Below are 111457 nucleotides of genomic sequence, written 5' to 3'. Positions count from 1 at the left end.
GCCTCGGCAGCGCGCTGATGAGCGCGGTGCTCGACCGCTGCGACCAGGAGGGCCTGCCCGCCTATCTGGAGGCGAGCAACGACCGCAGCCGCGTCCTGTACGAGCGGCTGGGCTTCTCCTTCACCGGACTCCCGCTGCGGCTGCCCGACGGCCCCACGATGTGGCCGATGTGGCGCGAGCCCCGACAGCTCTGACCTGCACCTTCTCCGATACGGCGGCATGCGTTCCGCATGCCGCCGCTTTAATCCCTTGCAACCACTACGTCTGGAGTACTACAACTGTAGTTGTCATCGGACGTCAGCCGGTGAGGCCAGCCAGTGGGACCAGTCAGTGGGACCAGCCAGTGAAAAGAGACCGGTTTGCGCAAGCTCACGTACTACATCGCCTGTTCCATCGACGGCTTCATCGGTGATCCGGACGGCGACGCCACCTCGATGTACCGGTTCGTCGACGAGGAGTTCTCGGCGTTCATCCACGAGGAGTACCCGGAGACCCTCCCGACCCACGTCCGGGAGGCCCTGGGCATCGACCACCTGGAGAACCGGAGGTTCGACACGATCATCCAGGGGCGCGGCAGCTACGACCTCGCGCTCAAGGAGCGCGTCACCAGCCCCTACGCCCATCTGCGGCAGTACGTCGCCTCCACCACGCTCGACGAGTCCCCGGACCCGGCGGTCGAGATCGTCTCCGGCGACCTTGTGGCCAAGATCCGCGAACTGAAGGCGGAGGACCGCGAACTGGGCATCTACCTGTGCGGCGGCGCCCAGCTCGCCGGCCAGTTGCTCGGTGAGGTCGACGAACTCGTCATCAAGACCTACCCGCTCGTCTACGGCGCCGGTATGCCGATGTTCGGCTCCGGCTTCGACGCCACGGAGTTCACCCTGGGCTCGGTGCGCACCTTCCGCAACGGCGCGCTGATGCGGACGTACACCAGGAAGCGCTGAACCGTCTCCGGCGGGGCGCGCGCGGCGGCCCGCCGTCCTACGCTGAGGGCATGGACAGCGAAGCGCACGCCTGTCCCGTCTGCGGACAGTCAGTCGAAACGGTCGTCCGGCGCCACAAGACGCTGGGCGCATGGGTACCGAGGTGGGTTCCGGGCCCGTGCCGGAACTCCGGTTGCGACTCCTACGTCGACGAAGCCGCCGAAGGCGGTGAGGAGCGACCCGACAGGGCTCCGGCCACCGGTGTTCCCGCCACTCCCGGGGCCCCGGAAAACTCGTAGAAAAAAAATCCCCAGCCCGTGTCGAGAATCCCGGACCGGCTCCGACGTCCCGTGTGAGAGTCGCCCGCAGGGGGCGGCCGAGTCGAAGGAGCGGAACGATGAAGTATCTGGTCATGGTGCAGGGCGCGCAGGTCGACTACGAGGCCATGAAGGGCAAGGCCTCCGCCGCGTCCCCGGCGTGGACCGAGCAGGACCTCCAGGCCATGTACGCCTTTATGGGCGGCCTCAACAACGACCTCGCCGAGAGCGGCGAACTGGTCGACGGCCAGGGCCTCGCCGAGCCCCGGCAGATCCGGCACGTCTCCGTGGGCGAGGACGGCAAGCCCGTCATCACCGACGGCCCGTACGGCGAGACCAAGGAGATGCTGGCCGGTTACTGGGTGCTGGACTGCGCCAGCCTGGAGCGGGTCACCGAGATCGCCGCGCGCATCGCGGCCGGTCCCCAGCCCGCGGGTGCGCCCGTCTACCCGGTGGAGATCCGGCCCATCCTGGACGGCGCCGGAGACATCTGAGCCGAACAGCCGAACAGCCGAACAGCCGAACAGCCGACCAGCCGAACAGCCGACAAGGGCGACCGACCGTGAGGCACCGACCGTGAGGCACCGACCCCACAGTCGACGAGCTGATGCGCGGGCAGCCGCCCGCGCATCGCCCGACCCCCGCCTCCCAGCGCGCCGTACGCGACCTGATCCCGTCGGTCCTCGGCGCGCTGGTGCGGCGGTACGGGCACTTCGACGCCGCCGAGGACGCCGTGCAGGAGGCGCTCATCGCGGCGTCCGAACAGTGGCCCGAGCGGGGCGTCCCGGACAATCCGCGGGGCTGGCTGATCAAGGTGGCCTCGCGGCGGCTGACCGACGCCCTGCGCAGCGAGGAGGCGCGACGGCTGCGCGAGGAGCGGGCCGCCGCGCTCGCACCGCGCGACACGTTCACGGCCCCGCCGCCGGGCGCGGACCGTGCCCCGCGCGAGGACGACACCCTCACGCTGCTGTTCCTGTGCTGCCACGCCGAGCTGAGCCAGAGCGCACAGATCGCGCTCACGCTGCGCGCGGTCGGCGGTCTGACCACCGCCGAGGTGGCCCGCGCCTGCCTCGTCCCCGAGGCGACCATGGCCCAGCGGATCAGCCGGGCCAAGCGCAAGGTCCGCGACGTCGGCTTCCGCCGCCCCGACCACTGGGCCGACCGGCTCGCCCCGGTGCTCCAGATCCTCTACCTGATCTTCAACGAGGGCTATACGGCGACCTCGGGCCCCCAGCTCCAGCGCCGCGAGCTGGCCGGCGAGGCCATCCGCCTCGCCCGCAAGGTGCACCAAGTGCTCCCCGACGACACCGAGGTCGCCGGCCTGCTGGCCCTGATGCTGCTCACCGACGCCCGCCGCGACGCCCGCACCGGGCCGGGCGGCGAGCTGGTGCCGCTCGACGAACAGGACCGCGACCGCTGGGACAAGGCGGCGATCGAGGAGGGCGTCGCCCTGGTCACGGGGGCGCTGTCCCGCGGCAGGCCGGGCCCATACCAGCTGCGCGCGGCGATCGCCGCCCTGCACGACGAGGCCCCGTCCGCCGACGCCACCGACTGGCCGCAGATCCTCGGCCTCTACGACGTCCTCGTCCGGTACGTCCCCGGACCCGTCGAACGCCTCAACCGCGCGGTCGCCGTCGCCATGGTCCACGGCCCCCGCGCCGGCCTCGCCGAACTCGACACCCTGGACCCGGAACCGGGCCACCGCGTCGACGCCGTCCGCGCCCATCTGCTGGAACGCGCGGGCGCCCTCGCCGAGGCCCGCACCGCCTACGAGTCCGCCGCGACCCGCACCCTGAGCCTGCCGGAACAGCACTACCTGCGAACCAGGGCGGCCCGACTGGGAGCCGGATAGGCTCCAACTCACCTGTGTGGAGGGAGGGTTGGGCATGCGGCAGCGGGGAAGGTGGCGGCCCGTCCTGATCGCCTGGACAACCACCGTACTGATCGCGAGCGGCCTCACCCTCTGGCTCCAGGACTCGGTGGAGCAGCCGGACCCGCCGGATCCCCACGTCCGGGAAGAGTCGAGCCCCACACCGACCGGCTACCCTCCGTGCGCACCTCCGACGCCGGAGGAGAACACCGCCTACGCCTGCCTCTTCAGGTCCGACTAGGCAGCCCGCCCGTCTCCGGGTCCCGGCCTGTCAGGCAGTAGGTGCCGCCGGCCGGGTCGCGCATCACGGTCCAGTGGGTGGCCTCGGCGACGAGGGTCGCGCCCAGCAGCTCGTGCGCAGTGCGGGCCGCCGCGAGGTCGGCGCAGGCGAGGTCGAGATGGGCGGACGCGGGCCGCTCGGTGCCCAGCCGCTGGAGCAGGATCCGTACGGGCAGCCCCGGCGGCGGCTTGACCACGTGGAACTCGGGCAGACTGCCCGGCACCGACTCCCAGTCGTCGAGCAGCTCCGACCAGAAGGCGACCTCGGCGTCGAACGCGGACGGCGGGACGTCCAGGCACACCTGGTCCAGGCGGCTGCCGTCCACCACCGGCGGCCGCAGGGACTCCCCGTGCCAGGGCACGGCACAGAACGGCAGCCCGGCCGGCGAGCGCAGCACGGTCCAGCCGCCGTGCGCGGCGGCGACCGTGGCCCCGAGCCGCAGCGCGCGGCCGGTCAGCCGCGGCACGTCGTCCACGACGAGGTCCAGATGCGCGCCGCCCTCGCCGGACGTCACGCCCTGCGCCTTCACACAGGGGTCGGCGCCGCCGCCCGGCAGCAGCGTGGTGAACTCGCCCTTCTCGCCGCGGAGTCCGGACAGGCGCGTGTCGGTGACCGCCGTCCAGAAGGCGCAGGCGCGGTCGAGTGCGCCGGCGGGCCGGTCGACGAAGGCGTAGGTCCAGCGAAGGGTCATGACAGCGAGCGTAGGCGCAGCCCGTGCTCGAATTTGCGTACCGGAGGGAAGAGCCGAACGGACCCTTTGCGTCCAGTTCGCCGGGCATTGGTGCCTGCTTGCTTCCATCGACGGATGGACCACATCACGTTCCTCGTGGCGGTCGTCATCGTCACGGCGCTGGCCTTCGACTTCACCAACGGCTTCCACGACACGGCGAACGCGATGGCCACCTCCATCGCCACCGGCGCCCTCTCCCCGAGGGTGGCGGTCCTGATCAGCGGCGTACTGAACATCGTGGGCGCCTTTCTGTCGACCGAGGTGGCGAAGACCATCTCGGGCGGCATCGTGGACGACAGCCTGGTCACCCCGGGGATGGTCTTCGCGGGACTGATCGGCGCGATCCTGTGGAACCTGCTGACCTGGCTGGTCGGGCTGCCGTCGAGCTCCTCGCACGCCCTGTTCGGCGGACTGATCGGCGCGGTGTGGGTGGGCGCGGGCGAGCACGGGGTGCGCTTCGACGCGGTGGTCGAGAAGATCCTCGTACCGGCGCTGGCGTCCCCCCTGGTCGCCGGGGTCGCGGCCCTGGTGGCGACGTACTTCGCCTACCGGCTCACCGCCCGCGCCCGCGCGGACTCGGTGACCCGGGGCTTCCGGATCGGGCAGATCGCGTCGGCGTCCCTCGTCTCGCTCGCGCACGGCACCAACGACGCGCAGAAGACCATGGGCGTGATCACCCTGACCCTGATCTCGGCGGGCGCGCTCGGCCACGACGCCGGTCCGCCGCTGTGGGTCATCGCTTCGGCGGGTATCGCCATCGGCCTCGGCACCTACCTCGGCGGGTGGCGGATCATCCGGACGATGGGCAAGGGCCTGACCGAGATCGAGTCGCCGCAGGGCTTCGCCGCCGAGACCGCGTCCACGGCCGTGATCCTGACCTCCGCCCACCTCGGTTTCGCCCTGTCCACCACGCAGGTGGCGTCGGGCAGCATCCTCGGCGCGGGGCTCGGCCGGCGGCTCGCGGAGGTGCGCTGGGGTGTCGCGGGCCGGATGGTCCTGGCCTGGCTGGTCACGCTGCCCGCGGCGGCGCTGGTCGGCGGTCTCGCGGCGAGTGCGGTCACCCACGGCGGGACCGTCGGCACGGTGGTCGTCGCCCTGGTCGGTGCCGCGGTCGCCAGCGGCATCGTGCTGGTCGCGCGCCGCAACCCGGTGCACGCGGACAACGTCAACGACGCCCACGAGGTCAGTGTCCGCACCGCCCCGCCGGCCAGGGTCTCCACGGCCGCCTGAGAGGGAGAGAGCTTCGATGCAACTGGACTGGAGCGCACTCGGCGAGGTCGCCGCGGTGAGCCTCGGCGTCACCGTGGCCGTCGTGGTGGTCTTCGCCCTCGGCGTACTCGGCCTCGCACGGGTCGAGGGCGCGAGGGAGACTGACGGCGGTACCCAGGTGCTCGGCCTCGCGCAGGCCGGGCTGTGCTTCGTCGCCTGCGCGGCGGTCGTCGCGTACGGGATCCATCTGATCGTGCCGCAGTTCCACTGAGTCACCGAGTCGGGGAGGGCGACGGATGACACCACTGCTGTCAGGGCTGACGGTCGACTACAGCGACCACGACGAACCCGTACTGATCAAACCGGACGGGAACCCGGTCGAGACCTGGAGGGAGAACTACCCGTACGCCGAGCGGATGGAGCGCAAGGAGTACGAGTGGCACAAGCGGCTCCAGCAGATCGAGCTGCTGAAGCTCCAGAGCTGGATCAAGGAGAGCGGGCGCCGGCTCGTCATCGTCTTCGAGGGACGGGACGCGGCCGGCAAGGGCGGCACGATCAAACGTTTCACCGAGCACCTCAACCCGCGCGGCGCCCGGGTCGTGGCCCTGGAGAAGCCCACCGAGCGCGAGCGCGGGCAGTGGTACTTCCAGCGGTACGTCGAACACCTGCCGACCGCCGGGGAGATAGTCCTGTTCGACCGCTCCTGGTACAACCGGGCCGGTGTGGAGCGCGTGATGGGCTTCTGCTCCGACGACGAGTACCGGCGCTTCATGCGCCAGGCGCCGCTGTTCGAGCGGATGCTGGTCGACGACGGCGTCGACCTCGTCAAGTTCTGGTTCTCGGTCTCCCGGAGCGAGCAGATCACCCGCTTCACCATCCGCCAGGTCGACCCCGTACGGCAGTGGAAGCTCAGCCCCATGGACCTGGCGTCCCTGGACCGCTGGGACGACTACACGGCCGCGAAGGTCGCCATGTTCCGTGAGACCGACACCGAGCAGTCCCCGTGGACGGTGGTCAAGTCCAACGACAAGAAGCGCGCCCGCGTCGAGGCCATGCGCAGCGTCCTGGCCCGGTTCGACTACTCCGACAAGGACGACGAGGTCGTCGGCACCCCGGACCCGCGTGTGGTGGGCGCGGCGGCCACCCTCCTGGAGGCGGGCGAGGACGACACGGTCATCACCCCCGCGACCTGACACCCGTACACGACGCGACAGCACGCGCGCACGACGCGACAGCACGCGCGAGGGCCCGACCGGGCGGTGATCCGGTCGGGCCCTCGCACACACTGGATAAAAAACCGCGGGGATCCGGTGAGGAGCCGCGGGCAGGCCGGATTCAGGCCTTCTTGGTCTCCCAGAAGATCTTGTCGATCTGGGCGATGTAGTCCAGCGCCTTCTGGCCGGTCGCCGGGTCGGTGGAGGCCTTGGCGGCGGACAGCGCCTTCAGGGCGTCGTTCACGAGCTGGTGCAGCTCGGGGTACTTCTCGAAGTGCGGCGGCTTGAAGTAGTCGCTCCAGAGCACGGAGACGTGGTGCTTGGCCAGCTCCGCGCGCTGCTCCTTGATGACGGTGGCACGCGCCTGGAAGTGCGGGTCGTCGTTGCCGGCCATCTTTTCCTGGACGGCCTTCACCGACTCCGCCTCGATGCGGGCCTGGGCAGGGTCATAAACACCGCAGGGAAGGTCGCAGTGTGCGCTGACCTTGACGTTGGGGGCAAACAGGCGGGAAAGCATGGAGCATTCCTTCCTCGTGATCGTCTTCTCAGGTGGGACATTACTCCCTGAGGGACGGGTTTTCGCGGGTGCCCCCATGGGCTTAGGACAAAAGTCCGGGGTGAGACTGAGACTGGTGGAGGATCGGACCGGGGAGGTGCCGGGGATGCCGGAACTGTCGCACGAGACCGAGCGCGGAGGGGCGGTGCTGCCGTTCGGGCCGGCCGAGGTGACCGGGCCCTCCATGGTGCCCACGTTGCGTCACGGGGACCGGCTCCTGGTGCACTACGGGGCGCGGATCAGGCCGGGGGACGTGGTGGTCCTGCGCCATCCGTTCCAGCAGGACCTGCTGGTCGTCAAACGGGCCGTGGAGCGCCGCGAGGGCGGCTGGTGGGTGCGCGGGGACAACGCGTTCGCGGGCGGCGACAGCACGGACTACGGGACCGTGCCCGAGGAACTGGTGCTCGGCCGGGTGCGGTTCCGCTACCGGCCGCCCGGACAGGGTCAGCGCACGCCGTTCGCGGTGCTGCGCTGGGCGCTGTCGGCCGCGCGGCCGGTCTTGTCGGACCGGTCGGCCTCCAGGCGTTTGCGGGCGCGGTAGGCGGCCACGTTGGCCCGGGTGGCGCAGCGGTCGGAGCAGTAGCGGCGGGAGCGGTTCGTGGAGGTGTCCAGGTAGGCGTTGCGGCACGGGGCGGCCTCGCACAGACCGAGCCGGTCCACGCCGTACTCGGTGAGGTGGAAGGCCAGGCCCATCGCCGCGATGGCCGCGTAGCCCGCGGTCACGTTCGACGGGTGGTCCGCGAGGTGCATGTGCCACAGCGGGCGCCCGTCGTCGTCCCGGAAGTCGTGGCCGGAGATCTGCGGGCTGACCGGGAACTCCAGGAGCAGTGAGTTCAGCAGGTCCACGGCGAGTGTCTCGTCGCCGGTGTCGGCCGCCTCGAAGACCGCGCGCAGCCGGGCCCGGACCGCGCGGAACCGGGTCACGTCCGCGTCGGTGGCGCGGCGCCCCGCGGACTGGTTGGCCCCGAAGAGGTCGCGGACGGCCTCGACCGAGGTCAGCGACTCCTTGCCCCGGTCCGGTTCCTCGCTGTTGACGAGCCGGACCGCGTAATCCGAGTAATAGGCCAGTTCCACTTGTAGTCCTTACGAGGGGGCTTTATGGTCGTGATGCGGTCGGGGTAACAGCCGGTCGTGCATCCAGGGTATTACGTGCGGTACGGAGGGCACCCATGACGGAGACGGACGCCACGACGGCGGGCACCGACTGGCAGGCGTGGCAGCACAGCTGGGACCGGCAGCAGGAGTGGTACATGCCGGACCGCGAGCAACGGTTCACGATCATGCTCGACATGGTCGAGGCCCTGGCCGGCGACGCACCGCGCGTACTCGACCTCGCCTGCGGCACCGGCACCATCACGGCCCGGCTGCTCGACCGCCTCCCGGGCGCCACCAGCACCGGCGTCGACCTCGACCCGGCGCTGCTCGCCATCGCCGAAGGCACCTTCGCCGGCGACGACCGGGTCACCTTCGTCACCGCCGACCTCAAGGACCCCGACTGGCCGGCGAAACTGCCGTACGACTCCTACGACGCCGTCCTCACCGCCACGGCCCTGCACTGGTTCCACAGCGACCCCCTCGCGGCTCTCTACGGTCGGATCGCGGGCCTCGTCCGCGACGGCGGTGTCTTTATGAACGCGGACCACATGATCGACGACACGACCCCCCGGATCAACGCGGCCGAGCGGGCGCTGCGCCACCTCCGTATGGATCAGGCCAAGAGCGACGGCGCCGTCGACTGGGCCGAGTGGTGGCAGCTCGCCGCGCAGGACCCGGTCCTCGCCGAACCCACCGCCCGCCGCTTCGAGATCTACGGCGAGCACGCCGACGGCGACATGCCCGCGCCCGCCTGGCACGCCCGCGCCCTGCTCGACGCGGGGTTCACCGAGGCCCGCCCGGTGTGGTGCTCCCCGTCGGACACCCTGCTCCTGGCCCTCAAGTAGGCCCGGCAGAACGGAAGAAGGGGCGGTACGGGAAATCCGTACCGCCCCTTCCGCGTCCTGCCGGGCCGCCCACCGCACTGGTAAGGGTGAGACGGTCCGCGACACCCGGTGGGCCGGGGAGGGGGAGGAATGACGCGGAGCGAGTACGAAGCCGCTCTGCACGACTTCGTCGAGGCCAGACGCGGGGCCCTGTTCCGCAGCGCCTACCTGCTGTGCGGCAACCGCGACGAGGCGGAGGACCTCGTGCAGACCACGCTGGTGAAGGTCGTCCTAGGTGCGCGCCGGCACGGAGGGCTGGACAACCTGCACGCCTACGCGCGCCGGACGCTGGTCAACACGTTCATCGCGGGCCGCCGCCGGTTCTGGCGGCGCGAACAGGCGTACGGCGAGGTGCCGGACGTGGCGGGACAGACGGTGGACAGCGATACCGGGCTGATGGTCCGGGCCGCGCTCGCCGCGCTCCCGCCCAAGCAGCGGGCCGTCCTGGTGCTGCGCTACTGGGAGGACCTCGGTGTCGGCGACACCGCCGAACTGCTCGGCATGCGGGAGAGCACGGTGAAGAGCCACACGGCGAGGGGACTCGCGGCCCTGCGGGCCGTGGTGCGGGAGGTACACACATGAGAGACGACCAGGACGTGCGGGACCTGCTGGGCAGGGCCGTCGCACACGTACCGCTGCCGCGCGGCGAGGGCGACACGGTGTTCGCGCGGGTCGCGCAGGTGCGGTGGCGGCGCCGGGTGGCGGCGACCGGCGTCACGGCCGCCGTGGTCGCGTTCGGAGTCGCCTTCGGCACGGTCGGGCTGCCCGCCGCCTCCGAGACCGGCGTGGCCACACCGACGGCCCAGCCGTCCCTGTCCTCCGTGAAGGCGGCCGGGTTCGCGAAACTGCTGCCGCATGACGTCGGGAAGGTCGCCGAACTGCTGGCGTCCCCGTTGCAGATCGCCCTGCCGCGCCTCCCGGAGGAGGCCACCGACGGACCGTACGACGGCAACTACGTGATCCGGCGCGGCGGGGCCGTGGGATACGTCGTGGTGACGGCGGAGCGGTCGGGCGCCTGGCCCGAGGGGAACTTCGGGGCCGAATGCAAGCTGGAGGAGACGGTCCACGACTGCAAGTTCGAAAGGCTGCCGGACGGTGCCGAGCTGGCCGTGTGGCAGACGGCCGCCACATCCGATCGCCTCACTCACCGGGGCGCCGAGATGGACGCACGGCTGCGCACCCGGGACGGCACCGTCCTGCACATCACCCAGTCGACGGGCTACGCCGACACGAGGGTGCCGGGCCCGCTGCTCGACTCCTACCCGCTGACCCGCCCGCAACTGCGCGAGCTGGTGCAGCGGCCGGAGCTGCTGCCCTAGCCGAACGGCACAGGGGCGGTACGGGAATCCCGTACCGCCCCTTGTACGCGTGCCCTCAGGTGGCCCGGGTGCTCAGAGGACCTTGGAGAGGAATGCCTTGGTGCGTTCGTGCTGGGGGTCGGTCAGGACGTCGCGTGGGTTGCCGGACTCGACGACCACACCGCCGTCCATGAAGACCAGGCTGTCGCCGACCTCGCGGGCGAAGCCCATCTCGTGGGTGACGACGATCATCGTCATGCCGGACTCGGCGAGGTCGCGCATGACGTCGAGGACGTCACCGACCAGCTCAGGGTCCAGGGCGGAGGTCGGCTCGTCGAACAGCATCAGCTTCGGGTCCATCGCCAGCGCGCGGGCGATGGCGACCCGCTGCTGCTGGCCGCCGGAGAGCTGCGAGGGATAGCTCCGCGCCTTGTCGGCGAGGCCGACCCGCTCCAACAGCTGGCCCGCGCGCTCCCGCGCCTGGGCCTTGCTGACGCCCTTGACCTGCACCGGCGCCTCGATGACGTTCTCCAGCGCGGTCATGTGCGGGAACAGGTTGAACCGCTGGAACACCATGCCGATGTCCCGGCGCTTCAGGGCGACCTCGCTGTCCTTGAGCTCGTACAGCTTGTCGCCCTTCTGGCGGTAGCCGACCAGCTCGCCGTCGACGTACAGCCGCCCGGCGTTGATCTTCTCCAGGTGGTTGATGCACCGCAGGAACGTCGACTTGCCGGAGCCGGAGGGGCCGATGAGGCAGAACACCTCGCCGGACTCCACCTCCAGGTCGATGCCCTTGAGCACCTCGACCAGACCGAACGACTTGTGGACGCCCTCGGCCTTCACCATGGCGGTCATGCGGTGCCTCCCGCCGACTTGGAACGGTTCGACAGGGACAGCACGTTCGCCCTGATCTTCTGGAACGGGGTGGCCGGCAGGCTGCGGCTGGAGCCGCGCGCGTAATAGCGCTCCAGGTAGTACTGGCCGACGCTGAAGACCGAGGTCAGCAGCAGGTACCAGGCCGCGGCCAGGAAGAGCATCTCGGCGGGGGCGCCGGACGTCTGGCCGATGTCCTGGGCGACCCGGAACAACTCGGAGTACTGGACGACCGAGACCAGCGAGGTCGTCTTCAGCATGTTGATGACCTCGTTGCCCGTCGGCGGCACGATCACGCGCATCGCCTGCGGGATCACGATCCGGCGCAGCGTCTTGGCGTGGCTCATGCCCAGCGCGTGGCTCGCCTCGGTCTGGCCCTCGTCGACCGAGAGCAGACCGGCACGGCAGATCTCCGCCATGTACGCGGCCTCGTTGAGCCCGAGCCCGAGCAGCGCCGTCAGGAACGGGGTCATGAAGTCCGACCACTCGTCCTTGTAGAACGGGCCGAGGTTGATGTACTCGAAGACCAGGCCCAGGTTGAACCAGACCACGAGCTGCACCAGCACCGGGGTGCCGCGGAAGAACCAGATGTAGAACCACGAGATCGACGAGGTCACCGGGTTGCGCGACAGCCGTCCGACGGCGAGCAGCACACCGCCGATGATGCCGATCGCCATGGCCAGCACGGTGATCAGCAGGGTCTTGCCGACACCGCTGAGGATCCGGTCGTCGAAGAAGTAGTCCGGGATCGCGCCCCAGTTGATCTTGCCCTGGGAGAACGCGTAGACGATCCCGCCGAGGACGGCGAGAGCGAGGACGGCCGAGACGTACCGCCCGTAGTGCCGGACCGGGATGGCCTTGATGGCCTCGGGACCGGCCGGCGGGGTGTCCGCCGGTCCGTCCGTCTTGTCGATGTCAACAGTCACGCGTGTTGCCTTTCAGTGCCCGCCGTCGCCGCGGTCACTTGCCGCCGTTGACGGTGGCCTCGGTGACCGCGCCCTCGGTGACGCCCCACTTCTCCAGGATCTTGCCGTACTCACCGTTGGCGATCACGGCATCCAGCGCGGCCTTGAGCGCGTCGCGCAGCTCCGTGCTGCTCTTGGCCACCGCGATACCGTACGGCGCCGCCTCGACCTGCTCGCCGACCAGCTCGAAGTCCTTGCCGCCGCCGGAGGTCTTCACGGCGTACGCCGCGACCGGGAAGTCGGACGAGCCGGCGTCCGCGCCGCCCGCGCGCAGCCGGGTCTGGGCCTGCTGGTCGTTGTCGAAGGCCTCGATGGTCAGCTTCTGGCCACCGGGACACTTCTCCGCCTCGGCCTTGGCGAGGTCCTCGGAGACCGTGCCGCGCTGCACGACGATCGTCTTGCCGCACAGGTCCGACCAAGTGGCGATGCCCTGGTCGTCGCCCTTCTTGGTGTAGATCGAGACACCGGCCGTGAAGTAGTCGACGAAGTCGACGCCCTCGCCGACCTTCTTGCCGGTGTCGGAGTCGACACCGTCCTGGCGGTCCTTGGTGTCGGTCATCGCGGACATCGCGATGTCGTACCGCTTGGAGCGCAGACCGGTGATCAGGGTGTCGAACGTGCCGTTCTCGAACTCGAACGTCACGCCGAGCTGCTTGCCCATCGCCGCGGCGAGGTCCGGGTCGATACCGACGGTCTTGCCGGCGTCGTCCTTGAACTCGACGGGCGCGTACGCGATGTCCGAGCCGACCTTGATGACGCCCTTGTCGCGGATCTCCTTCGGCAGCTGATCGGCCAGCGGGGCCGCCACCGCGGAGCCGGTGTCCTCGCTCTCGGACCCGCTGCTCTCCGTCTGGTCACCACAGCCGGTGAGAATCAGGGCGCCTGCGACCGCGATCGAGGCGACCGATGCCAGCCGGGTGCGCGTGGCGGTCGTACGACGTGTGGTGCTTGCGGTCATGGTGGGTTCCTCCGGCGGATGGGTGGAGTTGCCGATGTGGTCGACGAGAGCACACGTCTTCGAGTGTCGCGACCCCGTGTGATTAGGGCATCTTGCCATTCGGACTGAGGCATTCAGGGGGCCAGTCATGTCAAAATCGGATAACGGGACCACCCCGAATCGCATCAGTCCGGTACATCGGGACCGGACCTTCTACTGGAACGCCCCCTTCCAGCAGGAAGATCTTCGGCGTCGGGATGTGAGCTTCGCGGTATGGACTCGTCCTCGGTGAGGGTCGTCCGGTAAGAAGGTTCTTTACACCCCTCATCCGGGGCTCAGGGCGCGTGTGCGGCGCGCCCGTCGTGTACGCCCGTCCGCAATCTCTGGGCCGTACGCGGTGCCCGCCCGCCTCTCACCAGGGGCGGCCACCCTCAAACCAAGAACACCTAAGGGGTCACACAAAGTGGCAGCGGAGATCGTCAATCCTCGCAGCGACGGCAGTACGGAACGGGAGGCCGGGGAGCCCCTCGACTCCTTCGATCCGGCGTTCGCCCTGCACCGGGGCGGCAAGATGGCCGTGCAGGCCACCGTGCCGGTCCGGGACAAGGACGACCTGTCCCTCGCATACACACCCGGCGTCGCGAAAGTGTGCACCGCGATCGCCGAGCAGCCCGAGCTCGTCCACGACTACACCTGGAAGTCCTCCGTCGTCGCCGTCGTGACCGACGGTACGGCCGTCCTCGGACTCGGGGACATCGGACCCGAGGCCTCCCTCCCGGTCATGGAGGGCAAGGCGATCCTGTTCAAGCAGTTCGGCGGCGTGGACGCGGTCCCGCTCGCGCTGGCCTGCACGGACGTCGACGAGATCATCGAGACCGTGGTGCGCCTCGCGCCCTCCTTCGGCGGCGTGAACCTGGAGGACATCTCGGCGCCGCGGTGCTTCGAGATCGAGCGCCGGCTCCAGGAGCGGCTGGACATCCCGGTCTTCCACGACGACCAGCACGGCACGGCGGTCGTGACGCTGGCCGCCCTGCGCAACGCGGCGCGGCTCAGCGGCAGGTCCCTTGCCGAGCTGCGGGCCGTGATCTCCGGCGCCGGTGCCGCGGGTGTGGCCATCGCCAAGATGCTGATCGAGGCCGGGATCGGGGACGTCGCCGTCACCGACCGCAAGGGCGTGGTCTCGGCCGGCCGGGACGACCTCACCCCGGTCAAGCGCGAGCTGGCCGGCTACACCAACAAGGCCGGGCTCACGGGCACGCTCGAAGCGGCGCTGGAAGGCGCGGACGTCTTCATCGGCGTCTCCGGCGGTACGGTCCCGGAGGCGGCGGTCGCCTCCATGGCCAAGGGCGCGTTCGTGTTCGCCATGGCCAACCCGGACCCCGAGGTGCACCCGGACGTCGCCCACAAGTACGCGGCGGTCGTCGCCACCGGGCGGTCCGACTTCCCGAACCAGATCAACAACGTGCTGGCGTTCCCGGGCATCTTCGCGGGCGCGCTCCAGGTGCGGGCCTCCCGGATCACCGAGGGCATGAAGCTCGCGGCGGCGGAAGCGCTGGCCGGGGTCGTCGGTGAGGACCTCGCGGCGGACTACGTGATTCCGTCACCGTTCGACGAGCGCGTCGCCCCCGCGGTGACCGCGGCTGTTGCTGCCGCCGCCCGTGCGGAGGGCGTTGCCCGCCGGTAGGCGGGCGCCCGGAAGACCCCGCCCTCCGGGCGGGGTCTTCCCCCTTTTCGGCTTGGCAAGTGGGCATGTGTCACAGAGCGCCGCCGTTCCCCCGCGCCCCGCGGGAACCTATCGTCGGCCCCATGTTCGCTGTCTACGCCGCCCGAATCGACCGTGACCAGCCGCTCGCCGGACTCGAGCTGGGGGAGCGCCCCGCCCCCGAGGCCCGTCCCGACTGGACCGTCGTCGACGTCAGGGCCGCCTCCCTCAACCATCACGACCTGTGGTCCCTGCGCGGCGTCGGACTGCCGGAGGACCGGCTGCCGATGATCCTCGGCTGCGACGCCGCCGGCGTCGACCAGGACGGCAACGAGGTCGTCCTGCACTCCGTCATCGGCCAGTCCGGACACGGCGTCGGTCCCGGGGAACAGCGCTCGATCCTCACCGAGCGCTACCAGGGCACCTTCGCCGAACAGGTCGCCGTCCCCGCCTGGAACGTCCTGCCCAAGCCCAGGGAGCTCTCCTTCGAGGAGGCCGCCTGTCTGCCCACCGCCTGGCTGACCGCCTACCGCATGCTCTTCACCAACGCCGGTGTACGGCCCGGTGACTCGGTGCTGGTGCAGGGCGCCGGCGGCGGGGTCGCCACGGCCGCGATCGTGCTCGGCAAGGCGGCCGGGCTGCGGGTCTTCGCGACCAGCCGGGACGAGGCCAAGCGCAGGCGGGCCCTGGAACTCGGTGCCGTCGAGGCGGTGGAGCCGGGTGCGCGGCTGCCCCAGCGGGTGGACGCCGTGATCGAGACCGTGGGCGCGGCCACCTGGTCGCACTCGGTGAAGTCGCTGCGGCCCGGCGGCACGCTTGTCATCTCCGGTGCCACCAGCGGCGACCGGCCGTCGCACGCCGAGCTGACCCGCGTCTTCTTCCTGGAGCTGCGGATCGTCGGCTCCACGATGGGTACCAAGGACGAGCTGGAGGACCTGCTCTCCTTCTGTGCCACCACCGGGGTGCGGCCCGTCATCGACGAGGTGCTGCCCATGGACCGGGCCCGTGAGGGGTTCGAACGGATGGAGTCGGGCGGGCAGTTCGGAAAGATCGTGCTCAGTAGCCAGTAGCCAGTAGCCAGTAGCCAGTAGCCAGTAGTCCGGCGGCGACCGCGACAGCAGACCGCGACAGCACCGGCATGTCAACTACGGTTGACGCGCCGGTGCTGTCAACGTACGTTGACAGCATGACCGAAGCAACGGATCTCGCCCAGAGCGCCGGCGACCGCGATCCACGGGTCGGACTGCGGGCCGTCGCCGCGCTGCGCAGGCTGCTGGAGCAGTTGGAAGCCGTACAGGTGCGCAGTGCGCGCAATCAGGGCTGGTCGTGGCAGGAGATCGCCGCGGAACTCGGAGTGACCAGGCAGGCCGTGCACAAGAAGTACGGGAGGCGATGATGTTCGAACGGTTCACGAAGGACGCCCGCGAAGTCGTCACGGGCGCGGTTGACCAGTGCGAGCGGGCCGGCGCCCACACCGTCGAGGCCGAACACCTGCTGCTGGCGCTACTGGACCGCCCCGGCGGCAAGGGCTCTTTCGCGCTGGCCGCCCTCGGCCTCACCGAGCGCGCGGAAGCGGTCCGGGAGTCGCTGGGCGCGGCGCGGCGCCGGGCCGGGCTGTCCCAGTCGGAGGCCGATGCCCTCGCCGGGCTCGGCATCGACGTCACCGAGATCGTCTCCCGGGTCGAGGAGGCGCACGGCGTCGGCGCGATGTCCGGTGACCAGAAGGACCGGGGCCGGTGGAGCGGGCGCCGGTCCTTCGGCCGCGGTGCCAAGGACGTACTGGAGGGGTCCCTGCGGATCGCGATCGCCCGCCGGGACCGCCGGATCGGCGACGAGCACCTTCTGCTCGCGCTGACCTCCCGCCCCGGTGTCCCCGCCGAGGTGCTCGCCGACCACGGAGTGACCTACGAGTCGGTGACCCGCGTCCTGGGCGGCGGGGGAGAGGCGAAGGCGGGCTGAGCCACCGGCACGGGCGCCGAAGCCGGCACCGGAACCGGAATCGGCGCCGGCCTCACCTTCCGCCGGGCGGGCCGCCACCGCGCAGCCGCCCCGGTACATCCACCACAGCAGGCCCCACCCCGGCACGTCCCACTCCCTACGCCCTGGGTGCCCGCAGCAGGGCTCCGATGTGGGCCGCCGCCGTCGACAGCCGGCGGCGGGCGTCACGGAGCTGGTCGGGGGTGACCCCGTGGTCCCGGGCGGCGTCGCGGATGTCGTCGCGGAAGCGGTCGAGGAGCCGGTCGAGATCACGGGCGGGGTCGCCGGTGGCGTCCTCGTGGGCCCACGCCGGTTCGTACCCGGCGGGGAAGTCCTGCGGAGTCTCCTCGTACTCCGGGCCGCGCTCGGCGCCACGCTCCGTGCCGTGCTCCGGGCGCGGGTCCGACTTGGCGGCTCCGCCGCGGCCGAAGCCGAAGTCCCGGCCCAGGTCCTTGCCGAACTCCGTGCCGAAGCCCTTCCCGAACTCGCCGAACTCCTTCGCCAGTTCGGACAGTCCCTCGCGCACCCCCGTCTGCCAGTCGCCGCGGGTGAAGTGGTCCTGCACCTGCTCCTGGACCCGCTGGGCGATGCGCTGGACCTCCTCCTGAGCCTGGGCCCGCGCCCGCTCCTGCGCCTCCTTGGCCTGGCGCCTGGCCCGCTGGGCCTCCTCGCGGGCCCGGCGGCTCTCGTCCTTGGCGCGCCGCGCCTGCTCCTTCCACTCCTGCTTCACGCGGCGCATCTCCTCCTTCGCCGCGCGCCAGGACTCCCCGTCGGAGAAGTCGCCCGGGTCACCGGAGCCCCCGGGGCCGCCCCGCCCGCCCGGACCCTGCCGGGCCTCGCTCGCCGCCGCCTGCATCTCGCGCCGCAGATCGCCCGCCGCGCCCCGGACGTCGGCCCGGATCTCGGCGGCCAGCTCCGCCACGGACTCGCGGATCTCCAGCTCCAGATCGGCCAGTTCCCCACTGCGGTCGGCCAGTTCGGCGCGGCCGGCATCCGTGATGGCGTACACCTTGCGGCCGCCCTCGGTGGTGTGGGTGACCAGGCCCTCGGTCTCCAGCTTGGCCAGACGCGGGTAGACCGTGCCCGCCGACGGTGCGTAGAGCCCCTGGAACCGCTCCTCAAGGAGACGGATGACCTCGTAGCCGTGGCGCGGGGCCTCGTCGAGCAGCTTCAGCAGATAGAGCCGGAGCCGGCCGTGTGCGAAGACGGGGGGCATCTCAGAGCACCTTCTTGTCGGTTGTGCCTTCGGCCGGGCCGGCGGGGTCGCCGGTGTCCGGACCGGAAGCGGAACTGTCCCCCGATGTGTCCTCCTGCTCCACGTCCCACGGCTCCTCCTCGGTGGCGGGGCGGCGCAGCAGGGCGATGGAGCCGGAGACCGTGGTGGCCTTCAGCCTGCCGTTGCCCGCGCCGAGCCGGCCGGTGATCCGCTTGGCGCCCCACTGGCCGCTGACCCTCAGGTCCTCGAAGGCGTTGGAGACATGGCCGCTCGCCGTGTTGGCCTCCACCTCGGCGTCCGCCGGGTGCGGCAGCCGGATGGCGATCTCGCCGGAGACGCTGGTGAGGCTGATGTCGGTGGCGCGGCCCGCCGGGTCCAGATCGACGATCATCGAGCCGCTCACCGAGTCGGCCTTCACCGACGAGCCGGCCTCGACGACGGTGAGGTCGCCGGAGACCGAGTTGAACCGCAGATCGCCGTTGAGCGCCTGGGCGTCGACGCTGCCCGAGACCGTGTCCGCGCGGACCGGGCCCGTGAGCCCGACGAGTGTGGTGTCCCCGCTGACGCCCTTCACCGCGGCGCGGCCCTCGGTCCCGGACACCACGGCGGTGGCGCCGACCACACCGACCTCGACCCGGGTGCGCGCGGGCACGGCCAGGGAGACGACGGCGCTGCGGCGCCAGCCCTTGCGGTCGAGCCACTTGAGGAATCCCTTCCAGGGCAGGTCCTCGTAGGCCACGGTGAGGGTGCCGTCCTCGTGGGTCACGATCAGGGGCGGCCCGTCGACCTCGGAGACCTCCAGACGGGCGGAACTCTCGTCGGTGCCCACCACGTTCACCGTTCCGTTGACGATGCGTACGTGGAGTTCGCTGACGGGCTCGTCGAAGGTGAGCTTCCTCGGCTCCGCGACGGACCACTCGGACATGGTGCAGACCTCCTCGACCGGGCCGGACCGCGCACGCGACCGGACGGAGACTCCCCGACACAGCACACGCCATATCGCGACTTCCGCTTCTCACGATATATCGCGGAAACGGAAAGTCAAGACTGTCGCGGATGTCCGGTCACACACGACAGGGGCGGCGCCCGCAAGGACACCGCCCCTGAACCGAGCTCGTCCGCGTCCTACTCGTCCTCGTCCTCGTCGTCGTCCAGCCGGGCCAGCCAGGTGGCGAGGCGCTCGACCGGCACCTCGAAGTCCGGGTTCAGGTCGACGAACGTCCGCAGCTGCTCCGCGAGCCACTCGAACGTGATCTCCTGCTCGCCACGCCGCTTCTCCAGCTCTTCGATGCCTCGGTCGGTGAAGTACATGCCGTCCAGAATAAATGGGCGAAAGAGGCCGGGCCGCACCCTCCGGAAGAGGGTGCGGCCCGGCCGCGTGGCGACTGCTTCGCGGGTTACGCCTCGAACACCTCGTTCACCAGCTGCTCCTGCTCAGCCTGGTGGCGCTTCGCGGAGCCGACCGCCGGGGACGAGCCGTGCGGACGCGAGATGCGGCGCAGACGCTCGTCGTGCGGGACGTCGGCGCCGACCGCCAGGTCCAGGTGGTCGATCAGGTTGAGCGCGATGAAGGGCCACGCGCCCTGGTTCGCCGGCTCCTCCTGGGCCCACAGGTACTTCTCGGCGTTCGGGTACTTGCGGATCTCCGCCTGGAGCTCGGCACCCGGCAGCGGGTACAGGCGCTCGATACGGATGATCGCCGTGTCCGTGATGCCGCGCTTCTTCCGCTCCGCGTCCAGGTCGTAGTAGACCTTGCCGGCGCAGAAGACGACCTTCTTCACCGCGGCCGCGTCGACGGAGTCGTCGCCGATGACCGGGCGGAAGTTGCCGGTGGTGAACTCGTCCGCCTTCGACGCCGCCGCCTTCAGACGCAGCATCGACTTCGGGGTGAAGACGACCAGCGGCTTGTGGTGCGGGTTGTGCGACTGCCACCGCAGCAGGTGGAAGTAGTTCGACGGCAGGGTCGGCATCGCGACCGTCATGTTGTTCTGCGCGCACAGCTGGAGGAACCGCTCGGGCCGGGCCGAGGAGTGGTCCGGGCCCTGGCCCTCGTAGCCGTGCGGCAGGAGCAGTACAACGCCGCTGGTCTGCGCCCACTTCTGCTCGGCCGACGAGATGAACTCGTCCACGACCGTCTGCGCGCCGTTGACGAAGTCGCCGAACTGCGCCTCCCACATCACGAGCGCGTCCGGGCGGGCCAGCGAGTAGCCGTACTCGAAGCCCATGGCCGCGTACTCGGAGAGCAGGGAGTTGTAGACGTTGAGCCGGGCCTGGTCCTCGGAGAGGTACTGGAGCGGTGTGTGCTCGGCGCCCGTCTCACGGTCGATGATGACCGCGTGCCGCTGGCCGAACGTGCCGCGCTGCGAGTCCTGGCCCGCGAGGCGGACCGGGACACCCTCCAGGAGCAGGGAGCCGATCGCGAGCGTCTCGCCCATGCCCCAGTCGATCGTGCCGTCCTCGACCATCGCCGCCCGGCGCTGCAACTGCGGCAGCAGACGCGGGTGGACGGTGATGTGGTCGGGGATGTTGACCTGGGACTCGGCGATCCGCTTGACGACCTCGGCGGTGACGGCCGTGGACACCTGGACCGGGAACTCGGCCTGGGTGTCCGGGATCTCGACGGCGGCCGGCTGCGAGGTGGCCTCGCGGACCTCCGTGAAGACCTTCTCCAGCTGCCCCTGGTAGTCCTGGAGCGCCTGCTCGGCCTCCTCCAGGGTGATGTCGCCGCGACCGATGAGGGACTCGGTGTAGAGCTTGCGCACCGAGCGCTTCTTGTCGATCAGGTCGTACATCAGCGGCTGGGTGAAGGCCGGGTTGTCCGACTCGTTGTGACCGCGGCGGCGGTAGCAGATGAGGTCGATCACCACGTCCTTGTTGAACGCCTGCCGGAACTCGAAGGCCAGGCGCGCGACGCGGACGACGGCCTCGGGGTCGTCGCCGTTCACGTGGAAGATCGGGGCCTCGATCATGCGGGCCACGTCCGTGGCGTACATCGAGGAGCGCGACGACTCGGGAGCCGCCGTGAAGCCGACCTGGTTGTTGATGACGATGTGGACCGTGCCGCCGGTGCGGTAGCCGCGCAGCTGCGACATGTTGAGGGTCTCGGCCACCACGCCCTGGCCCGCGAAGGCCGCGTCGCCGTGGATCGCCACCGGCAGGACCGTGAAGTCCGTGCCGCCCTTGTTGATGATGTCCTGCTTGGCGCGGCTGACGCCCTCCAGGATCGGGTCGACCGCCTCCAGGTGCGAGGGGTTGGCGGTGAGCGAGACCTTGATCTGCTCGCCGTCCAGACCGGTGAAGGTGCCCTCGGCGCCCAGGTGGTACTTCACGTCGCCGGAGCCGTGCATCGACTTCGGGTCGAGGTTGCCCTCGAACTCGCGGAAGATCTGCGCGTACGACTTGCCGACGATGTTCGCCAGCACGTTCAGCCGGCCGCGGTGGGCCATACCGACGACGACCTCGTCGAGCCGCGACTCGGCGGCCGAGTCGAGGACCGCGTCGAGCAGCGGGATGACGGACTCGCCGCCCTCCAGCGAGAAGCGCTTCTGGCCGACGTACTTGGTCTGGAGGAACGTCTCGAACGCCTCAGCGGCGTTCAGCCGGCGCAGGATGCGCAGCTGCTCCTCGCGCTCCGGCTTGGTGTGGCCGCGCTCGACCCGGTCCTGGATCCACTTGCGCTGCTTGGGGTCCTGGATGTGCATGAACTCGATGCCGGTGGTGCGGCAGTACGAGTCGCGCAGCACACCGAGGATGTCGCGCAGCTTCATCAGGGACTTGCCGGAGAAGCCGCCGACGGCGAACTCGCGCTCCAGGTCCCACAGGGTCAGCCCGTGCTCGGTGATGTCGAGGTCGGGGTGCTTGCGCTGGCGGTACTCCAGCGGGTCGGTGTCGGCCATGACGTGGCCGCGGACCCGGTAGGAGTGGATCAGCTCGAAGACGCGGGCGGCCTTCGTGACGTCGTCGTCGTGGCTGGCGTCGATGTCCTTGAGCCAGCGGACCGGCTCGTAGGGGATGCGCAGGGCCTCGAAGATGGCGTCGTAGAACTCGTTGTCACCGAGGAGCAGGTTGGCGACCTGGCGGAGGAACTCGCCGGACGCGGCGCCCTGGACGACCCGGTGGTCGTAGGTCGACGTGAGCGTCATGACCTTGGAGATGCCGAGCTTGTTCAGGGTGTCCTGCGAGGTGCCCTGGAACTCCGCCGGGTAGTCCATGGAGCCGACGCCCATGATGACCGACTGGTTGGGCATCAGACGCGGCACCGAGTGGACGGTGCCGAGGCCGCCGGGGTTGGTCAGCGAGACCGTGACGCCGGTGAAGTCGGCCATCGTCAGCTTGCCGTCGCGGGCGCGCCGGACGATGTCCTCGTAGGCCTGCCAGAACTCGAAGAAGTTGAGCGTCTCGGCCTTCTTGATGGCCGCGACGACGAGCTGGCGGTCGCCGTTCGGCTTGACCAGGTCGATGGCGAGGCCGAGGTTCACGTGGTCGGGCTTGACCAGCGTCGGCTTGCCGTCCTTGACCTGGTACGACCAGTTCATGGCGGGCATCGCCTTGATGGCCTGCACCATCGCGTACCCGATGATGTGCGTGAAGGAGATCTTCCCGCCGCGGGCGCGCTTGAGGTGGTTGTTGATGACGATGCGGTTGTCGAACAGCAGCTTCACCGGGACGGCGCGCACGGACGTGGCCGTCGGCACCTCCAGCGAGGCGTCCATGTTCTTGACCACGGCGGCGGCGGGGCCGCGCAGCGTCACCAGCTCCGGGCCCTCGGGGGCCTGGGCGGCCGGCTCGGCCTTGGCCACGGGCTTCGCGGCCGGTGCGGCCTGCTTCGCCGGGGCGAGAGCCGGGGCCGCGGCCGGCGCGGACGCCTGGGCCGGTGCCTTGGCCGCGGCGGGCGCGGCTGCGGGCGTCGGGGCGGCGGCCGGAGCCGGGGCCGCCGGAGCGGCCTGTGGTGCCGGCGCCTGGGCCGCCGGGGCGGCGGGCGCGGCCGGAGCCGTGCTGGTGGTGGTCTCCGCGGCCCCCGCGGCCGCGGTACCCGCCGATGCGGCCGGGGCTGCGGGAGCCCCCGGCTTGTAGTCGGCGAAGAAGTCCCACCAGGCTCGGTCTACCGAATTCGGGTCCTGGAGGTACTGCTGATAGATCTCGTCGACGAGCCACTCGTTCGGACCGAACGCGGCCGCGGGGTTCTTGCCCGCTTGGTCGGCGTCGGTCGAGATGCTCGAGTTACTGGGGGACTGTGGCGACACGGCGGCAACCGCCCTCTTCCGCTTCACAAGGTGATGGACAGCGGGAATTAAGGCTACGCCTTGCTGACCGGGAAGGTCAGGTCGGGCCGGTTCATCGTCGCGTAAGTCACATCTGACGGGGTGTTTCGGGGGTGGAAATGGCGGGAAACAAACGCAGTTCCGCTTCTGCGGGATCGCGTCGACGCAGGTCCGGCGCGTGCCACGCGCCGTCCTTCGCCTGATCACACCCTGATCACACGTGTCCGTCTGCTGCGGACCCAGCTGGATCTTCAGGCTCCGCTTCGAACTTTACGTCAACTTGGGACGATCGAGTCTCCCGGAAGGGTGACAAGAATCCGACAACCCCGCTCGGATTCGGCCACTCCGATCCGGCCGCCGTGCAGATCGACCGCCCAGCGCGCGATCGCAAGCCCCAGTCCCGTACCGCCGTCGCTGCCCGGACCGTGCGGCCGGTTCACCGCACCCCGGTTGAAGCGCTCGAAGACCCGGTGCCACTCCGAACGCGGAATGCCGGGCCCCTCGTCGAGGACCTCCAGCTCCAGCGACTCCGGACGGCCGCCGCGCCGCGCCTTCACCGTCACCCGGCCGTGCGGCGGGCTGTGCTTGACCGCGTTGTCGATCAGATTGGCCACGACCTGGTGGATCCGCTCCGGGTCGGCGTGCGCGGTCAGCTCCGGCGGCGAGACGTCCAGATGCAGATGGACGTCGGTACGGGTGTGGCCGCCGGAGCCGGACGCGAGGTCCGCCCGCGCGGAGGCGACCATGTTGGCCTCCTTCAGCACCCCCGACAGATACGGCCACACCTCGAACCGCCGCTGCTTCAGCGGTACGACGCCGTTGTCCAGCCGCGACAGGTCGAGCAGTGTCTCCACCAGCCGGCCGAGCCGCTCGGTCTGCTTCAGGGACGTACGCATCGTCTCCTGGTCGGCCTGCGTGACACCGTCCACGATGTTCTCCAGGACGGCCCGCAGACCCGCGATCGGCGTGCGCAGCTCGTGCGAGACGTTGGCGACCAGCTCCTTGCGCTGGCGGTCCTGCGCCTCCAGCTCGTCCGCCATGCGGTTGATCGTGACGGCCAGGTCGCCCAGCTCGTCGCGGCGGCTCTCGCGCACCCGGCGGGTGTAGTCGCCGTGCGAGATCGACCGGGCCACCGCGTTCATGTCGTCCAGCGGCGCGGTCAGCGAGTGCGCCACGAACTGCGTGATCAGCAGCGTGGCGATCATCGAGAAGACCGTGATGAAACGGATCTCCGTCTGGGTGCGCGCCGCGATCATCGAAAGACCGGTCGTGATCAGCACCGACGTCACGACGAGCGCGCCCAGCTTGGTCTTGATGGAGAACGGGCGTACGCCGCCCCAGGGCTCCCCGGGGCTGCTTCTCGCGGCCGGCCGCCCCTCGCTCATGGCGTCGGTGTCTCCAGCGCGTAGCCCACACCGTGCACCGTACGGATCCGCTCCGCGCCGATCTTCCGGCGCAGCGCCTTGATGTGGCTGTCGACCGTCCGGGTGCCGGAGGCGTCCGCCCAGTCCCACACCTCCGCCAGCAGCTGCTCGCGCGAGAGCACCGCCCGCGGGGTGTTCGCCAGACAGACCAGCAGGTCGAACTCGGTGGGCGTGAGATGCACGTCCTCCGAGCGCACCCGCACCCGGCGCTGCGCGTGGTCGATCTCCAGCTCGCCGAGGCGCAGGATGCCGCTGCGCGGCGTCGAGGCCGCGATGGCGGCCCGCTCCACCCGGCGCAGCAGGACGTGCACACGCGCCGCCAGCTCCCGCATCGAGAACGGCTTGGTCATGTAGTCGTCGGCGCCCACGCCGAGCCCGACCAGCATGTCGGTCTCGTCGTCGCGGGCCGTGAGCATCAGCACCGGCACCGGCCGCTGGGCCTGCACACGACGGCAGACCTCCAGACCGTCGAAACCGGGCAGCATGATGTCGAGGATCAGCAGATCGGGCTGCCAGGCCTCGGCCGTGTCAACGGCCGCCGGGCCGTCCATTGCCGTTTGCACCAGAAATCCCTCGGCGCGCAGACGGGCCGCGATGGCGTCGACGATCGTCGGGTCGTCCTCGACCACCAGGACCCGCCGCTGCGCACCGGGCGTGGCCGTCGCCGCGCCGTTCTGGGAGGTGTGTGTCTGCTCCATCGCCCGCCCCTGAAGTGTGCTTTCCGGAATCAGTGGGGTGATTCCTTGACTGCGTCCGACGCTTGAGTGATCCGCGTCAGGTAGGCAGCGTACGGGCAGTCGCCGCGCCTTTGCTATCCAGGTCGTACGGCGAGATGCACGACGTCCGGAACGCCCCGGGCAACCTCGACCTCTTCGGTACGCACACGTTGGAAACCGGCATTCCGCAAGGTTCCTTCAAATTCCGGGGAGGGTTGCGCGGACCACACGGCCAGTACGCCGCCGGGGGTCAACGCCCGTGCGCAGCGTGCGATTCCGGCCTCGGAGTACAGTCCCGCGTTGCCCTCCGTGACAGTCCAGCCGGGCCCGTTGTCGATGTCCAGGCACAGCGCGTCGTACGTGGCGCACGTCTCATCGACGTGGGCGATCAGATCGTCCTCGACGATCTCGGTCCGGGGGTCGTCGAGCGCCGCGCGGGAGAACGCGCCGAGCGGTCCGTGCCGGTGCCAGTCGACGACGGCCGGTTCGCGCTCCACGACCGTGATCCGGCCCCAGCGCGGGTCGGCGGCGGCGTGTGCGAGCGAGAAGCCGACGCCCAGGCCGCCGATCAGCACCTTCGGCGCGGGCCTGGCGTCCAGTGCGGCCAGTGCGGCGTCGACCAGCAGCCGCTCCGAGCGGCCGTCGGAGGTGTCCATCAGGAAACAGCCGTTGGCGATGATCTGGAGCAGATCGCCGTGCCGGCGCAGCACGACCTCGCCGTGGGGACCCTCTCGCCGGTCGAGAACTTCCGGGACGTCGTCGCTGACGGGGCTGGTGGGCATCCGCCCATCCTGGCATTTTCCCGACGCCCGCCCGACGGAATTACGGACCGCGCCTGGCGGTGCGTCAGGCGGTGGCGGACAGCTGCGACAGCAGCTCGGTGACGATCTCCTCGGGTTTCTGGTGGTACAGGGCCCGGTACTGGGTGCTCTTCAGGAACTCGGGGAGCTCCATCCGCTCCAGGCACACGGGGACGAGCTTCACCTGGCCCTCTACCGCGCGCCGGTACAGCTCGCGGGCCTCGAGCATGCAGTACTCGCTGTCCAGATACGCCGGGGAGAGCAGCAGCACGCCGATCGCGGACCGGGCCAGATTGCCGATCAGCCGGTCCAGCCAGTCCTCGCCGACCCCGATGGCGCCGTGCTCGCGGAAGTTGAACACGTTCTGGAACCGGTCGCCCAGGAGCTGGGAGAACTCGGCGGCCCGGTCGCCGTTGGCGGTGGCGTAGCTGAGGAAGACCCGTTCGTTGCGCTTGGCGGCGGAGCGGAAGTACGCGACGGCCTGGTCGGCGCTGCCGATGTAGAGGGACTGCTCGTCGACGACCCACAGGTGCGGTTCGACGGCCGGGACGAGGTCGGCGGGGTCGCTCCACTTCACGATCGCGTTGCGGTGGCCGGTGCGGGAGGCGCCGTAGAGCGTCTCCTCGTCCGCGGCGGGGATGCCGGAGCGCACGATCGGCAGGTGCGGCACGAACTGTCCGTGCGCGAAGGCGGCGACGAGCCGGCCGGGCACATGGTCGAGGTCGATCACCGTCCAGTCGCACGCGCGCAGCCAGGAGATCAGATCGGCGTCGAGCCTGGGCGGCCACGGCAGGACGACGGGCTCCCAGGCGAGATCGTGCAGCAGCTCCGTCAGCGCCGGTACGGCGACCGCGTTCTGCGGGGACACCACGAGACCGACCCGGCGGGGCTGGTACGACCGCCGCCGGGGCGCCGACGCCACCGCGTGGGCCTCGGCGAGGAAACCCCGGTAGGCCGACCCGACCCTGGTCGGCAGCGAGGAGTGCTGGGCGGCGTCGATCTCCTGGGCGTCGTACGGCAGGAGCCGGACGCTCTGCGGGGCCCGCAGGGCGGGGAGCAGCCGCTGGTCGTGGAAGACCACGGCCGGTTTGCGGGCCCGCACGGCCATGCCGAGTTCGAGCCGGAAGTACCGTGCGGTGTCGCGCAGTTGGGACAGCGCGTGTACGCGGCGGGGCCCGCCAGGCAGCGGATGGATGCCGACGAACCCGTCCGCGTCCCGGATCAGCCGCTCCAGCCGTACCGGGCTGGTGAAGGACAGTGCCTCGTCGACCCGGAACGAGACACCCTCGGCGGCGCTGAGCAGCTCCCAGAAGTACTGGTTCTCCGCCGGTGAGTGGTAGCGGTGGCTCAGGAACACGTTCAGCCGGGACGAGGTGTCCATCACGGGTTCCCCGGCCCCTGCGCCGCGCTCGTACCGCCCGGCACGGCCGCACCGCCCGGCACACCGGTCGGCAGCCCCGAAAGGGGCGGGGGCGCCGGCGGTTCCGCCTGCTTGAGCCGGTTGTAGAGGGCGTCGAAGGTGAACCCGGAGACATAGCCGACGGCGAGCACGAAGAAGAGCAGGCGCCGCACACCGTCCCCGGCCAGGATGTCGGGGGAGGCCGCGAGCTGGGCCGAGACGAAGAGCAGGAAGGCGATGCCGCCCGCCGACATGCCGAGGACGGCGGTGCGCGCCCAGCGTGTCTCGTGGTCGAAGACGGTCCGGGTGATCGCCCCCGACGTGCCGGTGGCGAGGGCTCCCACCACGAGCGCGCTCAGGTTGACGGCGATGCTGGAGTCGACGGCGTACGTCAGCGGGATGGTGGCGAAGCCGAGCAGGAGCAGCAGCATTCCGGTGACCGCGCCGAGCCCGGCCCGCAGGGTCGCCCCGCGCCGCGCCCTGGCCTCCTCGCGCTGCTTCTCCGCACGCCGCTCCTGCTGCGCGGCCAGCCCCCGCACCAGCCGCTGCGCGCTGCCCGGGGCCCACGGCGCGCCCATGGTGTTCACGGCGTCCGGGGTGGCGTGGTGGCCGGCCCGGTTCATGGTCTCCCAGACCTTGCGGGCGGCGCCCCCGAAGCCCGCGAGCGGATACAGCGGAATACCGAAGGCGAGGCAGATCATGCCGGTGATCAGCGTCGAGCGGCCGCCGCCGACGAGCACCACCCCGTCGACCTCGCGCAGCGACCGGTAGAAGCTCACCTGCCAGTCGCCGTCCGGCTCGTGCCGTACGTCGAACACCTCGGGCCGGTCGTCGCGGTGCGGGAAGTCGGTCCGGCCGTCGTCGTAGGGCGGCCGGACCTGGACGGCGCCGGGCGGCAGGTCGTCCCGGGTCAGAAAGCCGGTGACGACGTGGTTCTCGATGAACTGCGGCTCGCTGGAGTAGACGATGATCCGGCATCCGCTCGCGGCCAGTTCCGCGCCGATCTCCTCGCACGCCGTCAGCGCGGCCCCCGGGTCGGTCAGCGGCGGATCGAAGCTCCGTCCGGGATCGGCGCTCCCCACCACAGCGATCAACGGCCCCATTGGTCATCCCCCCTGCGCCCGGTTCAGGACATGCCGGGCGCGCAGGGGTTGCATTCCGTCGGTCACCGCCCTGCAAACGGGCTTCGGGCACGGGTGTACGGGTGCGGGATGCGCCGGCGCCGGGTCAGGCGGCGGTGACCCTGTTCCCGTCCCCCACGAACCTGGCGCTCGTCAGGGGCGCCACCACCCGCCAGCCCAGCGACTCGTACAGCGCCCGGCCCTCCGGTGTGCCGCCGAGTACGGCGGTGTGGGCGCCCTGCCCGGCCGCCGCGCGGTGCAGCGTGCGCATGACGAGGCTGCCCAGGCCCCGGCGCCGGTGGTCCGGATCCGTCTCGACCTGGTCGACGACCGCGGTCGGGCCGGTCGGCGCGATCTGCCCGCGTGCCGCGAAGGAGCCGTCCGCCGCCGTGACCAGCACCCGCGTCACCCCGCCCTGCTCCCACTCGCGCAGCCGGTACCCGTCGGGAAGGGGCCGCTCGCGGGCCGCGTCCGTGCCGGGCAGCCGGACGGACATCAGACAGCCGGGCTCGGGGTCGATCCACCAGCCGCCGTCCAGCCACGGTCCGACCCGGTCGGGAGCCGCGAAGACCTTCAGCCAGACCCCGCGGCCGAGTACGGACCCCGCCACCTTCCGTACGGTCTCCTCCTCCACGGCGTCGCCCGTGGCCCCCAGCACGTGCCGGGTCACGTGTGCTGCCTGGCCGACGTCGATCGTCCAGCCCCACGGCTCGGCCCGCGGCCGTGCGGCCCCGCGCGACACGACCCACCCGGCGATCCAGGCCCGTACGGTCTCGTCCATCGATCCCCCTGTAATGGCTGAAGATGGCCGGAGTCTATTACGTGCGACGGGTGGGCGTGGCCCGGAATCGATCCGTCCCGGCGGGCGTTCTCCAATGTCACCAGGGGTGCGCGGAGTGATCGCTCAGAGCGAACACCGGCTGGGGAACATTCCGGGGCTCACGAGCATTGAGTCGGCATAACTCAACTTGACTGCCTAAGGGGAGATCATGGCTGCTGAGTCCACGGCGTTCACACCGCTCACGTTGCCCGTGCTGCCGCTCGACGAAGAGGTCGTGCTGCCCGGGATGGTGGTACCGCTGGACCTGAACGACGCCGATGTGCGCGCCGCGGTGGAGGCCGCCCAGGCCGCCGCCCGCTCGGAGCCCGGGAAGCCCCGGCTGCTCCTGGTGCCGCGCATCGACGGTGTGTACGCGACCACGGGTGTGCTCGGCACGGTCGAGCAGGTCGGCCGGCTCGCCGACGGTGACCCGGGCGCCCTGATCCGGGGACGTGGCCGCGTGCAGATCGGCGCCGGCACCACCGGCCCGGGTGCCGCGCTGTGGGTGGAGGGCACACGGATCGACGAGACCGTGCCCGACCCGCTGCCGGGCAGCGTCACCGAACTGGTCAAGGAGTACAAGGCACTCGCCACCAGCTGGCTGCGCAAGCGCGGCGCCTGGCAGGTCGTGGACCGCGTCCAGGCCATCGACGACGTGTCCGCCCTTGCCGACAACTCCGGTTACTCGCCCTACCTGACCACCGAGCAGAAGATCGAGCTGCTGGAGACCGGCGACCCGGTCGCCCGTCTGAAGCTCGCCACCCAGCAGCTGCGCGACCACCTCGCCGAGCAGGACGTCGCCGAGACCATCGCCAAGGACGTCCAGGAGGGCGTCGACAAGCAGCAGCGCGAGTTCCTGCTGCGGCGCCAGCTGGAGGCCGTGCGCAAGGAACTGCGCGAGATCAACGGTGAACAGGACGGCGAGGAGTCCGACGACTACCGGACCCGCGTCGAGGCCGCCGACCTTCCCGAGAACGTCCGCGAGGCCGCGCTCAAGGAGGTCGACAAGCTGGAGCGGTCCAGCGACCAGTCGCCCGAGGGCAGCTGGATCAGGACCTGGCTCGACACCGTCCTCGAACTCCCGTGGAACGAACGGACCGAGGACGCCTACGACATCAAGGGCGCCCAGCGGGTCCTCGACGCCGAGCACGCGGGCCTGGAGGACGTGAAGGAGCGCATCACCGAGTACCTCGCGGTGCGCAAGCGCCGCAACGACCGGGGACTCGGTGTGGTGGGCGGCCGGCGCGGCGGTGCCGTCCTCGCGCTCGTCGGCCCGCCCGGCGTCGGCAAGACCTCGCTCGGCGAGTCCGTCGCGCACGCCATGGGCCGCAAGTTCGTCCGCGTCGCCCTCGGCGGCGTCCGCGACGAGGCCGAGATCCGCGGCCACCGGCGTACGTACGTCGGCGCGCTGCCCGGCCGGATCGTGCGCGCCATCAAGGAGGCCGGGTCCATGAACCCGGTCGTGCTCCTCGACGAGATCGACAAGGTCGGCTCCGACTTCCGCGGCGACCCCGCCGCGGCCCTCCTGGAGGTGCTGGACCCGGCGCAGAACCACACGTTCCGCGACCACTACCTGGAGGTCGAACTCGACCTGAGCGACGTGGTGTTCCTCGCCACGGCCAATGTGCTCGACGCCATCCCGGAGGCCCTGCTCGACCGTATGGAGCTGGTCCGCCTCGACGGCTACACCGAGGACGAGAAGGTCGTCATCGCCCGCGACCACCTGCTGCCCCGGCAGCTGGAGCGCGCGGGTCTCGACAAGGACGAGGTCACCATCGACGAGAGCGCGCTGCGCAAGCTCGCCGGCGAGTACACCCGCGAGGCGGGCGTCCGCAACCTGGAGCGGTCCGTCGCACGGCTGCTGCGCAAGGTCGCGGCCGAGCACGAGCTGGGCGAGCGGAAGCTGCCGTTCACCGTCACCGACGGCGAACTGCGGGACCTGATCGGCCGGCCGCACCACGTGCCCGAGTCCGCGCAGGACCCGGCCGAGCGGCGGACGGCGGTGCCGGGTGTCGCGACCGGGCTCGCGGTCACCGGCGCGGGCGGTGACGTCCTCTTCGTCGAGGCGTCCCTCGCCGACCCCGAGACGGGCGCGGCCGGGCTGACCCTCACCGGTCAGCTGGGCGACGTGATGAAGGAGAGCGCGCAGATCGCCCTGTCCTTCCTGCGTTCGCGCGGTGCCGAGCTCGAACTGCCGGTCGCCGACCTGAAGGACCGGGGTGTGCACATCCACTTCCCGGCGGGCGCGGTGCCCAAGGACGGACCGAGCGCGGGTATCACGATGACCACCGCACTGGCCTCGCTGCTCTCCGGACGGCTGGTCCGTACGGATGTGGCGATGACCGGTGAGGTGTCGCTGACCGGGCGGGTGCTGCCGATCGGCGGCGTCAAGCAGAAGCTGCTGGCGGCACACCGGGCCGGGGTCACCACCGTGATCATCCCCAAGCGGAACGAGGCCGACCTGGACGACGTCCCGGCCGAGGTGCTGGACAAGCTCGACGTCCACGCCGTGACCGACGTCCGCCAGGTCCTGGAGCTGGCGCTGTCCCCCGCCACGAACGGGGCGGCGTCGGCGGTTCCGGTCGCGGCGTGACGGACGCTGCCGGATGGGTGAGGCCCGGGTCCCGTGAGGGAGACCCGGGCCTTCGCCTTACGCCCCTCGGCGGACTCCGCGCAGGGCAGGACAGGGGTCCGGAGGCTGCCGCCGGTCCACGCCTGCGAAATACTGGCGGAGCCGCGGCGACGAGGGCCCTTGGCGAGAACTTTCAGGATCGGGACACCGGGCAGGGGTGCTGACGTGCACGAGGACGGAAACAGCGGCGGGCTTCGCGGCGAGGCCTGCGCGACGCCCAGTGGTGTGGACCAGGAGTTCCTGGCGCTGGAACGCGAGTTGACCATGATGCTGCGCCGGGCACGGGCCAGCCAGGGCGAGATGGCCCGCGAGGTCCACCCGGACCTGGAGACGTCGGCGTACGGACTGCTGGTGCGGCTCGACGAGTGCGGCCGCCAGCGCGCCACCGAGCTCGCCGCCTACATCGGGGTCGGCAAGGCCACCATGTCCCGTCAGCTGCGCGCCCTGGAGGACCTCGGTCTGGTCGCCCGCGAGCCCGACCCGGCGGACGGCAGGGCCTGGCTGGTCCATCTCACCGAGGAGGGCCGCACCCGCGTCGGCCGCGTCCGCGAGGCCCGCCGCGCCAAGTACGTCAGCAAACTCGCCCACTGGGACCGCGCCGAGGTCGCCGAACTCGCGCGGCTGCTGGGGCAGTTGAACCAGGGAATGGAGAAGTAGCGCCGCCGCCCACGCACCTCACGGCTGCACGAACACCACCGTCGCGTCGTCGTGCGTCTTGCTCCGCCGCAGATACGTCCGCTCCTCGGCGTCGGCCCGTTCCAGCGCCCGTACCTCGTCGACCAGCGCCTGCGGCCCGTTCTTGCGCACGTAGGTGAAGAGGTCCGCCCAGTCGCCCTCGCGGAACCGCTCCGTCCAGCGGGTCGCCCCGTCGGTGAGGGCGGCCATGGACCGCACCGCGGCGCGCGGGACCGTCCCGGTGACCGCGCGCGCCGCCACCGCCGGATCGGCGGCGGCCGTGAAGAAGCCGCCCTCCTTGTTGCGGACGGTCGAGTCGGCCACCGCGTCCGAGGTCAGAGAGGTGCGGGGCAGCCGGTCGAGGCGGTCGTCGAGCACCGGCGTGACCACACCGCCGGGGGACTCCAGAAGCAGGACGGAGTCCGACAGCACCAGATACTCGACCTCGGCCGCGGACCAGCGGGCGAGGACCACGGTTGCCTGTGGGGTGCGCGGGTGAGAAAGGTCACAGGTTTCGGCGTGCGCCGCGGCGGTACGCGCGATCGCGCGGGACAGCGCCTCCGTGAGGGGGACATCACGCAGTGAAACGGTCAGTTCGGTCAGTGCCCCACCCAGGCGGGCCGTGAACCAGGGGACGGAATGCAGACATCCCGTACCGTCCTGCGGCGGTGTCACACCGTCCAGGACGACGAGCGCGCCGCCCTGCCCGGCGGCGGGCAGGCCGACGCTCGCGAAGTCCTCGTTGGGGCGATCTTGGTCGCCGGGCTCCGAAACCAGTTCCGTGCGCATCCGGTCAGTCTGCACGACCCCTTCACAACGTGCGCGAAAGGCTGGCATCGATTGCCGGAACGGCGCACCAACGCAGGTCAGCCGCCGGGTTTGGGGCGGATTGAGGTGCTCCGGGAAGTGGTGACGGCGAATCCTGCCAAAGCATGACCCGGACGTCCAACCGGCCATCCGGACAAGGCCGTCGCACTGGCCGGAGGAACTTGCCCGCCAACTCCCGTCCGGGGTTCACTCCTTCGGGTGGCGGGTCCGACGATGCGAGACCACCACCCAATGGCACTGGGAGGGTCGGTCACCGAAACCGGGTGAGGTCGCACCAGTTGCACCGAATTGACGGAACGTCACCCGGCCCCTTGGGTACAGCGAGTCAGGAGTGCGAGTACCGGTGCAGAAGAAGCGGCTTCGGCGCGCAGGCAAGCGGACGGCCTCCTCGGGGGGCCCGGAGCAGACGCCCGGCACCACCGCCGGTGCTCCTCCGGTCGGAAAAGGACGCCCCACCCATGTACGCAACCGGCTGATTCTCGCCGTGGCCGTGGTGGCCGCCGCGATCGCCGGCGCGGGCACCCCCTCGGTGCTCGCCGCATCCGGCCAACTGAGCGACACCCAGGACCTGGTGACGCTCGCCGGCCAGACCCAGGACGCCCTCACCCTCGCCCACTCGCTCGCCGACGAACGCGACGAGGTCACCTCCTTCGTCGCCGCCGGCCGCCCCAAGACCAAGGCGCCCTCCGAGCAGCACAGCGCCCGCGTCGACCGGCAGGTCGAGGAACTGCGCGCCAACACCGACACCCCGGCCGCGCTGCGCGAGGACCTCGACGGCATCGCGAGCGTGCGCCGCGCGGCACTCACCGGCAAGAGCACCGCCCTCGAAGCACACGGGGCCTACTCGGACGCCATCGCCGAACTGCACCGCCTCGCCGAGGACCTCGCCGAACAGCTGCCCCCGCGCGCGGGCTCCGGCGCCTACTCCCTCGCCGAACTCGACACCGCCGTCCAGCAGGCCGCCGCCACCCGGGGCCTGCTGCTCGCCGCGCTCAGCGTGCCGCGCACCACCCAGACCGTGATCGACCCCGTCACCGGGCTGCCCGTCGAGAGCACCGGCTCCTCCGACGCCGACACCAAGACCCGCAACGCGCTCACCGCCGCCGCCCAGCAGGCCCGGCTGCGCTCCGACACGGCCCTCGCCGACTTCCGCGACACCGCCCCGCAGCGCGCCGAGACCTCGTACACGTCGACCGTCACCGGCACCGAGGTCAAGTCCGCCGACACCTATCTGGCCGACCTCACCGACCAGCCCTCGCTCAGCGACGACGAGGTCACCACCAGCGCCGACAAGCTCGACACCGCCCTGTCCGCGCGGATCGAGCTGATGCGCGGCGTGGAGTCCGCCCTCTACGAACGCCGTACGACCGACCTGGAGGCCCTGCGCGACGAGGACGTCACCGCGCTGGAGATCCGGGTCGCCGTGCTCGGCGCGCTGATGCTGCTCGCCGTCGGTATGACCACCGCCATGGCCCGCAGCCTCACCCGCCCGCTGTCCGTGCTGCGCCGCGGCTCGGCCCGGCTTGCGCAGGCCGAGGACCCGCGCGCCGAGGAGGCGGTGAGGTTCACCGGCCGCAACGACGAGTTCGCTCAGGTCGTCCGGTCCGTCAACGCCCTGCACGCGCACACCGTCGCCCTGCACGAGCGCATCGCCACCCTGGAGTCCGACCGCAAGCACCTGGTCGGCCAGCGGCAGCGGATGGCCGACGCCCGCACCGAACTCCGCGCCGAACTCGACGACTCCGCCACCGCCCTGGAGCGGCTGCGCGGCAGCATCGGCGGCACCTTCGTCAACCTCGCCCTGCGCACCCTCGGCCTGGTGGAGCGTCAGCTCGCCGTCATCGAGGGCCTGGAGGAGCGCGAGCAGGACCCCGACCGGCTCTCCACGCTCTTCAAGCTCGACCACTTCGCCACCGTGATGCGCCGGCACAGCGAGAACCTCCTGGTGCTGGCCGGCACCGAGCATGTGCAGCAGAGCGCGGGGCCGGTCCCGCTGGTGGACGTGGTCCGCGCCGCGGTCAGCGAGATCGAGCGCTACGAGCGGATCCGGATCGCCGCGCTGCCGCCGCACGCGTACGTCGCCGGGTTCGCCGCCGACGACCTCTCGCACCTGCTGGCCGAACTCATGGAGAACGCCACCGCGTTCTCCCCGCCGGACGCGCCCGTCGAGGTCTCCGGCTGGCTCCTGGAGAACGGCGAGGTGATGCTCTCCGTCCAGGACGAGGGCATCGGCATGACCGAGGAGCGGATGGGCCGGCTCAACGCCCGGCTCGCCGAGTTCGACCCCGAGTCGCCCTACGACCAGGAGGGCGAGGACGGCCTCGGTCTCGGGCTGTACGTGGTGGCCCGGCTCGCCCACCGCCACCAGGTGCGGGTGCAGCTGCGCGAGCAGAAGCAGGGCGGTGTCGCGGCCGTCGTCGTGCTGCCCGACGCACTGCTCGCCTCCGCCCCGTCGGCCGCCGTCGCCGCGCCGGTGCCGGCGTCGGAGACCACCGGCACGTTCTCCCTGCCGGGGGCGGACGCCGAGGCCAACTCCAACGTGCTGCACGGCCGTTCGGAGGCCAACGACCCCCTGGTCACCCTGGCGGAACAGGCGGTACGGGACGCGACCCCCGACACCACGGAACCCCGGGCCGTCGATCCCGCCCCGGCCGCGGCAACCCCCGCGACTCCGGGGACAGACGGCACGGACAGCGCGCCGCGGGCCGGCACCCCCGTCCCCCCGGCCGCCCCCGCCGACCCCACCACCCGCGCCGAGGCCCCCGCCCGCCCCTTCGCGGCGGAGCCCGACCGCACCCCCAGGGTCGATCGCCCCCGCGAGCCGAGCGTCTCCGAGACCACCATGGAGCTGCTCGCCCCGGAACCGCCGCCGGAGGAGCCGGCCCGGGCCGAGGTCCAGGACCCCACCCTCACCTCCCCCCAGGACCCCAACCCCACCTCCCCCCAGGACCCCACCTTCACCTCCCCCCAGGACCCCAACCCCACTTCCCCCCAGGACCCGTACGCGATCGGCCCCGACAGTCACGAGCGGGTCCCCGACCCCCACGGACGCGCCGGTGACCCGTACGAGGAGCCGTTCGACGAGTCGGACGAACCCGTCACCGAGAAGGGCCTGCCCAAGCGCACGCCGAGGGTCGCCGCCCCGCAGGCACCGCCCCGGCCGCGGGCCGGTTCCGTCGACGCCGAGGCGCTGCGCCGCAGGCTCGGCGGCTTCCGGCAGGGTGCCGAGGCCGGCCTGAGGGACGTACAGGCGGAGATCGCCGAGGAGACGGCCCGTACGCAGACCACCGACGCAGCACACGCACAGGCCGAAGGATCCACGGGGGGCACCGTCGAGGAGGCAAGCAGTTGACCGCGCCCAGTACGTTCGGACTGAGCAGTGAGGCCCGCAACCTGCACTGGCTGCTGACCAACCTGGTCGAGGAGGTGCCCGGCATCCTCTCCGTCGCGGTCGTCTCCTCGGACGGTCTGCTGCTGCTGTCCTCCGACCCCGTGCGGAACGAGGCCGCACGTGAGGCGCGGGAGACGCGCCCCACCGGGCCGCGCGGCTCCGCCGCCGACCTCGCCACCATCGTGTCCGGCATCGGCAGCCTCACCATCGGCACCGCCAAGCTGCTGGACTTCGGCACCGTGAAGCACACCATGGTCGCGATGGACGAGGGCAGCCTGTTCGTGATGTCGATCAGCGACGGCTCGCTGCTCGGTGTGCACGGCTCCGCCGCCTGCGACATGAGCGTGGTGGCGTACCACATGGCGCTCTTCGTGGGCCGCGCCGGCCATGTGCTGACGCCCGAACTCCGCAGCGAGCTACGGAAGTCCCTGGAGTCCGAGTCCGAGTCGACGGGGGAACCCGAATGAGCGGCGGCAAGCCCAAGAAACTCCCGGTACGCGGCGGCGACCGCAAACCCGCCCGCGTGCGCCCCTACTCGCTGACCGGCGGCCGTACCCGATTCGGCCACGTCCTGCTCGTCGAGACGTTCGTGGCGAGCACGGCGGCGCTGGAGGCGGCCGAGGAGCGCAGGGAACTGACGAACGGCTCGCTCACCACCCGGGTCATGCCGGAGATGCGGGCCATCGTCGAACTGTGCCGCCGGATGCGCACGGTGGCCGAGATCGCCGCGCTGCTGAAGATGCCCCTGGGTGTGGTCCGGGTGCTGCTCAGCGACCTCGCGGACCAGGGAAAGATCCGTGTGTACGGGACCGGGACCGGCCATGGCACGGGCCGGCCGGACCGCGCTCTGCTGGAAAGGGTGCTGAGTGGACTCCGTCGTCTCTGACGCCGCCCCGGGCGTCAACCCGCTCGTCGATGAACCCGACGACGATCTGCGGTCCTGGCAGACGGACCGCACCCGGGCCCCCATCGCCACGAAGATCGTGGTGGCGGGCGGGTTCGGGGTCGGCAAGACCACCCTGGTCACCGCCGTCTCGGAGATCACGCCGCTGGAGACCGAGGCGCTGATGACCGAGGCGAGCGCGGAGACCGACGACCTCACCGCCACGCCCGGCAAGCTGACCACCACCGTCGCCATGGACTTCGGGCGGCTCACGCTCGACGACGACCTGGTGCTGTACCTGTTCGGCACACCGGGGCAGCAGCGGTTCTGGTTCATGTGGGACGACCTGGTGCGCGGTGCGATCGGCGCGGTGGTGCTCGCCGACACCCGCCGCCTGAAGGACTGCTTCCCGGCGCTCGACTACTTCGAGAGCTGCGGGCTGCCGTACGTCGTGGCCGTCAACCACTTCGAGGGCTCCGAGGAGTTCGACCCGGACGACGTCCGGGAGGCGCTGACCATCCCGTCGTACATACCTGTAATGATCATGGACGCGCGGCGCCGGATCTCCGTGATCGAGACCCTCCTGGCCCTCGTCGGCCACGCGCTCGACGAAACCCCCGAGTAGACCCGACCAAGGAGTCACCAGCCGCATGCGGAAGATTCTCGTCGTCGGAGCCGGTCAGTCCGGTCTCCAGCTCGCCCTCGGCCTCCAGTCGCACGGGTACGAGGTCACGTTGATGTCGAACCGGACGGCGGACGAGATCCGCTCCGGCCGGGTGATGTCGACGCAGTGCATGTTCCACACGGCGCTGCGGCACGAGCGGGACCTGGAGCTGAACTTCTGGGAGTCGCAGGCCCCGAGGATCGAGGGACTCGGCGTCTCGGTCGCCGCCCCCGGCTCGCACGACCCCGGCCCCACCCAGCGGATCATCGACTGGGTCGGCACACTCGACGGCTTCGCGCAGTCGGTCGACCAGCGGGTCAAGATGGCCGGCTGGATGGAGACCTTCGCGCAGCGCGGCGGACAGCTCGTGATCCACGGCGCGGCCGTCGGCGACCTCGACTACTTCTCCCGCGCCTACGACCTGGTGCTGGTCTCGGCCGGCAAGGGCGAACTGGTCCAGATGTTCGGCCGGGACGCCGCGCGCTCCCCGTACAGCGAGCCGCAGCGCGCCCTCGCGGTCGCCTACGTGCACGGGCTCGGCCCGCGTCCGGAGCACCCGGAGTTCGACGCGGTCCGCTGCAACCTGGTGCCGGGCGTCGGCGAGCTGTTCGTCATGCCGACGTTCACCACGTCGGGCCGGGCCGACATCCTCTTCTGGGAGGGCATACCCGGCGGCCCGCTGGACGTCTTCAACGGCGTCAAGGATCCGGCGGAACACCTCTCGCTGACCCTGGAACTCATGGAGCGGTTCACGCCCTGGGAGTACGCGCGGGCGACCAAGGTCGAGCTGACCGACGCCGGCGGCACCCTCTCCGGCCGCTACGCCCCGACGGTCCGCGACGCCGTCGGACGCCTCCCCGGCGGCGGTCTGGTCCTCGGGGTCGCCGACGTCGTCGTCGCCAACGACCCGATCACCGGCCAGGGTTCCAACTCCGCCGCCAAGTGCGCGGCCGCCTACCTCGCCTCGATCCTGGAACACGGCGAGCGGGAGTTCGACGAGACCTGGATGCGGGCCACCTTCGACCGCTACTGGGACACCGCCCAGCACGTCACCAAGTGGACCAACGCGATGCTGGCCCCGCCCCCGGAGCACATCCTCAACCTCATCGGCGCGGCGGGCCAACTCCCCCCGGTCGCCCAGCGCTTCGCCAACGGCTTCGACAACCCGGCCGACTTCGAGAACTTCTTCTACGACCCCGAGAAGACGGACGCCTACCTGGCCTCGGTGACGGGCGCCTAGCCCCTGCGGGGCGGGGTGCGCCCACGTCTCACCGGCGCAGGACGAGGACGTAACCGTCCGGGCCGGTGAGTGTCAGGGTGTCGGCCGTCGCACGGACCTCGTGCGGACCGGCGACGGGCGCGAAGTGCCGCAGGAATGCGGAGGGATGACAGCCGATCACCGTCGACACCCGCTCCTCCCCGAAGGTGATCGTGCCGCGCCGGACGTCGACGGCCGCGTCGCCGCGGAAGCGGTTGCAGCTGTCCCAGCCGGAGAAGGTCCCCTTCCCGGTGTGGAAGGTCAGCCGTCCCTCGGCGTCCCCGGGCGCCTGGTGGCGGACACCGCCGACCGTGACACTGTCCGCCACCCACTCGACTCCGGTGAAATCCGGGGGCGGTGTGCGGTCCTGTGCTGCCGACGTGGACGTGAGGGCGGCCGTGGCGACGGCCGTGCAGGTGAGGATCAGGGCTCGCTTCATGGTCCGGTGACGGGCGGAGCCGGGGAAACGTTCGCCGGTGAGCCGGCCGACGCGTACCCCTCGTCCGTGCCCTCCAGGGCGTTCTTCGGGAGCTTCGGCGGGGTGTAGTGGGGGAGGGGTTCGGCGGACGGGTCCGGGCGGACCGCGCCGAGGACCGGGTTGGCGGCGATGGGGGAGACCTTGACACGGGCGCCGGGGCGCGGCGCCTGGACGACCATGCCGTCGCCCAGGTACATCGCCACGTGCGTGGCCTCCGGGAAGTAGACCACCAGGTCGCCGGGGCGCAGCTCGGACAGCGGCACCCGCTCCAGCCGCGCCCACTGTTCCTGGCTGGTGCGCGGGATCGGCGCCCCCGCCTCGGCCCACGCCTCGGAGGTCAGCCCCGAGCAGTCGTACGTCTCCGGCCCCTCCGCCCCCCACTCGTACGGCTTCCCCAGCTGCCGCACGGCGTACTTCAGCGCCCGGTCGCCCGCCTCCGTCGGCCTGCCCGTACTGCCCGTACTGCTCAGCGCACCCGACGCCATGAACTCGTCCTGCGCCTCCGCGATCCCGTCCGCCTCGAACTCGGCCAGCTCGGTGAGCTGTTCGGCGGTCAGCGAGACCAGCAGCTCCTCCACGTCGTCCAGCCGCTCCCGGACCTCGTCGCGCTCCTTCTTCTGCCGGTCGGCGAGCGAGAGCTGCTTGTCGAGCGCGGCCCGCGCCCTGCGGGCCAGCCCGTCTGCCTTGGCCTCGCTGCCCTCCAGCCGGTCCACCGTCTGCGCCCGCTCCCGCGCCACCTGTCCGATCACATGCCCCTGGTCGAGCGCCCGCCGCGGATCCTCGGCGAGCAGCAGCCGTACGTACGGGGAGATGTCGGTGCTCGACTGGTACTGCTGCCGGGCCAGCCGCCCCGCCGCGCCCCGGCTCCGGTGCAGGGAGAGCCGGGCGCGGGCCAGTTCGGCGTCGAGCCCGCGCACCTCGGCCCGCTGCCCGCGCAGCTTCTCCTCCGTGGCGTTGTAGGTCTCGGTGGCCTTCTCGGCCTCCCGGTACAGCCGCTGAAGATCCGTCAGTAACCCGGCCACGGTCCGCTCGCCGGTCCCACCGGTCCCACCGGTCCCACCGGTCCCACCGGACTCAGCGGGCCCGCCGGACTCGACGGGTTCCGGTGCCGCGCTCGCCCCGGCGGACTCCAGCGGCTCCGGTACGGCGGTCGCCGGGACCGCCACGAGCAGTGCCTGGGCCGCCACCGCGACCGTACAGGCCAGCCGCAGAAGGCTTCCTGACACGTCATCACCTCCGGTACGGGGAGGTGTCTCCGCCCCGCACCGCGAGGATGGGCCGGGTTCGCGCGGACCGCGCGCCGAGCGTGCGCGGGATGGCCCAACGGCGTCACCCGCGGGTGTCGCCGGGCCCGCTCCACGGCCACTTCAGCTTGCTCTCCGGCACACCGTCCGGCGCGTACGTGTACTTCCAGCGGTCCCGCATGCCGACCCGGCCGCTTGCCGCGCGCGGCACCCGCCGGTACACCAGCACGGTCTCCGGGCCACCCGCCGGATCCGGCACCGGGATGCGGTACGTCTTCGGCGGATGCCCGGTGATGCCGAGCAGCACCGGCAGGACCCGGCCGTCCATCGGCCCGCCCTCGAAGGGGGTCTCTTCGCTCTTCACGGCACCAGTCTCAGCCATCCGCCGCGGCGAGCGCGCCGACCAGCGCCGCGGTCTGCGGATCCCGTACGCCGGTCACCGTGAGCATCGCCACGAACTGCTCCACCAGCCAGTCCCGCAACTCCCCGACCGGCGGCTGCTTCTCCTCGTCCAGCCAGATCAGGGACGCCGCCTCCACCGCGGTGATCCACATCCGTACGGTCATCCGCAGCCGGGGGCCCGGGTCCGTGACCCCGAGGTGCCGGAAGATGTGCACGGCGGCGGCCCGGCGTACGCCGTCCACGGTGGCCGTCGTCCGGGACGTCTCCACCACGCTGCCGCCCTGGAGCAGGGCGCTGAAACCGGCGTCGTGCTCGTCGACGAAGGCCAGATAGCGGTCGAGGGCACGGGAGAGCCGGGGGAGCAGGGCGCCTTCGCGGGGTTCGTCGAAGCAGTGCTCCAGCTCGTCGGCGGCGGAGCGCAGGGCGGCCTCGTAGAGCTGCTGCTTGCCGCCGGGGAAGTAGCGGTACACCAGGGGGCGGGAGACACCGGCGGCCTCCGCCACGTCGTCCAGGGAGACGTCCTCGGGCGCGCGGTGCGCGAACAGGCCGAGGGCGGCCTCAAGGAGCTGACTACGACGCTCCTCGACACTGAGCCGACGGTAGGCGGGAGCGGATGGGGTCATACCTCGCAGGGTAGTCGGCGCCCGCACAGCCGCGGGCATGCGTGCCGCCCGGGCGGCACGGGTGGGCGGTGCGGGCCACGCTCAAGCGAAGCCGAGAGCGGGGGAGGCACCCCGACGCGCCGGGCCGCGCAACGCCCCCCGCGGTCAGAGCAGCCCCGACGCCTTCCACAAGCGCCGCCCCACCCCCCGCAGCACCCCGATGTCATCCAGGAACTCGGTGAGCCGGCTCGCCCCGGTCCGCATGATCTCCCGGCGATGCCCACTGGCCCGCACCTGCGCCACGGCCTCCCGCCTGTCGAGCCCCACGTTGCCGTAGACCTCCGGATTCACGAACGCCACCGAGAAGACCCGGGCGAACTCCCCCGACGTGACCCGCGTGAACTCCTGCGACCACCGCGGCGCGGTCACCATCTGCCGCCGCAGCTCCTCACGGGCGTACCGGACATGGCGGGCCTCCTCCACGACATGGATCCGCGTCACCCCGCGCACCAGCGGCTGCACCCGCTCGTCCGGGAACGTCAGCCGCTGCATCCAGTCGAGGACCTCCTCGCCCAGCAGCGTCGCCGTGAAGGAACCCGGTGTGGTCGACACGGTCTTGAACAGCCGGCCCAACTGCTGGTGCGCCCGGCTCACCGGGTACCACGGCGTGTCCCCGCGCGAGATCAGCCGCGCGAACATCTTCGAGTGCCGGCACTCGTCCTCGATCTCGGTCAGCGCGTACCGCACATGGGCGCTCGTCGCCGCCTTGTCGTAGATGTGCCGCACCAGCAGCTGCATCAGGATGATCTCGAACCAGATCCCCAGCGACGCCAGCGCCGCCGCCTCGTGCCGGGAGAGCAGGATCCGCTGCTCCTCGCTCATCCGCCGCCACATCGGCGTCCCGTACAGCGACACCAGCTCCGGCGGCCAGAACCACTTGCCGTCCTCGAACGGGGCGTCCCAGTCGAGTTCCTTGTCCGGGTCGAAGGAGTGCTTGGCGGAGGACGCGAGCAGCCGCTCGGCCACCTGCTCACGGTCCTTGAGCAGGCCGAGGGCGTCCCGCAGCCCGTCCACCGCGTCGGCTTCGGTCAGGGTCGTCATGGTCTTATGAGACTGCTTGTCAGCAAGGGCGTCAATCCCCTCGACACCATTTGTTGGCCGATCCTCGCCCTTGCCGCACGGCCACCGGATGTGACCGCTCCTTCACACAGATGGAGTACCGTGCTGGCGTGTCCATGCCTCCGCCGCCGTCAGAGCCGCCGCAGAACCCGTACGGCGGTCAGCAGCCGCCCCCGCCCTCCGGGCCCTACGACGCCCAGCCGCCCGCCGGTCCCTACGGCGCTCCGCCCCCGGGCGGCCCGTACGGGTATCCGCAGCAGCCCGGCCCCGGTTTCGGTCCCTGGGGCGCGCCCCCGCCGCCGAAGAGGAAGCGGACCGGGCTTGTGCTCACGATCGTGGGCGGGGTCGTGGCCCTCGTGGTGGTGGTCGTCGTGGGGCTCGCGATGATCGGCGACGAGATCGAGGACAGCTTCCCCGAGGCCGAGTACCGGCTCGCCGTGCCGCGGACCCTGCTCGACGAGCGGTACGAGCTGGCCCAGGACATGTCCGACTCCGAGGGACAGGCGATCGAGGACGGGGCCGACGGGGCGTGGGACGCCCGGGACGCCACGGCCGTCGTCGCCACGTACAGCCTGGGCGGCGACGACGCGCAGGGCACGCTGGTGGTGTCGGGGATGTACGGGCGGTTCAAGAACACCGACGCCGCCCGCGACAGCATGATGGAGGGCGCGGCGCAGGGTGAGGGGGCGTCGGTCGCCGTACCGCCGAAGGACTTCACGCCGGGTGACTCCGGGATCACCGTCACCTGCGAGGTGGTGACGCAGAACCAGCTCGGTACCGAGGTGACCATCCCCACCTGCGGGTGGGTCGACGGGAACACCGGCGCGACGGTGGCCGAGGTGACGGCGGAGTCCGTGGGGCAGGATCCGGCGGAGGTGGACCTGGAGGCGGCGGCGGAGACGGCGATCCACGTCCGTGAGGAGATGCGGGAGCGGATCTGAGGGGCGGCGTGCCGGGTGCGGGTTTCGTCGTGGCTTGTCGCGCGGTTCCCCGCGCCCCTGAGGGGGTTGCCCGGCGTTCAGCGTGCCCGTCTCAGGGGCCGAGTACCGCCTCCATCACCGACCGGGCGATCGGGGCCGCCACCCCGCCGCCGGTGACGCGGCCGCGGTCCGTCGCCGCGTCCTCGACCACCACCGCGACCGCCACCTTCGGCTCCACGTCGTCCTCGCCCTGCGCCCACGACACGAACCAGGCGTACGGCGTCCCCGCGTTGCCCACACCGTGCTGGGCCGTGCCGGTCTTGCCGCCGACGACCGCGCCGGGGATCGCGGCGTTCCGGCCGGTGCCCTGCTCGACGACGGCCCGCATCAGCTCGCGCAGCCGCGTCGCCGTCACCGGATGCATGGCCTGGCGCACGGGCCGGGGCCCCGCCGTGTCCAGGGTGTCGCCGTCGTCGGCCGTGGTCCGCTCGACCAGATAGGGGGCGCGGACCTGCCCGTTGTTCGCGACCGCCGCCGCCACCATCGCCATCTGGAGGGGAGTGGCCCGGGTGTTGTACTGCCCGATCGCCGACAGGGCGAGCTGCGCCCGGTCGACCGTGCTGTCGAAGGTGCTCTGCGCGACCGCGAACGGGATCCGCACCTGCGTGTCGTTGAAGCCGAACGCCTCCGCGGTGGCCGCCATGTCGGCGACGCCCGTGTCCACCCCGAGCTTCGCGAACACCGTGTTGCACGACCACTCGAAGGCGTCCCGCAGCGAGGCGTTCTCGCAGCCGTCCACCTCGTTCGTCAGGGTCGTGGTGGTGCCCGGCAGGGTGTACGGGACGGGGGAGCGGGTCCGCGCGTCCATGTCCCGGACGACCCCCGCGTCCAGCGCCGCCGCCGCGGTGACCACCTTGAACGTCGAACCCGGCGGATACGTCTGCCGTACCGCCCGGTTGAGCATCGGCCGCTCCCGGTCGCCGTTCAGCCGCGCCCAGGCCTCCTTCACGGCGAGCCCGTTCCCCGACAGCACGGCGGGGTCGTACGACGGGGTGGAGACCAGCGCCAGGATCCGCCCGGTGGCCGGCTCCACCGCCGCCACCGCGCCCTTGCGCGGCCCCAGCCCCTCGTACGCCGCCCGCTGTGCCGCGTCGTCGAGGGTCGTGACCACGTCGCCGCCCGCGGGCCTGGACCGCGCCAGCTCGTTCCAGAGCGGGAACGGCGTGAGCATCGGGTCGGTGCCGGCCAGCACCCCGTCCTCGGCGTGCTCCAGCAGGGTCGTGCCGTACACCTGGGAGGAGAAGCCGGTCACGGGCGCGTACAACGGGCCGTTGTCGTAGGTCCGTTCGTAGCGGAGCTGCTCGCGGGTGTCCGTCGAGCCGGTGACGGGCCGGCCGCCGACCAGGATGTCGCCGCGCGGCTCGGCGTAGCGGGCGATGGTGTCGCGGCGGTTGGCCGGGTTGTCGTCGTAGCTGCCCGAGCGGAAGACCTGCACCCGCGCCGCGTTGGCGAGAAGCGCGACCAGCAGCAGGGCGCAGAAGACGGCGGCGTGCCGTACGTAACGGGTCATGGGGCCGCCTGTCCGTCGTACTGGCGCCGGGCCGAGTCGCTCACCCGGATCAGCAGGGCCACGATCGCCCAGTTGGTGACGACCGACGAGCCGCCCTGGGCGAGGAAGGGCATCGCCATGCCGGTCAGCGGGATCAGCCCGGTCACCCCGCCCGCGATGACGAAGACCTGCAACGCCACGATCGAGGAGAGCCCCACCGCGAGCAGCCGGCCGAAGGGGTCGCGCACCGCGAGCCCGGCCCGGAAACCGCGCTCCACGAGCAGGGCGTACAGCAGGAAGACGGCGGAGAGGCCGATCAGGCCCAGCTCCTCGCCCGCGGTGGCCAGGATGAAGTCCGACTTGACGGCGAACCCGATCAGCGTGGAGTGGCCGAGCCCGAGCCCCGTGCCGAGGATGCCGCCGGCCGCGAACGAGAACAGCGACTGGGCGAGCTGGCCGGGACCCTGTCCGGCCTCGATCGACGCGAAGGGGTGCAGCCAGTCCTGGATCCGGGCCGCCACATGGGGTTCGAGCCGGCCGACGGCCACCGCGCCCAGGGCGGCCAGGGTGAGGCCGACGGCGATCCAGCCGGTGCGGCCGGTGGCGACGTAGAGCATCACGACGAACAGGCCGAAGAACAGCAGTGAGGTGCCCAGGTCGCGTTCGAGGACCAGGACGCCCACGCTCAGCAGCCAGATCGCGACGACCGGACCGAGCGCGCGGCCCGTCGGCAACTGGAGCCACTTGAACCGCCAGACCTGACGGCCGGTGTACGCGAGCGCGCTGCGGTTGGCGGAGAGGTACGCGGCGAAGAAGACCGCCAGCAGCACCTTCGCGAACTCGCCCGGCTGGATGGAGAATCCGGCGATCCGGATCCAGATGCGGGCGCCGTTCACCGCCGGGAAGAAGATCGGCAGGGTGAGCAGCGCGAGCGCGGCGGCCACACAGACGTAGGCGTAGCGCTGGAGGAAGCGGTGGTCGCGCAGGACCATCACGACCACGATGAAGAAGGCCACGCCGAGTGTCGACCAGACGAGCTGGGCGGGGGCCGCGCGGTCGCCCGGGGTGTCCAGGTCGAGCCGGTAGATCAGCACCAGACCGAGGCCGTTGAGCAGCACCCCGATCGGGAGCAGCAGCGGATCGGCGTACGACGCCCTGCGGCGCACCGTGAGATGCGCCAGCAGGGCGAGCGCGCCGAGTCCGGCACCGTAACCGGCGGCGCCGGGCGGCACGGACCCGGTCCGGGCCAGCCCGACCGCGCAGTAGCCGTACACCGACAGCAGTACGGCGAGCACGATCAGCGCGAGCTCGATGCCCCGCCGCCGGGGAAGGCGCACGGCGGACGCCGAGGCGTCCGCCGCAACAAGAATTCCGGCCTTGCTCATATCCGGAACTTACCCAAATGGCAGTGCGTGACTGCTTTGCACCCTGTTTGGGCGAGTCGCTCTGAACGCGGGGGGGGGGCGTGCAACGCCCTTAAGGGGCGCGGGGAACTGCGCGACAAGCCACAACGAACCCGCACCAGCCGCACAACCCCACCGCCCCCGCACAGCGCAGCGCTCAGCACCAGCGGGGAGCAGCCCCGATGTTGTCGATGTACCGTGCCGCCCCCCACGCCCACGTACCGTCCGTGAGCAGGTACCACAGCGGATTCCCGTCGATCCGCTGCCCCGCGGTCTTGCAGAAGATCGAGACCTTGTCCCCCCGGTGCACCGACCGGATCACGCGGCTCCCCCGGTCCGGCCGGCTGCGCAGCAGCAGTGTGTTCGCGGTGACGACCCCCCGGTAGTGGCCGCGCGAGTCGTGGTGACCGTTGCCGTTGCCGTTGCCGCCACCGAAGTCGTCGCGGTCACCGCCGAAGTCGTCCTCGTAGCGGCCGGCGCTGTCGCCACCGTCGCCCCATTCGTCGTTTGCGGTGGCCGGTGTGATCACGGCCGCGGTGACGAGGGCGCCGGCGGCGGTGGCTATGGCGATGCGGGTGAGAGAGGTGCGCAGGGACATGGGATGACCTCCACGAAGGGGGCGAAGCTGACTAATCGCCACATTAGGAGGGGTGTCGTGGCGGCGCCCGTCACGATCCGCCATCGGGGCGCGGAACCCCGGATGGCCCAACGCACCCCTCGGACGCCCCGACCGGCGGACTCTGAGGCAGCGTCAGCGTCACCACCGCCCCGCCGTCCGGCGCGTTCCCGAAGTCCAGCCGCGCGCCCAGCACCTCCGCCTGCCCCAGCGCGATCGTCAGCCCGAGCCCGTGCCCCTTGGCGCCGCCCTCGGTACGGAACCGCTGCGGCCCGTGCGTCACCAGGTACTCCGGATAGCCGTCCCCGTGGTCCCGGACGGTCACCACCGGACCGTCCACCGTCACCACCACCGGCGGCCGCGCGTGCCGGTGCGCGTTGGCGACCAGATTGCCCAGCACCCGCTCCAGGCGCCGCCGGTCGGTCTCCACATGTGCGTCCCGCACCACCACGATCTCCGTGGAACCGCCCGCCGTACGCGCCACCCGCCCCGCCAGCGCGCCGAGTTCCTCGGTCGTCAGGTCCAGCCGCTCCCGCCCGGTGTCCAGCCGGGAGATCTCCAGGAGGTCCTCGGTGAGTGTGCGCAGCGCCGCCACCCGGTCCCGCACCAGCTCGGTCGGGCGGCCCGGCGGCAGCAGCTCGGCCGCCGCGTGCAGCCCGGTCAGCGGGGTACGCAGCTCGTGCGCCACGTCCGCGGTGAACCGCTGCTCGCTCAGCAGCTTGCCCTGCAACGAGGCCGCCATCGAGTCCAGTGCGGCCGCGACCGACGCCACCTCGTCCTGCGGCCGGGTCGGATCCTTCGTCCGGGCGTCGTTCACCCGCGCGTCCAGATCGCCCGCGCTGATCCGCCGGGCCACCCGCGCGGTGGCGTGCAGCCGCCGCGTCACCCGCGTCACCGCGAACGCGCCCACCAGCAGCGTCGCCCCGATCGCCAGCGCCGAGGACCAGAGGATCGCCCGGTCCAGCGCGTCGATCGTGCGGGCCTGCTGCCCGTAGTCGACCCGCACGGCGAGGGCCTGTCCGCCGTCGGCCGGGCCCGCCGCCCACATCGTGGGGTGCCCGCGGTGGTCGGCGACCATCGTGCCGCGCTTCCCGGACGCGGCCAGCTCGCGCAGCGCCTCCGGCAGCCCCTCGGGGTCGACGGCCGCGCCCGGCAGCGGGGTGCCTCCGGCCTCGTACGTCCGTGTCGCGTCCGTGAGCCGGGAAAGCGCCAGGTCACGCGCCTGGCCGACGGTCTGGTCGGTGACGGAGACATGCACGAGGATGCCGAGCAGCGCGGTCAGCCCGCAGCACATGACCGTGATGAACACCGCCGCCTTGACGGCGAGCGTGCCGGACCACCGGGGGAGTCTCATCGAGCGCTCGGCGCGGTGGAGGCGGGGGAGGGGGTGGGGGTGGCGGTGGGGGTAGGTGTGGGGGTGGTCGAGCCAGGTGAGGTGGAGGGCTTGGCGGGTGGTTCGGTCTTCCCGTCCGTGCGGACCATCTCGTCATGGGTGAGCAGCATCGCCCGCTGCTCCGGGTCCCAGGTCCACTGCAACCGGTAGTCGTACCCGGCGACGTCCGACGGCAGCCGCATGATCAGGGACCGCTGGGCCAGCTCCACCGAGCTGAAGGCGTCGTCCCAGGACATCACCTCGACGATCCGGTGGTGCTCGACGGTGTACACGCGTACGGCGGTCAGCTTGCCCGGCAGCAGCCGGAAGCCCAGCGTCAGGTCCTCGTGCCCGTCACCGGTGAGATCGCGGTAGTAGGGAGTGAGCAGCGGACACCCGTCGCCCCCTCCGCCGTCGTCGCAATCGCCCATCCGGGAGGCCGTGCCGCGGTAGGGCGCCTTGGAGCCCCGGTAGTCACCCGGGTTCGCGGCGATCTCGGCGCGGACCAGCGCGGCCGGATCGACCCGGCGCAGATCGTCGCCGGGCGGGGTGACGCCCTTGACCGTCTCCCGGTCCGCCTCCTCCAGCGGAAACGCCGGGGACGAGGCCGGCGCCAGGTCCGGCCACAGCAGCTCCGGCATGCTCGCGGTCGGCGTCGCCCCGGCCGCCCGCAGATCACCCGCGTCACCGCAGCCCGTCGCGGCGGCCAGCAGCAGGGCGACGGCGACGGTGGCACGACGGACGGCGCGCACGGGACGGCTGGGGGGCACTGCACTCCTGGGATGTGGGGGGGGTGGTACGAAGGTGGCCGGCCCGTACACACTATGCGGACGGAAGTCCTTTTTGCGCAGCGGGAGGGGCCCTGGGACGTGCCCCGGGGAAGGCCGCCCACCGGCCTCCCGGCCCCCGGTTGCCTACTCGGCCAGCTCCTCCAGCATCCGTACGGTGGTCAGCCCGGCCCGCAGATACTCCACGAACAGCTCGTTGTGCAGCGCCCAAGGCGAACGCCGGGTCCGGACCACCCGGATCGCCTCGTCCGCGGAGTGCCCGCGCCGGATCAGGGCGTGGGCCACGACGAGGCCGGAGCGGTTGTAGCCGTGGTAGCAGCGCACGAGGACCGTCCGGCCGGCGTCCAGCGCCTCGCCCGTGGCCTGCGCCATCCGGATCACACCGGCGAGCTGCGTGCCGTCCAGCGGCCCGTCCGGCACCGGCCACACCTGATGCTCGACGCCGTCGTCGGGCCCGTACCCGGGCAGCCGTATCAGTGTCTGTACGAGATCGAACTCGCCGCGCGGCACGGCGGACCGCACCTCGCCGGAACGGCTGCGGAACTCGTGACCGCCCATCCACAGGCCGGGCACGATCTCGTTCCACGGACTGTCCGGGGCCGGCACGTCGGATTCCCTGCCACGGGTACGCAACGACGCCTCCCCAACAAGCCGCGCCAACTCCTCTCAAAGGTAGCCGGGTTCTTGCCCCTGGAGCACCCCGCCTGTTCCCATGGTCATGGGGTGATGGTGCATGAACGGACTGCGCGTCATACCGACCTGGAGCCACGGACAGGAACGGCTCTACGTCGCACTCACCGACGGCCGGAACATCGCCTGGTACGACAGGGAGGCGGCCAGGGTCAACCTGCTCAGCGAGGACCGCAGGGACGACGTACTCGAAGCCCTCGGTCCCTTCCTCACCGGCCCGGTCGTGGTCGGCCCGCCACCGGTCCCGACACCGGCCGAGCTGGCCCGGCTCTCCCTCCACCCGGACGACGACCTCGCGCCCAACCGGCCCGGCGAGGCCCTGCTGGTCGCCCTGGACCGCGACCCCGGCCCGGCCGGCCGTATCCGGCCCGACCCGCGACGCCGGGCCCTGGAGGCCGAGCAGCTGGTGGGGGAGGCGCTGGACCGGCTGGACGGCGCGGACTGGCACGCGCTCCACTCGATTCCGCTGCCCGGCGGCGACCGCGTCCACCATTTGGCGATCGGCCCGGCCGGCCTCTTCGCCGTCCACACGCTCTACGCCCGCAAGCAGCGCGTCCGGGTGGCGGACCCGCTGGTCGCCGTGGGCCGCCGTGGCCCCCAGCCCCTCCTGCGCCGCGTACGCGCCGACGCCGACCGTGCGTCCTACGCCCTCACGGCCGAGGTCCGCCCGGTCCTCGCGGTGGTCTCCCCGACCCGCCTGGACCTCACCACACCCCCACGCGAGGTCCGCGTCCTCACCGACACGGACCTCAACACCCTCTCCCGCCAGGGCGGCGTCCTGAAACCAGCGGACGTGGAAGCCCTACACGCCATAGCCAGAGACAGAACAACCTGGACCCGCGTATAACCCTGCCGTCACAGCGCAGGCCGCCTGGTCCGACTCAAGGGCGCGGGGAACTGCGCGATCAACCCCAACGCACCCGCACCCGCATTCGCCCCCGCACAGGCGCCTGCCGCAAAAGCACCGGGCACCCTGTCCGACTCAAGGGGCGCGGGGAACTGCGCGATCAACCACAACGCACCCGCACCCGCACCCGCACCGGCACCGGCCCCGGCACCCCATCAGGGCAACCTCCCCGCCCGCCCCCGATCCAACAGCGGCGACATCAAGTCCCCGAACTCCCGAACCCGATCAACCACCTCGCCCGCCCGAAACGCCATCCCCTCCCCGTCCCCACACCCCGCCACCTCCCCCCACCCCACCGGCGCAGAAACAAACGGCTCCCCCCGAGCCCGCAACGTGTAAACCGTCGCCGTCGTCTTCCGCGCAGCGTTCTGACTCCAGTCGACAAACACCTTCCCCGCCCGCAGACTCCGCGTCATCCGATGCACCACCAGCCGAGGCATCACCCGCTCCGCCTCCACGGCCACCCCCTTCGCGTACGCGGACACCTCCTCCGAAGAAGCCCCCCGCACCGCGGCCAGCAGATGCAGCCCCTTCGCCCCGGAGGTCTTCGCGAACGCCTCGATCCCATCCGCGGCCAGCCGGTCCCGCAGCCACAGCGCCACCTCGCAGCACTCCACCACCGTCGCCGGCGCCCCCGGATCAAGGTCGAACACCAGCCGGTCCGCCTCCCCGGGCGCCCCGACCACCCACTGCGGCGTATGGAACTCGGTGACCAGGTTCGCCGCCCACATGAGCGACGCCAGATCCTGCACCAGCACCATCCGCGCAGGCCCCTCCGACCGAGGCACCTCCGCGGTCGTGACCCACTCGGGCGTACCCGGCGGCACGTTCTTCGTGAAGAACACCTGGCCGTCCGGCCCGTCCGGATACCGCAGAAAGGACACCGCCCGGTCCCGCAGATGCGGCAACAGCACCTCCGCGACGGTCGCGTAGTAATGCAGCACCTCGCCCTTGGTGAACCCGGTCTCCGGATACAGCACCTTCTCCAGGTTGCTCAGCGCGAGCCGCCGCCCCTCCACCTCCGTAATCGGCGTCATACGATGAGAATCACACGAAATCGCCCGGAACCGCCTCGAAAGGTGCTGAACGTGCGATCCATATGGAACGGCGCCATCTCCTTCGGCCTGGTCAGCATCCCCATCAAGCTGGTGAACGCGACCGAGAGCCACTCGATCTCCTTCCGCCAGATCCACACCGAGGACGGCGGCCGCATCCGGTACCGCAAGTTCTGCGAGCTGGAGGACCGCGAGGTCAGCCAGGCCGAGATCGGCAAGGGCTACGAGGACACCGACGGCTCGATCATCCCGATCACGGACGAGGACCTGGCCCAGCTGCCGCTCCCGACCGCGAAGACGATCGAGATCGTGGCGTTCGTCCCGGCCGACCGCATCGACCCGCTCCAGATGGACGCGGCGTACTACCTCGCGGCGAGCGGCGCCCCCGCCGCCAAGCCGTACACCCTGCTGCGCGAGGCGCTCAAGCGCAGCAACAAGGTCGCCATCGCCAAGTTCGCGCTACGGGGCCGGGAACGGCTCGGCATGCTGCGGGTCGTAGGAGAGGCCATCGCCATGCACGGCCTGCTCTGGCCGGACGAGGTCCGCGCCCCCGAGGGGGTCGCCCCGGACGCCGGTGTCACCGTCCGCGACCAGGAACTCGACCTCGCGGACGCCCTCATGGACACCCTCGGCGAGGTCGAACTGGACGATCTGCACGACGAGTACCGCGAGGCCGTGGAGGAGGTCATCGCCGCGAAGGCGGCCGGTGAGGCCCCGCCCGAACTCCCCGAACCCGCCACCGGCGGCAAGGTCCTCGACCTCATGGCCGCTCTGGAGAGCAGTGTCCGCGCGGCGAAGGAGTCCCGCGGCGAGGACACGGACGAGGCCGCCGAGGTCCGCTCCCTCCCGCAGCGCAAGTCGTCCCGCGCGGCCCCCAAGCAGACGGGCGCGAAGAAGTCGACGTCGACGGCGAAGAAGACGGCGGCGGCGAAGAAGACGACGGCGAAGAAGACAACGGCGAAGTCCACAGCGTCGGCCAAGAAGACGACGGCGAAAAAGACCACCGCGAAAAAGACAACCCGCAAACGCACGGCCTGAGATGAACGGCCCCCCTCGAATGTGAAGGTCCGGAGCGAACTTCCCGCCTCCATCGAACTTTTCGCCCGCCCCGCGCATCTGGTGAGCACAACCGGAACATCCGGAACGACCGGCACGTCCGCACAACTGCCACCGGAACCGCGGAAAGGCGTGGGCCCATGTCCCCGAACCCGTCGACGTTCGTTCTGATCCCCGGCGCCTGGCGGGGCGCCTGGAGCTGGGAACCGGTGGCCCGCCGCCTCCGCGAGGCCGGCCGCGACGCGCTCACCCTCACCCTCCCCGGCCTGGCCGACGGAGACTCCAGAGCCGGCCTGCACCTCTCGGACGCCGTCCACCACGTGGTGAACGAGATGGAGAAACGCGGCCTGGACGACGTCACCCTGGTCGGCCACAGCTGGGGCGGCTACCCGGTCACCGGCGTGGCGCACGAGGCCCCGGACCGGGTCACGAAGGTGATCTACTACAACGCCGTCGTCCCGGAGACCGGCGTACCCCTCATCGACGAGAACGAGGACGACGCCCTGATGCTCCGCGCGGCCGTCGAGACCTCCCGGGACGGCAGTGTCTCCCTGGTCAGGGCCCAGATGCCGCTGCTCCTGCCCGACCAGTGCGAGGCGACCCACCGCATCCTGCACGCCCTCCTGGTGCCCCACCCCGGCGGCTACTTCATGGACGCCCTCGACGTGCCCGCCGTGACCACCCTCGGTATCCCCGCGGTCTACCTCCTCAGTGAGGACGACCGCGCGCTGTGCCGTCCCGGCGCGGAGTTCGCGGCCCGGATCGGTGTGACACCCCGGATGGTCCCCGGCGGACACGAGTCCCTGCTGACCCACCCCGACGAGGTGGCTAGGGCCCTGCTGGACGCGTGAGAACGGGCTACCCGATACGGGTCACCGCGCTCTCGGCCGGTTCCTGCCCCACCTTGTCGACGACGGCGTACTCCAACTCGGCCGAACCGGACAGCTGCGTACCGGCCTTGCCGTACGGCCGGTCGACGGAGAGCCAGCTGCGCGAACCGAGGAACGTGTAGTCACGGTCGTCGAAGACCCACTCGGTGTGCACGCCGTAGCGTGTGTCGTCCCGCGCGATCCCGAGCCCCTGCCGCCCGATGGCGTCCTTGGCCCTCGGCGCCCGGGTGACGCCGGGAATCTCCGCGGCGGCCCGGTAGAGCGCGGCGGCCGTACGCGGCGGCATCGGCCCGCCCAGCAGCCGCCCGATCTGCTCGAACACCGCCTGGTCCCGCTCGCGGCTGTCGACGTCGGGGGTGTGGGCGTAGAGGTAGTCGCGCAACTCGGCGGGATCGGTGGGCAGTTCGGCGAGCCAGCGGTACGTCGGCCGGCTGAACCCGGCGGGCGTACCCTCCGTGTCCCCCAACTCGGCGTTGATGGCGAACTCCTCGCCCCCGACCCGGACCAGCCCGAGCCTGTGCAGCGGCCCCGGCTCCTGCGCGGCCCACACCTCCCGGTCCTCCAGCGGCCCGACGACCGCCTTCCCGCTGGTCAGATCGGTGTCGCTGTTCTTCTCCCGGGTGTACACGAACTGGTCGTCCCGCACCTGGGGCGCCGTACGCCGCTCCGCCGCGTCGGAGATCCGGTCCAGCAGCGCGGCGGCGGGCCGCATGTCACGGGCGGCGGCCTCGCCACCGGTGTCGCCACCGGTGTCGACGAGTGAGAGAGCGAGCGCGCAGGCGACGCCGAGCGCGGCGACGGGCGCGAGAACAGCGGGCCGCAAGAGCCGCCGTACAGGCTGGGCCCGTTGGCCGGAGGCCTGATCACGATCGATGATGTCCATCAGCAGATCCCTGTGACGTAGGTACTGCTCGTGCGGGACGTCCTGGTCGTCCGGGACGGGGAGAAGACGCGTGATCTCGTCCCGGTCACCGGGGGACGCGGAGGCGGTCGTGTCGTTCATGTGAGCTCCTTCCGCACGGGCAGGGCCGCGATGGCGGCCACACCAGTCATCTCTCCGCGGGCGAAGGGCGGTTCCAGGTCCGCCTCGGCGGCCAGCAGGGCAAGCTTCCTACGAGCACGGGACAACCGGGACCGTACGGTCCCCACGGCGATCCCGAGCGCCTCGGCCGTCTCCTGGTAGTCGAGCCCGGACCACACGCACAGGGCGAGCACCTCCCGCTCCTGCCGCCGCAACCGCCCGAGCGCGGCCTGCACGGCCCGCAGCTTCCGCGCGTCGTCGATCCGCGAGACGGCGACGGGCGCGAAGTCCTCGACCTCGGCGGGCCGGGGCTGCCGGGCCAGAAACAACTGCCGCCGCCGCGCGCCGCGCCGGGCGTTGTCGGCCTTGTGCGTGGCGATCCCCAACAGCCAGGGCAGCAGCGAGCCGCCGTCCTCATGCACCCGCCCCCGATTCCGCCAGGCACTGAGAAACGTCTCGGACATGACCTCTTCGGCCATCGACCAGTCACCGGTCAGCCGAAGCCCATGGTTGTAGACAGCCCGGGCGAATTGCTCGTACAACTGGGCAAAAGCCGCCCTGTCCCCGTCCCGCACCAGCCGGCGCACATCACTCTCTGACTCCTTCACACCCACTTCTCTCCACGGAGGGGAGAGGGTTCCTGTGACCTGAGCCACGAGCAGGGCTCCCGCTGGAGCCCACGACAGAACGCCGGCCTCCCGGCCCACACCCGGACCTGGGAGACCGACGCTACGTCACCGGTCAGCAGTTGCGGATCGACCAGACCGGCTCCCAGTCCACCGGGTGGCTGGTGGTGCTGACCGGGAAGGTCTGGATCACGTTGCCGCTCTGCCCGTAGGTGACCGCCTGGGCGTTGTCGGTCTGGCTGTTCATGGCCTCACCCGTGCCGTGCCAGTAACCAACGAACCTGCCCGCGAATGGAGAGCCCCTTGCCCCCAAGGAGACCCCGGAAAATCCCAGAGCCGCCCACCTCGTTCTCGACGACGAGTGAATGTCACCGCCGGGAACGCGCTTTGTGAGCCTGCCGGAAGTCGAGATAGGCGAGGGCAACGACCAGAGGCGGCACGACAATCCACAGCAAGACGACCTGGGACCCCCCATCGGTCAGCGCCAGGACAAGAACCACAACAACGGCACTACCGACGAAGCCGAAGAACTGCCGGTAGGACCGGAATCCGCCGTACGCCGCCGCGCGGATCGCATCAGGATCGTCGTCCTCGGCGAACGCGGCACGCACGGGCCGACTCTCGCCATCACGCCGGGCCCGCCACCAGCCGAAGAACCACCGCCCAAGCAGGTAGAGAGCGAACGTCCCCAGGAAGATCCACCATCCGGTGGCATCGTCGGGTAATGAGCGAGCCAGTGTCATGCCGCACCGCATGCCCCACCCTCACGGGAGTAGACGACTCCGCTTTCCAGCGGGCCAGCGGACAGGGCAATACGCCTTTGTGGCAGGCCGTGTTCACGCCAGCCGTGGGGCCCGACGGAAACTGAGACGGTCCCACCGGGCCGGATGTCCCTCAGCCTGCCGGTGCCTCATCCGCCAGTGCGTCGATGTCGGCGGTGTCTCCGGATGGTGGGGATTTGACGGTCACTGGCTGGTTGACCTCAAGGAAGGTGATGGTCAAATCGAGGGGGTCGCCATCGGTGAAATCGAGCGGGATGCCCTCGGTGCCGCCCCGCGTGGCGTAGGTATCGCCCCGCATGCGGAACTGCTTGGTGTGGTTGTCGTCGTCGATCCACAGGTCCATGGTGAGCGTCTCGTCGATATGCAATGCCATGAACTGATCAAGGCTGTCGATCTGGCGCTCTCGAGTCGCCTTGTCGGTGGCAGCATCTCGGGCGGCGCTCAAGCCGCTACTGGTGACCGTTTCTCTGTAGTGAGTGGTTCTGGTGTCGTCGATCGTCTCTGTCCCCGCTTTCCGCAGGTCCTTGGACCCGGTCAGAATCGTGGACTGTACAGCTGGGTTTCCTTCAAGTTGGCTGGGCAGTACGCGGTATGAGTTGTTGTCGACCGCGCCACGGCCCCATACGGCCGGGTCGGCTCTGAACCAACTCCTGCCATCCATCTTCTCGGAGGCGACCGCACTCCCGCCGACATACATCACCTGGTCGACGAACCGGACCTCCAGCCGACGGTCTTCGCCTTGGTCAGCCATGTCCATCTGCATGCTCATGACCAGCGGTTCCGTGCGCATGGATGCCTCAGCCTCCAGACGGCCCCTCTCCGGCACGGTCCCGGTGATCCGATAGTGGAGCGACGTGATGTCCTCAGAGTTCTTCGCCGCTTTCGCCACGGCCGCCTCGGGAGTCACCCTGGGCTGGTCCTCACTCACGGAGCCGTTGCCGCAGGCGACTGCTCCCCCAGTGAGCAGTACGACGGCAAACGCCACGTTCGTCACTCTGCACGGTGCGGAACCGCGCGCTGAAATCCCCATGATCCCCCCGGATTTACGTGTCCGATCCATGCCAAGACCGGGAGCGTATCCCGGAGGTGCGTCCGGTGATCCGATGGGTACTGGCGAGGTGTGTGCGGGTTGCCGCACACACAAGTCCGAGCCCTACTGAGCCGTCGTCGGACTCTGGGCTTGGGAACTCAGGTTTCTTGGTGGCGGTTGCTGCGCTGAGCTGTAGTGGATCGGTGTTGGAGCCCCAGCCGCGCTGGTGGTCAGTTCCCGCTGTTGCTCGTGATTCCCCGCAGGTTCTGGCACGCGACGGCACGAGCGGTCCTCTCCGGAGAACCCTGTTGAGGTCTTGCTCGGCCGCTATGCGAGATGCATCGAGGGACACAAGGAGATCGCCAACCGGAAGATTGAAGATCTCCTGAGCGAGTACGAGTGAATTGGATCGCTCGGCGAACAGCCTCCAGCCTTTACGGGTTGGGGGCTTCGTCGTGTACTGGCCGCACTTTCTAAGCCGCTGGTTGCTGGATGCACCTGTCGCGTCGATTTCGTTCTCGTTGATGCACGGGAGCCTCAGGAGTCCCGACCGGTTCGCCCTCTACGCACGGACGGGCTGAGTGCTGACCCTCGCTGTATGGGGGCTTCAAGCAAGTCGAGGCGCACGCTGGGCGGGGCACGGCTCATGTGCCCGTACTGCGGTCTGCCGCAGGAACGCGTGGCGACGATCGAACACGACTGGGTGCTGTTGGAGCCCGACATGGCTCCGCTCGCCCACGTGGTGCCGGCGGAGTACCGGTGGATCGAGACGTCTGACGGGCGGGTGGCGGTGTACGGCGTCTGCCCTCCAGATCCGTTCCAGCGGTGCCGCATCGAACATCGTCTGGCCTGTCCCGAGCAACCCCTCCCGGACCTATGGCCGTGGTTGACGAGCGTGCGAGGGGAGAACGCGCGGCACTCCGAACGGCTGAACGAGCCCGAGTCGCCCCACCCTCCGGAGGAGTGGCCGGACGCGGGATAATCAGCACCGGCTGAGTTGGTGGGCTGACCTGGGGTAATCCTCCAGGATCCTGTCCACAAATAGTCCATAGAGGCCGTCACGCAGCCGCCCAGGGACGCATACGCCTGCACACACGCGAAGACCCCGTCTTCAGCAAGCACGCTGACGGCGGGGTCTTTGGGCACCTTCTACAAGGTGCCCCCGGCAGGATTCGAACCTGCGCACACGGCTCCGGAGGCCGTTGCTCTATCCCCTGAGCTACGGGGGCGTGTCTGGCGCGGTGGTGTTGCTCGCGGCGACGGGTAGAACACTACCAGCTCGCTCGGGGTGGTCATGAACGGGTTTTCTCGCGGGTCAGGGCGGTGTCGGCCGTAGCTCTCAGGGGTTGGAAGTGGGCAAAACCCGGACGCGGTGGCCGGCGCCGACCTACTCTCGACGTGTGCCAGGCGCCTCGGGCCGGGTGCTTGTTGTGGACGACAACAAGGTCATCCGGCAGTTGATCAGGGTCAATCTCGAACTGGAGGGTTTCGAGGTCGTGACCGCGGCTGATGGTGTCGAGTGTCTGGATGTCATCCATCAAGTGGAGCCCGATGTCGTGACCCTCGACGTGGTCATGCCCCGGCTCGACGGCCTGCGGACCGCCGCCCGGCTGCGTGCCGATCCGCGGACCTGCGATCTCCCTCTCGCCATCGTCAGTGCCTGTACGCAGCTTGAGGTCGACAACGGCCTCGAGGTCGGCGTCGACGCCTTCCTCGCCAAGCCCTTCGAACCCAGTGAACTCGTCCGGCTCGTCCGGCAGTTGGTCGACGAGCGGCGGAGTCGGGGGGAGAGTGGTGGCGGTGGTGCGGCGCTCGGGCTTGTCGATGGTGTTCTTGGGTGTGCCGGTGGTAGTAGTGGCAAAGGTGGGGCCGGCGATGGTGGGCGTAGTGGTGGCGGCTGACCGCTAGGGCATTCCCGCCCTTCAGGCTTGTGGTTCGTGAGCGGGTGTCGCCCGTCACCGTCCACATCCCGGACCATCGGCCCAATCGGCTCGCCTACCCACCCCCCTCCTCCCCTACGCTTGTCCCGTGACTCCCGTCGAGCTCTCTCGTACCGTGCTGCGCGCGGTACGCAGCGCTGTCGACGATGGAGAGCTGAGCGTGACCGTTCCTGAGCGTGCCGTGGTCACCGTGCCCGGCGCCGGTGGCTGTGGTGACTACGCCACCAACATCGCCCTCCAGCTCGCCAGGCCCGCCGGGCAGAGTCCCCGTCGCGTCGCCGAGATCCTGTCCCCCCGTCTCCTCCACTCCGACGACCGCATCCGCGAGGTCGTCGTCACCGGGGCCGGGTTCCTCAACATCCGGCTTGCCTCCGTCTCCGCCGCCTCCGCCGCGGTCGTCACCGATGTCCTGCGGGTCGGGGCCCGATACGGGCATGTCGGGCCGTCGGACGGTCCCGGACGCGGCGACGCCGACAGCCACGGCCGTACCGTTCACCTTCACGCCCCCCGCGACCTGCGCGCCCTCGTCGTCATGGACTCCGTCGCCCGGATTCTTCGTTCCCAGGGCTCCCTCGTGCGCACCAGCTGCGATGCGCCGCCGCCCGGCGAATGGCTCCCGTTGCTCGACGGGCCCACGGGAGCGGGAGCGGGAGTGGGAGTGGACGGTGGCTTCCGTGCCTCCGACTCCGGGTCCGACCACGGCGACCCCCACCCCGTCATCCTCCGGCCCGTCCCCGCCCCCGCCGACCCCGTCCCCCTCGGCCGGGACGCCGCCCGCTGGGCCCTTCTTCACCCGGCGCCCCACGACCGGCCCCGGATCAGCGGCGAGCATCTGGTCCAGCGGGAGAGTAATCCCCTCTTCCGGGTGCGTTACGTCTACGCCCGCACCCGCGCCCTCGCCCGCAACGCCGCCGACCTCGGCTTCACCGCCGAGCCCGGTGACATGGCCCTCCCGGCCGCGACAGGCACCCCCGCCCCCGGCGCCCAGCCCACCCCGGTACCTGGCGCACCCGGCACCAACCTGGCACCCGCGCCCGGCACCCAGTCAGCCTCCGTCCCCGGTGCCCAGCCGGCCCCCGCGCCCGGCGCACCCGGCATCCAGCCGGCCCCCGGCGCCCAGTCGGCCCTCACCCCCGCGCCCGCCGCCCAGCCAGCCTCCGCGCCCGGCGCCCGGCCGGCCCCCGCCACTGCCCCCGGCGCCCACCCCACCCCCGGCGCCCAGCCCACCCCGGTACCCGGCGCCCCCGCCCCCCACTCCGCCCCCACCCCCGGCGCCCAGCCGCCCCCCACCCCCGACCCAACCCCCCTCGCCGAGTACCCCGCCGTGCTCCGCTCCGCCGCTGTCCACCACGATCCATCCCGGCTTGCCCGGCATCTCGTTGTGGTGGCCGATGGCGTGGTGGCGGTTCTGGCGGGTGTGCTTCCCCGTGGGGACGAGAAACCCTCGGCCGCCCACCGTGCCCGGCTCGCTCACGTCGAGGCCGTCGGGGCGGTGCTGGCCGGCGGCCTGTCCCTGCTCGGTATCGACGCACCCGACCACCTCTGAGAGAAACCACAGAGAAGGCAGAGAAGACCGAGAACATGAGCCGTTCCGCACACCCCGCCGGGCCCCGCCACGCCGATGTCCTCACCGAGGGCCACTACTCCGCGCCGCCCGCCGATCTCAACGTCCTCGACCCCAAGGTGTGGGCGCAGACCGTCGCGCGGGCGGACGACGGTGTCGTCTCCGTCGGGGGGATCTCCGTCCAGGCGATCGCCGAGGAGTTCGGTACACCCGCCTACGTGCTCGACGAGACCGACTTCCGGGCGCGGGCCCAGGCCTGGCGCAGTGCCTTCGGGACCGAGGCCGACGTCTTCTACGCCGGCAAGGCGTTTCTCTCCCGCGCGGTCGTGCGCTGGCTGCGCGAGGAGGGGCTGAACCTGGACGTGTGTTCCGTCGGCGAGCTGGCCACCGCGCTCTCCGCCGAGATGCCCGCCGACCGCATCGCGTATCACGGCAACAACAAGTCCGCGGAGGAGATCCGTAGGGCCATCGAGGCCGGGGTCGGGCGGATCGTGCTCGACTCCTTCCAGGAGATCGTCCGTGTCGCGCACATCGCCCAGGAGCTCGGCGTCCGCCAGCGGGTGCAGATCCGCGTCACGGTCGGCGTCGAGGCCCACACGCACGAGTTCATCGCCACCGCGCACGAGGACCAGAAGTTCGGGATCCCGCTGGCCGGCGGACAGGCCGCCGAGGCCGTACGGCGGGCCCTTCAGCTCGACGGTCTCGAGGTCGTCGGGATCCACAGCCACATCGGGTCGCAGATCTTCGACATGTCCGGGTTCGAGGTCGCCGCGCACCGGGTCGTCGGGCTGCTGAAGGACGTACGGGACGAGCACGGCGTCGAGTTGCCCGAGATCGATCTCGGCGGTGGACTCGGGATCGCGTACACCAGCGACGACGACCCCCGTGAGCCGCACGAGATCGCCAAGGCGCTCACCGAGATCGTCTCGCGCGAGTGCGACGCCGCCAGGCTGCGGATGCCGCGGATCTCCGTCGAGCCCGGCCGCGCCATCGTCGGCCCGACCGCGTTCACCCTCTACGAGGTCGGCACGGTCAAGCCGCTCGAAGGGCTGCGGACGTACGTCTCCGTCGACGGCGGTATGTCGGACAACATCCGCACCGCGCTCTACGACGCCGAGTACAGCGTCGCTCTCGTCTCCCGCACCTCCGACGCCGCGCCGATGCTCTCCCGGGTCGTCGGCAAGCACTGCGAGAGCGGGGACATCGTGGTCAAGGACGCGTTCCTGCCGGCCGACCTGGCACCGGGTGACCTGGTCGCCGTACCGGCCACCGGCGCGTACTGCCGGTCCATGGCCAGCAACTACAACCACGTCACACGTCCGCCCGTCGTCGCCGTGCGCGACGGCGAGGCACGGGTGATCGTCCGGCGGGAGACCGAGGAGGACCTGCTCCGGCTCGACGTCGGGTGACCCGCGCCCGGGGATCACGCGGGGCGGAAGATCTCCTGTCGTACCGCCCCGCGAAAATGAAATAGACGTCTCACGATCCGGACCAAGGGCAGAAAGTCCCGTCCGGTGAGTGAGACTGGTGAACTCCAGACGGTAAGAGAAACGAGGTCGGATGATGCGTACGCGTCCGCTGAAGGTGGCGCTGCTGGGCTGCGGAGTGGTCGGCTCAGAGGTGGCGCGCATCATGACGACGCACGCCGACGACCTCGCCGCCCGCATCGGTGCCCCGGTGGAGCTCGCGGGCGTGGCCGTGCGTCGGGCCGACAAGGTGCGCGAGGGCATCGACCCCGCCCTCGTCACCACCGACGCCACCGCCCTCGTCAAACGCGGCGACATCGACGTCGTCATCGAGGTGATCGGCGGCATCGAGCCCGCCCGGACCCTGATCACCACCGCCTTCGAGCACGGCGCCTCCGTCGTCTCAGCCAACAAGGCCCTGCTCGCCCAGGACGGCGCCGCGCTGCACGCGGCCGCCGAGGAGCACAGCAGGGACCTGTACTACGAGGCCGCCGTCGCCGGTGCCATCCCGCTGATCCGGCCCCTGCGCGAGTCCCTCGCCGGAGACAAGGTCAACCGGGTCCTCGGGATCGTGAACGGCACGACCAACTTCATCCTCGACAAGATGGACTCCACCGGCGCCGGCTATCAGGAGGCGCTCGACGAGGCCACCGCGCTCGGGTTCGCGGAGGCGGATCCCACCGCCGACGTCGAGGGGTTCGACGCCGCCGCCAAGGCCGCGATCCTCGCCGGAATCGCCTTCCACACGCGCGTGCGGCTCGACGACGTCCACCGCGAGGGCATGACCGAGGTGACGGCGGCCGACTTCGCCTCCGCGCGGGAGATGGGCTGCACCATCAAGCTGCTCGCGATCTGCGAACGGGCCGCGGACGGCGGCTCGGTCACCGCGCGCGTGCACCCTGCGATGATTCCGCTGACGCACCCGCTCGCCTCCGTACGCGGCGCGTACAACGCGGTCTTCGTGGAGTCGGACGCCTCCGGCCAGCTGATGTTCTACGGCCCCGGCGCCGGCGGTGCCCCGACCGCCTCCGCCGTCCTCGGTGACCTCGTCGCCGTCTGCCGCAACCGGCGCGGCGGCGCCACGGGCCCCGGCGAGTCGGCGTACGCCGCGCTGCCCGTCTCGCCCATGGGCGAGGTCTTCACGCGCTACCACATCAGCCTTGACGTGGCCGACAAGCCGGGTGTTCTCGCCCAGGTGGCCACGGTGTTCGCCGAGCACGGGGTGTCGATCGACACCGTTCGGCAGCAGGGCAAGGACGGGGGTACCTCCCGCTCGAGTGAATCCGAGAGTGGGGGAGAGGCCTCCCTCGTCGTAGTCACCCATCGCGCGTCCGACGCCTCCCTGGGGGGGACCGTCGAGGCGTTGCGCCAGCTCGACACCGTGCGGGGTGTCGCCAGCATCATGCGGGTTGAAGGAGAGTAACCAGCAATGACCCACCAGTGGCGCGGAATCATCGAGGAGTACCGGGAGCGGCTTCCCGTCTCCGACACCACGCCGGTCGTGACGCTCCGTGAGGGCGGCACGCCGCTCGTGCCCGCGCAGGTGCTCTCCGAGCGCACGGGCTGCGAGGTCCATCTCAAGGTCGAGGGGGCCAACCCGACGGGGTCCTTCAAGGACCGCGGTATGACGATGGCCATCTCGCGGGCCAAGGAGGAGGGCGCGAAGGCGGTCATCTGCGCCTCCACGGGCAACACGTCCGCCTCCGCGGCCGCCTACGCCGTACGGGCCGGCATGGTCTCCGCCGTGCTCGTCCCGCAGGGGAAGATCGCGCTCGGCAAGATGGGCCAGGCCCTCGTGCACGGCGCGAAGATCCTCCAGGTCGACGGCAACTTCGACGACTGCCTCACGCTCGCGCGCGAGTTGAGCGACAACTACCCCGTGGCGCTGGTCAATTCGGTCAACCCGGTGCGTATCGAGGGCCAGAAGACGGCCGCGTTCGAGATCGTCGACATGCTCGGCGACGCGCCGGACGTCCACGTCCTGCCGGTCGGCAACGCGGGCAACATCACGGCCTACTGGAAGGGCTACAAGGAGTACGCCGCCGACGGCGTCGCCTCCCGGACGCCCCGCATGTGGGGGTTCCAGGCCTCCGGCAGCGCCCCGATCGTGCGCGGCGAGATCGTCAAGGACCCGTCGACCATCGCCACCGCGATCCGGATCGGCAACCCGGCCTCCTGGCAGCTCGCGATCGCCGCCCGGGACGAGTCCGGCGGCTTCATCGACGAGGTGACGGACCGTGAGATCCTGCGCGCCTACCGGCTGTTGGCCGCGCAGGAGGGCGTCTTCGTCGAGCCCGCCTCCGCCGCGTCGGTCGCCGGTCTGCTGAAGGCCGCCGAGCAGGGCAAGGTCGACCCCGGCCAGCGCATCGTCTGCACGGTCACCGGCAACGGTCTGAAGGACCCCGACTGGGCCGTCGCCGGCGCCCCGCAGCCGGTCACCGTGCCGGTGGACGCGGCGACCGCGGCGGAGCGGCTGGGTCTGGCGTAACCGCCGGGCGGGGTCCTGGCTCGGGGGCGTCCGGGCGGACTCCGCAGGGGCATCCCGACGGTGGGTGCACAGGGGGCTCGCGACACGCATCGTGCGCCTCCCGTGCGCCCTATGTCGCCCGGGAACCTTCCTTCGATAGGCTGTACTGAACCCGCCCGCCGCATATGCCGCGGTGCCGTGTCGTCTCCGCGGCCCGGCAGTTGGCCGGCAGCCCCGTCACTGGGGGCCGAAGGGTTCGTCGTACGTCATCGAATGTCTTCGACAATCACGCAGCTCAAGGAGAGTCATCGAGCGATGGCCGGTCCAGCCTTCCGCGCCGCCGCCGTACGGGTGCGCACCCCCGCCACCAGCGCCAACCTCGGCCCGGGCTTCGACGCCTTCGGCCTCGCGCTGGGGCTCTACGACGACGTCGTCGTCCGGGTGGCCGACTCGGGGCTGCACATCGACATCGCGGGCGAGGGCAGCGAGACGCTCCCGCGCGACGAGAACCACCTGCTCGTACGGTCCCTGCGCACCGCCTTCGACTCGCTGGGCGGACAGCCGCGCGGCCTGGAGATCGTCTGCGCGAACCGGATTCCGCACGGCCGGGGCCTCGGCTCCTCGTCGGCCGCCATCTGTGCCGGCATCGTCGCCGCGCGGGCGGTGACCATAGGCGGTGAGACCCGTATGGACGACACGGCGCTGCTGGAGCTGGCGACCGAGATCGAGGGCCACCCGGACAACGTCGCCGCCTGTCTGCTCGGCGGTTTCACCCTGTCCTGGATGGAGTCGGGCGCGGCCCGCGCGATCAGGATGGAGCCCGCCGATTCCATCGTTCCGGTGGTTTTCGTGCCCGGTAAACCGGTCCTGACGGAGACCGCGCGCGGACTGCTGCCGCGTACCGTGCCGCACGTCGACGCCGCCACCAACGCAGGCCGGGCCGCGCTGCTCGTCGAGGCGCTCACCAGGCGCCCCGAGTTGCTGCTGCCCGCCACCGAGGACCGGCTCCATCAGGACTACCGCGCTCCGGCCATGCCCGACAGCGCGGCGCTCGTGGAGCGCTTGAGGGGTGACGGAATCCCGGCGGTCATCTCCGGCGCGGGACCCACCGTGATGGCGCTCGCCGACGCGGGCACCGCCGACAAGGTGGAGGCGCTGGCCGGCGCCGAATGGGCGGCGAACCGCCTTGACCTGGACCTGCAAGGGGCCTGCGTGCTGCCGCTCGCGACGCCCCCTGTCGACTGACAAGCGTGCGATTGCCGGATGTGGAGAGGGGGAATGTTTGTTGGATCCGGTAGTGTTAACCTCAAGTCTGCACCCGACCCCACCATGGCGAGGTGCCTCGTGTCCCCGTCAGGGACAGACATTCTTCCGGGAGCTCCCCAAGCCGCACTGTGTCTCGTACTACGTATGCGGGCAGTACGTCGTACGCCGGCACTGAGCAGGCCGAAGGACACGCTCCGGAACCGGTGCGACCACGCCACGTGACACGGGGTGCCACGGCTCAAGGACGCGCCATCACCAGAAATTTCCTCCGCCGCTTTGGCGGACCACCGCCCCGGCACGGTCCAGTCGGTAAGGACCGCAGCCGGACAGCACAACCGGTCGCCGAGCCAGACAGGCCGACGTCCGCTCCAGGGAAGGACCCTTCGTGAGCGACACCACCGATCTGATGGGCGCACGTGTCGAGGAGACCGCTGCCGCGCCCTCCACGGACGCCTCCGCGCCTGCCACCGGTGCCGGCTCCCGGCGGCGCCGTGGTACCGGCCTCGACGGCATGGTGCTGGCCGAGTTGCAGCAGGTCGCCTCCGGCCTCGGTATCAGGGGCACCGCGCGGATGCGCAAGAGCCAGCTGATCGAGGTCATCAAGGAGGCGCAGGCGTCCGGGGGCGCGTCCCCCAAGGCCGAGGCCGCCGCCGAGACCAAGCCCAAGCGCCGCTCGACCTCCAAGGCCCGCACGGGTGACACCTCCGCCGAGCCGGAGAAGGCCGTGGAGAAGAAGGCCGAGGCGAAGTCCGACGCCCCCGCCGAGCAGAGCGCGGCCCAGCAGCAGATCGAGATCCCCGGCCAGCCCTCCAAGGCGGCGTCGGAGCAGGGCGGCACCGCCGCGGACGAGGCTCCCACCGAGCGCCGTCGCCGCCGGGCCACCGCCGACGCGGGCAGCCCCGAGACGGTGACCGCCGAGGCCAAGGGCGAGTCCAGGGCCGAGTCGCAGCAGGGCCAGGGCGACGCCGGTGACGGCGAGGGCCGGCGCAGGGACCGTCGTGAGCGCGGCCGGGACCGCGACCGTGACCGCCGGGGCAAGGGCGACGACCAGCAGGGCGGCCAGCGTCAGCAGCAGGGCGGCCAGGGTGGCCAGAGCGGTCAGGGCGGCCAGGGCGGAAACCGCCAGGGGCAGAACCAGAGCCAGGGCCAGGGTCAGGGTCAGGACGACGACGACTTCGACGGTGGGCGCCGGGGCCGGCGCGGGCGCTACCGCGACCGCCGCGGCCGTCGTGGCCGTGACGAGATGGGCGGCAGCAGCAGCGAGCCGCAGATCAACGACGACGACGTCCTGATCCCCGTCGCGGGCATCCTCGACATCCTCGACAACTACGCCTTCATCCGTACGTCGGGCTACCTGCCGGGCCCCAACGACGTGTACGTCTCCCTCGCCCAGGTCCGCAAGAACGGCCTGCGCAAGGGCGACCACGTCACCGGCGCGGTCCGTCAGCCGAAGGAGGGCGAGCGGCGCGAGAAGTTCAACGCGCTGGTCCGCCTGGACTCCGTCAACGGCATGGCGCCCGAACACGGCCGCGGCCGCCCGGAGTTCAACAAGCTGACGCCGCTGTACCCGCAGGACCGGCTCCGCCTTGAGACCGATCCGGGCGTGCTGACCACCCGCATCATCGACCTCGTGTCGCCGATCGGTAAGGGCCAGCGCGGTCTGATCGTGGCCCCGCCGAAGACCGGCAAGACCATGATCATGCAGGCGATCGCCAACGCGATCACGCACAACAACCCCGAGTGCCACCTGATGGTCGTCCTGGTCGACGAGCGTCCGGAAGAGGTCACCGACATGCAGCGGTCGGTGAAGGGCGAGGTCATCTCCTCGACCTTCGACCGTCCCGCCGAGGACCACACTACGGTCGCCGAGCTGGCGATCGAGCGCGCCAAGCGCCTGGTGGAGCTGGGCCACGACGTCGTGGTGCTGCTCGACTCGATCACGCGTCTGGGCCGTGCCTACAACCTGGCGGCGCCGGCCTCCGGCCGCATCCTGTCCGGTGGTGTCGACTCCACGGCGCTGTACCCGCCGAAGCGCTTCTTCGGTGCCGCGCGCAACATCGAGGACGGCGGCTCGCTGACCATCCTCGCCACCGCGCTGGTCGACACCGGGTCCCGCATGGACGAGGTCATCTTCGAGGAGTTCAAGGGCACCGGCAACGCCGAGCTCAAGCTCGACCGCAAGCTCGCCGACAAGCGCATCTTCCCCGCGGTGGACGTCGACGCGTCCGGTACCCGCAAGGAGGAGATCCTGCTCGGCAGCGACGAGCTCGCCATCACCTGGAAGCTGCGCCGAGTGCTGCACGCGCTCGACCAGCAGCAGGCGATCGAGCTCCTCCTGGACAAGATGAAGCAGACGAAGTCGAACGCCGAGTTCCTGCTCCAGATCCAGAAGACGACGCCGATGCCCGGTAACGGCGACTAGTCGCCCGGACGTCGAGGGCCGCTCCCCCATTGCGCGGGGGCGGCCCTTTTGCGTGCCCGGACGCGGTGTAGGATCGCGCCTTCGGATGTGCTCGCGCGGGGGTGCGAATGGTCCGAAACATCCCAAGCGCTCATCCCCAGGGGGGACTTCAGTGGGTACGTCCGTGCCGTCGGGTGGTGAACCGCGCCACCGACGACGTATACGTCTTGGTCTGCCGATCACCGCCGCCGCCGTTGCCGCGGCCGTCGCCGCCGCTCTGCTGACGACCAGCGCGGGTGCCGCCACACCGCTGCCGACCCCGGCCGTCACGCCCGGCCCCACCACCGTCACCCTCGACGAGCTGGAGCAGCGCGTCGGTGGCGCCGTGGCCGGTGACGACCTCGCCGGGAAGCCCAGCAGGACCTCGCTGACCGGCGGCAGCGTGGCCGGCGCCAAGGACGCGAAGATCATCGGTGGCAGCACCACCGGCATCGCCTCGGCGCCCTGGATGGCCCAGCTCTGGTACTCCGACGACCGCGGCACCAGTGCCACCGCCGACGACATCGGCTTCTTCTGCGGCGGCGCCGTCGTCGCGCCCACGAAGATCCTCACCGCCGCGCACTGCGTCAAGGGCTACAACTGGTACGCCCACGGCGCCATCGTCACCAGCACCGCACAGCTGCCGACCGACGACGGCTCCGGCGGCACCGACCTGCACGGCGGCACCGTCACGCTGCCGCTGCGGCAGTGGTACCACCCGTCGTACAACGCGACGACCATCGACAACGACCTCGCCGTCGTCACCCTCGACGTCCCCGTGCGGGCCACGCCGATCCGGATGACGACGGCCGGGGACAGCGCCTCGTACGCCGCCGGGACCAGCGCGAAGGTCTACGGGTGGGGGCGTACCAGCTCCACCAGTGACGACATCTCGCCGACACTGAAGACGGCCACGCTGCCGATGCAGTCCGACGCCACGTGCGCCCGCGCGTACGGCGCGGACTACGTCAAGGGACACATGGCCTGCGCCGGCAAGCCCGCCGACGGCAGCGACAGCGGCACCACCACGGCCTGCAACGGCGACTCCGGCGGCCCGCTCGTGGTGAACAACCGGATCGTCGGCGTGGTCTCCTGGGGCGTCGAGGACTGTGTCGCCAAGGGCGCCCACAGCGTCTTCGCCAAGGTCACCTCGTACGTCGGTACGGTCTATCCGCGCGTCGACGACGGCAACATCAGCCGGGACCACCGGGCCGACCTGTGGGTGCGCAAGGCGGCCAACAAGGTCGGCTACGCCAAGGCGTCCAAGGGCACCACGTTCGACGAGCGCGAGGACTGGGGCAGCTGGGACGGGGTGAACTCGGTCCTCCAGACCGACTTCGACCGCGACGGCTTCCAGGACATCGTCTACCGGCGCAGCAGCGACGGCGACCTCTTCTGGACCCACTTCGTGATCTCCAGCGGCAAGTGGGCCACCAAGAAGATCGCCGACAACTGGAAGACCCGCACCCGGATCCTCACACCCGGCGACGTCACCGGCGACTACCTGCCCGACCTGCTCTCGGTCGACTCCGGCGGCACGCTGTGGATCTACCCGGGCAAGGGCAACGGCACCTTCTCCGCCCGGGTGAAGGTCGGCACCGGCTGGAACCAGTACAACTCCGTGCGCGCGCACGGCGACTTCACCGGCGACGGCCGTACCGATCTGCTCGTCCGCAGCAAGACCGGCAGTGCCGTGTACCTCTACAAGGGCACCGGCAAGGCCGGCGGCGGGGCCTTCTCCGCGCGGATCAAGGTGCGCACATGGGCACAGTTCAACGCCTTCGACGCGCCGGGTGACATCACCGGCGACGGAAAGGCCGACTTCCTGGCCCGTACGCCCGCCGGGACGCTCTATCTGTACCCGGGCACCGGCAAGGCGACCGGCGAGATCTTTGCCACACCGATCGCCGTCGGAACCGACTTCAAGCAGTACGACATCTTCGGCTGATTCCGCAGGTGAGCGCGGATTGTCCGCGCTGTACACGGCTACGCAGAGTGCCCATCGCCCCGGCGGTGGGCACAGTGCGTTGTGCAACCCTGTGCCGAGTTTCCCCGTCTGACCATACGGAGCGACGATGGGTACGGGTCACCGTCCGACCAGGCCCGTCCGCCACAGCTGGGGTGGCCGATCGGACGAGAGCTGAGGAGCACATGTCTGCCGAGAGCACGCCGGGCCCCGAGATACCGGGGACACCCGGTTCCAGCGGGCCGCGCCACCGCGCGAAGGGCCGCCGCCGCAAGGACCGCAAGGGCCACACCGGCATGAAGATCGCCGCCTGGACCGCGGCCGCGGTCGTTGTGCTGGGCGGCACCGGCGCCGGCTACGTGTACTTCAAGCTCAACGGCAACCTGAAGAGCGTCGACATCGACCACGCGCTCGGCACCGACCGGCCCACCAAGGTCGACAACGGCTCCGAGAACATCCTGGTCCTCGGCTCGGACACCCGCTCCGGCAGCAACCAGAAGCTCGGCGGCGGCGCGGACGACGGCAGCGCGCGCTCCGACACCGCGATGATCGTGCACGTGTACGAGGGCCACAAGAAGGCCAGCGTCGTCTCGATCCCGCGCGACACCCTGATCGACCGTCCCGAGTGCACCGACACCGACGGGAAGACGTATCCGGCGGCGAGCGGGGCGATGTTCAACTCCGCGTACTCCACGGCGGGGGCGCCCTGTGCGGTGAAGACCGTCGAGTCGATCACCGGGATCCGGATGGACCACTACCTGGAAGTGGACTTCAGCGGGTTCGAGAAGCTGGTGGACGAGCTGGGGGGTGTCAAGGTCACCACGACGGAGGACATCAGTGACCCCGACAGCCATCTGGACCTGAAGGCCGGTACGCATCAGCTCACCGGGGAGCAGGCGCTCGGTCTGGTCCGTACCCGGCACGGTGTGGGCGACGGCTCCGACCTCGGGCGTATCCAGCTCCAGCAGGCGTTCATCAAGGCGCTGGTCGAGCAGGTCAAGGACATCGGGGTGTTCACCAACCCCAAGAAGCTGTACGACCTCGCCGACACGGCCACGAAGGCGGTCACGACCGATTCCGACATCGGGTCGGTGAACTCGCTGATGTCCTGGGCGAACGGGCTCAAGGGGATCAGCTCGGCGAACATGCACATGGTGACGATGCCTGTGCAGTACGACCCCGCCGATGCGAATCGGGTGCTGCTGGACGAGCCCAAGGCCGAGCAGGTCTGGACGGCCCTCAAGAACGACAAGCCGATACCCGCGTCGGCCACGAAGGACACGGCCACGGGCCAGGCGGACGGGGTCGTGACGGCAGGCTGACGAGGGTGCGTGTCGGGGGGCGTTGCGCGGCCCGGCGCGACGGACTGCCGCCGCGCCCACCCGTGCCGCCCCAGGCGGCACGCATGCCCGCGGCTACGCGGGTCAGGGGCGCGGGGAACTGCGCGACGAGCCCCCACCGGGCCCGCGGCGGAATAGATCTCGGCAACCCCCGGTTTTGGGGGATGGCACCAGTGCTGGCAGACTGGTACGTCGGCTCCGGTTCACGCGACCGCACCCCGCGGACGCGACCCGGCGCCCTCCCGAATCTAGGAGATCCCCTTGAAGCGCGACATCCACCCCCAGTACGTCGAGACGCAGGTCAGCTGCACCTGTGGCGCCTCGTTCACCACCCGTAGCACCATCGAGTCCGGCACCGTCCGGGCCGAGGTCTGCTCCGAGTGCCACCCGTTCTACACGGGCAAGCAGAAGATCCTCGACACCGGTGGCCGTGTGGCCCGCTTCGAGGCCCGCTTCGGCAAGGCCGCCGGCTCCAAGAAGTAGCGAGCCCCATTTCGCCGGTCCACGGCCGCGCGCCCCTCTCCGTGAGGACGCGTGCGCCGGGACCGGCGTTTTTGGTCGCCCGCCACTTTCCGCACGTACGTCATTTCAGGAGCCCAAGATGTTCGAGGCCGTCGAGGAGCTGGTCGGCGAGCACGCCGACCTGGAGAAGAAGCTCGCGGACCCCTCGGTCCACGCGGACCAGGCCAACGCGCGCAAGCTGAACAAGCGCTACGCCGAGCTGACCCCGATCGTCGGCACCTTCCGCTCCTGGAAGCAGACCGGTGACGACATCGAGACCGCCCGCGAGTTCGCCGCCGACGACCCCGACTTCGCCGCCGAGGTCAAGGACCTGGAGAAGCAGCGCGAGGAGCTGACCGAGAAGCTGCGGCTGCTGCTGGTCCCGCGCGACCCGAGTGACGACAAGGACGTCATTCTGGAGATCAAGGCGGGTGCGGGCGGCGACGAGTCCGCGCTCTTCGCCGGCGACCTGCTGCGCATGTACCTGCGCTACGCGGAGCGCGTCGGCTGGAAGACCGAGATCATCGACGCCACCGAGTCCGAACTGGGCGGCTACAAGGACGTCCAGGTCGCCGTGAAGACCAAGGGCGGCAACGGCGCCACCGAGCCCGGCCAGGGCGTCTGGGCCCGGATGAAGTACGAGGGCGGAGTCCACCGCGTGCAGCGCGTGCCCGCCACCGAGTCGCAGGGCCGGATCCACACCTCCGCCGCCGGTGTGCTGGTCACGCCCGAGGCCGAGGAGGTCGACGTCGAGATCAACCCGAACGACCTGCGCATCGACGTCTACCGCTCCTCCGGCCCCGGCGGCCAGTCCGTCAACACCACCGACTCCGCCGTACGCATCACGCACATTCCGACCGGAGTCGTCGCCTCCTGCCAGAACGAGAAGAGCCAGCTTCAGAACAAGGAGCAGGCACTGCGTATCCTGCGCTCCAGGCTGCTGGCCGCGGCCCAGGAGGAGGCGGAGAAGAACGCCGCCGACGCCCGCCGCAGCCAGGTCCGCACCGTCGACCGCTCCGAGAAGATCCGCACGTACAACTTCCCGGAGAATCGCCTCTCGGACCACCGGGTCGGCTTCAAGGCGTACAACCTGGACCAGGTCCTGGACGGCGACCTCGACGCGGTGATCCAGGCCTGCGTCGACGCGGACTCGGCCGCCAAGCTCGCGGCCGCGTAAGCGCGTACGGGCACGGACGTAGGCGCGTACGGCACGGACGAGTACGACACGGAGGACTTGCGTGCAGCAGTCATTTGGGGAGCGACCCCCAAACCCCCGCAGCGTGCTGCTCGCGGAGGTGGCCCAGGCCACCCAGCGACTGGCCGACGCCGGCGTGCCCTCGCCGCGCACCGACGCGGAGGAGCTCGCCGCGTTTGTGCACGGCGTGAAGCGGGGCCAGCTGCACTCCGTCAAGGACTCCGACTTCGACGCCCGGTACTGGGAGGTCATCGCCCGCCGCGAGGCGCGTGAACCGCTCCAGCACATCACCGGACGCGCCTTCTTCCGCTACCTCGAACTCCAGGTGGGGCCCGGTGTGTTCGTGCCCCGCCCGGAGACCGAGTCGGTCGTCGGCTGGGCCATAGACGCCGTCCGCGCGATGGACGTCGTGGAGCCCTGCATCATCGACCTGTGCACCGGCTCCGGCGCCATCGCGCTCGCCCTCGCCCAGGAGGTGCCGCGCTCGCGCGTGCACGCCGTGGAGCTGTCCGAGGAAGCGCTGCGCTGGACCCGTAAGAACATGGAGGGCTCCCGCGTCGACCTGCGGCAGGGCGACGCCCTCGACGCCTTCCGCGACCTCGACGGCCAGGTCGACCTGGTGATCTCCAACCCGCCGTACATCCCGCTCACCGAGTGGGAGTACGTCGCCCCGGAGGCCCGCGACCACGACCCCGAGATGGCGCTGTTCTCCGGCGAGGACGGCCTGGACCTGATCCGCGGCATCGAGCGCACCGCGCACCGGCTGCTGCGCCCCGGCGGTGTGATCGTCGTCGAGCACGCCGACACCCAGGGCGGCCAGGTGCCGTGGATCTTCACCGAGGAGCTCGGCTGGGCGGACGCGGCCGACCACCCCGACCTCAACAACCGTCCGCGCTTCGCCACGGCCCGCAAGGCGCTGCCGTGAGCACCCGCAGCACCACATCCCGGCAGTACGTGTACGAGGAGGCCCGCTAGACATGGCACGGCGATACGACACCAATGACGCGACCGACCGCGTGACGGGTCTGCGCGAGGCCGCGTCCGCCGTCCGCCGGGGCGAGCTGGTGGTCCTCCCCACCGACACCGTGTACGGCATCGGCGCCGACGCGTTCTCCTCCGAGGCCGTCACCGACCTCCTGGAGGCCAAGGGCCGTGGCCGCAACATGCCCACGCCCGTGCTGATCGGCTCCCCGAACACCCTGCACGGCCTCGTCACGGACTTCTCCGAGCTCGCCTGGGAGCTGGTCGACGCCTTCTGGCCGGGCGCGCTCACCCTCGTCGCCAAGCACCAGCCGTCCCTCCAGTGGGACCTCGGCGACACCCGCGGCACGGTCGCGGTACGGATGCCGCTGCACCCGGTCGCCATCGAACTGCTCACCGAGGTCGGCCCGATGGCCGTCTCCTCCGCCAACCTCACCGGCCACCCGGCGCCGGAGGACTGCGACGCGGCCCAGGAGATGCTCGGCGACTCCGTCTCCGTCTACCTCGACGGCGGCCCCACCCCCGGCAACGTGCCGTCGTCCATCGTGGACGTCACCCGCCCGGTGCCGGTGCTGCTGCGCGAGGGCGCGCTCTCGCCCGACGAGCTGCGCAAGGTCGTACCCGACCTCGAGGTGGCCAATTGACAGCCCCTGACGCGGGGCGTGGCATAGGCAACGGGGAACGTGCGGCGGAGATCACGACGACTTTCGTGGGGCTTCCGCGCGACAGCTTCCGGATCCTCCACGTCAGCACCGGAAACGTCTGCCGCTCGCCGATCACCGAGCGGCTGACCCGTCATTTCGTGTCGGAGCGGCTCGGCGTCCTGGGCGGCGGGGTGATCGTGGAGAGCGCGGGCACCTGGGGTCACGAGGGCGCGCCGATGGAGGCCAACGCCGAGGCGGTGCTGGCCGACTTCGGCGCGGACGCCTCCGGCTTCACCGGCCGTGAACTCCTCGACGAGCACGTCATCATGGCCGACCTGGTGCTCACCGCGACCCGCGACCACCGGGCCCAGGTCATCTCCATGGGGCACTCGGCGGGCCTGCGCACGTTCACGCTCAAGGAGTTCACCCGGCTGGTGAAGGCGATCGACCCGGCCACCCTGCCGCCCCTGGAGGAGGGCGTGGTGATCCGCGCCCGCGCCCTGGTCCGGGCGGCCGCCGCGCTGCGCGGCTGGCTCCTCGCGCCCACCGCGGAGGCGGACGAGGTGTACGACCCGTACGGCGCCCCGCTGCCGTTCTTCCGCTCGATCGGGGACGAGATACACCAGGCCCTCGACCCGGTGGTGACCGCCCTGACCGGCGTCGCGGCGCGCACCTAGCACCCCGGGCGGCAGCCCCCGCGATACGGGCGGCGCAACCGTCGGGCGTCCGGCGTGACCCAGGCCTACATTGGACGTACGTCACCGTCGACGCCCCGGAGCCCATCATGACGGTCACCCACGCCCCATCGGCCGACGTCCTGCGCCGGCAGGACCCCGAGCTCGCCGAGATTCTGCTCGGGGAACTGGCCCGGCAGTCGACCACGCTCCAGCTGAACGCGGCCGAGAACTTCACCTCGCCCGCGGTCCTCGCCGCCCTCGGCTCACCGCTCGCCAACAAGTACGCCGAGGGCTATCCGGGAGCGCGCCACCACGGCGGCTGCGAACTCGTCGACGTCGCCGAACGTGTCGCGGTGGACCGGGCACGCGCGCTGTTCGGCGCCGACCACGCCAACGTCCAGTCCCACTCCGGGTCTTCGGCCGTCCTCGCCGCCTACGCGGCCCTGCTGCGCCCCGGCGACACCGTCCTCGCCCTCGGCCTGCCCTACGGCGGCCATCTCACCCACGGCTCCCCGGCCAACTTCTCGGGCCGCTGGTTCGACTTCGTCGGCTACGGCGTCGACGCGGAGAGCGGACTGGTCGACCACGACCGGGTCCGCGCGCTGGCCCGCGCCCACCGCCCCAAGGCGATCGTCTGCGGCTCGATCTCGTACCCCCGCCACCTCGACTACGCCGCGTTCCGCGAGATCGCCGACGAGGCCGGTGCCTATCTGATCGCCGACGCGGCGCATCCGATCGGGCTGGTCGCCGGGGGAGCGGCGCCCAATCCGGTGCCGTACGCCGACGTGGTGTGCGCGACCACGCACAAGGTGCTGCGCGGGCCGCGTGGCGGGATGATCCTGTGCGGCGCGGAGCTGGCCGGGCGCATCGACCGGGCGGTGTTCCCGTTCACACAGGGTGGCGCGCAGATGCACACCATCGCCGCCAAGGCGGTCGCGTTCGGTGAGGCGGCGACCCCGGCCTTCAGCACGTACGCCCGTCAAGTCGTCGCCAACGCACGGGTGCTGGCCGCCGGCCTGGCGGCGGGCGGTCTCGCCGTCACCACCGGCGGCACCGACACCCATCTCGTCTCGGCCGACCCGGCACCCCTCGGCACGGACGGCCGCGAGGCCCGTGGCCGTCTCGCCGCCGCCGGGATGGTCCTGGACTGCTGCGCGCTGCCCGACGGCACGGCCCGGGGGCTGCGGCTGGGTACGGCCGCGGTCACCACGCAGGGCATGCGGGAGGAGGAGATGGCGCGGATCGCGGAGTTGCTCGTGGGGGTGGTGCGGGGCGCGCAGGACGGCGCGGGGGTCCGCGAGGAGGTGCGGGAACTCACTGCCGGGTTTCCGCCCTATCCGGCTTGAGCGGGGGTAGACGCCAATCCGTATCGATGGAGGGGTGCCCGGCCGGACACCTTCCCGGGTTGTCATCCGTTACATCCATGCACAGCAATACGTGCAACCATCGTCGCTACCCGGATGTCCCCACTCATATGCGTCCCTCGCTAGGGTGTGGGGCTGAGATGGCCAGCGAGACCTGTGGGGAAGCCCGTGCGTGAATACCTGCTGACGCTCTGCGTCACGGCCGCGGTGACGTATCTGCTGACAGGGCCGGTACGGAAGTTCGCGATCGTGGCCGGGGCGATGCCGGAGATCAGGGCCCGTGACGTGCACCGGGAACCGACTCCGCGGCTCGGCGGTATCGCCATGTTCTTCGGCCTGTGCGCCGGCCTGCTGGTCGCCGACCACCTCACGAACCTCAACGAGGTCTTCGAGAAGTCGAACGAACCGCGGGCGCTGCTCTCGGGCGCGGCCCTGATCTGGCTGATCGGCGTCCTGGACGACAAGTTCGAGATCGACGCCCTGATCAAGCTGGGCGGCCAGATGATCGCCGCCGGCGTGATGGTCATGCAGGGTCTGACGATCCTGTGGCTGCCCATCCCCGGCTTCGGCACGGTCGCGCTGACCCAGTGGCAGGGCACCCTGCTCACCGTCGCCCTGGTCGTCATCACCATCAACGCGGTCAACTTCGTCGACGGCCTGGACGGTCTCGCGGCGGGCATGGTCTGCATCGCCTCGGCGGCGTTCTTCATGTACGCCTACCGGATCTGGTACTCGTACGGCATCGAGGCGGCCGCCCCGGCCACGCTGTTCGCGGCGATCCTGATGGGCATGTGCCTGGGCTTCCTGCCGCACAACATGCACCCGGCGCGGATCTTCATGGGCGACTCGGGCTCGATGCTGATCGGGCTGGTGCTCGCGGCCGGCGCGATCTCGGTGACCGGGCAGGTCGACCCGGACGTGATGAACCTGTTCTCCGGTTCGGAGCGCAACACCGTCCACCAGACCGTCCCGGTCTACATCCCGCTGCTGCTGCCGCTGACCATCATCGCGATCCCGGCGGCCGACCTGGTCCTGGCGATCGTGCGCCGCACCTGGCGCGGCCAGTCCCCGTTCGCGGCGGACCGCGGTCACCTCCACCACCGGCTGCTGGAGATCGGCCACTCGCACAGCCGGGCCGTCCTGATCATGTACTTCTGGTCGGCGCTGATCGCCTTCGGGGCGCTCACGTACTCCGTGAACTCGGCGTCCATGTGGATTGTGCTCGGTGTCGTGGTACTGAGCGCGATCGGCCTCGCCCTGCTTCTGCTGCCGCGCTTCACCCCGCGCGCCCCGCTGTGGGCCCAGCGGTTCGTGCCGCCGCGGTACCGGAGGCGGGCGGTGGAGCCGGTGTTCGAGGGCGGACCGGCCGGGCACGCGTACGCGGACGAGTCCGCGGCGGGCGAGGAGGAGGCCGGCGAGCACCGCACGCCGGTCGCCGCGGGGGTCTCCGGAGTCAACGGCGCGACCGCGCTGAGCGCCCGTTCGCGGCTCCTGGATCGACGCAAGGCGGAGTCGTCGCGCTGACGCCGAAGGTAAGAATCTGACTAGAGCATTGCCAAGTCATGGGAGAGCGAAGCGCCGCAATACCAGACAAGTCGGCGCCCGATCTGCACAGACGCGCAGGTTCACCCTCATGTGTGACACCGGGCACACCCAGCAGGTAAAGACCTCATCAAATAGTTTGTGATACCGTTCACGAGAACCCCGGGTACGGCCGAAGGACCGCAGTGCGACGGTCCATTGGCGTGAGTTTCCCCCTCGGCCCGGGACTACGCTCGTCCATGACGACACCCCTGCCCCACTGCGAAAGCGGAGTTGCCGCCATGCCGTCCAATGACGCCCGGATCCTGGCCCAGGCAGCTGTACCCACGATTGCCGTGGGTGTGGTTGCCGCTGTTGTCAGTGGGGTGGTGGTCGGCGGCAAGGGGGCGATCGGATCGATCGTTGCCGCACTGGTGACGACCGTCTTCATGGGCCTCGGAATGCTGGTGCTCCAACGCACTGCCAAATCGCTTCCGCACCTTTTCCAGGCGATGGGCCTGATGCTCTACGCGGCACAGTTGTTGCTGCTCTTCGTCTTCGTCGCCGCGTTCAAGAACACCACGCTGTTCCACCCGCGAGCCTTCGCGTTCACACTCATCGCGACGACCGTGGTGTGGATCGGTGCGCAGACTTACGCGACCATGAAGTCCAAGATTCTTTACGTCGAACCGGAGTCCTCCGAGGGCGCCAAGCGCGAGAAGACGGGCCCTTCGTCGTGAGGGGTAGGGCCGGGATAAATGCGCGTTCGACAAGCTGCTATCGTCCGGTGCCAACTGCGGCACAGCGGGCGCGGGCATCCGAGCTGACGCCTGTTCCATCGCGAGGCTCGATGCCGAACCGCCGCCCCCACATTCGAAACACCAGTCCAGTGCCGAACCGCGGCTGCGCGCCGCGCCGACACAACGAGGTTGCCGTACCTATGCGCCACGCTGAAGGAGCCCGCGGTGAGTGCTGACCCGACGCAGGTGCTCGCCTTCGAGACCGACTGCCATATCTTCGACGGCTGTGGCTTCCCGGCTCCCGGCCTGCACTCGTTCCTGTTCGAGCCCCTGTGGGGCGACGCGAACGGTGACGTGTACTTCAACAAGACGATGCTGCTGGCGCTGCTCGGCTCGATCATCGTGATCGGGTTCTTCTGGGCGGCGTTCCGCAAGCCGCAGGTCGTCCCGGGCAAGCTCCAGATGGTCGCCGAGGCGGGCTACGACTTCATCCGCCGTGGCGTGGTCTACGAGACCATCGGTCGGAAGGAGGGCGAGAAGTACGTTCCGCTGATCGTCTCGCTCTTCTTCTTCGTCTGGATGATGAACCTCTGGTCGATCATTCCGGTCGCCCAGTTCCCGGTCACCTCGATCATCGCCTACCCGGCCGTGCTCGCCGCGATCGTCTACGTCCTCTGGGTCTCGCTGACGTTCAAGCGGCACGGTTTCGTGGGGGCGTTCAAGAACTTCACGGGCTACAACAAGGAACTCGGCCCGGTTCTGCCGTTGGCGATGCTCATCGAGTTCTTCTCGAACCTGATCGTCCGCCCCTTCACTCACGCGGTGCGACTCTTCGCGAACATGTTCGCGGGTCACACGCTGCTGCTCCTCTTCACGATCGCCAGCTGGTACCTGCTCAACGGCATCGGGATCGCCTACGCGGGTGTCTCTTTCATCATGGTCATCGTGATGACGGCCTTCGAGCTCTTCATCCAGGCCCTTCAGGCGTACGTCTTCGTACTCCTGACCTGCACCTTCATCCAGGGCGCGCTCGCCGAGCACCACTGAGCGTCCCGCACTGCACCCCCTAGACGTCCGGTGGCCAACCCCCATCGGTCCGTAAAGAAAAGGAAGAACTGGCATGTCCCAGACTCTTGCTGCTGTTGAAGGCTCCATCGCTTCCGTCGGTTACGGCCTCGCCGCCATCGGCCCCGGCATCGGCGTCGGCATCATCTTCGGTAACGGCACGCAGGCCCTGGCCCGTCAGCCCGAGGCTGCCGGTCTGATCCGCGCCAACCAGATCCTCGGCTTCGCCTTCTGTGAGGCGCTCGCCCTCATCGGTCTGGTCATGCCGTTCGTCTACGGCCCGTGATCATCTGATCCCGACCAGCCCACTAGACGAAAGGCACTGACATGAGCCAGATGCTCATCATCGCGGCCGAGGGGGAGTTGGAAAATCCCCTCATCCCGCCGATCCCTGAGCTCGTCATCGGCCTGCTCGCCTTCGTCATCGTCTTCGGCTTCCTCGCCTGGAAGCTCCTCCCGAACATCAACAAGGTTCTGGAAGAGCGCCGCGAGGCCATCGAGGGCGGTATCGAGAAGGCCGAGGCTGCCCAGACCGAGGCCCAGAGCGTCCTTGAGCAGTACAAGGCGCAGCTCGCCGAGGCCCGGCACGAGGCCGCGCGTCTGCGCCAGGAGGCGCAGGAACAGGGCGCCACGCTCATCGCCGAGATGCGCGCGGAAGGCCAGCGGCAGCGTGAGGAGATCGTCGCCGCCGGTCACACCCAGATCGAGGCCGACCGCAAGGCCGCCGCGTCCGCGCTGCGCCAGGACGTCGGCAAGCTCGCCACCGACCTGGCCGGCAAGCTCGTGGGCGAGTCCCTCGAGGACCACGCCCGCCAGAGCCGCGTCATCGACCGCTTCCTCGACGAGCTCGAGGAGAAGGCCGAGGCGTCTCGATGAACGGAGCGAGCCGCGACGCCCTGGCAGCCGCACGTGAGCGTCTCGACGCGCTGACGGACAACACGTCCGTCGACGCCGGCAGGCTCGCCGACGAGCTGGCCGCCGTCACCGCGCTGCTCGACCGCGAGGTGTCGCTGCGTCGGGTCCTCACCGACCCGGCGCAGGCCGGCGAGGCCAAGGCCGAACTTGCCCAGCGCCTGTTCGGCGCCCAGGTCGGCGGCGAGACCGCGGACCTGGTGGCCGGCATGGTGCGCTCCCGCTGGTCGCGCTCGCGCGATCTGGTGGACGCGCTGGAGGAGCTGTCGGCCACCGCCGACCTCACCGCCGCCCAGCGGGCGGGCGCGCTCGACAGCGTCGAGGACGAGCTGTTCCGGTTCGGCCGGATCGTCGCCTCGAGCACCGGACTGCGCGCCGCGCTGACCGACCGCAAGGCGACCGTCGCGGCCAAGAGCGAGCTGCTGCGCAGCCTGCTCGGCGGCCGGGCGGAGGCCGTCACGGAGCGTCTGGTGACGCGTCTTGTGACCGCGCCGCGTGGACGTAGCCTGGAAGCGGGACTGGAACACCTGTCCAAGATCGCCGCCGACCGCCGGGAGCGGATGGTCGCCGTCGTCACGTCGGCCGTCCCGCTGAGCGACCAGCAGAAGCAGCGCCTGGGCGACGCCCTGGCCAAGCTCTACGGCCGCCGGATGCACCTCAACCTCGACGTCGACCCCGGGGTCGTCGGCGGGATCCGGGTGCTGATCGGTGACGACCTGATCAACGGCTCCATCGCGGACCGTGTCGAGGACGCCGCCCGTCGGCTGGCGGGCTGACGCACAGCCGCGCGCCAACTGAACACGTAGTACGTAATGACGGCCCGGTTGGGCCGTGCAGAGGATTCACCTCTTTCAGGGGGGAGTCCCCATCCCCCCAAGTGAAACTTCGGGCCCAACAAGGAGAGCAGGGAACCCAGATGGCGGAGCTCACGATCCGGCCGGAGGAGATCCGGGACGCGCTGGAGAACTTTGTCCAGTCGTACAAGCCGGACGCGGCCTCGCGCGAGGAGGTCGGTACGGTCACCCTTGCCGGCGACGGCATCGCGAAGGTCGAGGGTCTTCCCTCGGCCATGGCCAACGAACTGCTGAAGTTCGAGGACGGCACCCTCGGTCTCGCCCTCAACCTCGAGGAGCGCGAGATCGGCTGCGTCGTCCTCGGTGAGTTCAGCGGCATCGAGGAGGGTCAGCCGGTCTCCCGTACCGGCGAGGTCCTCTCCGTGGCTGTCGGCGAGGGCTACCTCGGCCGCGTCGTCGACCCGCTCGGCAACCCGATCGACGGCCTCGGCGAGATCGAGACGTCCGGCCGCCGCGCCCTGGAGCTTCAGGCTCCGGGCGTCATGGCCCGCAAGTCGGTGCACGAGCCGATGGAGACCGGCTACAAGGCCGTCGACGCGATGACCCCGATCGGCCGCGGCCAGCGTCAGCTGATCATCGGTGACCGCCAGACCGGCAAGACCGCCCTGGCCGTCGACACGATCATCAACCAGCGTGACAACTGGCGCTCGGGCGACACGAACAAGCAGGTCCGCTGCGTCTACGTCGCCATCGGTCAGAAGGGTTCGACCATCGCCTCCGTGCGTGGCGCCCTCGAAGAGGCCGGCGCGCTGGAGTACACGACCATCGTCGCCGCCCCGGCGTCCGACCCGGCCGGCTTCAAGTACCTGGCGCCGTACACCGGTTCGGCCATCGGCCAGCAGTGGATGTACGAGGGCAAGCACGTCCTCATCATCTTCGACGACCTCTCGAAGCAGGCCGACGCCTACCGCGCCGTGTCCCTGCTGCTCCGCCGTCCGCCGGGGCGCGAGGCCTACCCCGGTGACGTCTTCTACCTGCACTCCCGTCTGCTGGAGCGCTGCGCGAAGCTCTCCGACGACATGGGCGCGGGCTCGATGACCGGTCTGCCGATCGTCGAGACGAAGGCCAACGACGTCTCGGCGTTCATCCCGACCAACGTCATCTCCATCACCGACGGCCAGTGCTTCCTGGAGTCGGACCTGTTCAACGCCGGTCAGCGCCCCGCGCTGAACGTCGGTATCTCCGTCTCCCGGGTCGGTGGTTCCGCGCAGCACAAGGCGATGCGCCAGGTGTCCGGCCGACTCCGCCTCGACCTCGCCCAGTACCGCGAGCTGGAGGCGTTCGCCGCCTTCGGTTCCGACCTGGACGCGGCGTCGAAGTCGCAGCTGGAGCGGGGTCAGCGGATGGTCGAGCTGCTCAAGCAGGCTCAGTACCAGCCGATGGCCACCGAGGACCAGGTCGTCTCCATCTGGGCCGGCACCAACGGCAAGATGGACGAGGTCCCGGTTCCCGACGTCCGGCGCTTCGAGAAGGAGCTCCTGGAGTACCTGCACCGCAAGGAGCAGGGCCTCATGACCTCCATCAAGGAGGGCGCGAAGATGTCGGACGACACGATCCAGGCGATCGACGACGCCATCGCGGAGTTCAAGAAGCAGTTCGAGACGTCGGACGGCAAGCTGCTCGGCGAGGACACTCCTGCCGCCGGCGCGAAGTGACGACGGAAGGGACCTGACTCATGGGAGCCCAGCTCCGGGTCTACAAGCGTCGCATCAAAACCGTCAGCGCGACCAAGAAGATCACCAAGGCGATGGAGATGATCGCCGCCTCGCGTGTCGTCAAGGCGCAGCGCAAGGTGCGGGCCTCCACGCCGTACGCGACCGAGCTCACCCGCGCGGTCACGGCGGTGGGGACCGGTTCCAACACCAAGCACCCGCTGACGACGACGGCCGAGACGGTCACGCGGTCCGCGGTGCTGCTGCTGACCAGCGACCGCGGTCTCGCCGGCGCCTTCAACTCCAACGCCATCAAGGCCGCGGAGCAGCTGACCGCGCGCCTTGAGCGCGAGGGCCAGGAAGTCGTCACGTACATCGTCGGCCGGCGCGGTGTGGCCCACTACAACTTCCGTGAGCGCAAGATCGCGGAGTCGTGGACCGGCTTCACCGACGAGCCGACGTACGCGGACGCCAAGAAGGTCGCGGCGCCGCTGATCGAGGCGATCGAGACGGAGACGGCCGACGGCGGCGTGGATGAACTCCACATCGTCTTCACCGAGTTCGTGTCGATGATGACGCAGACGGCGCAGGACGACCGGCTGCTGCCGCTGAGCCTCGAAGAGGTGGCGAAGGAAGCGCCCAAGGGCGAGATCCTTCCGCTGTACGACTTCGAGCCGTCGGCGGAGGACGTCCTCGACGCCCTGCTGCCGCGCTACGTGGAGAGTCGTATCTACAACGCGCTGCTCCAGTCGGCCGCTTCGAAGCACGCCGCCACGCGGCGCGCGATGAAGTCGGCCACCGACAACGCGGGAGATCTGATCAACACGCTCTCCCGACTTGCCAACGCGGCCCGCCAGGCCGAAATCACCCAGGAAATCAGCGAGATCGTCGGTGGCTCCAGTGCCCTGGCCGACGCGACCGCGGGGAGTGACCGCTAATGACCACCACTGTTGAGACCGCGACGGCCACGGGCCGCGTCGCCCGGGTCATCGGCCCGGTCGTCGACGTGGAGTTCCCCGTCGACGCGATGCCGGAGATCTACAACGCGCTGCACGTCGAGGTGGCCGACCCGGCCCAGGACGGCGCCAAGAAGACGCTGACCCTGGAGGTCGCCCAGCACCTGGGTGACGGCCTGGTCCGCGCCATCTCGATGCAGCCCACCGACGGTCTGGTCCGCCAGGCCGCCGTCACCAACACCGGCGACGGCATCACCGTCCCGGTCGGCGACTTCACCAAGGGCAAGGTGTTCAACACCCTCGGTGAGGTGCTGAACGTCGACGAGCAGTACGAGGGCGAGCGCTGGTCCATCCACCGCAAGGCGCCCAACTTCGACGAGCTCGAGTCGAAGACCGAGATGTTCGAGACCGGCGTCAAGGTCATCGACCTGCTGACCCCGTACGTCAAGGGCGGCAAGATCGGTCTGTTCGGCGGTGCCGGCGTCGGCAAGACGGTGCTCATCCAGGAGATGATCTACCGCGTCGCCAACAACCACGACGGTGTCTCCGTGTTCGCCGGTGTCGGCGAGCGCACCCGTGAGGGCAACGACCTCATCGAGGAGATGTCCGAGTCGGGCGTCATCGACAAGACCGCGCTGGTCTTCGGTCAGATGGACGAGCCGCCGGGCACCCGTCTGCGCGTGGCCCTCGCGGGTCTGACCATGGCGGAGTACTTCCGCGATGTGCAGAAGCAGGACGTGCTGTTCTTCATCGACAACATCTTCCGCTTCACGCAGGCCGGTTCCGAGGTCTCGACCCTGCTCGGCCGCATGCCCTCCGCGGTGGGCTACCAGCCGAACCTGGCCGACGAGATGGGTCTCCTCCAGGAGCGCATCACCTCGACCCGTGGTCACTCGATCACCTCGATGCAGGCGATCTACGTCCCCGCGGACGACCTGACCGACCCGGCCCCGGCCACCACCTTCGCCCACCTCGACGCGACGACGGTGCTCTCCCGTCCGATCTCCGAGAAGGGCATCTACCCGGCCGTGGACCCGCTGGACTCCACGTCCCGCATCCTGGACCCGCGGTACATCGCGCAGGACCACTACGAGACCGCGATGCGCGTCAAGAACATCCTCCAGAAGTACAAGGACCTCCAGGACATCATCGCGATCCTCGGTATCGACGAGCTCGGCGAGGAGGACAAGCTCGTTGTCCACCGTGCCCGTCGTGTGGAGCGCTTCCTGTCCCAGAACACCCACGTCGCCAAGCAGTTCACCGGCGTCGACGGGTCGGACGTCTCGCTGGAGGAGTCCATCGCGGCCTTCAACTCGATCTGCGACGGCGAGTACGACCACTTCCCCGAGCAGGCGTTCTTCCTGTGCGGTGGTATCGAGGACCTGAAGAAGAACGCGAAGGAGCTCGGCGTCTCCTGACGCCTCGCTGCTGAGCGATGTTCGAGTGGAGGGGCGGGGTGCGCCCGGACCGGGTGTGTCCTGCCCCTCTTCCTACGCCTACTAGAATTGACCCCAACACCCGGCAGATCCGCCGGGTGGTGACCCGAGGAGCCACCCTTGGCTGCTGAGCTGCACGTCGCGCTGGTCGCGGCCGACCGAGAGGTCTGGTCCGGCGAGGCCACGCTGGTCGTCGCGCGCACCACGTCCGGCGACATCGGCGTCATGCCCGGTCACCAGCCGCTGCTCGGTGTGCTGGAGTCGGGCCCGGTGACCATCCGTACGAGTGATGGTGGAACGGTCGTCGCCGCGGTGCACGGCGGTTTCATCTCGTTCGGTGACAACAAGCTGTCGCTGCTGGCCGAGATCGCCGAGCTGTCGGACGAGATCGATGTCCAGCGTGCCGAGCGCGCGCTGGAGCGTGCGAAGTCGGACGACGACGCCTCTGCCGAGCGTCGCGCGGATGTCCGCCTGCGAGCGGCGACCGCGCGCTGACCCGGGCACCTCCCAGGCCGTTTAAGATCTGGGAGAGAGCCCGTGCTACGACGTTACTCAGCCGCGGCTGGAACCGGAGTGATCCGGTGCCGGTCGCGGCTGAGGCAGATATGGCAGTTTTTTCCGTTCCGTTACCTAGGAGACGAGGAGGTCGGTGCCGATGGTCCTCGCTCTGACTGTGTGCGGAATTGTCGTCGCCCTGGTGGTGGTGGGGCTGTTCGTCTTCGGTCTGCGGCGCAGGCTCATCCAGCGTTCGGGCGGCACGTTCGACTGTTCCCTGCGCTGGGACGCACCAGAGCAGGGTGACACCAGTGGCAAAGGGTGGGCGTACGGCATCGCCCGCTACAACGGCGACCGCATCGAGTGGTTCCGCGTCTTCTCCTACGCGCCCCGTCCGCGCCGCGTTCTGGAGCGCGCGTCGATCGAGGTGGCCGGCCGCCGTCTTCCCGACGGCGAGGAGGAACTGGCGCTGCTCTCCGACGCCGTGATCCTCGCCTGTGTGCACCGGGGCACGCGTCTTGAACTCGCCATGAGCGAAGACGCGCTGACCGGGTTTCTCGCGTGGCTTGAGGCAGCCCCGCCCGGTCAGCGCGTCAACGTTGCTTAGCTGATGGGTACTTCGGCAGGGGCTACTTGAGCCCGTTGCTGATGGCGGTCACCAGTTCACCGTTGGTGGTGTCGCCGCTGAACTCCCAGAAGAACGCGCCGCCCAGACCCTGGTTCTTGGCCCAGGTCATCTTGCCGGCGATGGTCGACGGGGTGTCGTAGGACCACCAGTTGGTGCCGCAGTGCGCGTAGGCCGTGCCCGCGATGGTGCCGGTGGCGGGGCAGGTGTTCTTGAGGACCTTGTAGTCCTCGATGCCGGCCTCGTAGGTGCCGGGTGCCGCGCCGGTCGCCGTGCCGCCGGGGGCGGACTGGGTGACGCCGGTCCAGCCGCGGCCGTAGAAGCCGATGCCGAGGAGCAGCTTGGCGGACGGTACGCCCTTCGACTTGAGCTTGGCTATGGCGTCCGCGGAGTTGAAGCCGGCCTGCGGGATGCCGGCGTACGAGGTGAGCGGCGAGTGCGGGGCGGTCGGGCCCTGCGCGTTGAAGGCGCCGAAGTAGTCGTACGTCATCACGTTGTACCAGTCGAGGTACTGGGCGGCGCCGCCGTAGTCGGCCGCGTCGAGCTTGCCGCCGTTGGAGCCGTCGGCGGTGATGGCCGAGGTGACCAGGTAGTTGGAGCCGAACTCGGTGCGCAGCGCCGACATCAGGTTCTTGTAGGCCGCCTGGCCGGAGGTGTCACAGGTCAGGCCGCAGGCGTTGGGGTACTCCCAGTCGATGTCGATGCCGTCGAAGACATCGGCCCAACGCGGGTCCTCCACCACGGCCTTGCAGGACGCGGCGAACGCGGCCGGGTTCTGCGCCGCCTGGGCGAAGCCGCCGGAGTAGGTCCAGCCGCCGAAGGAGTACAGCACCTTGATGTGCGGGTACTTGGCCTTCAGCTGCCGCAGCTGGTTGAAGTTGCCGCGCAGTGGCTGGTCCCAGGTGTCGGCGACGCCGCTGACGGACTGGTCGGCGGTGTAGGCCTTGTCGTAGGCGGCGTAGGTGTCGTCGACCTTGCACTGGCCGTTCGTCACGTTGCCGAACGAGTAGTTGATGTGCGTGATCTTGGACGCGGAGCCCGAGGTGTCCAGGTTCTTCACGTGGTAGTTGCGGCCGTAGACGCCCCACTCGGTGAAGTAGCCGAGGTTGATCTTCGCGCCCGGGTTCGGGTTGGTGCCGCCGCCGGTGGTGCGGACCGCGACGGCGCCGGAGACCGGGCCGGTCTGGTCGGCGGTGTCCCGGGCCTGGACGGTGTAGGAGTAGTCCGTGCCGGCGGTCAGGCCGGTGTTGGTGTACGTGGTGCCGGTGACGGTGGCGACCACGGTGCCGCCGCGCAGGACGTCGTAGTTCTTGATGCCCTTGTCGTCGGTGGCCGCGGCCCAGGACAGGTTCACCGAGGTGTTGGTGACGCCCGAGGCGGTGGGGGTGCCGGGCGCGGAGGGGGCCGCGTCGCCCGGGACGGTGGGTCCGCCGTCACAGCTGCCGCCGTTGAGCTTGCAGTTGCTGGGGCTGCCGGGGCCGGTGCCGTTGAAGCCGAAGGTCACGGTGGCGCCGGGTGCGAGCGTGCCGTTCCAGGACTTGTTCTTGGCGGTCCAGTGGGTGCCGGACGAGGTGATGTCGGCGTCCCAGCCGGAGCTGACGGAGGTACCGGAGGGGAAGTCCCACTCGACGGTCCACGAGCTGATCGAGGTGGTGCCGGTGTTCTTGACGGTCCACTTGCCCTCGAAGCCGCTGCCCCAGTCCTGGGGCTTGGCGAAGGTGGCGGTGGCTTCGGTGGCGGCCTGGGCGGGGGTCGCGAGACCCACCAGGCCCGCCAGGGGGAGCAGCAGGGTGGCGAGTCCTGCCACGGCTCTGTGTCTGAAGCGCATGTGGAGCGCCTCCTTGTGGAGTTGTCGGGGGCCGGAACTGAGCCTTGATGGGGCTTGGCGCAGTGCCGCGAGAATAGAAAGGTCTGGACCATCGGTCAATAGGTCTGGACCACTGTCAGTGAATGTCCCATAAGGTCTGACTACATCCCCAACTCCTGCGCCAGCACCGCGGCTTGCACCCGGCTGCGCAGTCCCAGCTTCCCCAGCAACCGGCTGACGTGCGTCTTCACCGTCGCCTCCGCCATGTCCAGGCGGGTCGCGATGTCCGCGTTGGACAGCCCCTCGCCCAGACACGACAGCACCTCGCGCTCCCGCCGGGTCAGCGGGTCGAGCACGGCAGGATCCACACTCGGCTCGCGCACCGGCTTCGCGGCGAACTCCGTGATCAGCCTGCGCGTGACGGCCGGCGCGATCAGTCCCTCGCCGCGCGCCACCGTCCGTACCGCCTCCAGCAGGTCCCGCGCGTCCGTGTTCTTCAGCAGAAACCCCGACGCACCCGCCCGCAGCGCCCCGAAGACGTACTCGTCGAGGTCGAACGTGGTCAGCACCAGCACGTCCGCCGTGCCCTCCTCGACGACCAGCCGGGTCGCCGACACCCCGTCCAGACGCGGCATCTGAATGTCCATCAGCACCAGGTCCGGCCGCAGTTCACGGGCCAGCGCCACCGCCTGCTCGCCGTCCGCCGCCTCGCCGACCACCTCGATGTCGGGCGCGCTGCCCAGGATCAGCACCAGCCCGGCGCGCACGGCGGACTGGTCCTCGGCGACGAGGACACGGATCATTCGGATTCTCCTTCGGCTACGGGCAGGGACGCGCGTACGGCCCAGATCTTGCCGTTCTCCGAGTCCTCGGGGCCGGCCTCGAAGGTGCCGTGCAGCAGCGCCGCCCGTTCCCGCATGCCCACCAGACCGGCCCCCGAACCGGGGGCGCGCGGCCCGTCCCGGTCGCCGTACGGACTGGTCACGGCGATGCGCAGCGAGTGGCTGTCCTGCTCCAGGGTGACCGTCACCCTCCCGTCCCCCGCGTGCTTGAGCGCGTTGGTCAGCGACTCCTGGACGATCCGGTACGCGGCCATCCCGACCGGCGCGGGCAGCCCCTCGCCGTACCCGGCGTCCAGCGTGGCGTCGAGGCCGTTGGCGCGGGCGGTGGCGACCAGGGCGTCGAGGCCCTCCAGGGTGGGGGCGGCGGACGGTTCCCTGTCGCCGCTGTCGTCCCGCAGGATGCCGATCAGCCGGCGCATCTCGGAGAGCCCCTCGACGCTGTTCTCACGGATCACCGCGAGGGCGTCCCGGGAGGTCTGCGGGTTGTCCAGGGAGAGCGCGGCGCTGGAGTGGATGGCGATCGCGGAGAGATGGTTGGCGACCATGTCGTGCAGCTCGCGGGCGACCCGGGCGCGCTCGGCGACGACCGCCTGGGTGCGGTCCATCTCGGCGAGCAGCGCGGTCTGCTCGGCGCGCAGTCTCGCGGAGACGGCTGCCTCGCGGTGGTTGCGCACGATCAGGCCGGTGGACGCGGGCCCGAACGAGACGACACCGGTCGCGACACCGATCAGCAGCGCCTCCGACGTGCGCAGCAGCGCGTACGGCACAACGGTCGCGACGACCGTGAGCATGCCGGTGACCCAGGGGATGCGCCGGGCGGCGGCGGGGGTGCCGTAGAGCACGGCCGCGTACATGACGTCCGTGAACATCAGGAGGGTGGCGAGGCTGCCCTGGGTGAAGAGGTCCGCGACCAGCGCGAGCGTCGCGACCGGCAGCGCGATGTGCGGCGCCGACTGGCGCAGCAGCTCGCAGGCGGACATCACAACGAGCGGCAGCAGCAGCGGCCACGCGCCCGGCACGAGAACGGTCGCCTCGGAGGCCGGCCGCATCCCGAGCCCGACCCCCCACAGCAGCAGCCCGCCCAGCAGCCCGCCCACGGCGATCCGCACGTCGAACGGGTGCGGGCGGGGGAGTCGTCGGGCCATGTCACCATCCAACACGGCACGGGCCCCCGGCGCCTTGTTCCAGGGAATGGTCCGGCGCTGCATCTTTCGATGTAGGGCGACTTCGTCACCGATGACGACGTATCGCGCCGACGGCGACGGGACTCTTGAGACGTGACCCGATCCACCGGGATCCGCAGGGATCCACCGGGATCCGTAGGGAGGAGCGCGAGCCGTGATCGTCACACTGATCATCGTCTGTGAGGTCGGCTTCTGGGTACTGCTGGCCGCGGGGCTGTTCTTCCGCTACGTGCTGAAGATGCGCCGCACCGGTCTTGGCCTGCTGCTGATCGAACCGCTGCTTGAGGTGGTGCTGCTGGTCGCCACGGCGATCGACCTCAAGAACGGCGCGGACCCGAGCTGGAAACACGGTCTGGCCGCGCTGTACATCGGATACACCGTGGGCCACGGCCACCGCACCGTGAAGTGGCTCGACGGCCACGCCGCGCACCGCTACGGCGGCGCCCCGCCGCCGGTGAAGCCGCCGCGCTACGGCATGGCCCGCGCCCGCTACGAGGGCAAGGTCTGGCTGGGCACGGTGACGGCCGCCGCGGTCGCGTCGGTGCTGCTGCTGGCCGCGATCTGGTACGTCGACGACCCGGGCAGCACCGGCTCACTCCAGAGCTGGATCTGGATCGCCTGGCGGGCCGCCGGCATCCACGGCCTGATCGCCCTCAGCTACTCGATCTGGCCGAAGAAGGCGCCCGCGGGCGTCGAGGAGGCACCGGCGAAGGAGCGGATCCACCACTGAGCCCGCTCAGTGCACGCGGGGGCGGCGGATCACCGCTCGCCGCCCGGCACCCACAGCACGTCGCCCGTGTCCTTGTTGGCCACCCGGGCCAGGATGAACAGCAGGTCGGAGAGCCGGTTGAGATAGGTCGCGGTGAGCGGGTTCATCGCCTCGCCGTGCACCTCCAGCGCCGCCCAGGTCGACCGCTCCGCCCGCCGTACGACGGTGCAGGAGTGGTGGAGCAGGGCGGCGCCCGGCGTTCCGCCCGGCAGGATGAACGAGCGGAGCTTCTCCACCCGGTCGTTGAAGCGGTCGCAGTCGGCCTCCAGCCGGTCCACGTAGAACTGCTCGACCCGCAGCGGGGGGAACTCCGGGTTCTCCACCACCGGCGTCGACAGGTCGGCGCCCACGTCGAACAGGTCGTTCTGGACGCGGACGAGGACGGCCGTGATCTCCTCGTCGAGCCCGCCGAGCGCGAGCGCGGTGCCCAGCGTCGCGTTCGCCTCGTTGGCGTCGGCGTAGGCGGCGATCCGGGGGTCGGTCTTGGGGACCCGGCTCATGTCACCGAGGTTCGTGGTGCCCTTGTCCCCGGTCCTCGTGTAGATACGCGTCAGATTGACCATGCGCCCAGCGTAGGGCCGCCGGGCACCTGCCGGGCTCCGGCCGTGCGGAACACCCGTGTGCCCACCGTCACGGTCCCGGGGAGAGGAGGACCACGGCCGGCCCTCGCCGGCCGCCACTGGCTTGACGGCCGCTCAGATCCGCTGGGCGGAAGGCGCCTTCTCCACCACCGTCGGCCGTGAGACGACAGCCCGCCGCCGGCCGCGCGAGGGCTCCCGCGAGGCGCCCGTCCGCATCGACGACACCGAGGGTCTGTTGAGCGGGAAGGCCCTCAACTACGCCGTACGGGGCCCCGCGTGACCCGTGCCGGTGTGATGTCCGTCATGTGAGACGTGACGCGCGTTACTTACCCGCCACACAGCCCGTCACGCCCGCTAAGGTCCGGCCAGGAACACCGACAGCGCGTATCAGGGGAGTCGCACAGTGGCACGGAAGCTCGTCGTCGTCGGAGCCGGTCTGATGGGTTCCGGGATCGCCCAGGTCTCCGCCCAGGCGGGCTGGGACGTCGTCCTGCGCGACGTCACCGACGAGGCGCTCAGGCGCGGCACCGACGGCATCAAGGCCTCGTACGACAGGTTCGTGGGCAAGGGCCGGATGGAGGCGCACGACGCCGACGCCGCGCTCGCCCGGATCACCACCACGACGGACCTGGACGCCGCGGCCGACGCGGACGTGGTCGTCGAGGCGGTCTTCGAGAAGCTCGACGTCAAGCACGAGATCTTCCGCACCCTGGACAAGCTGGTGAAGGACGAGGCGATCCTCGCGTCCAACACCTCCGCCATCCCGATCACCAAGATCGCGGCCGTCACCGACCGCCCCGAGCGGGTCGTCGGCACGCACTTCTTCTCGCCGGTGCCGATGATGCAGCTGTGCGAACTGGTCCGCGGTTACAAGACCAGCGACGAGACGCTCGCCACCGCGCGGGAGTTCGCCGAGTCCACCGGCAAGACCTGCATCGTCGTCAACCGCGACGTCGCGGGCTTCGTGACCACACGGCTCATCTCCGCCCTCGTGGTCGAGGCCGCCAAGCTCTACGAGTCGGGCGTCGCCAGCGCCGAGGACATCGACCTCGCCTGCAAGCTGGGCTTCGGACACGCCATGGGCCCCCTCGCCACGGCCGACCTCACCGGCGTCGACATCCTGCTGCACGCCACGAGCAACATCTACACCGAGAGCCAGGACGAGAAGTTCGCGCCGCCGGAGCTCATGCGCCGGATGGTGGACGCCGGTGACATCGGGCGCAAGAGCGGGCAGGGGTTCTACAAGCACTGAGCACAGGTACCGGGCCCGACAAACCCCGCAGGAATCACACCTCGGGGTGAATTCGGTATCGGTTCGCTTACAGACGGCAACCTGGGAGCGCTTCGCGCAGTCAGAGGTTGCATCACCGGACATCACCACTGCGGAGCACCAGACGCACCACGGGGAGCGCATATGCACATCAGGGGCGACCACGCCGAGCTGGTCGTCGGGGGCCGCCTCGACGTACGCAGCGCGGCGGACGCCCGTACGGTCCTGCACACGGCAGTCGACGACGGTGTCGGCGACCTGATCCTGGACCTGTCCGAACTGGACTCCTGGGACGCCACCGGACTCGGGGTGATCATGGGTGCGCACCGGCGGGCCGGCCGCTGCGGCCGCCGACTGGTGCTGCGCGGCGTACCGCCGCAGATGCAGCGCCTGCTGGTCGCCACCCGACTGCACCGGATCCTCGCCATCGAGGGCGGCATCGGTGTGGAGTCGCTGCCCCGGGTCTGACACCGGAAGCGACGACGCCCGGCCGGACGGGCGGGACCGCGGGCACAACACGGCGCGGCACCACCGGGTGCGGCGCCGCACCACAGGGCGCGACCTGGCAAGGGCGGTGCGCCGAGCGCGTACCACGCGCACAATCCTCACGAGACCGTGACCTCTCGGACTGCTCGGCACCCCGGGCTGTCGTAGATACTGACCCAAGGTTTACGGTTCGACTGCCCGCCGCCCGTAGACACCCTGACGCGGGCACCGGACCAGAAGCGACAGCGCGGTGTGCAGCAGGCCGGGAGGGGCTGAAGCCACACGACGCTTTTGGGGGGCTTGAAACCGATGGACCCGATCAACCGGGGACCCGAGGAGTACGGCCACGAGGACGACGGCAGCACGCCGCGCCCCCGCCCGCCCCGGGACTCCCTCACACAGGACTTCGGCCAGCACACACCCGCACTGGCCCGTACGGTGCAACTCGTCACCGGCGATCTGCTGCTCACCGTCAACCCGGTCGACGGCAGTGAGATCGAGATCTGCCCGCCCGGCGAGCGCCCGGCCCGCCCCGAGAAGCTCGGCCCGGCCGCCCGCGCCGAGGTCGCCCGCGCCGCCGCCGCACCCGTGCCACCCGGCCCGGCCCGGCCCGTACTGCCGCTCCTCGGCCGCCGCGAGGAACAGGAACGACTGGTCCGGCTCCTCGCCCGCGGCCGTTCCGTGCGTCTCACCGGCCCCGCCGGATCCGGCCGCAGCAGCCTCCTCGACATCGTCGCCAAGGACTGCGCCGACCTCGCACCCGACGGAGTGGTCCGGCTCAGCGGCGTCAACCGCTCCGCCGACGACCTGCTCCGCGACCTCTTCCACGCCGTGCACAGCGCGCCCTTGCACCGCCCCGACCGCGAGGAACTGCTCGCTCTGCTCGGCCAGGTCGGCGCGGTCGTCGTCATCGACGACATCGAGTTCGGCGGCGCCGCCCTCGACGAACTGCTCGACGCCACCCCCGAGTGCGCCTTTGTGATCGCCGCGACCCCGGACGTCCCCGCGCCGTCCGCCGAGTCCGCCCTGGAGGAGGTCTTCCTCAGCGGCCTCGACCGGTCCGGCGGCCTGGAACTGCTGGAGCTGGCCGTCGGCCGCCCGCTCACCGACGACGAGGCGAACTGGGCGGGCGACCTCTGGTTCGAGTCCGAGGGACTGCCCCTGCGGTTCGTCCAGGCCGGCGCCCTGCTGCGCCAGCGCGACCGGCTGCGGGCCGGCGTGGACGCCCTCGACGAGTTCGGCGTCTTCCAGGACCCCGCGGAGCTCCCCGTCGACGCGCCCTTCGACGCCGTACCCGCACCCGGCCCCGACCTCGTCGCCGACGAGATACCACTGCCCTCGCTCGCCGAGGGTGCCGCGCCCGCCGAACTGCTGGCCTCCCGGCTGAGCGCATCGGCCCGCGCCACCCTGCGGTTCGCCGTCGCACTCGGCGGCGAGGTGCCGCACCAGGCGCATCTGCCCGCACTGGTCGGCGACACCCACGCCGACGCCGCCCTCGGCGAGCTGCTGAGCTGCGCGCTGGTCGCCCCCGCCGGTTCCCGCTACCGGCTCGCCGCGGGCGTCCGCACCCAGCTGGTGGCCGCCGGATACGCCGACGACCTCGACACCCACGCGCTCGAAGCGGCCCTGCACTACTCCTGGTGGGCCGGCCACCCCTCGGTGACACCGGAACGTGTCTGCGCCGAGGCCGACGCCCTGCTCGCCGCCCTCGCCGTGCTGGTGCCGGCCACCACCCCGCCCGGGGAGGGCGAGGAGAGCGCCACCGTGCACCTGGCCCGCACGGCCGCGCCCGCGTTCGCCGCCGGACTGCACTGGAGCGCCTGGGAGCGGGCCCTGCGAGCCGGCGGCGAGGCCTCCCGGCTCTCCGGCGAGGTGACGGAACAGGCCTACTTCCACCACGAGTTGGGTGTGCTCGCCCTGTGCGGCGGACAACTCGACCGGGCCCGCGCCGAACTGGAGACGTCCATCGGCCTGCGCGCCGCGCTCGCCGACAAGCGCGGCACCGTCTCGGGCCGCCGCGCCCTGGCGCTCGTCGACGACCGGGCCGGCACCACACCGGGCATCGGCACGGCCGCGATCGGCGCGCTCGGCATCGGCGCCCTCGCGGGGGAGGAACTGCCGTACGCCCGCCACGAGGAGCCGGCGTCGCCGTCCGGCGGCGCACCGGCCGCGCTCACCCCGTTCCCGGCGTTGCAGCGCTCAGCCGACGACGGCATGTTCGTCACCGGCCGCGGCGGGCCGGGCGCGCCCTCACGCAAGGCGCGGGGCGGTCTGCGCGGCTTCGCACGGCGCAATCTGGTGGCGGCCGGCTCGGGCGCGTTGCTCGCCGTGGTGCTGGGCACGGTCGTCACCCTTGGCGCGACGTCCAACAACGACACCGACCCGCCATCCGACCAGGTCGGCGTCAACCCGACCGCGAGCCAGGGCATCGGCGACGACAGCCTGGGCGCCGACGAGGCGGGCAACGACAACCCGGGTGAGTCGCCCGCCAAGCCGACGGACCCGGGCCCGGACGGCACACTGGGCACGGAGGACGATCCGACGCCTACGAGGGCGGGGACCGACGGGCCGACGGACGAGCCGAGCGGGACGCAGGGGAGTGGGGGGCCGTCGGGTTCGCCGTCCAAGTCGCCCTCGAAGCCGCCTACTTCCTCGAAGCCGCCGACGTCTTCGTCGCCCTCGACGTCGGGCAGTCCGACTCCGTCGGGGTCGCCCTCGCCCACGGGACCTACGGGTGAGCCGAGCGGCACTCCGACGGAGACGCCGCCCGCGTCCAACTCCGCCAGCGGACCCGCCCCCAGCGCCTCCGCGAGCGCCCCGGAGCCGGGCGAGGCGGTCACGCCCGGCGCCACCGACCCGGTCACCGGGATCTGACCCGCCGGCAGTACGCACGAAGGGCCGAGTCCGCACGTCGGACCCGGCCCTTCCTGTGTCCCCGAGCGGGATGCGCCGGGGCGGCGTTCAGAACAGCCGCAGCTTGTCGTCCTCGATGCCGCGCATCGCGTTGTAGTCCAGGACCTGGCAGCCGATACCCCGGTCGGTGGCGAGGACGCGGGCCTGCGGCTTGATCTCCTGCGCGGCGAAGATGCCGCGGACCGGGGCGAGATGGGGGTCGCGGTTGAGCAGTTCGAGATAGCGGGTCAGTTGCTCGACGCCGTCGATCTCGCCGCGTCGCTTGATCTCGACTGCAACGGTCTGTCCGTCGGCGTCACGGCACAGGATGTCCACCGGTCCGATCGCGGTCATGTACTCGCGGCGGATCAGGGTGTAGCCCTCGCCGAGGGTCTCGATCCGGTCGGCCAGCAACTCCTGCAAATGTGCTTCCACGCCGTCCTTGATCAGACCGGGGTCGACGCCGAGTTCGTGCGAGGAGTCGTGGAGGACTTCCTCCATCGTGATGATCAGCTTCTCGCCAGTCTTGTTGGTGACGGTCCAGACGCCGTCCTCCTCCCCGGCTCCCTCCTTCAGGGTGCAGGGCGGCGACATCCAGTTCAGCGGCTTGTAGGCGCGGTCGTCCGCGTGGATCGAGACGCTGCCGTCCGCCTTCACCAGGATCAGACGGGGGGCGGTGGGCAGATGAGCGGTGAGCCGGCCGGCGTAGTCGACGGAGCACCGGGCGATGACGAGACGCATGGTCGGCAACGCTACTCGACGCCCATGGGTCCGCGCGATTCGCGTGGATCCCGCTCGCCACAACTGTCCGCAAGCGCCCGGAAGGCTGCCCGAGTTCCTCCGGATCACTCCTGTTCGTCCTTGGCCGATAGTGGGCGTAAAGGGTCCGCCGGGTGTGCGCATTCGCCTGGTGCCGTCACCAACAGTTGCCTACCGTATGAACGGGAGGTCGCGATGTGTGTACGCACCGTGTTCGGTATCGCGAACTCCCTCATCTGTCCGGCAACCCCCGCAGTGCGGGGGTGCGAGAGGAGAACCCATGTCGCTCGACGTCTCACCGGCCCTACTCGAACAGGCCGAGCGAGGCGAGGTCGACGAAGCAGCCTTCGTCGACTGCGTCCGGACCTCCCTGCCCTATGCGTGGGAGATGATCAGCTCCCTGGTGGCCCAGCTGAAGGTGGACGGCGGCCAGTTCGCCGACAACCAGACGCCTCCGCCGGACGAGCAGGCACGCGGTCAGCTGCTGCGTGCGCTCGCGAGTGACGCGATACGCGGTGCGCTGCAACGGCACTTCGGGGTGCGGCTGGCCTTCCAGAACTGCCACCGGGTGGCGGTCTTCCCGCTGGACGACTCGGTGGACCAGACGTTGGCCCGCTTCACCTCGGTCCGCAGTCAACTGCTGAACCAGTCCCCGGAGTTCAGGGACTGCTGAGGCAGTGAGCAGCTAGCTTGCCGCTCCGTACGCGGGAGGTGCATCAGTACCGGAGCGGCAAGTCCTGCGGGGCCCATGAGCGTTCAGCGCAGTTGCGGCAGCACTTCGGTGCCGAGCCGCCGGACGTTCTCCTCGGTGGCCGCGAGGTCGCCGGAGCCCTCGACGAGCAGCGCGAAGCGGGAGATGCCGGTCCGCTCGCTGGTCGCCGCGAGGCGGTCGGCGCACAGCCGCGGAGTGCCCACCGGGTGCAGCCCGCAGAGGAGTTCGGTGTACGCCAGCGGATCGCGCATCCGGCGCTCCCGGCCGTCGACCGTCACATGGGCGTCGAGTCCCTGCTTCAGCCAGCCCGGCATGGCCTTCAGCAGAGTCTCCTCCGCCTCGGTGCGCCGGTCGCCGACCTGGCAGACACCCGCGGAGACATGGCCGGGGTCGCGGATCTCGTCCCCCGACCGCCCGGCTGCGAGAGCGGAGCTTCGCCACAGGGCGACCATCTCGGCCTTCTCCTCGTCGCCGATGTGCATACCGAGCAGCATCGGCAGTCCCCGCTCGGCCGCCATCCGGACACTCCCCGGCGAGGTGCACGCGACCAGCAGCTCGGGGCCCGGTGTCTCCGACAGCGCCTCCGACGGCCTGGGTACGACGGCCACTTCGCGGAAGTCGTACCGCTCGCCGGTCGCCGAGACGGCCGTGTCGCGCAGCCAGCGCACCAGCAGATCGAGTGATTCCGGGTAGCCCTTCTCGTAGGCCTCCAGGCCGGCGCCGAAGACCTCCAGGTCGACCCAGGGGCCGCCGCGGCCGACGCCGAGGGAGAACCGGCCGCCGCTCGTCACATGAAGCAGCGCCGCCTGCTCGCCGAGGGCCACCGGGTGGGTGGTGGGCAGCACGCTGACCGCCGTGCCGACCCGGATGCGGCGGGTGCGGCCGAGCAGCAGCGCGGCCAGTGTGATCGCGGACGGACAGGTGCCGTACGGCACGAAGTGGTGCTCGGCCAGCCAGACCGAGTCCAGCCCGGCCTCCTCGGCGACCTCGGCCGAGCGGACCGCGCGGTGCAGCGCCTCCCCCTGGCCCTGACCCGGGAACTGGGCCGCCAACACGAAACTTCCAACGCGCATTGTCTTTCCTGCTTCCTCGGCTCCGACGCGGAGCTCCCCCACCCGGCATAACCGTCTGACACGTGCCGAGGACACGGCTTGGCGAAGAGATTTGCGGATAGTCGGGAGAATGCGCGGACTCGAAGCGGCACGTGCGGACCCTGCGTACTCCGCGTACCCCTGTCCGCTCCGCGTAGGCTGGACGTGGACCGTGCTTCCTGTATAGCCCCGTGAGGTGTCCTGTGTCCCCGCGTCGCAACCGACCCAACGGCCCGAAGGGTGCCGCCTCCTCCGGCCCCGGTGCCGAGGACGACGGCTCCGGGCGCTACGGCGGCTGGCAGTCCTCGGTGCAGTGGCAGGGCGAGGTGTGGAGCATCCGGCATGTCGCCGGGTCCAGTGCGCAGGGCAAGTCGTACCGCTGTCCCGGCTGCGACCAGCTGATCCCCGACGGTGTGCCGCATGTGGTCGCCTGGCCCGAGCACTCGGGCGTCGACGAGCGCCGCCACTGGCACAAGGCGTGCTGGAACGCACGGGACCGCCGCACCACGAGGGTGCAGCGGTCCCGCAACGCGCCGAGGTTCTGACCCCCGTCTCTCCGGCAACCTAGACGTCCCGCTTCTCCAGCAGTGCGTACGCGCCCGCGAAGGCGACGGCCGTGATGCCGAGGACGATCCACAGCGGGTCCCAGCCGGACGGGCCGGTCTCGCTGAGGGAGTTGGCGTAGAAGACGCTCATCTGGTTCGGGATCGAGTACTCGAAGAGCGCGTCGCGCACGCCCTGGAGCGACTCCGAGAACATGAACAGGGCGATCACCAGCGGCGCGAGGACCGCGGCGATCATGATGGTGATCGCGCCCGCGGAGTGCCGGATCACCGAGCCGATGATCAGGGACAGCAGGCCGAGCAGCGCGATGTAGAGCGAGATGCCGACGGTGCCCTTCAGCCACTCTCCGCCGGACGGCTCGCGGGCCCCGTCGAGCAGGGCCAGCTGCACCACGGCGACCAGGCCGGACGAGACCAGCGTCACCACGAAGGCCAGCGCGAAGAACACGATCGACTTGGCCGCCAGCACCCGGCCGCGGGTGGGGCAGGCGGTCATGGTGGTACGGATCATGCCCGTGCCGTACTCCGAGGCCGTGGTCAGCACACCGAGCGTGATCAGGCACATGGAGCCGAGCAGCAGGCCGAAGAAGCCGAGGGCCAGCGGGTTCTCGCCGCCCAGGTCGGACTCGGAGGAGTTGCCGACGAGGGCGCCGGCGAGCAGGCCGATGCCGACCACCAGCACCACGAAGACACCGAGCGTCCACACCGTGGAGCGGACCGACTTGATCTTCGTCCACTCCGAGGCGAGCGCGTGCCCGAGGTGCGTACGGACCACCGGGATCGGCGAGGTGTAGTCGGGGTACGCGGCGCCGGGAGCCGCCTGCCAGTTCGGCGCGGCCTGCGGCATGGAGGGCTGGGGCGTGCTCATCGGGCGTCCTCGGGCTTGGTCGGGTCGGCGGCGGCGGACGGGGCGGATGCCGCGGGGGCCGGGGCGGGCGCCGGCGGCGGCTGTACCGGCGGTGCCTGCGGCACCGGAGCGGGGCCCTGGGGCTGCTGGAGATACGGGTTGGCCCCCTGAGGGGCCTGGGGCATCTGCGGCATCGCCTGGGGTGCCTGCGGCGGCGGGTAGGCCTGGCCGCCCTGCTGCTGCGGTGGCGGCGGGGCGTACCAGCCCGGCTGGCCCTGTCCCGGCACCGGCATCGGCGGCTGCGCGCCGGGCGGCAGCTGCTGCTGGAGACCGGCCTTCTGGTCGATGGTCGAGCGGTAGTCGACGGCGCCCTGCGTCATCCGCATGTACGCCTCCTCCAGCGACGCCTGGTGCGGCGACAGCTCCCACAGGCGTACGTCGCTGTGGTGCGCGATGTCGCTGATCTGCGGCAGGTGCAGCCCCATCACCCGCAGCGCGCCGTCCTGCTCGGGCAGCACCTGGCCGCCCGCCTCGGCGAGCGCGGACGCCAGCTTCTCGCGCAGTTGCGGGTCGCTGTCCGGCGTCCGCACCCGGGCGAAGCCGGCCGAGTTCGCCGCGATGAAGTCCTGCACGCCCATGTCGGCGAGCAACTGGCCGCGGCCGATCACGATGAGGTGCTCGGCGGTCAGCGCCATCTCGCTCATCAGGTGCGAGGAGACGAAGACCGTACGGCCCTCGGCGGCCAGCGACTTCATGAGGTTGCGCACCCAGAGGATGCCCTCGGGGTCGAGGCCGTTGACCGGCTCGTCGAAGAGCAGCACCTTCGGATCGCCGAGCAGCGCGGCGGCGATGCCGAGCCGCTGGCCCATACCGAGGGAGAAGCCCTTGGAGCGCCGCTTCGCCACCTCCTGGAGGCCGACCACGCCGAGCACCTCGTCGACCCGGCGGGCCGGGATGCCGGACAGCTGGGCCAGGCTCAGCAGATGGCTGCGCGCCGAGCGCCCGCCGTGCACCGCCTTGGCGTCCAGCAGGGCGCCGACCTGGCGCGGCGCGTTCGGCAGCTTGCGGTAGGGGAAGCCGCCGATCGTCACATGACCGGCGGACGGATTGTCCAGGCCGAGGATCATCCGCATGGTCGTCGACTTGCCCGAGCCGTTGGGCCCGAGGAAGCCGGTGACCGTGCCGGGACGGACCTGGAAGGAAAGGTTGTGCACAGCGGTCTTGTCGCCGTAGCGCTTGGTCAGGCCGACTGCCTCGATCATGCTCCGCACCCATCAAAGGTTCAGGACAGCGGGGCACACGCCCCCGTAAGGGTTAGGAGGATATCGGGGGTCTGACGGTTCCGGCCAAGGAGAGGTAAAAGGTTACGGGTCTGCGTCGTTGTCTACGCGTCCCGGCGCTTCAGCAGGATGTAACCCCCCAGAAGGGAAGCGGCCACCCAGATCGCCATGATGGTCAGCCCGCCCCAGGGGCCGTACGGGGTGTCGTCGTCGACCGGCGTGACCACCTGCATGATCTTGCTGCCGGCCTGGTCCGGCAGGTACCGGCCGATCTTCTCCGTCGCGCTGACGTTGCCGAGGATGTTGGAGATCAGGAAGAAGAACGGCATCAGGATGCCCAGCGACAGCATCGGCGAGCGCAGCATCGTCGCGACGCCCATCGAGAACATCGCGATCAGCGTCATGTAGAGGCCGCCGCCGATCACCGCGCGCAGCACCCCGGGGTCGCCGATCGACGCCTTGAGGTCACCGAGCATCGCCTGCCCGAGGAAGAAGGTGACGAAGCTGGTGGCGATACCGACGACCAGACAGAGCGCGGTGGCCACGGCGACCTTGCTGAAGAGGAACGTGGCCCGCTTCGGCACGGCGGCCAGCGAGGTGCGGATCATGCCCGTCGAGTACTCGTTGGAGACCACGAGGACGCCGAACACGATCATCGCCAGCTGACCGAGGCTGGTCCCCGCGAAGCTGATGTAGGTCGGGTCGAAGGAGAGCTGGTCCTGCCGGCTCAGATTGTCGAAGTCGTTCTTGGACAGCGCCGCGATGAGCATGCCGAGGGCGACGGTGACGACCACGGCCAGCCCCAGTGTCCACACCGTGGACGCCACTGACCGGATCTTGGTCCACTCGGACCTGATGACCTGTGTGCCCGCCATGATCAGGAGCCCTTCCTGCCGCTGTTCCACTCGTCGCCCCACTGCTGCGGGGCGGCGCTCACGGGCGTCCCGTCATGCGCGTGGTACTCCACCGACTCCGCGGTCAGCTGCATGAACGCCTCCTCCAGGGAAGCCTGCTGCGGGCTCAGTTCGTGCAGCACGACCTGGTGCTGCGCGGCCAGCTCACCGATCTGCTCCGCCTTGCTGCCGTCGACCTCCAGGACCCCGCTGCCGGTCTCCACCACCGTGATCCCGTTGCGGTGCAGCACGTCGAGGAGCCGCTCGCGGTGCGGGGAGCGGATCCGGACGTAACTGCGCGAGTTCTGCTCGATGAAGTCGGCCATCGACGTGTCGGCCAGCAGCCGGCCCTGTCCGATCACCACCAGGTGGTCGGCCGTCAGCGCCATCTCGCTCATCAGGTGCGAGGAGACGAAGACCGTACGGCCCTGGGAGGCGAGCGACTTCATCAGGTTGCGGATCCAGTGGATGCCCTCGGGGTCGAGCCCGTTGACCGGCTCGTCGAACATCAGGATCCGGGGGTCGCCGAGCAGCGCGCCGGCGATGCCGAGCCGCTGCCCCATACCGAGCGAGAACCCCTTGGCCTTCTTCTTCGCCACCGCGGTCAGACCCACGGTGTCCAGCACCTCGGACACCCGGCTGCGCGGAATGCCGTTGCTCTGCGCCAGGCACAGCAGATGGTTGAACGCGCTGCGCCCGCCGTGCATCGCCTTCGCGTCCAGCAGCGCCCCGATGTACGTCAGCGGGTCCGTCAGCTGGTCGTAGCGCATTCCGTCGATCCGCACATCGCCGGCGGTGGGCCGGTCCAGGCCGAGCATCATCCGCATCGTCGTCGACTTGCCCGCGCCGTTCGGACCGAGGAACCCCGTGACGATGCCCGGGCGTACCTTGAAAGTCAGGTTGTTGACCGCGACCTTCTCGCCGTACCGTTTCGTCAGCCCCTCAAGCTCGATCATGCGCCAACGCTAGAACGTGACAAAGCCCTCTGCCACCCGACGGCAGAGGGCTTTGCACTTCCTTCAGCAGTTGTACTCCGACCGTTACCGGGACTGCTGCGCCGGGACTCCGCGGGAGATCGGCTCGTCCTCGGCCGGGGTGCCGGCGGCGGCCACCGCGGCGCCGGTGAGCGTCGCGAGCATCTCGCGGACGTTCGTCAGCTGCGCGTTGATGGAGTCGCGGCGGTTGGTGAGGGCGGCCAGCTCGCGCTCGGACTCCGAACGGATCCGGTCGGCCTTGGCGTTGGCGTCGGCCACGATGTCCTCGGCCTGGCGCTGCGCGGTCTCCACCGTCTGGCGGGCGCGGCGCTCGGCGTCGGTACGCAGCTTCTCGGCCTCCAGGCGGAGCTGCTCCGCGCGGTGCTCGATCTCCGCGAGGCGCTTCTCGGCCTTGGCCTGACGGGACGCCAGGTCGCGCTCCGACTGCTCGCGGCGCTTGGCGAGGTTCGTCTCGAAGTCGGCGGCGGCCTGGGCGGCCTTGGCGCGGGTCTCCTCGAAGAGCGCGTCGGCCTCCTCGCGCTTGGACTGCGCGTCCTTCTGCGCCTCGGAGCGCAGCTGCGAGGAGTCGCTCTTGGCCTTCTCGACGATCCGGACGCCCTCGTCCTCGGCCTTGGCCTTGCGCTCGGCGGCGAACGACTCGGCGTCGTTGCGCACCTGCTGCGCGGCGGACTCGGCCAGTTCGCGGTGCTGCTCCGCCGCTCGCCGCGCCTCCTCACGCAGGTCCTTCGCCTCTTCCTCCGCGAGGCGGAGGATCTTCTCGACGCGCGCGCCGAGGCCGGCGTACGAGGGCTCGGCATCGGTCACCTGCGCCTGGGCGTTCTGCGTTTCGAGGTGGAGTTCCTCGATGCGCTTTTCCAGAGCGGTGATGCGGGCGAGAGCGCTGTCACGGTCGGAGACGAGCTTGGAGATACGTTCGTCCACCTGAGCGCGGTCGTACCCACGCCGCACAAGCTCGAAGCCGTAGGGGGAAGTGTCGCTCATGGGGTTCCTGTCGAATGAGACCGGTGAGGTGATAGGGGGAATCCTAGGGGCCTAAGCGGTGTGTCATCGAGCGGATGCGTGTTTGATCTGGAGAATGACACCCCTTTTGAGTGGCTAACCGTCGGACGGCTTGCCAAAGGGCTGCGCAAAGGCCCCAGCAGACACGGAAGTCGGCGTGAAGCGCAAGGGCCGAAGGGGCGGATCGGGCCATTGATGCCGACCCGAAACGCCGTCACCGCCCGGCGGACGGCGACTAGCCGTCCGACGACTTGCCACCCGAACGAGGGGCCCCCACGGTGGCGCCCGCCTTGACGCCGGTGTCCTTCCCCGCACCCGGCGTCTCGAACGACTCCAGGGCCTCCAACACGTCCTGCACACGCGAGATCTCGGTGTTGATGTCCTCGCGGCGGCGCACCAGCACCTCCAGCTCCCGCTTGCCCTCCTCGACCGTGCGCCGGGCCTCGCGGACCGCCTCGGCCTTGAGCTCCTCGGCCTCCTTGACCAGCGCGGCCTTCTTCTGCTCGGCCTCCTTCAGCAGGCCCTCCGCCTTCTTCACCGCGGCGATACGGACCTTGCCGGCCTCGGAGTTGGCCTCCGTCACCAGCTCCTTCGCCTTGGCCTCGGCCTTGGCGCGCTGCTCCTCGGCGGCCTTGATCAACGCGTCACAGCGGTCACCGGTCGACTTCATCGTCTCGGCGGACTCGCGCCGGGCGCGCTCGTGCAGTTCCTCGATCTCGGAGGTGATGCGGTCGCGCAGCTCCTCGGCGCGCTCCCTTATCGCGGTCGCGTCCCGGCGGGCCCCGACGAGGAGCTCGTCGGCGTCCGTACGGGCCTTCTCCACAGTCTGGTTGCCCTCGACACGCGACTCGGCGATCAGCCGGTTGGCCTCCGTACGGGCCGCGCCGACCATCATGTCGGCCTGTCCCTCGGCGTCCGCCGTGGTCTTCTGCGCCTGCTGCTGAGCCTCCGTCAGCAGCTTGTCCGCCTCGGCCGTGGTCTCCGTGATCAGGGTGTCGACCTGCTCGGCAGCCTCCGAGCGCCGCTTGTTGGAGTCCTTGCGCGCCTCGTCCAGCGTGCGCTCGGCCTCCTCGCGCGCGGCCGACGTGACCCGCTCCGCCTCCGCGGCGGCCTCCGCCTTGACCCGCTGCGACTCGGTGCGGATCCGCTCGGCGTGCTGCTGCGCGGAGCCCACCGTCTCGGCGGCCTCGGCCCGCAGCCGCTCCGCCTCGCCCGAGGCGTCCGAAAGCAGCCGGTCGGCCGCCCGGGTCGCCTCGCCCCGCACCCGCTCCGCCTCGGCCGCCGTCTCGGCGGTGAGCCGCTCGGCCTCCTTGCGGACCTCGGTGATCAGGGTGTCGGCCTGCGTCGCCGCGTCCGACCGCATCCGGTTGGCGTCCTCCCGGGCCTCCGCCCGGGTCCGGGTGGCGTCCTGGTCGGCCTGCGCGATGGCGTCCGACACCTCCGTACGCACCCGCTGGGCGTGGTCGGCCGCGTCGGACCGCAGCCGGTCGGACTCGGCGATCGCCTCCGCCACGGTCCGCTCGGCGAGCGCCTTGGCGGCCTCCGACTCCTCGCTCGCCTCGCGCCGCACCCGGCTCGCGTCCTCGGAGGCCCGCTCCCGCTCGGAGTAGGCGTCCGCACGGACCCGGTCGGCCTCCTCCTGCGCCTCGCGCCGCGTACGGTCCGCGGCGTGCTCGGCGGCCGAACGCAGCCCGGAGATCTCCTCCTGGGCCTGCTCGTGCAGCCCCGACACCGAGTCCCGCACCTGCTGCGCGTGGAGCTCGGCGGCCGACACCATCTCGCCGGCCCGTCGGTCCGCCTCCTCGACCAGCCGGACCGCCTCGGTCTGCGCCTCCTCCACGCGGTTGCGCGCCGAGGCCAGCAGCTCCTCGCTCTGCTCGCGGGCCCGCTCGCGCTCCTGGCCCGCGTCCTGCCGTGCCGTACCGAGCAGTTCCTCGGCCTCGCGGCGGCGCCGGACGGCCTCCTCCTGCGCGGCGGCCAGCGTCTCCGACGCCTCCGTGCCCAGCCGCTCGGCGGCGGCCTGCGCCTCCGCCCGCACCCGGTCCGCGGTGTCCTGCGCCTCGACCTTCAGCCGCTCCGCCTCGGCCGCGGCCTCCGAACGCAGCCGTACGGCGACGGCCTCGCCCTCGGCACGGGAGGCGGACGCGTCCGACGCGGCCTCGTTGCGCAGCCGGTCGGCCTCGGCCTCCGCCTGCTGCTGGAGCGTACGGATCCGCTCGGCGGCCTCGGCGCGCAGCCGCTCGGACTCGTCGGCGGCCTCGCGGCGGATCCGCTCGGCCTCCCCACGCGCCTCGGACAGCGCCTGCTCGGCCGCGGTGAGCCGGGTCTCCGCCTCGGTGTGCAGCCGGGTCAGTTCCTCGGCGGCCTCCGCGCGGCGGGCCTCGACGCCCCGCTCGGTCTCCTCGTGCAGCTCACGCGCGGCGCGCTCGGCGTCCGCCTTGATGCCCTCGGACTGCTCGACGATCTCCGCGCGGTGCCGCTCCGCCTCCTTGCGGGTGCGCTCCAGCGTCTCCTCGGCCTGCCGGCGCAGCGTCGTGGCGCGCTCGATGGCCTCGGTGCGGACCTTCTCGCTGTCGGTCGTGGCCTTCTGCCGCAGCTCGTCCGCGTCGGCCTTCGCCTTGGACAGCAGCTCCTCGGCGGACCGGGCCGCCTCCTCGATCTGGGCGACCGCCTCACGGCGTGCCTCGGACCGGATCCGCTCGCCCTCGGCGACCGCGTCGGCCCGCAGCTGCTCGGCCTCGCCACGCAGCCGGCGGGCCTCCTCCTGAAGCTCGACCGTCTTGGCCCGGTACTCCTTGGTGTCGTCCTTCGCCGCGCCCTTGAGCTGCTCGGCGAGATCGTGCGCCTCGGCCCGCAGCCGGTCCGACTCGGCCTCCGCCTCCCGGCGGATCCGCTCGGCCTCCTCGGTCGCGGCCTTGGTGGTCTGCTTGGCCTCCGCGGACGCCTTGTTCAGCACGTCCTCGGCGGTCTTGGCCGCCTTGGACAGCTGGGTCGCGCTCTCCTCGGCGGTGAGCGTCCGGGCCTTCTCGGAGGCCTCGGCGACGATCCGCTCGGCCTCCGCGCGGGCGTCCGCGACGGCCTGCTCGGCGTCCGCGCGGGTGGCCTCGGCCTCCTTGGTGGCCTCGGTCACCAGCCGGGCGACCTGCTCCTTGGCCGTACGCGTGCGCTGCTCGTTGGCCGACTCGGCGCCGGACAGCGCCTTGGCGGCGGCCTCCTTCGCCTCGGCGAGCACCTTCTCGGCCTCGGACTGCGCCTTGCGCAGCGCCTCCTCGGCCTCCGTCATCCGCTGCTCGGCGGCCCGGCTCAGCTCCTGGGCCTGGCGGCGCGAGGAGTCCGACTCCGTGGCGCTGGACGAGCGCAGCTGCTCGGCGTGGTCCGTGGCCTCCTGGGCCTGCGTCGAGGCCGCGTTCAGCAGCCGCTCGGCGTCGGTGCGGGCCCGGCGCAGCAGCTGCTCCGCCTCCGCGCGCGCCGCCTCGGCGTCGCTCTGGAGCCGCTGACGGGCCTCGCCGGTCAGCCGCTCGGCCTCCGCGCGGGCCTTGGCCATGGCCTGCTCGGTCTCGGCGCGGGACTCCTCCATGAGCCGGCGGGCCTGCGCCTCGGTGCGGGCGCGCAACTGCTCGGCCCAGGCCACGTTCTCGTTGACGTGGGACTCGACGTTCTGCCGGCGCTCCGCGAGCTCCTGGTCCAGCTGCTGGCGGCGGGTCACCGCCTCCTGGTGCAGCTCCGCCTGGAGCCGGGCCGCCTGTTCGGCGTGCTCCTGGAGGATCCGCTGGGTCTGCGCCCGCGCCTGGCTCATCTCGCGCTCGGCGTCGGCCCGCAACTGGTCCGCCTGAAGTTGCGCGTTGCGCAACAACTGCTCGGCCTGGTAGCCGAGATCACCGCCGTCGTAGGCGGGCCGGGACATAATGGTGCGCCGCGCCTCGTGCAACTTGGCGCGCAGCACCTCGACCTGGTAGCCGAGGTCATCGGCGTGCTGGATCGCCTTTTCCCGCTCGGTCTTCAGCCGCTTCATCTCGGCCTCGAACCGAGAGAGGTGGTCGACGTCAGCCGCCGGCTCTCGCTCCTGGCTCTCGTAGCCCCGCACTGCGCGGTCCCATCCGTCCCCTGGTCGCAAGTCTCTCCGTACGAGCTCCGTCCGTCCGCCGGACGGGGCCCCCGGGGAATGGTGTCAGATCAACGGCGGAGCACGGGCTGCCGCCCTGACGCTCGCCCCCACAAACCCGCACCCCGGTACGGCCCTGCCGCCACAACCGGCAGGGCTCCGGTCGCCCTGGAAGGAGCGGCGACCGCAGCCAACCCTACCGGCCCATATGTACGGGGGTCAGTGCTCAGGTGACTCAACAGGCGCCGAAGTGACCAGTTCTGTCAGTACGCCGTGACAATCCTTGGGATGCAGGAAGGTGATCCGTGACCCCATGGAGCCGCGTCGGGGCTCTTCGTACAGAACGCGTACGCCCTTGTCCTTGACGGCGGCCGCGTCGCCGTCGACGTCCGCCGTACCAAAAGCGATGTGGTGGACGCCCTCGCCGTTCTTCGCGAGCCACTTGGCGACCGTGGAGTCCTCGCGCACGGGTTCGAGGAGCTGAAGGTACGAAGCTCCTCCGTCGGACGTATCGTTGATCTTGAGCATGGCCTCGCGTACGCCCTGCTCCTCGTTGATCTCGGTGTGGAAAACCTCGAAACCGTAGGTGGCCCGGTAGAACTCGACGGTCGCGTCGAGGTCGTGGCAGGCGATCCCGATGTGGTCGATTCGCGTCAGCATGCAGACAGTGCAGCGGTCCCGGGGTGGTTACGCAACGTGCGCGCGATCACACCGACGGCCCGATGACGGGGTGGACTACCGCTCAGTACATTCGAAGTAAACCCTCGTTCACTCCTCGGCCCTCCAGGCTGGAAGGGGATCGCACCTCATGTCTTCTGGAAATTCGGTGATCGTTGCGGGCGCGCGTACG

110 protein-coding genes and 1 tRNA gene (2 of these 111 only partly in view) are annotated in these 111457 nt (G+C 70.7%); 63 read left to right on the top strand and 48 right to left on the bottom strand.

Annotated elements, in window-relative coordinates:
* The 6 genes from ACIQAC_RS26335 to ACIQAC_RS26310 all read left to right on the top strand — a co-directional run.
* Positions 1-194, top strand: the end of a protein-coding gene (locus tag ACIQAC_RS26335; protein ID WP_402194790.1) for a GNAT family N-acetyltransferase. Its footprint begins 412 nt before the window's first position; only the last 194 of its 606 coding nucleotides appear in the window; the start codon falls outside the window, past its left edge; it ends in the stop codon at positions 192-194.
* A gap of 165 nt (positions 195-359) precedes the next feature.
* Positions 360-944, top strand: a complete 585-nt coding sequence (locus tag ACIQAC_RS26330) for a dihydrofolate reductase family protein (RefSeq protein WP_402194789.1) — start codon at positions 360-362, stop codon at positions 942-944.
* Positions 945-994: 50 nt separating this feature from the next.
* Positions 995-1222: a hypothetical protein gene (locus tag ACIQAC_RS26325; RefSeq protein WP_402194787.1), complete on the top strand. Its 228-nt coding sequence runs from the start codon at positions 995-997 to the stop codon at positions 1220-1222.
* A gap of 98 nt (positions 1223-1320) precedes the next feature.
* On the top strand, positions 1321-1734 hold the full coding sequence (locus ACIQAC_RS26320; RefSeq protein ID WP_402194785.1) for a YciI family protein: 414 nt from the start codon (positions 1321-1323) through the stop codon (positions 1732-1734).
* A 113-nt stretch (positions 1735-1847) separates the two neighbouring features.
* Positions 1848-3092, top strand: coding sequence for an RNA polymerase sigma factor (locus tag ACIQAC_RS26315; RefSeq protein ID WP_402194783.1), 1245 nt, complete (start codon positions 1848-1850; stop codon positions 3090-3092).
* A gap of 34 nt (positions 3093-3126) precedes the next feature.
* Complete coding sequence (locus ACIQAC_RS26310) at positions 3127-3351, top strand: hypothetical protein (protein ID WP_402194782.1); 225 nt, start codon at positions 3127-3129, stop codon at positions 3349-3351.
* Here ACIQAC_RS26310 and ACIQAC_RS26305 read toward each other — a convergent pair.
* Positions 3338-4081 (bottom strand): VOC family protein, encoded by a 744-nt coding sequence (locus ACIQAC_RS26305; RefSeq protein ID WP_402194780.1) that lies wholly within the window; start codon positions 4079-4081, stop codon positions 3338-3340. The two genes, ACIQAC_RS26310 and ACIQAC_RS26305, sit on opposite strands and share 14 nt — an antisense overlap.
* Before the next feature lie 114 nt (positions 4082-4195).
* On the opposite strand from ACIQAC_RS26305, the gene ACIQAC_RS26300 reads away from it, so the two are divergent.
* Genes ACIQAC_RS26300 through ppk2 form a run of 3 tightly spaced genes read left to right on the top strand, consistent with a single transcriptional unit; the run spans position 4196 to position 6522 of the window.
* Positions 4196-5350 (top strand): anion permease, encoded by a 1155-nt coding sequence (locus tag ACIQAC_RS26300; protein ID WP_402194777.1) that lies wholly within the window; start codon positions 4196-4198, stop codon positions 5348-5350.
* Between the two features lie 16 nt (positions 5351-5366).
* Positions 5367-5600, top strand: a complete 234-nt coding sequence (locus tag ACIQAC_RS26295; RefSeq protein WP_402194776.1) for a hypothetical protein — start codon at positions 5367-5369, stop codon at positions 5598-5600.
* Positions 5601-5625: 25 nt separating this feature from the next.
* On the top strand, positions 5626-6522 hold the full coding sequence (ppk2, locus tag ACIQAC_RS26290) for a polyphosphate kinase 2 (protein WP_402194774.1): 897 nt from the start codon (positions 5626-5628) through the stop codon (positions 6520-6522).
* 142 nt (positions 6523-6664) lie between these two features.
* On the opposite strand, the gene sodN is transcribed toward ppk2, so the two are convergent.
* The gene (gene sodN / locus ACIQAC_RS26285) at positions 6665-7060 is read right to left on the bottom strand and encodes a superoxide dismutase, Ni (protein ID WP_402194772.1); all 396 of its coding nucleotides are present in this window, start codon (positions 7058-7060) and stop codon (positions 6665-6667) included.
* A 145-nt stretch (positions 7061-7205) separates the two neighbouring features.
* On the opposite strand from sodN, the gene sodX reads away from it, so the two are divergent.
* On the top strand, positions 7206-7640 hold the full coding sequence (gene sodX, locus ACIQAC_RS26280; protein WP_402195108.1) for a nickel-type superoxide dismutase maturation protease: 435 nt from the start codon (positions 7206-7208) through the stop codon (positions 7638-7640).
* Here the strand turns inward: sodX and ACIQAC_RS26275 are convergent.
* Positions 7544-8173 (bottom strand): CGNR zinc finger domain-containing protein, encoded by a 630-nt coding sequence (locus ACIQAC_RS26275; RefSeq protein ID WP_402194770.1) that lies wholly within the window; start codon positions 8171-8173, stop codon positions 7544-7546. The genes sodX and ACIQAC_RS26275 overlap by 97 nt on opposite strands.
* A gap of 95 nt (positions 8174-8268) precedes the next feature.
* Between ACIQAC_RS26275 and ACIQAC_RS26270 the strand changes: the two genes are divergently transcribed.
* From ACIQAC_RS26270 to ACIQAC_RS26260, 3 genes are all read left to right on the top strand, one after another.
* Complete coding sequence (locus tag ACIQAC_RS26270; RefSeq protein WP_402194768.1) at positions 8269-9039, top strand: class I SAM-dependent methyltransferase; 771 nt, start codon at positions 8269-8271, stop codon at positions 9037-9039.
* 129 nt (positions 9040-9168) lie between these two features.
* Positions 9169-9660 (top strand): SigE family RNA polymerase sigma factor, encoded by a 492-nt coding sequence (locus ACIQAC_RS26265; protein WP_402194765.1) that lies wholly within the window; start codon positions 9169-9171, stop codon positions 9658-9660.
* On the top strand, positions 9657-10397 hold the full coding sequence (locus tag ACIQAC_RS26260; protein ID WP_402194764.1) for a hypothetical protein: 741 nt from the start codon (positions 9657-9659) through the stop codon (positions 10395-10397). Before ACIQAC_RS26265 ends, ACIQAC_RS26260 begins: the two co-directional genes overlap by 4 nt.
* A gap of 72 nt (positions 10398-10469) precedes the next feature.
* Here the strand turns inward: ACIQAC_RS26260 and ACIQAC_RS26255 are convergent, their stop codons facing one another.
* The 3 genes from ACIQAC_RS26255 to ACIQAC_RS26245 are packed head-to-tail and all read right to left on the bottom strand — an operon-like array spanning position 10470 to position 13172.
* Complete coding sequence (locus tag ACIQAC_RS26255) at positions 10470-11231, bottom strand: amino acid ABC transporter ATP-binding protein (RefSeq protein ID WP_402194761.1); 762 nt, start codon at positions 11229-11231, stop codon at positions 10470-10472.
* Positions 11228-12175 (bottom strand): amino acid ABC transporter permease, encoded by a 948-nt coding sequence (locus ACIQAC_RS26250; protein WP_402194759.1) that lies wholly within the window; start codon positions 12173-12175, stop codon positions 11228-11230. The genes ACIQAC_RS26255 and ACIQAC_RS26250 overlap by 4 nt, the downstream gene beginning before the upstream one ends.
* A 34-nt stretch (positions 12176-12209) precedes the next feature.
* Positions 12210-13172: an ABC transporter substrate-binding protein gene (locus ACIQAC_RS26245; protein ID WP_402194756.1), complete on the bottom strand. Its 963-nt coding sequence runs from the start codon at positions 13170-13172 to the stop codon at positions 12210-12212.
* 442 nt (positions 13173-13614) lie between these two features.
* On the opposite strand from ACIQAC_RS26245, the gene ACIQAC_RS26240 reads away from it, so the two are divergent.
* The 4 genes from ACIQAC_RS26240 to ACIQAC_RS26225 all read left to right on the top strand — a co-directional run bounded on the left by ACIQAC_RS26240 (position 13615) and on the right by ACIQAC_RS26225 (position 16812).
* The gene (locus ACIQAC_RS26240) at positions 13615-14835 is read left to right on the top strand and encodes an NADP-dependent malic enzyme (RefSeq protein ID WP_402194755.1); all 1221 of its coding nucleotides are present in this window, start codon (positions 13615-13617) and stop codon (positions 14833-14835) included.
* A 122-nt stretch (positions 14836-14957) separates the two neighbouring features.
* Positions 14958-15923, top strand: a complete 966-nt coding sequence (locus ACIQAC_RS26235) for a zinc-binding dehydrogenase (protein ID WP_402194752.1) — start codon at positions 14958-14960, stop codon at positions 15921-15923.
* Between the two features lie 116 nt (positions 15924-16039).
* Complete coding sequence (locus ACIQAC_RS26230; protein WP_402194751.1) at positions 16040-16249, top strand: helix-turn-helix domain-containing protein; 210 nt, start codon at positions 16040-16042, stop codon at positions 16247-16249.
* Positions 16249-16812 (top strand): Clp protease N-terminal domain-containing protein, encoded by a 564-nt coding sequence (locus ACIQAC_RS26225; protein WP_402195105.1) that lies wholly within the window; start codon positions 16249-16251, stop codon positions 16810-16812. Before ACIQAC_RS26230 ends, ACIQAC_RS26225 begins: the two co-directional genes overlap by 1 nt.
* Before the next feature lie 136 nt (positions 16813-16948).
* Here the strand turns inward: ACIQAC_RS26225 and ACIQAC_RS26220 are convergent, their stop codons facing one another.
* The 10 genes from ACIQAC_RS26220 to ACIQAC_RS26175 all read right to left on the bottom strand — a co-directional run bounded on the left by ACIQAC_RS26220 (position 16949) and on the right by ACIQAC_RS26175 (position 29548).
* Entirely contained in the window at positions 16949-18046 is a 1098-nt protein-coding gene (locus ACIQAC_RS26220; RefSeq protein WP_402194748.1) for a helix-turn-helix transcriptional regulator, read from the bottom strand.
* 1 nt (position 18047) lies between these two features.
* Positions 18048-18971, bottom strand: coding sequence for a DUF4097 family beta strand repeat-containing protein (locus tag ACIQAC_RS26215; RefSeq protein WP_402194746.1), 924 nt, complete (start codon positions 18969-18971; stop codon positions 18048-18050).
* 200 nt (positions 18972-19171) lie between these two features.
* Positions 19172-19357 carry a DUF6104 family protein gene (locus tag ACIQAC_RS26210; RefSeq protein WP_402194744.1) on the bottom strand — a complete coding sequence of 62 codons (186 nt, stop codon included), beginning with the start codon at positions 19355-19357 and terminating at the stop codon, positions 19172-19174.
* Between the two features lie 86 nt (positions 19358-19443).
* Complete coding sequence (locus ACIQAC_RS26205; RefSeq protein ID WP_402194742.1) at positions 19444-23289, bottom strand: multifunctional oxoglutarate decarboxylase/oxoglutarate dehydrogenase thiamine pyrophosphate-binding subunit/dihydrolipoyllysine-residue succinyltransferase subunit; 3846 nt, start codon at positions 23287-23289, stop codon at positions 19444-19446.
* Between the two features lie 293 nt (positions 23290-23582).
* On the bottom strand, positions 23583-24692 hold the full coding sequence (locus ACIQAC_RS26200; RefSeq protein ID WP_402194739.1) for an ATP-binding protein: 1110 nt from the start codon (positions 24690-24692) through the stop codon (positions 23583-23585).
* Positions 24689-25429 carry a response regulator transcription factor gene (locus ACIQAC_RS26195; RefSeq protein WP_402194737.1) on the bottom strand — a complete coding sequence of 247 codons (741 nt, stop codon included), beginning with the start codon at positions 25427-25429 and terminating at the stop codon, positions 24689-24691. The genes ACIQAC_RS26200 and ACIQAC_RS26195 overlap by 4 nt, the downstream gene beginning before the upstream one ends.
* A 113-nt stretch (positions 25430-25542) precedes the next feature.
* Positions 25543-26229 carry a spermidine synthase gene (locus ACIQAC_RS26190; protein WP_402194734.1) on the bottom strand — a complete coding sequence of 229 codons (687 nt, stop codon included), beginning with the start codon at positions 26227-26229 and terminating at the stop codon, positions 25543-25545.
* Positions 26230-26293: 64 nt separating this feature from the next.
* On the bottom strand, positions 26294-27628 hold the full coding sequence (locus tag ACIQAC_RS26185; protein WP_402194732.1) for a toll/interleukin-1 receptor domain-containing protein: 1335 nt from the start codon (positions 27626-27628) through the stop codon (positions 26294-26296).
* Positions 27628-28749, bottom strand: coding sequence for a hypothetical protein (locus tag ACIQAC_RS26180; protein WP_402194730.1), 1122 nt, complete (start codon positions 28747-28749; stop codon positions 27628-27630). Before ACIQAC_RS26180 ends, ACIQAC_RS26185 begins: the two co-directional genes overlap by 1 nt.
* A 124-nt stretch (positions 28750-28873) precedes the next feature.
* Positions 28874-29548, bottom strand: a complete 675-nt coding sequence (locus tag ACIQAC_RS26175) for a GNAT family N-acetyltransferase (protein ID WP_402194727.1) — start codon at positions 29546-29548, stop codon at positions 28874-28876.
* A 208-nt stretch (positions 29549-29756) separates the two neighbouring features.
* Between ACIQAC_RS26175 and lon the strand changes: the two genes are divergently transcribed.
* Both lon and ACIQAC_RS26165 read left to right on the top strand, forming a co-directional pair.
* Positions 29757-32180, top strand: coding sequence for an endopeptidase La (gene lon, locus ACIQAC_RS26170; RefSeq protein WP_402194726.1), 2424 nt, complete (start codon positions 29757-29759; stop codon positions 32178-32180).
* 204 nt (positions 32181-32384) lie between these two features.
* A complete protein-coding gene (locus ACIQAC_RS26165; protein WP_402194724.1) occupies positions 32385-32876 on the top strand; it encodes a MarR family winged helix-turn-helix transcriptional regulator in 492 nt (163 codons plus the stop codon).
* An 18-nt stretch (positions 32877-32894) separates the two neighbouring features.
* Here ACIQAC_RS26165 and ACIQAC_RS26160 read toward each other — a convergent pair whose 3' ends face one another.
* Positions 32895-33683 carry a protein phosphatase 2C domain-containing protein gene (locus ACIQAC_RS26160; RefSeq protein WP_402194722.1) on the bottom strand — a complete coding sequence of 263 codons (789 nt, stop codon included), beginning with the start codon at positions 33681-33683 and terminating at the stop codon, positions 32895-32897.
* 382 nt (positions 33684-34065) lie between these two features.
* Between ACIQAC_RS26160 and ACIQAC_RS26155 the strand changes: the two genes are divergently transcribed.
* Genes ACIQAC_RS26155 through ACIQAC_RS26135 form a run of 5 tightly spaced genes read left to right on the top strand, consistent with a single transcriptional unit; the run spans position 34066 to position 39900 of the window.
* Positions 34066-37074, top strand: coding sequence for a nitrate- and nitrite sensing domain-containing protein (locus ACIQAC_RS26155; protein ID WP_402194719.1), 3009 nt, complete (start codon positions 34066-34068; stop codon positions 37072-37074).
* Positions 37071-37580, top strand: a complete 510-nt coding sequence (locus ACIQAC_RS26150) for a roadblock/LC7 domain-containing protein (RefSeq protein ID WP_402194717.1) — start codon at positions 37071-37073, stop codon at positions 37578-37580. Before ACIQAC_RS26155 ends, ACIQAC_RS26150 begins: the two co-directional genes overlap by 4 nt.
* The gene (locus ACIQAC_RS26145) at positions 37577-37999 is read left to right on the top strand and encodes a DUF742 domain-containing protein (protein ID WP_402194714.1); all 423 of its coding nucleotides are present in this window, start codon (positions 37577-37579) and stop codon (positions 37997-37999) included. The genes ACIQAC_RS26150 and ACIQAC_RS26145 overlap by 4 nt, the downstream gene beginning before the upstream one ends.
* Positions 37980-38621, top strand: coding sequence for a GTP-binding protein (locus tag ACIQAC_RS26140; protein ID WP_402194712.1), 642 nt, complete (start codon positions 37980-37982; stop codon positions 38619-38621). Before ACIQAC_RS26145 ends, ACIQAC_RS26140 begins: the two co-directional genes overlap by 20 nt.
* 25 nt (positions 38622-38646) lie before the next feature.
* Complete coding sequence (locus ACIQAC_RS26135; protein ID WP_402194710.1) at positions 38647-39900, top strand: styrene monooxygenase/indole monooxygenase family protein; 1254 nt, start codon at positions 38647-38649, stop codon at positions 39898-39900.
* Between the two features lie 28 nt (positions 39901-39928).
* Here ACIQAC_RS26135 and ACIQAC_RS26130 read toward each other — a convergent pair whose 3' ends face one another.
* From ACIQAC_RS26130 to ACIQAC_RS26110, 5 genes are all read right to left on the bottom strand, one after another.
* A complete protein-coding gene (locus tag ACIQAC_RS26130; RefSeq protein WP_402194707.1) occupies positions 39929-40357 on the bottom strand; it encodes an META domain-containing protein in 429 nt (142 codons plus the stop codon).
* Positions 40354-41622: an NlpC/P60 family protein gene (locus tag ACIQAC_RS26125; protein WP_402194705.1), complete on the bottom strand. Its 1269-nt coding sequence runs from the start codon at positions 41620-41622 to the stop codon at positions 40354-40356. Before ACIQAC_RS26125 ends, ACIQAC_RS26130 begins: the two co-directional genes overlap by 4 nt.
* A 103-nt stretch (positions 41623-41725) precedes the next feature.
* Entirely contained in the window at positions 41726-42022 is a 297-nt protein-coding gene (locus ACIQAC_RS26120; RefSeq protein ID WP_402194703.1) for a hypothetical protein, read from the bottom strand.
* On the bottom strand, positions 42015-42665 hold the full coding sequence (locus ACIQAC_RS26115; protein ID WP_402194700.1) for a TetR/AcrR family transcriptional regulator: 651 nt from the start codon (positions 42663-42665) through the stop codon (positions 42015-42017). Before ACIQAC_RS26115 ends, ACIQAC_RS26120 begins: the two co-directional genes overlap by 8 nt.
* Positions 42666-42809: 144 nt before the next feature.
* Complete coding sequence (locus ACIQAC_RS26110) at positions 42810-43745, bottom strand: diiron oxygenase (RefSeq protein WP_402194697.1); 936 nt, start codon at positions 43743-43745, stop codon at positions 42810-42812.
* Between the two features lie 134 nt (positions 43746-43879).
* Between ACIQAC_RS26110 and ACIQAC_RS26105 the strand changes: the two genes are divergently transcribed.
* Complete coding sequence (locus ACIQAC_RS26105; protein WP_402195102.1) at positions 43880-44704, top strand: hypothetical protein; 825 nt, start codon at positions 43880-43882, stop codon at positions 44702-44704.
* 91 nt (positions 44705-44795) lie between these two features.
* Here the strand turns inward: ACIQAC_RS26105 and ACIQAC_RS26100 are convergent, their stop codons facing one another.
* The 6 genes from ACIQAC_RS26100 to ACIQAC_RS26075 all read right to left on the bottom strand — a co-directional run bounded on the left by ACIQAC_RS26100 (position 44796) and on the right by ACIQAC_RS26075 (position 51044).
* Complete coding sequence (locus tag ACIQAC_RS26100) at positions 44796-46253, bottom strand: penicillin-binding transpeptidase domain-containing protein (RefSeq protein WP_402194694.1); 1458 nt, start codon at positions 46251-46253, stop codon at positions 44796-44798.
* Entirely contained in the window at positions 46250-47617 is a 1368-nt protein-coding gene (locus ACIQAC_RS26095; protein ID WP_402194692.1) for an FtsW/RodA/SpoVE family cell cycle protein, read from the bottom strand. The genes ACIQAC_RS26100 and ACIQAC_RS26095 overlap by 4 nt, the downstream gene beginning before the upstream one ends.
* A gap of 175 nt (positions 47618-47792) precedes the next feature.
* Positions 47793-48233 carry an SH3 domain-containing protein gene (locus ACIQAC_RS26090; protein WP_402194690.1) on the bottom strand — a complete coding sequence of 147 codons (441 nt, stop codon included), beginning with the start codon at positions 48231-48233 and terminating at the stop codon, positions 47793-47795.
* A 70-nt stretch (positions 48234-48303) separates the two neighbouring features.
* The gene (locus ACIQAC_RS26085; protein WP_402194687.1) at positions 48304-49605 is read right to left on the bottom strand and encodes an ATP-binding protein; all 1302 of its coding nucleotides are present in this window, start codon (positions 49603-49605) and stop codon (positions 48304-48306) included.
* Complete coding sequence (locus ACIQAC_RS26080; protein WP_402194685.1) at positions 49602-50393, bottom strand: hypothetical protein; 792 nt, start codon at positions 50391-50393, stop codon at positions 49602-49604. Before ACIQAC_RS26080 ends, ACIQAC_RS26085 begins: the two co-directional genes overlap by 4 nt.
* 144 nt (positions 50394-50537) lie before the next feature.
* Positions 50538-51044 carry a dual specificity protein phosphatase family protein gene (locus tag ACIQAC_RS26075; RefSeq protein ID WP_402194683.1) on the bottom strand — a complete coding sequence of 169 codons (507 nt, stop codon included), beginning with the start codon at positions 51042-51044 and terminating at the stop codon, positions 50538-50540.
* 100 nt (positions 51045-51144) lie between these two features.
* On the opposite strand from ACIQAC_RS26075, the gene ACIQAC_RS26070 reads away from it, so the two are divergent.
* Entirely contained in the window at positions 51145-51948 is an 804-nt protein-coding gene (locus tag ACIQAC_RS26070; protein ID WP_402194680.1) for a nuclease-related domain-containing protein, read from the top strand.
* 215 nt (positions 51949-52163) lie between these two features.
* Here ACIQAC_RS26070 and ligD read toward each other — a convergent pair whose 3' ends face one another.
* Entirely contained in the window at positions 52164-53045 is an 882-nt protein-coding gene (gene ligD, locus ACIQAC_RS26065; protein ID WP_402194677.1) for a non-homologous end-joining DNA ligase, read from the bottom strand.
* A 42-nt stretch (positions 53046-53087) separates the two neighbouring features.
* Between ligD and ACIQAC_RS26060 the strand changes: the two genes are divergently transcribed.
* Positions 53088-54101 carry a Ku protein gene (locus tag ACIQAC_RS26060; RefSeq protein WP_402194674.1) on the top strand — a complete coding sequence of 338 codons (1014 nt, stop codon included), beginning with the start codon at positions 53088-53090 and terminating at the stop codon, positions 54099-54101.
* Positions 54102-54259: 158 nt separating this feature from the next.
* Positions 54260-54970 (top strand): alpha/beta fold hydrolase, encoded by a 711-nt coding sequence (locus ACIQAC_RS26055; RefSeq protein ID WP_402194671.1) that lies wholly within the window; start codon positions 54260-54262, stop codon positions 54968-54970.
* 7 nt (positions 54971-54977) lie between these two features.
* Here the strand turns inward: ACIQAC_RS26055 and ACIQAC_RS26050 are convergent, their stop codons facing one another.
* The 5 genes from ACIQAC_RS26050 to ACIQAC_RS26030 all read right to left on the bottom strand — a co-directional run bounded on the left by ACIQAC_RS26050 (position 54978) and on the right by ACIQAC_RS26030 (position 58468).
* The gene (locus ACIQAC_RS26050) at positions 54978-56012 is read right to left on the bottom strand and encodes a CU044_5270 family protein (RefSeq protein ID WP_402194669.1); all 1035 of its coding nucleotides are present in this window, start codon (positions 56010-56012) and stop codon (positions 54978-54980) included.
* Positions 56009-56617 carry an RNA polymerase sigma factor gene (locus ACIQAC_RS26045; protein WP_402195100.1) on the bottom strand — a complete coding sequence of 203 codons (609 nt, stop codon included), beginning with the start codon at positions 56615-56617 and terminating at the stop codon, positions 56009-56011. The genes ACIQAC_RS26050 and ACIQAC_RS26045 overlap by 4 nt, the downstream gene beginning before the upstream one ends.
* A 154-nt stretch (positions 56618-56771) precedes the next feature.
* Positions 56772-56903 (bottom strand): hypothetical protein, encoded by a 132-nt coding sequence (locus tag ACIQAC_RS26040; RefSeq protein ID WP_402194666.1) that lies wholly within the window; start codon positions 56901-56903, stop codon positions 56772-56774.
* Positions 56904-57024: 121 nt separating this feature from the next.
* A complete protein-coding gene (locus ACIQAC_RS26035; RefSeq protein ID WP_402194663.1) occupies positions 57025-57399 on the bottom strand; it encodes a hypothetical protein in 375 nt (124 codons plus the stop codon).
* Between the two features lie 151 nt (positions 57400-57550).
* Positions 57551-58468 carry a hypothetical protein gene (locus ACIQAC_RS26030; protein WP_402195099.1) on the bottom strand — a complete coding sequence of 306 codons (918 nt, stop codon included), beginning with the start codon at positions 58466-58468 and terminating at the stop codon, positions 57551-57553.
* A gap of 598 nt (positions 58469-59066) precedes the next feature.
* Here ACIQAC_RS26030 and ACIQAC_RS26025 point away from each other — a divergent pair.
* A complete protein-coding gene (locus tag ACIQAC_RS26025) occupies positions 59067-59450 on the top strand; it encodes a DUF6083 domain-containing protein (protein WP_402194661.1) in 384 nt (127 codons plus the stop codon).
* Between the two features lie 175 nt (positions 59451-59625).
* Here the strand turns inward: ACIQAC_RS26025 and ACIQAC_RS26020 are convergent.
* Positions 59626-59697 (bottom strand) — tRNA-Arg (locus ACIQAC_RS26020).
* Between the two features lie 123 nt (positions 59698-59820).
* Here ACIQAC_RS26020 and ACIQAC_RS26015 point away from each other — a divergent pair.
* The 26 genes from ACIQAC_RS26015 to ACIQAC_RS25890 all read left to right on the top strand — a co-directional run bounded on the left by ACIQAC_RS26015 (position 59821) and on the right by ACIQAC_RS25890 (position 88517).
* On the top strand, positions 59821-60369 hold the full coding sequence (locus ACIQAC_RS26015; protein WP_402194658.1) for a response regulator: 549 nt from the start codon (positions 59821-59823) through the stop codon (positions 60367-60369).
* A 127-nt stretch (positions 60370-60496) separates the two neighbouring features.
* Positions 60497-61954, top strand: a complete 1458-nt coding sequence (gene nrtL / locus ACIQAC_RS26010; RefSeq protein WP_402194656.1) for an ArgS-related anticodon-binding protein NrtL — start codon at positions 60497-60499, stop codon at positions 61952-61954.
* A 35-nt stretch (positions 61955-61989) separates the two neighbouring features.
* Positions 61990-63381, top strand: a complete 1392-nt coding sequence (lysA, locus tag ACIQAC_RS26005) for a diaminopimelate decarboxylase (RefSeq protein ID WP_402194654.1) — start codon at positions 61990-61992, stop codon at positions 63379-63381.
* A 154-nt stretch (positions 63382-63535) separates the two neighbouring features.
* Positions 63536-64861, top strand: coding sequence for a homoserine dehydrogenase (locus ACIQAC_RS26000; RefSeq protein ID WP_402195096.1), 1326 nt, complete (start codon positions 63536-63538; stop codon positions 64859-64861).
* A gap of 6 nt (positions 64862-64867) precedes the next feature.
* Positions 64868-65926 carry a threonine synthase gene (gene thrC / locus ACIQAC_RS25995; protein ID WP_402194652.1) on the top strand — a complete coding sequence of 353 codons (1059 nt, stop codon included), beginning with the start codon at positions 64868-64870 and terminating at the stop codon, positions 65924-65926.
* 294 nt (positions 65927-66220) lie between these two features.
* Complete coding sequence (gene thrB, locus ACIQAC_RS25990; RefSeq protein ID WP_402194649.1) at positions 66221-67150, top strand: homoserine kinase; 930 nt, start codon at positions 66221-66223, stop codon at positions 67148-67150.
* A gap of 406 nt (positions 67151-67556) precedes the next feature.
* Positions 67557-69593, top strand: coding sequence for a transcription termination factor Rho (gene rho, locus ACIQAC_RS25985; protein WP_402194646.1), 2037 nt, complete (start codon positions 67557-67559; stop codon positions 69591-69593).
* Between the two features lie 151 nt (positions 69594-69744).
* On the top strand, positions 69745-71559 hold the full coding sequence (locus ACIQAC_RS25980) for a trypsin-like serine protease (RefSeq protein WP_402194644.1): 1815 nt from the start codon (positions 69745-69747) through the stop codon (positions 71557-71559).
* 203 nt (positions 71560-71762) lie between these two features.
* Positions 71763-72899 (top strand): LCP family protein, encoded by a 1137-nt coding sequence (locus tag ACIQAC_RS25975; protein ID WP_402194642.1) that lies wholly within the window; start codon positions 71763-71765, stop codon positions 72897-72899.
* 279 nt (positions 72900-73178) lie between these two features.
* A complete protein-coding gene (gene rpmE / locus ACIQAC_RS25970) occupies positions 73179-73400 on the top strand; it encodes a 50S ribosomal protein L31 (RefSeq protein ID WP_382685732.1) in 222 nt (73 codons plus the stop codon).
* Positions 73401-73518: 118 nt separating this feature from the next.
* A complete protein-coding gene (gene prfA, locus ACIQAC_RS25965) occupies positions 73519-74595 on the top strand; it encodes a peptide chain release factor 1 (RefSeq protein WP_402194639.1) in 1077 nt (358 codons plus the stop codon).
* Positions 74596-74698: 103 nt separating this feature from the next.
* The gene (prmC, locus tag ACIQAC_RS25960) at positions 74699-75538 is read left to right on the top strand and encodes a peptide chain release factor N(5)-glutamine methyltransferase (protein WP_402194637.1); all 840 of its coding nucleotides are present in this window, start codon (positions 74699-74701) and stop codon (positions 75536-75538) included.
* A gap of 52 nt (positions 75539-75590) precedes the next feature.
* Positions 75591-76238, top strand: coding sequence for an L-threonylcarbamoyladenylate synthase (locus tag ACIQAC_RS25955; RefSeq protein WP_402194635.1), 648 nt, complete (start codon positions 75591-75593; stop codon positions 76236-76238).
* The gene (locus ACIQAC_RS25950) at positions 76235-76915 is read left to right on the top strand and encodes a protein-tyrosine-phosphatase (protein ID WP_402194633.1); all 681 of its coding nucleotides are present in this window, start codon (positions 76235-76237) and stop codon (positions 76913-76915) included. The genes ACIQAC_RS25955 and ACIQAC_RS25950 overlap by 4 nt, the downstream gene beginning before the upstream one ends.
* Positions 76916-77022: 107 nt before the next feature.
* Entirely contained in the window at positions 77023-78261 is a 1239-nt protein-coding gene (glyA, locus tag ACIQAC_RS25945; RefSeq protein WP_402194631.1) for a serine hydroxymethyltransferase, read from the top strand.
* Between the two features lie 186 nt (positions 78262-78447).
* Positions 78448-79803, top strand: coding sequence for an MraY family glycosyltransferase (locus ACIQAC_RS25940; protein ID WP_402194628.1), 1356 nt, complete (start codon positions 78448-78450; stop codon positions 79801-79803).
* A 299-nt stretch (positions 79804-80102) separates the two neighbouring features.
* A complete protein-coding gene (locus ACIQAC_RS25935) occupies positions 80103-80540 on the top strand; it encodes a hypothetical protein (protein ID WP_402195095.1) in 438 nt (145 codons plus the stop codon).
* A 210-nt stretch (positions 80541-80750) separates the two neighbouring features.
* A complete protein-coding gene (gene atpB / locus ACIQAC_RS25930) occupies positions 80751-81587 on the top strand; it encodes a F0F1 ATP synthase subunit A (RefSeq protein WP_402195093.1) in 837 nt (278 codons plus the stop codon).
* A gap of 73 nt (positions 81588-81660) precedes the next feature.
* On the top strand, positions 81661-81891 hold the full coding sequence (atpE, locus tag ACIQAC_RS25925) for an ATP synthase F0 subunit C (RefSeq protein ID WP_402194625.1): 231 nt from the start codon (positions 81661-81663) through the stop codon (positions 81889-81891).
* 41 nt (positions 81892-81932) lie between these two features.
* Positions 81933-82481 carry a F0F1 ATP synthase subunit B gene (locus ACIQAC_RS25920; protein WP_402194624.1) on the top strand — a complete coding sequence of 183 codons (549 nt, stop codon included), beginning with the start codon at positions 81933-81935 and terminating at the stop codon, positions 82479-82481.
* Positions 82478-83293, top strand: a complete 816-nt coding sequence (locus tag ACIQAC_RS25915) for a F0F1 ATP synthase subunit delta (protein ID WP_402194623.1) — start codon at positions 82478-82480, stop codon at positions 83291-83293. Before ACIQAC_RS25920 ends, ACIQAC_RS25915 begins: the two co-directional genes overlap by 4 nt.
* A gap of 140 nt (positions 83294-83433) precedes the next feature.
* Positions 83434-85026 (top strand): F0F1 ATP synthase subunit alpha, encoded by a 1593-nt coding sequence (gene atpA, locus ACIQAC_RS25910; protein WP_402194621.1) that lies wholly within the window; start codon positions 83434-83436, stop codon positions 85024-85026.
* 20 nt (positions 85027-85046) lie between these two features.
* The gene (locus ACIQAC_RS25905; protein ID WP_402194619.1) at positions 85047-85961 is read left to right on the top strand and encodes a F0F1 ATP synthase subunit gamma; all 915 of its coding nucleotides are present in this window, start codon (positions 85047-85049) and stop codon (positions 85959-85961) included.
* Positions 85961-87397 carry a F0F1 ATP synthase subunit beta gene (atpD, locus tag ACIQAC_RS25900; protein ID WP_402194617.1) on the top strand — a complete coding sequence of 479 codons (1437 nt, stop codon included), beginning with the start codon at positions 85961-85963 and terminating at the stop codon, positions 87395-87397. The genes ACIQAC_RS25905 and atpD overlap by 1 nt, the downstream gene beginning before the upstream one ends.
* 138 nt (positions 87398-87535) lie before the next feature.
* A complete protein-coding gene (locus tag ACIQAC_RS25895; protein ID WP_402194615.1) occupies positions 87536-87910 on the top strand; it encodes a F0F1 ATP synthase subunit epsilon in 375 nt (124 codons plus the stop codon).
* A 160-nt stretch (positions 87911-88070) separates the two neighbouring features.
* A complete protein-coding gene (locus ACIQAC_RS25890; protein ID WP_402194614.1) occupies positions 88071-88517 on the top strand; it encodes a DUF2550 domain-containing protein in 447 nt (148 codons plus the stop codon).
* A 22-nt stretch (positions 88518-88539) separates the two neighbouring features.
* Here ACIQAC_RS25890 and ACIQAC_RS25885 read toward each other — a convergent pair whose 3' ends face one another.
* The 3 genes from ACIQAC_RS25885 to ACIQAC_RS25875 all read right to left on the bottom strand — a co-directional run bounded on the left by ACIQAC_RS25885 (position 88540) and on the right by ACIQAC_RS25875 (position 92329).
* Positions 88540-90363 (bottom strand): glycosyl hydrolase family 18 protein, encoded by a 1824-nt coding sequence (locus ACIQAC_RS25885; RefSeq protein WP_402194612.1) that lies wholly within the window; start codon positions 90361-90363, stop codon positions 88540-88542.
* Positions 90364-90503: 140 nt separating this feature from the next.
* Positions 90504-91145 carry a response regulator gene (locus ACIQAC_RS25880; protein ID WP_402194611.1) on the bottom strand — a complete coding sequence of 214 codons (642 nt, stop codon included), beginning with the start codon at positions 91143-91145 and terminating at the stop codon, positions 90504-90506.
* Complete coding sequence (locus ACIQAC_RS25875; protein WP_402194608.1) at positions 91142-92329, bottom strand: sensor histidine kinase; 1188 nt, start codon at positions 92327-92329, stop codon at positions 91142-91144. Before ACIQAC_RS25875 ends, ACIQAC_RS25880 begins: the two co-directional genes overlap by 4 nt.
* 193 nt (positions 92330-92522) lie before the next feature.
* Here ACIQAC_RS25875 and ACIQAC_RS25870 point away from each other — a divergent pair, with 193 nt between their 5' ends.
* Positions 92523-93098, top strand: a complete 576-nt coding sequence (locus ACIQAC_RS25870) for a hypothetical protein (protein WP_402194607.1) — start codon at positions 92523-92525, stop codon at positions 93096-93098.
* A gap of 29 nt (positions 93099-93127) precedes the next feature.
* On the opposite strand, the gene ACIQAC_RS25865 is transcribed toward ACIQAC_RS25870, so the two are convergent.
* Positions 93128-93700 (bottom strand): cob(I)yrinic acid a,c-diamide adenosyltransferase, encoded by a 573-nt coding sequence (locus ACIQAC_RS25865; protein WP_402194605.1) that lies wholly within the window; start codon positions 93698-93700, stop codon positions 93128-93130.
* Positions 93701-93821: 121 nt separating this feature from the next.
* On the opposite strand from ACIQAC_RS25865, the gene ACIQAC_RS25860 reads away from it, so the two are divergent.
* The 4 genes from ACIQAC_RS25860 to ACIQAC_RS25845 all read left to right on the top strand — a co-directional run bounded on the left by ACIQAC_RS25860 (position 93822) and on the right by ACIQAC_RS25845 (position 98348).
* Complete coding sequence (locus ACIQAC_RS25860; protein ID WP_402194604.1) at positions 93822-93998, top strand: hypothetical protein; 177 nt, start codon at positions 93822-93824, stop codon at positions 93996-93998.
* Positions 93999-94121: 123 nt separating this feature from the next.
* Entirely contained in the window at positions 94122-94970 is an 849-nt protein-coding gene (locus ACIQAC_RS25855) for a 3-hydroxyacyl-CoA dehydrogenase family protein (RefSeq protein ID WP_402194601.1), read from the top strand.
* Between the two features lie 162 nt (positions 94971-95132).
* The gene (locus tag ACIQAC_RS25850) at positions 95133-95456 is read left to right on the top strand and encodes an STAS domain-containing protein (protein ID WP_402194600.1); all 324 of its coding nucleotides are present in this window, start codon (positions 95133-95135) and stop codon (positions 95454-95456) included.
* 327 nt (positions 95457-95783) lie between these two features.
* Positions 95784-98348 (top strand): ATP-binding protein, encoded by a 2565-nt coding sequence (locus tag ACIQAC_RS25845; protein WP_402194598.1) that lies wholly within the window; start codon positions 95784-95786, stop codon positions 98346-98348.
* Between the two features lie 87 nt (positions 98349-98435).
* Here ACIQAC_RS25845 and nucS read toward each other — a convergent pair whose 3' ends face one another.
* Positions 98436-99107, bottom strand: a complete 672-nt coding sequence (nucS, locus tag ACIQAC_RS25840) for an endonuclease NucS (RefSeq protein ID WP_402194596.1) — start codon at positions 99105-99107, stop codon at positions 98436-98438.
* Between the two features lie 298 nt (positions 99108-99405).
* Here nucS and ACIQAC_RS25835 point away from each other — a divergent pair, with 298 nt between their 5' ends.
* Positions 99406-99798: an SCO5389 family protein gene (locus ACIQAC_RS25835; protein WP_402194594.1), complete on the top strand. Its 393-nt coding sequence runs from the start codon at positions 99406-99408 to the stop codon at positions 99796-99798.
* 83 nt (positions 99799-99881) lie between these two features.
* Here ACIQAC_RS25835 and ACIQAC_RS25830 read toward each other — a convergent pair whose 3' ends face one another.
* Positions 99882-100910: an LLM class flavin-dependent oxidoreductase gene (locus ACIQAC_RS25830; RefSeq protein ID WP_402194591.1), complete on the bottom strand. Its 1029-nt coding sequence runs from the start codon at positions 100908-100910 to the stop codon at positions 99882-99884.
* A gap of 221 nt (positions 100911-101131) precedes the next feature.
* On the opposite strand from ACIQAC_RS25830, the gene ACIQAC_RS25825 reads away from it, so the two are divergent.
* Positions 101132-101473: an ATP/GTP-binding protein gene (locus ACIQAC_RS25825; RefSeq protein WP_402194589.1), complete on the top strand. Its 342-nt coding sequence runs from the start codon at positions 101132-101134 to the stop codon at positions 101471-101473.
* Positions 101474-101492: 19 nt separating this feature from the next.
* Here ACIQAC_RS25825 and ACIQAC_RS25820 read toward each other — a convergent pair whose 3' ends face one another.
* The 7 genes from ACIQAC_RS25820 to mce all read right to left on the bottom strand — a co-directional run bounded on the left by ACIQAC_RS25820 (position 101493) and on the right by mce (position 111267).
* Positions 101493-102359, bottom strand: coding sequence for an ABC transporter permease subunit (locus tag ACIQAC_RS25820; RefSeq protein ID WP_402194587.1), 867 nt, complete (start codon positions 102357-102359; stop codon positions 101493-101495).
* Positions 102356-103600 (bottom strand): ABC transporter ATP-binding protein, encoded by a 1245-nt coding sequence (locus ACIQAC_RS25815; RefSeq protein ID WP_402194584.1) that lies wholly within the window; start codon positions 103598-103600, stop codon positions 102356-102358. The genes ACIQAC_RS25820 and ACIQAC_RS25815 overlap by 4 nt, the downstream gene beginning before the upstream one ends.
* A gap of 122 nt (positions 103601-103722) precedes the next feature.
* Positions 103723-104493: an ABC transporter permease gene (locus tag ACIQAC_RS25810; protein ID WP_402194582.1), complete on the bottom strand. Its 771-nt coding sequence runs from the start codon at positions 104491-104493 to the stop codon at positions 103723-103725.
* 2 nt (positions 104494-104495) lie between these two features.
* Positions 104496-105467, bottom strand: coding sequence for an ABC transporter ATP-binding protein (locus tag ACIQAC_RS25805; protein WP_402194579.1), 972 nt, complete (start codon positions 105465-105467; stop codon positions 104496-104498).
* A gap of 84 nt (positions 105468-105551) precedes the next feature.
* Positions 105552-106487, bottom strand: coding sequence for a cellulose-binding protein (locus tag ACIQAC_RS25800; RefSeq protein ID WP_402194576.1), 936 nt, complete (start codon positions 106485-106487; stop codon positions 105552-105554).
* A gap of 253 nt (positions 106488-106740) precedes the next feature.
* On the bottom strand, positions 106741-110589 hold the full coding sequence (scy, locus tag ACIQAC_RS25795; RefSeq protein ID WP_402194573.1) for a polarized growth protein Scy: 3849 nt from the start codon (positions 110587-110589) through the stop codon (positions 106741-106743).
* A gap of 237 nt (positions 110590-110826) precedes the next feature.
* A complete protein-coding gene (gene mce, locus ACIQAC_RS25790) occupies positions 110827-111267 on the bottom strand; it encodes a methylmalonyl-CoA epimerase (RefSeq protein WP_402194572.1) in 441 nt (146 codons plus the stop codon).
* 148 nt (positions 111268-111415) lie between these two features.
* On the opposite strand from mce, the gene ACIQAC_RS25785 reads away from it, so the two are divergent.
* A protein-coding gene (locus ACIQAC_RS25785) for an acetyl-CoA C-acetyltransferase (protein WP_402194570.1) crosses the window boundary here: on the top strand, positions 111416-111457 show its 5' end (the start). 1152 nt of this gene lie beyond the right edge of the window; only the first 42 of its 1194 coding nucleotides appear in the window; it begins with the start codon at positions 111416-111418; its stop codon lies beyond the right edge, outside the window.

The sequence above is a fragment of the Streptomyces sp. NPDC088387 genome, assembly GCF_044753385.1.
Lineage (GTDB): Bacteria > Actinomycetota > Actinomycetes > Streptomycetales > Streptomycetaceae > Streptomyces.
This window is presented reverse-complemented; position numbering and strand designations above follow the sequence as displayed.

Excerpts from the sequence above, each read along its gene's own strand:
- ACIQAC_RS25830 (WP_402194591.1), bottom strand. The coding sequence starts at position 100,910 with ATGCGCGTTGGAAGTTTCGTGTTGGCGGCCCAGTTCCCGGGTCAGGGC.
- ACIQAC_RS26040 (WP_402194666.1), bottom strand. The coding sequence starts at position 56,903 with ATGAACAGCCAGACCGACAACGCCCAGGCGGTCACCTACGGGCAGAGC.
- glyA (WP_402194631.1), top strand. The coding sequence starts at position 77,023 with ATGACGGTCACCCACGCCCCATCGGCCGACGTCCTGCGCCGGCAGGAC.
- ACIQAC_RS26180 (WP_402194730.1), bottom strand. The coding sequence starts at position 28,749 with ATGGGGCCGTTGATCGCTGTGGTGGGGAGCGCCGATCCCGGACGGAGC.
- ACIQAC_RS26145 (WP_402194714.1), top strand. The coding sequence starts at position 37,577 with ATGAGCGGCGGCAAGCCCAAGAAACTCCCGGTACGCGGCGGCGACCGC.
- ACIQAC_RS26175 (WP_402194727.1), bottom strand. The coding sequence starts at position 29,548 with ATGGACGAGACCGTACGGGCCTGGATCGCCGGGTGGGTCGTGTCGCGC.
- ACIQAC_RS25905 (WP_402194619.1), top strand. The coding sequence starts at position 85,047 with ATGGGAGCCCAGCTCCGGGTCTACAAGCGTCGCATCAAAACCGTCAGC.
- ACIQAC_RS26055 (WP_402194671.1), top strand. The coding sequence starts at position 54,260 with ATGTCCCCGAACCCGTCGACGTTCGTTCTGATCCCCGGCGCCTGGCGG.
- ACIQAC_RS25820 (WP_402194587.1), bottom strand. The coding sequence starts at position 102,359 with ATGAGCACGCCCCAGCCCTCCATGCCGCAGGCCGCGCCGAACTGGCAG.
- sodN (WP_402194772.1), bottom strand. The coding sequence starts at position 7,060 with ATGCTTTCCCGCCTGTTTGCCCCCAACGTCAAGGTCAGCGCACACTGC.
- ACIQAC_RS25955 (WP_402194635.1), top strand. The coding sequence starts at position 75,591 with ATGGCACGGCGATACGACACCAATGACGCGACCGACCGCGTGACGGGT.
- ACIQAC_RS25885 (WP_402194612.1), bottom strand. The coding sequence starts at position 90,363 with ATGCGCTTCAGACACAGAGCCGTGGCAGGACTCGCCACCCTGCTGCTC.
- ACIQAC_RS26090 (WP_402194690.1), bottom strand. The coding sequence starts at position 48,233 with ATGTCCCTGCGCACCTCTCTCACCCGCATCGCCATAGCCACCGCCGCC.
- ACIQAC_RS26085 (WP_402194687.1), bottom strand. The coding sequence starts at position 49,605 with ATGAGACTCCCCCGGTGGTCCGGCACGCTCGCCGTCAAGGCGGCGGTG.
- ACIQAC_RS26105 (WP_402195102.1), top strand. The coding sequence starts at position 43,880 with ATGCCTCCGCCGCCGTCAGAGCCGCCGCAGAACCCGTACGGCGGTCAG.
- ACIQAC_RS26120 (WP_402194703.1), bottom strand. The coding sequence starts at position 42,022 with ATGGCTGAGACTGGTGCCGTGAAGAGCGAAGAGACCCCCTTCGAGGGC.
- ACIQAC_RS26315 (WP_402194783.1), top strand. The coding sequence starts at position 1,848 with ATGCGCGGGCAGCCGCCCGCGCATCGCCCGACCCCCGCCTCCCAGCGC.
- ACIQAC_RS26130 (WP_402194707.1), bottom strand. The coding sequence starts at position 40,357 with ATGAAGCGAGCCCTGATCCTCACCTGCACGGCCGTCGCCACGGCCGCC.
- nucS (WP_402194596.1), bottom strand. The coding sequence starts at position 99,107 with ATGCGTCTCGTCATCGCCCGGTGCTCCGTCGACTACGCCGGCCGGCTC.
- lysA (WP_402194654.1), top strand. The coding sequence starts at position 61,990 with ATGAGCCGTTCCGCACACCCCGCCGGGCCCCGCCACGCCGATGTCCTC.
- ACIQAC_RS26115 (WP_402194700.1), bottom strand. The coding sequence starts at position 42,665 with ATGACCCCATCCGCTCCCGCCTACCGTCGGCTCAGTGTCGAGGAGCGT.
- ACIQAC_RS26185 (WP_402194732.1), bottom strand. The coding sequence starts at position 27,628 with ATGGACACCTCGTCCCGGCTGAACGTGTTCCTGAGCCACCGCTACCAC.
- ACIQAC_RS25875 (WP_402194608.1), bottom strand. The coding sequence starts at position 92,329 with ATGGCCCGACGACTCCCCCGCCCGCACCCGTTCGACGTGCGGATCGCC.
- ACIQAC_RS26310 (WP_402194782.1), top strand. The coding sequence starts at position 3,127 with ATGCGGCAGCGGGGAAGGTGGCGGCCCGTCCTGATCGCCTGGACAACC.
- ACIQAC_RS26210 (WP_402194744.1), bottom strand. The coding sequence starts at position 19,357 with ATGTACTTCACCGACCGAGGCATCGAAGAGCTGGAGAAGCGGCGTGGC.
- ACIQAC_RS25805 (WP_402194579.1), bottom strand. The coding sequence starts at position 105,467 with ATGATCGAGCTTGAGGGGCTGACGAAACGGTACGGCGAGAAGGTCGCG.
- ACIQAC_RS26265 (WP_402194765.1), top strand. The coding sequence starts at position 9,169 with ATGACGCGGAGCGAGTACGAAGCCGCTCTGCACGACTTCGTCGAGGCC.
- ACIQAC_RS26325 (WP_402194787.1), top strand. The coding sequence starts at position 995 with ATGGACAGCGAAGCGCACGCCTGTCCCGTCTGCGGACAGTCAGTCGAA.
- ACIQAC_RS25800 (WP_402194576.1), bottom strand. The coding sequence starts at position 106,487 with ATGAGCGACACTTCCCCCTACGGCTTCGAGCTTGTGCGGCGTGGGTAC.
- ACIQAC_RS26235 (WP_402194752.1), top strand. The coding sequence starts at position 14,958 with ATGTTCGCTGTCTACGCCGCCCGAATCGACCGTGACCAGCCGCTCGCC.
- ACIQAC_RS26030 (WP_402195099.1), bottom strand. The coding sequence starts at position 58,468 with ATGGGGATTTCAGCGCGCGGTTCCGCACCGTGCAGAGTGACGAACGTG.
- ACIQAC_RS26160 (WP_402194722.1), bottom strand. The coding sequence starts at position 33,683 with ATGCGCACGGAACTGGTTTCGGAGCCCGGCGACCAAGATCGCCCCAAC.
- ppk2 (WP_402194774.1), top strand. The coding sequence starts at position 5,626 with ATGACACCACTGCTGTCAGGGCTGACGGTCGACTACAGCGACCACGAC.
- thrC (WP_402194652.1), top strand. The coding sequence starts at position 64,868 with ATGACCCACCAGTGGCGCGGAATCATCGAGGAGTACCGGGAGCGGCTT.
- ACIQAC_RS25810 (WP_402194582.1), bottom strand. The coding sequence starts at position 104,493 with ATGGCGGGCACACAGGTCATCAGGTCCGAGTGGACCAAGATCCGGTCA.
- ACIQAC_RS26305 (WP_402194780.1), bottom strand. The coding sequence starts at position 4,081 with ATGACCCTTCGCTGGACCTACGCCTTCGTCGACCGGCCCGCCGGCGCA.
- ACIQAC_RS26260 (WP_402194764.1), top strand. The coding sequence starts at position 9,657 with ATGAGAGACGACCAGGACGTGCGGGACCTGCTGGGCAGGGCCGTCGCA.
- ACIQAC_RS26320 (WP_402194785.1), top strand. The coding sequence starts at position 1,321 with ATGAAGTATCTGGTCATGGTGCAGGGCGCGCAGGTCGACTACGAGGCC.
- ACIQAC_RS25835 (WP_402194594.1), top strand. The coding sequence starts at position 99,406 with ATGTCGCTCGACGTCTCACCGGCCCTACTCGAACAGGCCGAGCGAGGC.
- ACIQAC_RS26225 (WP_402195105.1), top strand. The coding sequence starts at position 16,249 with ATGTTCGAACGGTTCACGAAGGACGCCCGCGAAGTCGTCACGGGCGCG.
- ACIQAC_RS25850 (WP_402194600.1), top strand. The coding sequence starts at position 95,133 with ATGCACATCAGGGGCGACCACGCCGAGCTGGTCGTCGGGGGCCGCCTC.
- ACIQAC_RS26135 (WP_402194710.1), top strand. The coding sequence starts at position 38,647 with ATGCGGAAGATTCTCGTCGTCGGAGCCGGTCAGTCCGGTCTCCAGCTC.
- sodX (WP_402195108.1), top strand. The coding sequence starts at position 7,206 with ATGCCGGAACTGTCGCACGAGACCGAGCGCGGAGGGGCGGTGCTGCCG.
- ACIQAC_RS25880 (WP_402194611.1), bottom strand. The coding sequence starts at position 91,145 with ATGATCCGTGTCCTCGTCGCCGAGGACCAGTCCGCCGTGCGCGCCGGG.
- prfA (WP_402194639.1), top strand. The coding sequence starts at position 73,519 with ATGTTCGAGGCCGTCGAGGAGCTGGTCGGCGAGCACGCCGACCTGGAG.
- ACIQAC_RS25935 (WP_402195095.1), top strand. The coding sequence starts at position 80,103 with ATGCCGTCCAATGACGCCCGGATCCTGGCCCAGGCAGCTGTACCCACG.
- ACIQAC_RS26215 (WP_402194746.1), bottom strand. The coding sequence starts at position 18,971 with ATGTCCGAGTGGTCCGTCGCGGAGCCGAGGAAGCTCACCTTCGACGAG.
- ACIQAC_RS25890 (WP_402194614.1), top strand. The coding sequence starts at position 88,071 with ATGGTCCTCGCTCTGACTGTGTGCGGAATTGTCGTCGCCCTGGTGGTG.
- ligD (WP_402194677.1), bottom strand. The coding sequence starts at position 53,045 with ATGACGCCGATTACGGAGGTGGAGGGGCGGCGGCTCGCGCTGAGCAAC.
- ACIQAC_RS26100 (WP_402194694.1), bottom strand. The coding sequence starts at position 46,253 with ATGACCCGTTACGTACGGCACGCCGCCGTCTTCTGCGCCCTGCTGCTG.
- ACIQAC_RS25975 (WP_402194642.1), top strand. The coding sequence starts at position 71,763 with ATGTCTGCCGAGAGCACGCCGGGCCCCGAGATACCGGGGACACCCGGT.
- atpA (WP_402194621.1), top strand. The coding sequence starts at position 83,434 with ATGGCGGAGCTCACGATCCGGCCGGAGGAGATCCGGGACGCGCTGGAG.
- ACIQAC_RS25845 (WP_402194598.1), top strand. The coding sequence starts at position 95,784 with ATGGACCCGATCAACCGGGGACCCGAGGAGTACGGCCACGAGGACGAC.
- ACIQAC_RS26195 (WP_402194737.1), bottom strand. The coding sequence starts at position 25,429 with ATGGAGCAGACACACACCTCCCAGAACGGCGCGGCGACGGCCACGCCC.
- ACIQAC_RS26095 (WP_402194692.1), bottom strand. The coding sequence starts at position 47,617 with ATGAGCAAGGCCGGAATTCTTGTTGCGGCGGACGCCTCGGCGTCCGCC.
- ACIQAC_RS26070 (WP_402194680.1), top strand. The coding sequence starts at position 51,145 with ATGAACGGACTGCGCGTCATACCGACCTGGAGCCACGGACAGGAACGG.
- ACIQAC_RS26230 (WP_402194751.1), top strand. The coding sequence starts at position 16,040 with ATGACCGAAGCAACGGATCTCGCCCAGAGCGCCGGCGACCGCGATCCA.
- ACIQAC_RS26220 (WP_402194748.1), bottom strand. The coding sequence starts at position 18,046 with ATGCCCCCCGTCTTCGCACACGGCCGGCTCCGGCTCTATCTGCTGAAG.
- ACIQAC_RS26295 (WP_402194776.1), top strand. The coding sequence starts at position 5,367 with ATGCAACTGGACTGGAGCGCACTCGGCGAGGTCGCCGCGGTGAGCCTC.
- thrB (WP_402194649.1), top strand. The coding sequence starts at position 66,221 with ATGGCCGGTCCAGCCTTCCGCGCCGCCGCCGTACGGGTGCGCACCCCC.
- ACIQAC_RS26000 (WP_402195096.1), top strand. The coding sequence starts at position 63,536 with ATGCGTACGCGTCCGCTGAAGGTGGCGCTGCTGGGCTGCGGAGTGGTC.
- ACIQAC_RS26245 (WP_402194756.1), bottom strand. The coding sequence starts at position 13,172 with ATGACCGCAAGCACCACACGTCGTACGACCGCCACGCGCACCCGGCTG.
- lon (WP_402194726.1), top strand. The coding sequence starts at position 29,757 with ATGGCTGCTGAGTCCACGGCGTTCACACCGCTCACGTTGCCCGTGCTG.
- ACIQAC_RS26300 (WP_402194777.1), top strand. The coding sequence starts at position 4,196 with ATGGACCACATCACGTTCCTCGTGGCGGTCGTCATCGTCACGGCGCTG.
- ACIQAC_RS26025 (WP_402194661.1), top strand. The coding sequence starts at position 59,067 with ATGGGGGCTTCAAGCAAGTCGAGGCGCACGCTGGGCGGGGCACGGCTC.
- ACIQAC_RS26035 (WP_402194663.1), bottom strand. The coding sequence starts at position 57,399 with ATGACACTGGCTCGCTCATTACCCGACGATGCCACCGGATGGTGGATC.
- ACIQAC_RS25865 (WP_402194605.1), bottom strand. The coding sequence starts at position 93,700 with ATGGTCAATCTGACGCGTATCTACACGAGGACCGGGGACAAGGGCACC.
- ACIQAC_RS26200 (WP_402194739.1), bottom strand. The coding sequence starts at position 24,692 with ATGAGCGAGGGGCGGCCGGCCGCGAGAAGCAGCCCCGGGGAGCCCTGG.
- ACIQAC_RS26110 (WP_402194697.1), bottom strand. The coding sequence starts at position 43,745 with ATGACGACCCTGACCGAAGCCGACGCGGTGGACGGGCTGCGGGACGCC.
- ACIQAC_RS26190 (WP_402194734.1), bottom strand. The coding sequence starts at position 26,229 with ATGCCCACCAGCCCCGTCAGCGACGACGTCCCGGAAGTTCTCGACCGG.
- atpD (WP_402194617.1), top strand. The coding sequence starts at position 85,961 with ATGACCACCACTGTTGAGACCGCGACGGCCACGGGCCGCGTCGCCCGG.
- atpE (WP_402194625.1), top strand. The coding sequence starts at position 81,661 with ATGTCCCAGACTCTTGCTGCTGTTGAAGGCTCCATCGCTTCCGTCGGT.
- mce (WP_402194572.1), bottom strand. The coding sequence starts at position 111,267 with ATGCTGACGCGAATCGACCACATCGGGATCGCCTGCCACGACCTCGAC.
- ACIQAC_RS25915 (WP_402194623.1), top strand. The coding sequence starts at position 82,478 with ATGAACGGAGCGAGCCGCGACGCCCTGGCAGCCGCACGTGAGCGTCTC.
- ACIQAC_RS25815 (WP_402194584.1), bottom strand. The coding sequence starts at position 103,600 with ATGATCGAGGCAGTCGGCCTGACCAAGCGCTACGGCGACAAGACCGCT.
- ACIQAC_RS26270 (WP_402194768.1), top strand. The coding sequence starts at position 8,269 with ATGACGGAGACGGACGCCACGACGGCGGGCACCGACTGGCAGGCGTGG.
- ACIQAC_RS25920 (WP_402194624.1), top strand. The coding sequence starts at position 81,933 with ATGAGCCAGATGCTCATCATCGCGGCCGAGGGGGAGTTGGAAAATCCC.
- ACIQAC_RS26255 (WP_402194761.1), bottom strand. The coding sequence starts at position 11,231 with ATGACCGCCATGGTGAAGGCCGAGGGCGTCCACAAGTCGTTCGGTCTG.
- ACIQAC_RS26050 (WP_402194669.1), bottom strand. The coding sequence starts at position 56,012 with ATGAACGACACGACCGCCTCCGCGTCCCCCGGTGACCGGGACGAGATC.